General features: G+C 71.2%; 98 protein-coding genes, 1 tRNA gene, 4 pseudogenes and 1 riboswitch (1 of these 104 only partly in view). Of the genes and pseudogenes, 40 read left to right on the plus strand and 63 right to left on the minus strand.

Annotation, left to right across the window (positions count from 1 at the left end; genetic code table 11):
* Positions 1-475: the final stretch of a penicillin-binding protein activator gene (locus tag HNR00_RS09895; RefSeq protein ID WP_183568669.1), read on the plus strand. 722 nt of this gene lie to the left of the window's left edge; only the last 475 of its 1197 coding nucleotides appear in the window; the start codon falls outside the window, past its left edge; it ends in the stop codon at positions 473-475.
* A gap of 100 nt (positions 476-575) precedes the next feature.
* On the opposite strand, the gene hemW is transcribed toward HNR00_RS09895, so the two are convergent.
* From hemW to HNR00_RS09915, 4 genes are all read right to left on the minus strand, one after another.
* Positions 576-1751: a radical SAM family heme chaperone HemW gene (hemW, locus tag HNR00_RS09900; protein WP_183568672.1), complete on the minus strand. Its 1176-nt coding sequence runs from the start codon at positions 1749-1751 to the stop codon at positions 576-578.
* Between the two features lie 210 nt (positions 1752-1961).
* A complete protein-coding gene (gene rdgB / locus HNR00_RS09905; RefSeq protein WP_312886031.1) occupies positions 1962-2597 on the minus strand; it encodes an RdgB/HAM1 family non-canonical purine NTP pyrophosphatase in 636 nt (211 codons plus the stop codon).
* A 14-nt stretch (positions 2598-2611) separates the two neighbouring features.
* Entirely contained in the window at positions 2612-3325 is a 714-nt protein-coding gene (gene rph / locus HNR00_RS09910) for a ribonuclease PH (protein ID WP_183568678.1), read from the minus strand.
* Positions 3326-3484: 159 nt separating this feature from the next.
* Entirely contained in the window at positions 3485-3802 is a 318-nt protein-coding gene (locus tag HNR00_RS09915; protein ID WP_183568681.1) for a hypothetical protein, read from the minus strand.
* A 197-nt stretch (positions 3803-3999) separates the two neighbouring features.
* Here HNR00_RS09915 and hrcA point away from each other — a divergent pair, with 197 nt between their 5' ends.
* The 3 genes from hrcA to HNR00_RS09930 all read left to right on the plus strand — a co-directional run bounded on the left by hrcA (position 4000) and on the right by HNR00_RS09930 (position 6697).
* Complete coding sequence (gene hrcA / locus HNR00_RS09920; protein ID WP_183568684.1) at positions 4000-5091, plus strand: heat-inducible transcriptional repressor HrcA; 1092 nt, start codon at positions 4000-4002, stop codon at positions 5089-5091.
* Positions 5092-5179: 88 nt separating this feature from the next.
* Positions 5180-5788: a PRC-barrel domain-containing protein gene (locus HNR00_RS09925; protein ID WP_312886032.1), complete on the plus strand. Its 609-nt coding sequence runs from the start codon at positions 5180-5182 to the stop codon at positions 5786-5788.
* 408 nt (positions 5789-6196) lie between these two features.
* Positions 6197-6697: an MmcB family DNA repair protein gene (locus HNR00_RS09930; RefSeq protein ID WP_183568687.1), complete on the plus strand. Its 501-nt coding sequence runs from the start codon at positions 6197-6199 to the stop codon at positions 6695-6697.
* Between the two features lie 3 nt (positions 6698-6700).
* Here the strand turns inward: HNR00_RS09930 and HNR00_RS09935 are convergent, their stop codons facing one another.
* The 3 genes from HNR00_RS09935 to fumC all read right to left on the minus strand — a co-directional run bounded on the left by HNR00_RS09935 (position 6701) and on the right by fumC (position 8623).
* Positions 6701-6943: a ribbon-helix-helix domain-containing protein gene (locus HNR00_RS09935; RefSeq protein ID WP_183568690.1), complete on the minus strand. Its 243-nt coding sequence runs from the start codon at positions 6941-6943 to the stop codon at positions 6701-6703.
* Entirely contained in the window at positions 6940-7128 is a 189-nt protein-coding gene (locus HNR00_RS09940; RefSeq protein WP_183568693.1) for a DUF4169 family protein, read from the minus strand. The genes HNR00_RS09935 and HNR00_RS09940 overlap by 4 nt, the downstream gene beginning before the upstream one ends.
* A gap of 64 nt (positions 7129-7192) precedes the next feature.
* A complete protein-coding gene (gene fumC, locus HNR00_RS09945; protein ID WP_183568696.1) occupies positions 7193-8623 on the minus strand; it encodes a class II fumarate hydratase in 1431 nt (476 codons plus the stop codon).
* Between the two features lie 122 nt (positions 8624-8745).
* Between fumC and HNR00_RS09950 the strand changes: the two genes are divergently transcribed.
* From HNR00_RS09950 to cysC, 5 genes are all read left to right on the plus strand, one after another.
* Positions 8746-10152, plus strand: coding sequence for a cytochrome P450 (locus tag HNR00_RS09950; RefSeq protein ID WP_183568699.1), 1407 nt, complete (start codon positions 8746-8748; stop codon positions 10150-10152).
* A gap of 96 nt (positions 10153-10248) precedes the next feature.
* Entirely contained in the window at positions 10249-10755 is a 507-nt protein-coding gene (locus HNR00_RS09955) for a (2Fe-2S)-binding protein (protein ID WP_183568702.1), read from the plus strand.
* The gene (locus tag HNR00_RS09960; protein WP_183568705.1) at positions 10752-11798 is read left to right on the plus strand and encodes an FAD binding domain-containing protein; all 1047 of its coding nucleotides are present in this window, start codon (positions 10752-10754) and stop codon (positions 11796-11798) included. Before HNR00_RS09955 ends, HNR00_RS09960 begins: the two co-directional genes overlap by 4 nt.
* Positions 11791-14034 (plus strand): xanthine dehydrogenase family protein molybdopterin-binding subunit, encoded by a 2244-nt coding sequence (locus HNR00_RS09965; RefSeq protein WP_183568707.1) that lies wholly within the window; start codon positions 11791-11793, stop codon positions 14032-14034. The genes HNR00_RS09960 and HNR00_RS09965 overlap by 8 nt, the downstream gene beginning before the upstream one ends.
* A gap of 313 nt (positions 14035-14347) precedes the next feature.
* Entirely contained in the window at positions 14348-14908 is a 561-nt protein-coding gene (cysC, locus tag HNR00_RS09970; RefSeq protein ID WP_246390517.1) for an adenylyl-sulfate kinase, read from the plus strand.
* Here the strand turns inward: cysC and HNR00_RS09975 are convergent.
* The 16 genes from HNR00_RS09975 to wrbA all read right to left on the minus strand — a co-directional run bounded on the left by HNR00_RS09975 (position 14868) and on the right by wrbA (position 33116).
* The gene (locus tag HNR00_RS09975; RefSeq protein WP_183568710.1) at positions 14868-15863 is read right to left on the minus strand and encodes a MaoC family dehydratase; all 996 of its coding nucleotides are present in this window, start codon (positions 15861-15863) and stop codon (positions 14868-14870) included. The genes cysC and HNR00_RS09975 overlap by 41 nt on opposite strands.
* Positions 15864-15946: 83 nt before the next feature.
* Positions 15947-16393 (minus strand): hypothetical protein, encoded by a 447-nt coding sequence (locus HNR00_RS09980; RefSeq protein ID WP_183568713.1) that lies wholly within the window; start codon positions 16391-16393, stop codon positions 15947-15949.
* Positions 16394-16399: 6 nt separating this feature from the next.
* Positions 16400-16729, minus strand: coding sequence for a flagellar protein FlgN (locus HNR00_RS09985; RefSeq protein ID WP_183568715.1), 330 nt, complete (start codon positions 16727-16729; stop codon positions 16400-16402).
* Between the two features lie 5 nt (positions 16730-16734).
* Complete coding sequence (locus HNR00_RS09990) at positions 16735-17211, minus strand: rod-binding protein (protein ID WP_183568718.1); 477 nt, start codon at positions 17209-17211, stop codon at positions 16735-16737.
* A 159-nt stretch (positions 17212-17370) separates the two neighbouring features.
* Positions 17371-17784 carry a hypothetical protein gene (locus HNR00_RS09995; protein WP_183568721.1) on the minus strand — a complete coding sequence of 138 codons (414 nt, stop codon included), beginning with the start codon at positions 17782-17784 and terminating at the stop codon, positions 17371-17373.
* Positions 17785-17788: 4 nt separating this feature from the next.
* Positions 17789-18559: a flagellar biosynthesis protein FliR gene (gene fliR / locus HNR00_RS10000; protein ID WP_183568724.1), complete on the minus strand. Its 771-nt coding sequence runs from the start codon at positions 18557-18559 to the stop codon at positions 17789-17791.
* Positions 18556-20637: a flagellar biosynthesis protein FlhA gene (gene flhA, locus HNR00_RS10005; protein ID WP_183568727.1), complete on the minus strand. Its 2082-nt coding sequence runs from the start codon at positions 20635-20637 to the stop codon at positions 18556-18558. The genes fliR and flhA overlap by 4 nt, the downstream gene beginning before the upstream one ends.
* Positions 20638-20890: 253 nt before the next feature.
* Positions 20891-21367 (minus strand): PaaI family thioesterase, encoded by a 477-nt coding sequence (locus HNR00_RS10010; RefSeq protein WP_183568730.1) that lies wholly within the window; start codon positions 21365-21367, stop codon positions 20891-20893.
* 3 nt (positions 21368-21370) lie between these two features.
* A complete protein-coding gene (locus HNR00_RS10015; protein WP_183568733.1) occupies positions 21371-22456 on the minus strand; it encodes an acyl-CoA dehydrogenase family protein in 1086 nt (361 codons plus the stop codon).
* Positions 22456-23616: an FAD-dependent monooxygenase gene (locus HNR00_RS10020; protein WP_246390493.1), complete on the minus strand. Its 1161-nt coding sequence runs from the start codon at positions 23614-23616 to the stop codon at positions 22456-22458. Before HNR00_RS10020 ends, HNR00_RS10015 begins: the two co-directional genes overlap by 1 nt.
* A complete protein-coding gene (gene asnB, locus HNR00_RS10025; protein WP_183568737.1) occupies positions 23613-25574 on the minus strand; it encodes an asparagine synthase (glutamine-hydrolyzing) in 1962 nt (653 codons plus the stop codon). Before asnB ends, HNR00_RS10020 begins: the two co-directional genes overlap by 4 nt.
* 39 nt (positions 25575-25613) lie before the next feature.
* Positions 25614-26429: an enoyl-CoA hydratase-related protein gene (locus tag HNR00_RS10030; RefSeq protein WP_183568740.1), complete on the minus strand. Its 816-nt coding sequence runs from the start codon at positions 26427-26429 to the stop codon at positions 25614-25616.
* A gap of 5 nt (positions 26430-26434) precedes the next feature.
* On the minus strand, positions 26435-27646 hold the full coding sequence (locus HNR00_RS10035; RefSeq protein WP_210306389.1) for a hydroxymethylglutaryl-CoA synthase: 1212 nt from the start codon (positions 27644-27646) through the stop codon (positions 26435-26437).
* A gap of 578 nt (positions 27647-28224) precedes the next feature.
* Positions 28225-31311, minus strand: coding sequence for an efflux RND transporter permease subunit (locus HNR00_RS10040; protein ID WP_183568743.1), 3087 nt, complete (start codon positions 31309-31311; stop codon positions 28225-28227).
* A gap of 60 nt (positions 31312-31371) precedes the next feature.
* Entirely contained in the window at positions 31372-32487 is a 1116-nt protein-coding gene (locus HNR00_RS10045) for an efflux RND transporter periplasmic adaptor subunit (protein ID WP_183568746.1), read from the minus strand.
* 29 nt (positions 32488-32516) lie between these two features.
* Positions 32517-33116: an NAD(P)H:quinone oxidoreductase gene (gene wrbA / locus HNR00_RS10050; RefSeq protein WP_183568749.1), complete on the minus strand. Its 600-nt coding sequence runs from the start codon at positions 33114-33116 to the stop codon at positions 32517-32519.
* Positions 33117-33218: 102 nt separating this feature from the next.
* Here wrbA and HNR00_RS10055 point away from each other — a divergent pair, with 102 nt between their 5' ends.
* On the plus strand, positions 33219-34118 hold the full coding sequence (locus HNR00_RS10055) for a LysR substrate-binding domain-containing protein (protein WP_183568752.1): 900 nt from the start codon (positions 33219-33221) through the stop codon (positions 34116-34118).
* Positions 34119-34148: 30 nt separating this feature from the next.
* Here HNR00_RS10055 and HNR00_RS10060 read toward each other — a convergent pair whose 3' ends face one another.
* Entirely contained in the window at positions 34149-35105 is a 957-nt protein-coding gene (locus HNR00_RS10060; RefSeq protein WP_183568755.1) for a LysR family transcriptional regulator, read from the minus strand.
* A gap of 161 nt (positions 35106-35266) precedes the next feature.
* Here HNR00_RS10060 and HNR00_RS10065 point away from each other — a divergent pair, with 161 nt between their 5' ends.
* The gene (locus HNR00_RS10065) at positions 35267-35920 is read left to right on the plus strand and encodes a DsbA family oxidoreductase (protein WP_183568758.1); all 654 of its coding nucleotides are present in this window, start codon (positions 35267-35269) and stop codon (positions 35918-35920) included.
* A 242-nt stretch (positions 35921-36162) separates the two neighbouring features.
* Complete coding sequence (locus HNR00_RS10070) at positions 36163-36381, plus strand: hypothetical protein (RefSeq protein WP_183568761.1); 219 nt, start codon at positions 36163-36165, stop codon at positions 36379-36381.
* On the opposite strand, the gene HNR00_RS10075 is transcribed toward HNR00_RS10070, so the two are convergent.
* Positions 36372-36758, minus strand: a complete 387-nt coding sequence (locus HNR00_RS10075) for a VOC family protein (protein WP_183568764.1) — start codon at positions 36756-36758, stop codon at positions 36372-36374. The genes HNR00_RS10070 and HNR00_RS10075 overlap by 10 nt on opposite strands.
* A gap of 392 nt (positions 36759-37150) precedes the next feature.
* Between HNR00_RS10075 and HNR00_RS25780 the strand changes: the two genes are divergently transcribed.
* The 5 genes from HNR00_RS25780 to HNR00_RS10100 all read left to right on the plus strand — a co-directional run bounded on the left by HNR00_RS25780 (position 37151) and on the right by HNR00_RS10100 (position 41220).
* Positions 37151-37393 carry a DUF6522 family protein gene (locus HNR00_RS25780; protein ID WP_183568767.1) on the plus strand — a complete coding sequence of 81 codons (243 nt, stop codon included), beginning with the start codon at positions 37151-37153 and terminating at the stop codon, positions 37391-37393.
* Between the two features lie 188 nt (positions 37394-37581).
* Entirely contained in the window at positions 37582-38391 is an 810-nt protein-coding gene (locus tag HNR00_RS10085) for a transglutaminase-like domain-containing protein (RefSeq protein ID WP_183568770.1), read from the plus strand.
* Between the two features lie 18 nt (positions 38392-38409).
* Positions 38410-38625 (plus strand): hypothetical protein, encoded by a 216-nt coding sequence (locus HNR00_RS10090; protein ID WP_183568773.1) that lies wholly within the window; start codon positions 38410-38412, stop codon positions 38623-38625.
* Between the two features lie 246 nt (positions 38626-38871).
* On the plus strand, positions 38872-40785 hold the full coding sequence (locus HNR00_RS10095) for a PAS domain S-box protein (RefSeq protein ID WP_183568777.1): 1914 nt from the start codon (positions 38872-38874) through the stop codon (positions 40783-40785).
* A 51-nt stretch (positions 40786-40836) separates the two neighbouring features.
* Positions 40837-41220, plus strand: a complete 384-nt coding sequence (locus HNR00_RS10100; protein WP_183568780.1) for a response regulator — start codon at positions 40837-40839, stop codon at positions 41218-41220.
* A 469-nt stretch (positions 41221-41689) separates the two neighbouring features.
* On the opposite strand, the gene HNR00_RS25785 is transcribed toward HNR00_RS10100, so the two are convergent.
* Both HNR00_RS25785 and HNR00_RS10105 read right to left on the minus strand, forming a co-directional pair.
* Complete coding sequence (locus HNR00_RS25785) at positions 41690-41818, minus strand: hypothetical protein (RefSeq protein WP_281383303.1); 129 nt, start codon at positions 41816-41818, stop codon at positions 41690-41692.
* 47 nt (positions 41819-41865) lie between these two features.
* On the minus strand, positions 41866-42117 hold the full coding sequence (locus tag HNR00_RS10105) for a hypothetical protein (RefSeq protein ID WP_183568783.1): 252 nt from the start codon (positions 42115-42117) through the stop codon (positions 41866-41868).
* 341 nt (positions 42118-42458) lie between these two features.
* Here HNR00_RS10105 and HNR00_RS10110 point away from each other — a divergent pair.
* From HNR00_RS10110 to HNR00_RS10140, 7 genes and pseudogenes are all read left to right on the plus strand, one after another.
* A pseudogene (locus tag HNR00_RS10110) lies at positions 42459-42674 on the plus strand (integrase core domain-containing protein); the annotation flags it as partial.
* A gap of 166 nt (positions 42675-42840) precedes the next feature.
* A riboswitch (cobalamin riboswitch) is annotated at positions 42841-43048 on the plus strand.
* Positions 43049-43246: 198 nt separating this feature from the next.
* The gene (locus tag HNR00_RS10115; RefSeq protein WP_183568933.1) at positions 43247-45388 is read left to right on the plus strand and encodes a TonB-dependent siderophore receptor; all 2142 of its coding nucleotides are present in this window, start codon (positions 43247-43249) and stop codon (positions 45386-45388) included.
* Positions 45388-46131 (plus strand): ABC transporter ATP-binding protein, encoded by a 744-nt coding sequence (locus HNR00_RS10120; protein ID WP_183568786.1) that lies wholly within the window; start codon positions 45388-45390, stop codon positions 46129-46131. Before HNR00_RS10115 ends, HNR00_RS10120 begins: the two co-directional genes overlap by 1 nt.
* Positions 46128-47522 carry a DUF3526 domain-containing protein gene (locus HNR00_RS10125; protein WP_183568789.1) on the plus strand — a complete coding sequence of 465 codons (1395 nt, stop codon included), beginning with the start codon at positions 46128-46130 and terminating at the stop codon, positions 47520-47522. The genes HNR00_RS10120 and HNR00_RS10125 overlap by 4 nt, the downstream gene beginning before the upstream one ends.
* Entirely contained in the window at positions 47519-49006 is a 1488-nt protein-coding gene (locus HNR00_RS10130; protein ID WP_183568792.1) for an ABC transporter permease subunit, read from the plus strand. Before HNR00_RS10125 ends, HNR00_RS10130 begins: the two co-directional genes overlap by 4 nt.
* Positions 49003-49293 carry a hypothetical protein gene (locus HNR00_RS10135; protein WP_246390496.1) on the plus strand — a complete coding sequence of 97 codons (291 nt, stop codon included), beginning with the start codon at positions 49003-49005 and terminating at the stop codon, positions 49291-49293. The genes HNR00_RS10130 and HNR00_RS10135 overlap by 4 nt, the downstream gene beginning before the upstream one ends.
* Positions 49290-50450 carry an acetyltransferase domain-containing protein gene (locus tag HNR00_RS10140; RefSeq protein ID WP_183568797.1) on the plus strand — a complete coding sequence of 387 codons (1161 nt, stop codon included), beginning with the start codon at positions 49290-49292 and terminating at the stop codon, positions 50448-50450. The genes HNR00_RS10135 and HNR00_RS10140 overlap by 4 nt, the downstream gene beginning before the upstream one ends.
* A 129-nt stretch (positions 50451-50579) precedes the next feature.
* Here HNR00_RS10140 and HNR00_RS10145 read toward each other — a convergent pair.
* The 5 genes and pseudogenes from HNR00_RS10145 to HNR00_RS10165 form a co-directional block, all read right to left on the minus strand.
* Positions 50580-50981, minus strand: a pseudogene (locus tag HNR00_RS10145) (hypothetical protein).
* A gap of 163 nt (positions 50982-51144) precedes the next feature.
* The gene (locus HNR00_RS10150; RefSeq protein WP_210306390.1) at positions 51145-51738 is read right to left on the minus strand and encodes a nucleotidyltransferase family protein; all 594 of its coding nucleotides are present in this window, start codon (positions 51736-51738) and stop codon (positions 51145-51147) included.
* Entirely contained in the window at positions 51731-52738 is a 1008-nt protein-coding gene (locus HNR00_RS10155) for a molybdopterin-binding protein (RefSeq protein WP_183568803.1), read from the minus strand. The genes HNR00_RS10150 and HNR00_RS10155 overlap by 8 nt, the downstream gene beginning before the upstream one ends.
* Before the next feature lie 4 nt (positions 52739-52742).
* Entirely contained in the window at positions 52743-53447 is a 705-nt protein-coding gene (locus tag HNR00_RS10160) for an XdhC family protein (protein WP_183568806.1), read from the minus strand.
* Between the two features lie 8 nt (positions 53448-53455).
* Entirely contained in the window at positions 53456-53779 is a 324-nt protein-coding gene (locus HNR00_RS10165) for an XdhC family protein (protein WP_183568810.1), read from the minus strand.
* A 187-nt stretch (positions 53780-53966) separates the two neighbouring features.
* Between HNR00_RS10165 and HNR00_RS10170 the strand changes: the two genes are divergently transcribed.
* Both HNR00_RS10170 and infA read left to right on the plus strand, forming a co-directional pair.
* The gene (locus HNR00_RS10170; RefSeq protein ID WP_183568813.1) at positions 53967-55088 is read left to right on the plus strand and encodes a branched-chain amino acid ABC transporter substrate-binding protein; all 1122 of its coding nucleotides are present in this window, start codon (positions 53967-53969) and stop codon (positions 55086-55088) included.
* A 322-nt stretch (positions 55089-55410) separates the two neighbouring features.
* A complete protein-coding gene (gene infA / locus HNR00_RS10175) occupies positions 55411-55692 on the plus strand; it encodes a translation initiation factor IF-1 (RefSeq protein ID WP_056239380.1) in 282 nt (93 codons plus the stop codon).
* A 27-nt stretch (positions 55693-55719) separates the two neighbouring features.
* On the opposite strand, the gene HNR00_RS10180 is transcribed toward infA, so the two are convergent.
* A complete protein-coding gene (locus HNR00_RS10180; RefSeq protein ID WP_183568816.1) occupies positions 55720-55893 on the minus strand; it encodes a DUF2256 domain-containing protein in 174 nt (57 codons plus the stop codon).
* Positions 55894-55907: 14 nt separating this feature from the next.
* On the minus strand, positions 55908-56774 hold the full coding sequence (locus HNR00_RS10185; RefSeq protein ID WP_183568819.1) for a formyltransferase family protein: 867 nt from the start codon (positions 56772-56774) through the stop codon (positions 55908-55910).
* A 134-nt stretch (positions 56775-56908) separates the two neighbouring features.
* On the opposite strand from HNR00_RS10185, the gene HNR00_RS10190 reads away from it, so the two are divergent.
* Positions 56909-57643, plus strand: a complete 735-nt coding sequence (locus HNR00_RS10190; RefSeq protein WP_183568822.1) for an SDR family NAD(P)-dependent oxidoreductase — start codon at positions 56909-56911, stop codon at positions 57641-57643.
* Positions 57644-57654: 11 nt separating this feature from the next.
* Positions 57655-59220 (plus strand): cryptochrome/photolyase family protein, encoded by a 1566-nt coding sequence (locus tag HNR00_RS10195; protein ID WP_183568825.1) that lies wholly within the window; start codon positions 57655-57657, stop codon positions 59218-59220.
* On the opposite strand, the gene bcsS is transcribed toward HNR00_RS10195, so the two are convergent.
* Positions 59187-59819 (minus strand): cellulose biosynthesis protein BcsS, encoded by a 633-nt coding sequence (gene bcsS, locus HNR00_RS10200; protein ID WP_246390498.1) that lies wholly within the window; start codon positions 59817-59819, stop codon positions 59187-59189. The genes HNR00_RS10195 and bcsS overlap by 34 nt on opposite strands.
* Before the next feature lie 416 nt (positions 59820-60235).
* Here bcsS and HNR00_RS10205 point away from each other — a divergent pair, with 416 nt between their 5' ends.
* The gene (locus HNR00_RS10205) at positions 60236-60868 is read left to right on the plus strand and encodes an exopolysaccharide biosynthesis protein (RefSeq protein WP_281383304.1); all 633 of its coding nucleotides are present in this window, start codon (positions 60236-60238) and stop codon (positions 60866-60868) included.
* 10 nt (positions 60869-60878) lie between these two features.
* Here HNR00_RS10205 and HNR00_RS10210 read toward each other — a convergent pair whose 3' ends face one another.
* Genes HNR00_RS10210 through HNR00_RS25790 form a run of 3 tightly spaced genes read right to left on the minus strand, consistent with a single transcriptional unit; the run spans position 60879 to position 62733 of the window.
* Positions 60879-61709: a metal ABC transporter permease gene (locus HNR00_RS10210; protein WP_183568935.1), complete on the minus strand. Its 831-nt coding sequence runs from the start codon at positions 61707-61709 to the stop codon at positions 60879-60881.
* A gap of 53 nt (positions 61710-61762) precedes the next feature.
* Positions 61763-62602 (minus strand): metal ABC transporter ATP-binding protein, encoded by an 840-nt coding sequence (locus tag HNR00_RS10215; protein WP_312886033.1) that lies wholly within the window; start codon positions 62600-62602, stop codon positions 61763-61765.
* Entirely contained in the window at positions 62599-62733 is a 135-nt protein-coding gene (locus tag HNR00_RS25790) for a hypothetical protein (RefSeq protein ID WP_281383305.1), read from the minus strand. Before HNR00_RS25790 ends, HNR00_RS10215 begins: the two co-directional genes overlap by 4 nt.
* A gap of 140 nt (positions 62734-62873) precedes the next feature.
* On the opposite strand from HNR00_RS25790, the gene HNR00_RS10220 reads away from it, so the two are divergent.
* Complete coding sequence (locus tag HNR00_RS10220; protein WP_183568837.1) at positions 62874-63425, plus strand: Fur family transcriptional regulator; 552 nt, start codon at positions 62874-62876, stop codon at positions 63423-63425.
* A 165-nt stretch (positions 63426-63590) separates the two neighbouring features.
* On the opposite strand, the gene HNR00_RS10225 is transcribed toward HNR00_RS10220, so the two are convergent.
* The gene (locus tag HNR00_RS10225) at positions 63591-65096 is read right to left on the minus strand and encodes an exopolysaccharide biosynthesis polyprenyl glycosylphosphotransferase (protein WP_183568840.1); all 1506 of its coding nucleotides are present in this window, start codon (positions 65094-65096) and stop codon (positions 63591-63593) included.
* Between the two features lie 213 nt (positions 65097-65309).
* Here HNR00_RS10225 and HNR00_RS10230 point away from each other — a divergent pair, with 213 nt between their 5' ends.
* The gene (locus HNR00_RS10230; RefSeq protein ID WP_183568843.1) at positions 65310-66515 is read left to right on the plus strand and encodes an MFS transporter; all 1206 of its coding nucleotides are present in this window, start codon (positions 65310-65312) and stop codon (positions 66513-66515) included.
* A 23-nt stretch (positions 66516-66538) separates the two neighbouring features.
* Here the strand turns inward: HNR00_RS10230 and hmuQ are convergent, their stop codons facing one another.
* Complete coding sequence (gene hmuQ, locus HNR00_RS10235; protein ID WP_183568846.1) at positions 66539-66874, minus strand: heme-degrading protein HmuQ; 336 nt, start codon at positions 66872-66874, stop codon at positions 66539-66541.
* Positions 66875-67339: 465 nt separating this feature from the next.
* Here hmuQ and HNR00_RS10240 point away from each other — a divergent pair, with 465 nt between their 5' ends.
* Entirely contained in the window at positions 67340-67744 is a 405-nt protein-coding gene (locus tag HNR00_RS10240; RefSeq protein WP_183568849.1) for a helix-turn-helix domain-containing protein, read from the plus strand.
* 83 nt (positions 67745-67827) lie between these two features.
* On the opposite strand, the gene HNR00_RS10245 is transcribed toward HNR00_RS10240, so the two are convergent.
* From HNR00_RS10245 to HNR00_RS10275, 7 genes are all read right to left on the minus strand, one after another.
* A complete protein-coding gene (locus tag HNR00_RS10245; protein ID WP_183568852.1) occupies positions 67828-69150 on the minus strand; it encodes a cobyrinic acid a,c-diamide synthase CobB in 1323 nt (440 codons plus the stop codon).
* Positions 69147-69932 carry a precorrin-4 C(11)-methyltransferase gene (gene cobM, locus HNR00_RS10250; protein ID WP_183568853.1) on the minus strand — a complete coding sequence of 262 codons (786 nt, stop codon included), beginning with the start codon at positions 69930-69932 and terminating at the stop codon, positions 69147-69149. The genes HNR00_RS10245 and cobM overlap by 4 nt, the downstream gene beginning before the upstream one ends.
* The gene (locus HNR00_RS10255; protein ID WP_183568855.1) at positions 69929-70354 is read right to left on the minus strand and encodes a cobalamin biosynthesis protein; all 426 of its coding nucleotides are present in this window, start codon (positions 70352-70354) and stop codon (positions 69929-69931) included. The genes cobM and HNR00_RS10255 overlap by 4 nt, the downstream gene beginning before the upstream one ends.
* A complete protein-coding gene (gene cbiE / locus HNR00_RS10260) occupies positions 70333-71571 on the minus strand; it encodes a precorrin-6y C5,15-methyltransferase (decarboxylating) subunit CbiE (RefSeq protein WP_183568857.1) in 1239 nt (412 codons plus the stop codon). Before cbiE ends, HNR00_RS10255 begins: the two co-directional genes overlap by 22 nt.
* A 275-nt stretch (positions 71572-71846) precedes the next feature.
* The gene (gene oxlT / locus HNR00_RS10265; protein ID WP_183568937.1) at positions 71847-73136 is read right to left on the minus strand and encodes an oxalate/formate MFS antiporter; all 1290 of its coding nucleotides are present in this window, start codon (positions 73134-73136) and stop codon (positions 71847-71849) included.
* A gap of 130 nt (positions 73137-73266) precedes the next feature.
* The gene (locus tag HNR00_RS10270; protein ID WP_183568859.1) at positions 73267-74112 is read right to left on the minus strand and encodes a class I SAM-dependent methyltransferase; all 846 of its coding nucleotides are present in this window, start codon (positions 74110-74112) and stop codon (positions 73267-73269) included.
* Positions 74113-74180: 68 nt separating this feature from the next.
* Positions 74181-75776 carry a gamma-glutamyltransferase family protein gene (locus tag HNR00_RS10275; protein WP_183568861.1) on the minus strand — a complete coding sequence of 532 codons (1596 nt, stop codon included), beginning with the start codon at positions 75774-75776 and terminating at the stop codon, positions 74181-74183.
* A 378-nt stretch (positions 75777-76154) separates the two neighbouring features.
* Here HNR00_RS10275 and HNR00_RS25500 point away from each other — a divergent pair, with 378 nt between their 5' ends.
* Both HNR00_RS25500 and htpG read left to right on the plus strand, forming a co-directional pair.
* On the plus strand, positions 76155-76322 hold the full coding sequence (locus HNR00_RS25500) for a hypothetical protein (protein WP_246390500.1): 168 nt from the start codon (positions 76155-76157) through the stop codon (positions 76320-76322).
* A gap of 189 nt (positions 76323-76511) precedes the next feature.
* Positions 76512-78377 (plus strand): molecular chaperone HtpG, encoded by a 1866-nt coding sequence (gene htpG, locus HNR00_RS10285; RefSeq protein ID WP_183568865.1) that lies wholly within the window; start codon positions 76512-76514, stop codon positions 78375-78377.
* A 32-nt stretch (positions 78378-78409) separates the two neighbouring features.
* On the opposite strand, the gene HNR00_RS10290 is transcribed toward htpG, so the two are convergent.
* On the minus strand, positions 78410-78628 hold the full coding sequence (locus tag HNR00_RS10290) for a hypothetical protein (RefSeq protein ID WP_183568867.1): 219 nt from the start codon (positions 78626-78628) through the stop codon (positions 78410-78412).
* A 223-nt stretch (positions 78629-78851) separates the two neighbouring features.
* Between HNR00_RS10290 and HNR00_RS10295 the strand changes: the two genes are divergently transcribed.
* Entirely contained in the window at positions 78852-79133 is a 282-nt protein-coding gene (locus tag HNR00_RS10295) for a hypothetical protein (RefSeq protein ID WP_183568869.1), read from the plus strand.
* A complete protein-coding gene (gluQRS, locus tag HNR00_RS10300; RefSeq protein ID WP_312886034.1) occupies positions 79130-79990 on the plus strand; it encodes a tRNA glutamyl-Q(34) synthetase GluQRS in 861 nt (286 codons plus the stop codon). Before HNR00_RS10295 ends, gluQRS begins: the two co-directional genes overlap by 4 nt.
* Before the next feature lie 221 nt (positions 79991-80211).
* On the opposite strand, the gene HNR00_RS10305 is transcribed toward gluQRS, so the two are convergent.
* From HNR00_RS10305 to croR, 13 genes are all read right to left on the minus strand, one after another.
* Positions 80212-80925 carry an RlmE family RNA methyltransferase gene (locus HNR00_RS10305; protein ID WP_183568873.1) on the minus strand — a complete coding sequence of 238 codons (714 nt, stop codon included), beginning with the start codon at positions 80923-80925 and terminating at the stop codon, positions 80212-80214.
* 60 nt (positions 80926-80985) lie between these two features.
* Complete coding sequence (locus tag HNR00_RS10310) at positions 80986-82098, minus strand: Ppx/GppA phosphatase family protein (protein ID WP_183568875.1); 1113 nt, start codon at positions 82096-82098, stop codon at positions 80986-80988.
* Positions 82099-82230: 132 nt separating this feature from the next.
* A complete protein-coding gene (locus HNR00_RS10315; RefSeq protein WP_183568877.1) occupies positions 82231-83373 on the minus strand; it encodes a glycosyltransferase family 2 protein in 1143 nt (380 codons plus the stop codon).
* Positions 83370-84125 (minus strand): lysophospholipid acyltransferase family protein, encoded by a 756-nt coding sequence (locus HNR00_RS10320; RefSeq protein WP_183568939.1) that lies wholly within the window; start codon positions 84123-84125, stop codon positions 83370-83372. The genes HNR00_RS10315 and HNR00_RS10320 overlap by 4 nt, the downstream gene beginning before the upstream one ends.
* 321 nt (positions 84126-84446) lie before the next feature.
* On the minus strand, positions 84447-85985 hold the full coding sequence (locus HNR00_RS10325) for a phytoene desaturase family protein (RefSeq protein ID WP_183568880.1): 1539 nt from the start codon (positions 85983-85985) through the stop codon (positions 84447-84449).
* A 68-nt stretch (positions 85986-86053) separates the two neighbouring features.
* Positions 86054-86929 (minus strand): type 1 glutamine amidotransferase, encoded by an 876-nt coding sequence (locus HNR00_RS10330; protein WP_183568882.1) that lies wholly within the window; start codon positions 86927-86929, stop codon positions 86054-86056.
* 112 nt (positions 86930-87041) lie between these two features.
* Positions 87042-88241, minus strand: coding sequence for an ABC transporter permease (locus HNR00_RS10335; RefSeq protein ID WP_183568884.1), 1200 nt, complete (start codon positions 88239-88241; stop codon positions 87042-87044).
* The gene (locus HNR00_RS10340) at positions 88238-89191 is read right to left on the minus strand and encodes an ABC transporter ATP-binding protein (protein ID WP_183568886.1); all 954 of its coding nucleotides are present in this window, start codon (positions 89189-89191) and stop codon (positions 88238-88240) included. The genes HNR00_RS10335 and HNR00_RS10340 overlap by 4 nt, the downstream gene beginning before the upstream one ends.
* A gap of 8 nt (positions 89192-89199) precedes the next feature.
* Entirely contained in the window at positions 89200-89622 is a 423-nt protein-coding gene (locus HNR00_RS10345; RefSeq protein WP_183568888.1) for a DUF2141 domain-containing protein, read from the minus strand.
* Complete coding sequence (gene crtI / locus HNR00_RS10350) at positions 89622-91211, minus strand: phytoene desaturase family protein (RefSeq protein WP_183568940.1); 1590 nt, start codon at positions 91209-91211, stop codon at positions 89622-89624. The genes HNR00_RS10345 and crtI overlap by 1 nt, the downstream gene beginning before the upstream one ends.
* A 93-nt stretch (positions 91212-91304) precedes the next feature.
* Positions 91305-92798 carry a helicase HerA domain-containing protein gene (locus tag HNR00_RS10355; protein ID WP_183568890.1) on the minus strand — a complete coding sequence of 498 codons (1494 nt, stop codon included), beginning with the start codon at positions 92796-92798 and terminating at the stop codon, positions 91305-91307.
* An 88-nt stretch (positions 92799-92886) separates the two neighbouring features.
* Positions 92887-93729 carry a TrmH family RNA methyltransferase gene (locus tag HNR00_RS10360; protein ID WP_183568892.1) on the minus strand — a complete coding sequence of 281 codons (843 nt, stop codon included), beginning with the start codon at positions 93727-93729 and terminating at the stop codon, positions 92887-92889.
* 4 nt (positions 93730-93733) lie between these two features.
* On the minus strand, positions 93734-94210 hold the full coding sequence (gene croR, locus HNR00_RS10365; RefSeq protein WP_091945545.1) for a 3-hydroxybutyryl-CoA dehydratase: 477 nt from the start codon (positions 94208-94210) through the stop codon (positions 93734-93736).
* A 188-nt stretch (positions 94211-94398) separates the two neighbouring features.
* On the opposite strand from croR, the gene HNR00_RS10370 reads away from it, so the two are divergent.
* The 3 genes from HNR00_RS10370 to HNR00_RS10380 all read left to right on the plus strand — a co-directional run bounded on the left by HNR00_RS10370 (position 94399) and on the right by HNR00_RS10380 (position 96176).
* Positions 94399-95007 carry a cation efflux transmembrane domain-containing protein gene (locus HNR00_RS10370; RefSeq protein ID WP_183568894.1) on the plus strand — a complete coding sequence of 203 codons (609 nt, stop codon included), beginning with the start codon at positions 94399-94401 and terminating at the stop codon, positions 95005-95007.
* A 19-nt stretch (positions 95008-95026) separates the two neighbouring features.
* Positions 95027-95875 (plus strand): metallophosphoesterase, encoded by an 849-nt coding sequence (locus HNR00_RS10375; protein WP_183568895.1) that lies wholly within the window; start codon positions 95027-95029, stop codon positions 95873-95875.
* Between the two features lie 79 nt (positions 95876-95954).
* Complete coding sequence (locus HNR00_RS10380) at positions 95955-96176, plus strand: hypothetical protein (RefSeq protein ID WP_183568897.1); 222 nt, start codon at positions 95955-95957, stop codon at positions 96174-96176.
* 170 nt (positions 96177-96346) lie between these two features.
* On the opposite strand, the pseudogene HNR00_RS26040 reads toward HNR00_RS10380, so the two are convergent.
* Positions 96347-96571 (minus strand): annotated as a pseudogene (locus tag HNR00_RS26040) (IS701 family transposase); the annotation flags it as partial.
* Between HNR00_RS26040 and HNR00_RS10390 the strand changes: the two are divergent.
* Positions 96554-96682 (plus strand): annotated as a pseudogene (locus tag HNR00_RS10390) (integrase core domain-containing protein); the annotation flags it as partial. The pseudogenes HNR00_RS26040 and HNR00_RS10390 sit on opposite strands and share 18 nt — an antisense overlap.
* 583 nt (positions 96683-97265) lie before the next feature.
* On the opposite strand, the gene HNR00_RS10395 reads toward HNR00_RS10390, so the two are convergent.
* Positions 97266-97340 (minus strand) — tRNA-Gly (locus HNR00_RS10395).
* Between the last annotated feature and the right edge of the window lie 216 nt (positions 97341-97556).

Here is a 97556-nt window from a genome sequence, read left to right on the forward strand (position 1 = left end):
CGACGCCCTGTTCCTGCCCGACACGCCGGACGGGCTTTCGGCGGTCGCCCCCGCGCTGACGAAGGCCGGTTTCTCGCCCGGTCGGGTGCGCCCGATGGGGCTGGCGCTCTGGAACGACCCGCGGGTGCTGTCGCAACCCGCCTTCCAGGGCGGCTGGTTCGCCGCGCCCGACACCGCGGGTTTTTCAGGCTTTGCCCAGCGCTATCAGGCCCGCTTCGGCGCGGCCCCGCCGCGCGCCGCCTCGCTCGGCTACGACGCGGTCTCGCTCACGGCGGCGCTGGTGCGCCAATACGGCACCCAGCGTTTCGCCGACGCGACGCTGACGAGCCCCGCGGGCTTTTCGGGGCTGGAAGGCACCTTCCGCTTCCGCCCGGACGGGCTCAGCGAGCGGACGCTGGCGGTCTACGAGATTCGCGGGAATGCCGCGGCGGTGGTGAGCCCGGCGCCGAAGGTGCTGGGGCCTTCGGGGATTTGAGGTTCAATCCTCACGATGTCCGCGCATCCCCTCTCCCCGCGTGCGGGGCGAGGGGATGCGGTTTGAGCCGCAGCGATCCAACGAAGGCCGTTTCGAACCGTCAGGCCGCCAGTTCCGCCACCACCGCGTTCAGCACCGGCGCCCCCCGCGGCGTCACCGCGATGCGGCCGTCCCGTTGCGCCACCAGCCCGTCGGCGACGAGCGCGGCGAGCCGGCCCGCATCGAGCGGGCGGCCCTTCAGCGCCGCGTAGCGGGCCGGGTCGATGCCCTCGGCGAGCCGCAGGCCCATCATCAGGAACTCGTCGCCCTGGTCCTCGGCCGAGAGCGCTTCCGTCTCGACGATGCCGTGGCCGTCGCGCTCGACGCGGGCGAGCCAAGCCTCCGGCGCCTTCTCGGTCAGCGTGCCGGTGCGGCCCTCAGGCCAAACGAGGCGGCCGTGGGCGCCGGGGCCGATGCCGGCATACTCGCCGTAGCGCCAGTAGAGCTGGTTGTGGCGCGATTCCGCGCCGGGCTTAGCGTGGTTCGAGATCTCGTAGGCCGGCAGGCCCGCGCCCGAACAGATCTCCTGCGTCACGTCGTAGAGCGCGCGCGCAACGTCGTCGTCCGGCGGCACGAGGCGGCCGGTCTGGGCGAGGCCGAAGAACGGCGTGCCGGGCTCGATGGTGAGCTGATAGAGCGAGAGGTGCTCGGCGGCATGCGCGATGGCCTCGCGCAGTTCCTGGCCCCAAGCCTGCGGCGTCTGCTCGGGTCGGGCGTAGATGAGGTCGAACGAGAAGCGCTCGAAGTGGGTCGCCGCGACCCGCACCGCGGCGAGCGCCTCCTCGACCGAGTGCAGCCGCCCGAGCCGCTTGAGATCGGGGTCGTTCAGCGCCTGCACGCCGAGCGAGACGCGGTTCACCCCCGCCGCCCGGTAGCCGCGGAACCGGCCCGCCTCGACGCTGGTGGGGTTGGCCTCCAGCGTCACCTCGGCGTCGGAGGCGATGCTCCAGGCGCCCGCTACCGCATCGAGCAGGCCCGCCACCGTCTCGGGCGCCATCAGGGAGGGCGTGCCGCCGCCGAGGAAGATACTGGTGACCGTACGCCCCGGCGCCAGCGCGGCGGCGTGGGCGATTTCTTTCTCGAAGGCCGCGAGGAAGCGCGGCTGGTCGACGCCGCCGTGGCGGACATGGCTGTTGAAGTCGCAATACGGGCACTTCGCCGCGCAGAACGGCCAGTGCAGGTAGAGGCCGAAGCCCGCGTCGCGGGTCGGATGGTCGGGCGGTGTCACGGGGGGCATTCTTTTGCTGGTCGAGCCGTCTCCCCTCCACCCAACCTCCTCATCCTGAGGTGCCGCGAAGCGGCCTCGAAGGAGGGCTCCAGTACGCTCAGCGATGTCTGGAGCCCTCCTTCGAGGCCTCCGCTTCGCTGCGGCACCTCAGGATGAGGGGGTTGGGTGGGGGAAGTGGCTTTGAGCGCGATGTAGGCCCTTCGCCCGCCGCTTGAAAGCTCATCCCGGCCGGCGCAGGCAGGCGGCGGCCAGCGTCACGAAGGCCCGCGCCCTGTGCGACAGGGCGTTGCCGCTCTGCCAATCGACACCGTGCTTCTCCTCGGACGAGATCTCGCCGAAGGTGCGGTCGAGCCCATCGGGCCGGAACATCGGGTCGTAGCCGAAGCCGAGCGCGCCGCGGGGCGCCACGAGATCGCCGAAGACGCGGCCCTCGAACAGTTCGGTATGGCCGTCGGGCCAAGCCAGCACGAGGGCGGAGACGAAGTGGGCGCGCCGGTCGGTGGCGCCGCGCTTGGCGAGTTCCGCCTCGATCCGGGCCATGGCGCCGGAAAAGTCCTTGTCCGGGCCGGCCCAGCGGGCGGAGAACAGGCCCGGCGCGCCGTCGAGGGCATCGACGCAGAGGCCTGAATCGTCGGCGAAGGCCGGGAGGTCCGAGGCTTCGGCCGCGGCGATTGCCTTGATCGCCGCGTTCTCGGAGAACATCGTCCCGGTCTCGTCGGGCTCGGCTAGCCCGAGTTCGCCGGCCGAGACGGCCTCGACGCCGAAGGGCGCGAGCAATTCGCGCATCTCCACGAGCTTTCCGGCATTGTGGGTCGCGATGACGACCTTGCCGGTGAGGATGCGGTGTTCGCTCACGCGATCACTTTGGCTCATGCGATCACCTGCCGCTGCAACTCGACCAGTTGAGCGATGCCGGCCTTGGCCAGCCCGAGCAGTTCGGTGAACTGCGCCTCCGAGAACGGCTCGCCCTCGGCGGTGCCCTGCACCTCGACGATGCCGCCCTTGGCCGTAAGCACGAAGTTGGCGTCGGTCTCGGCCGCCGAGTCCTCGGCATAGTCGAGGTCGAGCACCGGCTGGCCCTTGTAGAGACCGCAGGAGACCGCCGCGACGTGGTCCCTCAGGGGATCGACCGAGATGATCGAGCGCGAGCGCATCCAGGCGAGGCAATCGTGGAGCGCGACCCAGGCCCCGGTGATCGAGGCGGTGCGGGTGCCGCCGTCGGCCTGGATCACGTCGCAATCGATGGTGATCTGCCGCTCGCCCAGAGCCGGCAGGTTGGTGACGGCGCGGAGGCTACGGCCGATCAGCCGCTGGATCTCCTGCGTGCGGCCGGACGGCTTGCCCGAATTGACCTCGCGGCGCGTGCGCTCGTGGGTGGCGCGCGGCAGCATCGCGTACTCGGCGGTGACCCAGCCCTTGCCCGAGCCGCGCAGCCACGGCGGCCCGCGCTCTTCGAGGGTGGCGGTGCAGAGCACGCGGGTGTTGCCGAAGCTCACGAGGCAGGAGCCTTCCGCGTAGCGGGCCACCGCCCGCTCCAGCGTGACGGCACGCAATTCGTCGGGCGCGCGCTTGGACGGCCGCATCCGAGGGGTTCTCCACGATCAGGATTCGGAAGTGGGCGCTCTTAGGCGTTGCGAGGCCAAGCGGCAACTCCGGTCCGGACATGACAAGGGCCGCCAACCCGGAGGATGGCAGCCCCGAAAGGCGCTTCCGACTTACGAAGCACCGATCCGCCGAGACACTCAGCGGTAGTGACGGTGATGGCGCATCATGTGGTGACGCATCATGTGCCGGCGCATCATGTGGCGGCGGTGATGGCGCATGTGGTGGCGATGCATGTGCCGGTGATGGCGCATGCCGCGACGGTGGCCGTAGCCGTAGGCGACCGGGGTGGCCTCGGTGGCGGCGGCCGCATTGGCCTCGGCCGGCACGGTGATCGGCGCCGCTTCCGCCTGATGCGGCGCGGCAGCGAGGCCGAAGCCCGAGAGGGCGATCGCGACCGCCGCGACCTTGAGAAGGTTCCTTGAGGCGCCGAACTTCACGGGCGTTCTCCACTTCATGGGGAATTTTATGGTGTCGATCCGCGCGCCGGGAGGCGTTCGGCCCTGCCCTAACCGCGCGTGGGGGTGGAACGATCCCTCCGGCCGTCGAGATCGTTGACGGACCGTCGATCCCGTCGCGCGCTTTCGAGGCAAGCGGGGAGGATTGATCGCGGGCGGCCTTGCGCCCACAATCCCCCACCCAGCCGAGTTCACCTTTGTCCGAGATCCCCTTCAACACCGTGCGTCACCAGCCCCAGGCGCTCTCCGCCCTCAACGAGCGCGCCCGCGAGATCTTCCGGCAGATCGTCGAGAGCTACGTCACCACCGGCGAGCCGGTGGGATCGCGCAACCTCGCGCGCATCCTGCCGATGAGCCTGTCGCCGGCCTCGATCCGCAACGTCATGGCGGATCTGGAGCATTCCGGCCTGATCTTCGCCCCCCACACCTCGGCCGGGCGGCTGCCGACCGAGATGGGCCTGCGTTTCTTCGTCGATGCCATGATGGAGATCGGCGACGTCGACCGCGAGGAGAAGGCCCGCATCGAGGCGCAGATGCAGGCGGCGGCCTCGCGCCACACCTTCGATTCCGCGCTCGCCGAGGCCTCGACGCTGCTCTCGGGCATCTCGCGGGGGGCCGGCGTGGTGCTGACCACCAAGGTCGATGCCGGCCTCAAGCATGTCGAGTTCGTGCGCCTCGACGCCGGCCGGGCGCTGGTGGTGCTGGTCTCGACCGACGGCACGGTGGAGAACCGCCTCGTCGACCTGCCGCCGGGCCTGCCCGCGAGCGCGCTGCAGGAGGCCTCGAACTTCCTCAACGCGCGGCTGCGCGGGCGCACCCTCGACGCGCTGCGGGCCGACATCGAGGCCGGCCGCAAGGCGATGAAGAGCGAGCTCGACGCGCTGACCGAGCGGCTGGTCGATGCCGGGCTCGCCACCACCGTCGGCCCGTCCGAGGCGCGCCAGCTCATCGTGCGCGGGCAGGCCAACCTGCTGGACGATCTCCGCGCGGCCGAGGATCTCGAGCGCATCCGCCTGCTGTTCAACGATCTCGAGACCCAGAAGGACGTGATCGAGCTGCTGGCCCGCGCCGAGCAGGGCGACGGGGTGCGCATCTTCATCGGCTCGGAGAACAAGCTTTTTTCGCTCTCCGGCTCCTCCATGATCGCCGCGCCGTTCCGCGACAGCGCCCAGAAGATCGTCGGCGTCGTCGGCGTCATCGGCCCGACCCGGCTCAACTACGCCCGCATCGTCCCGATGGTCGACTACACCGCCCGCGTGGTCTCGGGGCTGCTCGACCGGCCGCGATAGGGCGCGCCGACGGAAGCGGTGAACTGGCGCGGCATCGTCCACGTTGGTGGATGGAACGTGCCGAACCATCGACTTCGGAGTCTCCGACGTGTCCCCTGCCTCCATCCGCCTCGCCCTCGCCCTGACGCTCGGTCTTGCGCTGCCGAGCGCGCCGGCCTTCGCCGAGGGCGCCGCGCCCTTCCTCGCCAAGAGCCCGGCCGGGACGGTGCGCGGCTCGAAATTCGTCGGTGTGCCGGTGATCGGGATGGACCATGTCCGCGTCGGCGAGATCGAGGAACTGCTGATCGACGGCTCCGGCCAGATCCGCGCCGTGGTGATCGGCGTCGGCGGCTTTCTGGGCGTCGGCGAGAAGTCGGTGGCGGTGCCCTTCGACGCGTTCGCCTGGAACACCGGCGACGTGTCGCTCACCAGCGGCCCGTCCTCGGTGGTGAAGGTCGACAACGCGCCGAGCCAGGCTGCGGCCGACAAGGCGACGCCCGAGACGATGCCGGGCTCCAAGACCAGCAGCGATGTGCTCGGCGCCGTGCAGAACCAGCAAGGCGACCGGGTGACCGACGCCACCGGCTCGGTCGAGGCCGCACGGCCGTCCGAACGCCCCGCCACCGTCCTGGCCGGTGACAAGATCGTTCACGCCGAGGTGCGCCTTACCAAGGCGCAGCTTCAGGACGCCCCGGCCTTCACGATCAAGGGCGACTGAGCGCTCTTTTACCTCACTCAGGTCCTCGGGAGGCGCGATGCGGGCCATCGCCGCCGCCGTCCCGCTCCGGGCGATCAGCCCGCTCAAGCGCCGGCGCAAGCGACGCACCCGGCGCCGCCGATCCCGGTATCCGGTCCGTCCGGTTCCGACTCGGCCGCCGCGACCGGTCTCGATGGGATCTCGGTGAGCCTGCTCATGGCCCGCGCGGTGCCGGGCCTGTGAGTCGTCGCTCGCCGGAGACCATCGGGGCCGCCGCGGCGGTCATCGAATCGGCCCCCCACTGTCGGGAATCGACGGCGACCGGCGCGAGCCATCGTCACAGGTGACAGCGGCGGCGCGCGACTGCCAGACTGGCGGGGTCACGATTCGGCCTCACCCGCAAGCCATCGGCAAGCTAAGATCTACTGCATGTCCACAGCCCTCGCGTCGCCGGCCCTCGCGCATGTCGTCCTGCCGCCCGACCGGCGGCAGTCGCCCACCGCGCTCAACATCCAGCGCGGGGTGCGGCGTCTGTTCGCCGAGATGGGCTGCGTCACGCTGCCGGAATTCTCCCTCGCCAACGGCCGCCGGGCCGACGTGATCGCGCTCTGCGGGGCGGGCAAACTGACGATCGTCGAGATCAAGTCGAGCGTCGCCGACTTCCGCGCCGACCGGAAATGGCCGGATTACCGCGATTACTGCGACCGCTTTTTCTTTGCGATCCCCGAGAGCGTGCCCGAAACCCTGATCCCGGAGGAGTGCGGCCTGATCGTCGCCGATGCCTTCGGCGCCGCGATCCTGCGCGAGCCGGCGGCCCACCCCTTGAGCGGCCCGCGGCGCAAGGCCGTGACCCTGCGCTTCGCCCACTTCGCCGCCGGGCTGCTGCACGCGCTGGCCGATCCCGGTGCGATCCGCGAGGGCGCGCTGTAGCGGTCAGCTTTTCGTTTCGGTCTGCACCGTTCGCAGCACGTGCACGCGGATCGCCGAGGACAGGTTGCGCCCGGCCCGCTCTGCATCGATCCGGCCGATGAGCGCCTGAACCGACAGACCTTCCGCCCGTGCGATCCCCTGGAGCGCCTCCCAGAACTCCGCCTCCAGCGAGACGCTGGTGCGGTGGCCCGCGATCATCACCGAGCGTTTGGCGACGCCCTCCGGCGCGGGGCGCGCTTTCGTCATTCCTTGTCGGGGTCGGTCAGGCGGTGGCCCTCGTGGCGGGTGGCCTCGATCGCCTTGCGGGTCTCCGCGAGCGTCTTGGCCTTCTTCGGGCGGCCGAACAGCACGCGGTTCTCGGCGGCCTTGGCCTCGCGCTCGGCCTTCTCGCGAGCCTTGCGCACCTGCCGCAGGTTGATGATCTCGGCCACCACATCGTCCTCCGCCGGGATTTCGGCGCGAAAAAATTTCCCGCGCCGAATCAGGAGTTTGCGCCTATTCGGCGCCGGGCGCCAGCATGGTTTCGGGCCGCACCACGCGCTCGAACTCCTCGTCCGTCACGTAGCCGAGGCGCAGCGCCTCCTCCTTCAGGGTGGTGCCGTTCTTGTGCGCGGTCTTGGCGATCTCGGCGGCCTTGTCATAGCCGATCGAGGGGGCGAGCGCGGTGACCAGCATCAGCGAGCGGCTCATCAGGTCACTGATCCTGTCCTCGTTGGCCTTGATGCCGACGACGCAATTGTCGGTGAAGCTCACCGCCGCGTCGGCGAGCAGGCGCACCGATTGCAGCACCGCGTTGGCGATCACCGGCTTGAACACGTTCAGCTCGAAATGGCCTTGGCTACCGGCGAAGCTCACGGTGGTCCCGTTGCCGATCACTTGCGCGCAGACCATCGTCAGCGCCTCGCACTGGGTCGGGTTGACCTTGCCCGGCATGATCGAGGAGCCGGGCTCGTTCTCCGGCAGCGACAACTCACCGAGGCCAGAGCGCGGGCCCGAACCCAGCAGGCGGATGTCGTTGGCGATCTTGAACAGACCCGACGCCAGCGCCGAGAGCGCGCCCTGAAGGAAGACGAGGGCGTCGTGGGTGGCCAGCGCCTCGAACTTGTTCTCGGCGCTCGTGAACGGCAGCCCGGTCAGCTCCGCGACCTTGGCGGCGAACCGCTCGGCGAATTCCGGGTGCGCGTTGAGGCCGGTGCCGACGGCGGTGCCGCCCTGCGCCAGGGCCAGCACGCCCGGCAACGTCGCGGCGACGCGGGCGCCGCCGAGCGCGACCTGCGCGGCGTAGCCCGAGAATTCCTGGCCCAGCGAGACCGGGGTCGCGTCCTGAAGGTGGGTGCGGCCGATCTTGACGATGCTCTCGAACGCCTTCGCCTTGGCGTCGAGCGCGCCATGGAGATGGGTCAGCGCCGGCATCAGGCGGGCCGAGACCTCGCGGGCGACCGCGATGTGCATGGCGGTCGGGAAGGTGTCGTTGGAGGACTGGCCGCGGTTGCAATGGTCGTTGGGGTGAACCGGCGACTTGCCGCCGCGCTTGCCCCCCAGCCGCTCGTTGGCGAGGCTGGCGATGACTTCGTTGGCGTTCATGTTGGACTGCGTACCCGAGCCGGTCTGCCAGACGACCAGCGGGAACTCGTCGTCGTGCTTGCCGGCGACCACTTCGGCGGCGGATTCGGCGATCGCGTCGGCGACCTTGGCCTCCAACCCGCCGAGATCCTTGTTCACCAGCGCGGCGGCCTGCTTCACGATGCCCAGTGCGTGGACCAAGGGCGCCGGCTGGCGCTCGGTGCCAATGCGAAAATTCTGGATCGAGCGCTGGGTCTGCGCGCCCCAATAGCGGTGGGCCGGCACCTCGATCGGGCCGAAGGTGTCGGATTCCGTGCGGGTCTCGACGCGGGACTCGGCGGCTGGGGACTCGTGCGGCGACATCGTGGCCTCTTCGTTGGCTCGGATCGGCCCCTACTTAACGAAGCCGAGGCTTGAGCGCGATGGCGCCCCACCATGGGGTGTGACGCAATTTCTTGTCCGTCACCGCGAAGGTTCGACAGCCGATGTCCGACACGGCGCTTCTCACGGCACAAGCTGTCGCAGACACAAAACCCTTCCGTCCGAAGGTGCCGCCGCCGCTGACCCGGCCGCTCGGCCTGTTCGCCTTCCTCAAGGCGGTGCGCGAGAACCCCATCGCCACGTGGATGCAGGCGCACTTCGAAGAGTTCGTCGTGGCCGGCGAGGGCGCGATGGGCCGCATCACGGTCGTGAGCGATCCCGATCTCGTGCGCTACCTCTTGGTCGAGAACGGCGCCAACTACCGCAAGGACGATCTCCAGCGCCGCGTCCTGGCGCCGGGCCTCGGCAACGGCCTGCTCACGGCCGAGGGCGACGAGTGGCGCCTGCAGCGGCGCACCCTGGCGCCGATCTTTTCCGCCCGCCACGTCGCGGGCTTCACCGCGCAGATGGACAAGGCCGGCGCCCGCGTCGCCAAGCGGCTCGCGCGGCGCGACGGCGCCAGCATCGACGTCGTGCTGGAGATGACCCGCACCACGCTGGACGTGCTGGAGCGGACGATTTTCACGCAGGGGCTTTCCGGCGATCCCGACGCCCTCGGGCGGGCGCTCACGCGGCTGCTCGAATCGATCGGGCCGATCGACCCCCTCGACGTGTTCGGCGTGCCGGGCTTCGTGCCCCGCCTCGGGCGGCTGAAGGCGCGGCCCGCGCTCCGCTACTTCGCCGAAGTGGTCGACGAGTTGCTGGACCGGCGCAAGGCTGCGCTCGCCCGCGGCGAGGCGCCCCACGACCTGATGACCCTGCTGCTCGCCGCGCAGGATCCGGAATCCGGCAAGGGCCTCTCGGATCTGGAGGTGAAGGCCAACATCGTCACCTTCATCGCCGCCGGCCACGAGACCACCGCCAACGCCCTGACCTGGGCGCTCTACTGCGTGTCGCAGGATGAGGGCGTGCGCGACCGCCTTGAGGCGGAGGCCGACGCCGCGCTCGGCGAGGACGGCGCGATGAGCCTCGACCGGCTCCCCTTCGCGAAGGCCGTGATGGAGGAGACCATGCGGCTATTCCCGCCGGTGCCGTTCCTCAGCCGTCAGGCCCTGCGCGACGACCGGATCGGGCGCGTGAAGATTCCGCGTAACTCCACCGTCATCATCGCCCCCTACGTGATGCAGCGCCACAAGCGCCTGTGGGAGGCGCCCGACGCCTTCATTCCTGACCGCTTCCTCGGTGAGCGGCGCGATGCGGTGCGGCGCTTCTCCTACCTGCCGTTCGGCGCGGGACCCCGCATCTGCATCGGCCAGAGCTTCTCCTTGCAGGAGGCGACGCTGGTGCTCGCCCACGTGGTCCGCGCGGTGCGTCTCACCCTGCCGCCGGACCATCCGCCGGTGACGCCGCTGCACCGCGTGACGCTGCGGCCGAAGGAGGGCCTGCGGATGGTGACGGCGCGTCGCCACTGATCGCGCGGCTCCCGAAACGCTGCGACCGTTTCGCACTGCACTGGCCGGACGGTCCAGCTGGGCTAATTGAAACGCTTCCAGAGTGGGAGTCCGCCCATGGAACCATCATCCAGCCTGTCCCTGTCGCTCAGCGTCAACGGCACGCGGCACGACATTACCCTCGACGATCCCCGCGTCACCCTCCTCGATCTCCTGCGCGAGCGCCTCGGCCTCACCGGATCGAAGAAGGGCTGCGACCGCGGCCAGTGCGGCGCCTGCACCGTACTGGTGAACGGGCGGCGCGTGAATTCCTGCCTCAGCCTCGCGGTCAGCCTGGATGGTGCCGAGATCACCACCATCGAGGGGCTGGCGCAGGGCGATGCGCTACATCCGGTCCAGGCCGCCTTCATCGCGCATGACGGCTTCCAGTGCGGCTTCTGCACGCCGGGCCAGATCATGAGCGCGGTCGGCCTGATCCGCGAAGGTCGTGCCGGCGACGATCCCGAGCGGGTGCGGGAGGCGATGAGCGGAAACCTCTGCCGCTGCGGCGCCTATATCGGCATCACCCAGGCCGTGCTCGACGCCCAGGCCAAGATGTCCGAGCAGCAGGGAGAAGCCGCGTGAACCGCTTCGACTACGTGCGCGCCGGGACCGTCGCCGAGGCGGTGGCGGCGGCCTCCGCACCGGACGCGGCCTATCTCGCCGCCGGCACCAACCTGCTCGACCTGATGAAGGGCGGCCTCACGAGGCCCGCCCGCCTCGTCGACGTGACGCATCTGCCCGATCTCGACCGGATCGAGCGCCTGCCCGAGGGCGGGTTCCGCGTCGGCGCCCTCGTGCGCAACAGCGATCTCGCCTACGACACCGCCTTCGCCCGCGCCCATCCGTCGGTGGCGGAGGCGTTGCTGTCGGGCGCCTCGGCGCAGTTGCGCAACGCCGCGACGGTCGCCGGCAACCTGATGCAGCGCACCCGCTGCCCGTACTTCTACGACCCGGCCAGCGCCTGCAACAAGCGCCAGCCCGGCGCGGGCTGCGAGGCGCAGGGCGGCGAGACGCGGCTCCACGCCGTGCTCGGCTGGAGCGAGCACTGCATCGCCACTCATCCCTCCGACTTCTGCGTGCCGCTGGTCGCTCTCGATGCGAGTGTCGAGATCGAGGGCAAGGGGGGCACGCGCAGCGTCCCGCTCGAAGCCTTCCACTGCCTGCCGGGCGATGCGCCCGAGCGCGAGACCGTGCTGGAGCCGGGCGAGCTGATCGTGGCGCTCCGCCTGCCGACCGAGGCCGCCGCCTTCGCCGAGAATTCCCGTTACCTGAAGATCCGCGACCGCACCTCCTACGCCTTCGCCGTGGTCTCGGCCGCCGCGTCGCTGCGGCTCGACCAGGGGCGGATCGCGGAAGGCCGCCTCGCGCTGGGCGGCGTCGCCCTCAAGCCGTGGCGCGCGCGGGAGGCGGAGGCTGTCTTGGCCGGTGCCGAGCCGAACGAGTCGACCTTTCGCCGAGCCGCCGACGCGGCGCTCGCGGACGCCAAAGCCTCCGGCGACAACGCCTTCAAGATCGAACTCGCCCGCCGCCTGATCGTGCGCACGCTCACCCGCGCCGTCGCCGGCACCCCGGAGCGCATGCCCGCGCTGCCGGCCTCCGCCTTCGAGGAGATGCTCCATGCCTGACATCGCCACCGAGCAGGCCCGGCACGGCTCCAGCATCGGCCAGCCGCTCACCCGCCGCGACGGTTTTTTGAAAGTGACCGGCGGCGCGACTTTCGCGGCCGACAACCGCCCCGAGGGCCTGCTGCATGCCGTCGTCGCGGTGAGCCGCATCGCCAAGGGCCGCGTGACGCATCTCGACGTCGAGGCCGCGAAGGCCCATCCGGGCGTCGTCGATGTGATGGTTCCGGGCAACGCCCCGAAGCTCGCCTCGGACCCCGATGCGAAGAACGACCCCTTCACCTTCCGCCTCGACCTCCTCCAGAACGACCGTGTCCGCTACGCCCACCAGCCGATCGCGGTGGTGATCGCTGAGACGCTGGAGGCGGCGACCGAGGGCGCCGAGCTGCTGGCGCCGCGCTACGAAACGGAAAGCCCCCGCATCGGCCTCGACGTCGCCGAGCCGCACAAACCGCAGGCGGTCGGTGCCGGCGATAAGACCGGCGCGACCAAGGGCGACGTCGAAGCCGGCTTGACGCAAGCCGAGCGCCGGATCGAGGCGGTCTACGAGACGCCCGCGCAGTACCACAACGCCATGGAGCCGCACGCCATCGTGGCGCAGTGGGACGGCGATAAACTCACCGTCGACACGCCGAGCCAGGGCATGGCGATGGCGACGATGCGGCTCGCCGGCCTGTTCGGGATCGACCCGAAGAACATCCTGGTCCGCTCGCCCTTCCTCGGCGGCGGCTTCGGCTCGAAGGGCTTCCTCTCCGGGCCCCAGGTGCTCGGCGTCATGGCGGCCAAGCTCGTGGACCGGCCGGTGAAGCTGGTGCTGCGGCGCGAGCAGATGTTCGGCCCGGTCGGCCACCGCGCCGAGACGCGCCAGACCCTGCGGCTCGGCACCAACGGATCGGGCGCGCTCACGGCGCTGGATCACCACACGCTCACCGCCACCAGCAGCTTCGACGACTTCTACGAGCCGGCGAGCGCCCTCTCGCGCTACCTCTACAAGGCGCCCGCCCTCTCGACCGGGCATTCGGGCGTGCGGGTCGATACCGGCACGCCGCTGTTCATGCGCGCGCCCGGCGAGGCCTCGGGCAGCGCGGCGCTGGAAGCCGCCATCGACGAGATGGCGGAGGCCTGCGGCATCGACCCGCTCGCCTTCCGGCAGATGAACTACGCCGAGGCGGAACCGATCTCGGAGCGGCCGTTCTCCTCCAAGGCCCTGCGCGAATGCTACGAGCAGGGCGCGGCCCGCTTCGGCTGGGAGCGGCGCTCCGCGGCGCCCCGCTCCATGCGCGACGCGGCCGGCCGCCTCGTCGGCTGGGGCGTCGGCACCGCCCTGTTCCCGGCGCTGATGATGCAGGCGGAAGCCCGCGCCGAAATTCGCGCCGACGGGAGCGGCACGGTGGCGATCGGCGCCCACGACATGGGCCAGGGCGCCTGGACGGCGCTCGCCCAGATCGCCGCCGACGGCCTCGGCATCGACCTCGACCAGTTGGATTTCAAGAGCGGCTCGTCGGACCTGCCGAACGGCGGCATCGCCGGCGGCTCGGCCCACACCGCCACCGCGGGCGCCGCGATCCACTCGGCCGCCGCGGCCGTGCTGGCGCAGCTCTCGGAACTGGCCACCAACCATGAGCGCTCGCCCCTGTTCGGCGCCGGCAATGCCGGCGTCTACGCCGCGGGCGGGCGCCTGATCCGCCGCGATGACGAGAGCCGCAGCGAGTCGTTCGCCGACATCCTGGCCCGCGCCGGAAAAAACTCGGTCTCGGCCTCGGGGAAAGGCGCGCCCGATCCGGCCTCGCGCGAATCCTACGCGATGCACGCCCACGGCGCGGTCTTCGCGGAAGTGACCGTCGATCCCGATCTCGGCCAGATCCGGGTGACGCGGCTGGTGGGCGCCTTCGCGGCGGGACGCATCGTCAACCCGCGCCTCGTCACCAGCCAGTATTACGGCGGCATGATCTGGGGCGTGTCCTTCGCGCTGCACGAGAACGCGGTGGTCGATCCCCGCACCGGCCGGGTGATGAACCCGAACCTCGGCGAGTACCACGTCCCGGTGAACGCCGACGTCCCCTCGATCGAGGCGATCCTCGTGGAGGAGCACGACCCGCACGTGAACCCGCTCGGCATCAAGGGCGTCGGCGAGATCGGCATCACCGGCACGGCCGGCGCCATCGCCAACGCGGTGTATCACGCGACCGGCGTGCGGGTGCGCAAGATGCCGATCACGCTGGACAAGCTGCTGGGCTAGGGCGGACCGGGCCGCGCATCCCCTCTCCCCCCCTCGCCGCGGGGCGAGAGCTTCGGCGACCCTGTCGTCGCCGAAGCGAGGCGGCCGCCACGGCGTTTTCGTGTCGTACCGCGCTACGGACGCGGCCTCCGGCTCGCGGGGTGCGACCTCTTTTGTCGAGCGCGCGCGGATAGGGCATCCTCCTGCGAACCGCATCCGCCGAAGGACGATCCGATTGGCCGGACCGAACCGTAAGCCGAAGATCGCGTCCGAGACCGTCGCCTCCAACGTCACTTGGCAGACGCTCCAGCCGCGGGAGCGGCGTTGGCAGCGGATGGGGCAGCGGCCGGTGATCGCGTGGTTCACCGGCCTGTCGGGGGCCGGCAAGTCGACCATCGCCGATGCCGTCGACCGGGCGCTGACGGAGGCCGGGCGCCACACCATGGTGCTCGACGGCGACAACCTGCGCCACGGGCTCAACCGTGATCTCGGCTTCACCGCCGCCGACCGGGACGAGAACATCCGCCGCGCCGCCGAGACCGCCCGGCTGATGGCCGAGGCCGGCCTCGTCGTCATCGTCTCGCTGATCTCGCCGTACCGGGCCGAGCGGCAGGCGGCGCGGGGCATCGCGGGCGACGTGCCGTTCCTCGAGGTGTTCATCGACACGCCGCTCGCCGTCTGCGAAGCGCGCGATCCGAAGGGGCTCTACGACCGGGCGCGTGCGGGCGCGATCCCGAACTTCACCGGCATCTCCGCGCCCTACGAGCCGCCGGAGGCGCCGGACCTGATCCTCGCCACCCGCGGCCTCGCGGTCGGGGATTCGGCCCGTCCGCTGATCGAGGCGCTCCTGAACCTCAGCGCGGCGGAGCCCACTGCCAGAACACCGAGCCGGTGAATTCGAACACCGTCTCGCCGCGCTGGTTGTGCGCGGTGTTGTGGTGGGTGGCGATGCCCCAGCCGGGGCGCGAGGCCGAGGCGCGGCGGTCGATCAGGCGGCAGGCATACGAGATCGTGTCCCCCGCATAGACCGGGCGCAGCCAGCGCATGTCCTTGAAGCCCGGAGAGGGGCCGAGCTGCGGCACCGGGCCGGAGCGGGCGGTCAGCGCGAGGTCGCGGGCGAAGGTGGCGTGCAGCCGCTTCATCCACACGGCCGCCGTCTGCCAGCCGGAGGCGCAGAGCGCGCCGAAATGCGTGGCCCGCGCGGCCTCCGGATCGAGATGGAACGGCTGCGGGTCGTACGCCTTCGCGAATCCGACGATCGCGTCCGCCTCGAAGCGGTGGGCGCCGAGCGCCCGCACACGGCCGATCTCGGCCTCGCCGAGATAGGGGAAGAGCTCCGCGTCCTGCGCCTCCGCGACGGGCGCGGAAACGGTGTCGAGGGCGACCGCGCGCGGCGTCTGCACCGCTCCGGCGCGGGCGAACATCACGGCGAAGCCCTGCGTCATCACCGCCTCGCCGACGGCGTCGGTCAGCGTCATCGACAGGCGGGCGATGCCGCGGTCGGGCTTCGTGGCGGAGGCGCGCACGTCCTCGACCCGGATCGTGGCCGAAAGCGCGTCGCCCGGCAGGACCGGCTTGAGCCAGCGTAAGCGGTCGATGCCCGGCGAGCCCATGGAGGTCGCGCGCCCAACCAGTGCCTCGGCGAGCAGCCGCATGCCGAAGGCCGCCGTCTGCCAGCCGGAGCCGATCAGCGTGCCGACGAACGTCTTCGCCGCCGCCGCCTCGTCGAGGTGGAAGGGCTGCGGATCGTATTCCCGCGCGAAGGCGACCATCGCTTCGCGCGTCACGATGACCGGGCCGGCCGTGTATTCCTGGCCGGGGGCGAGATCGTCGAAGGTGAGGAGAGCCATGGGCTGCCGCGCGGCGTGACGGGTCCGGTCCGGGCTATCACGCCCACCGCCGGCCACTCAATTCGCGACGGTCATGGCTGACCCTACGACCGCACCTCGCGCTTGGCGACGAAGTTCAGCTCGTCCACCAGCACGTCCTTCACCACGTCGGAGCCGAGGCGCTCGTTGACCTTGGCGCGGATCTGGGCGAGCCGCCCGTTGATGTCGTAGCGGGCGAGCTTTCGGAAATCGATCGTGGTGTCGCCGTAGATCTGGCGGAAGGCCTCGTCCACGACGAAGCTGTTGGGCGGCACCGGCAGGGTGTGCATCAGCTTGGCGTCGGCCGTGAAGACCAGAACGGCGATGACGTAGCCCTGGACCTTGCCGTCGGCCACCATCGGGATGTTGATGGGGGCGAGCTTCTGATACTGCAGGCCCTCGAGATAGGGCTCGGTCGTCTTCGAGAAGAAGCCGCCGCCGAAGGTCACCGCCGCGTAGCAGGAGGCGATGGTGACGGCGCAGATCCACAGGCCGGTGACGAGGACTTTCATGACCCGTCAGCGCCCGATCCGCGCGGAGTAGGTGCCGTCGGAATCCGCCGCCCGCAGCGTCGCCGCGAGCGTGTCGCCGATCTCCTCGACCGCCCGCAGGTGCCGGGCGACCGCCACTTGGTTGCGGGTGAGCTTGTCGTGCAGGCGCGCGAGCACGATGCCGGTGGTGGCGTCGATCTCGTCCGCCGAGACCGTGCGGGCGAGCCGCGTCAGTTCCAGCAGGCTCTGGCTCTTGGCCCGGTTGACCGCCTCAAGGTCGATCTCGGTGTTGGCGGTCAGCGCCTCGGTCTCGGCCTCGATCGTGGCTTCCAGGCGCTTGAGGGAATCGAGCAGCATCGGGATCAGACCTTTCCGGCGACGCCGGTCGCAGCGTGGGGCAGTGTCGGCGCCTTGTTCGGTTGCGCGTTCTCCAGCATCCGACTGATGCCGATCCCGCCGGACTTGGCGATCTGCTGGCCGACCTGCTCGGCCAGCATCGATTTCCAGAGGTTTCCGGTGTTGCCCTTGCCGTAGACGGCTTCCGATTTGTCCGGCAGCATGGTCTCGATGAACTGCGCCAGCACCTGCCCCTCGAACTTGCGGTAGGGGTCGGACGTGCCCTTCAGCGACGTGTCGTTCTTGAGGCTGGTGAGCGCACCGCGGGCGTCGAGCGGCATGTGCAGGCTGTAGCCCACATCGCGGGCGGCCTCGGCGGCGGCGGCCGCGAAGGCGGCCGGATCGCCCGGCTGCGACAGCTTGGCCGCCGCCTCCTGATAGCGCGCCGGATCGGCGGCGCGGGCGACGTCCATGACGATGTCGGAGGGAGGGGTGATGCTCATCGTGCTTCACGGCTCGGCTCTCCTCCCCCTTGCGGGGAGGAGTTGGAGGTGGGGGTGGTTCAGGATGAGGCGGAAGCGGTGCCTTCTGCGCGACCCCCACCCCTGACCCCTCTCCGCAGGGGGGAGGGGAACGTCGGTGTCGACCCTAGCCCCCGTGGCTTACGGGAGGCTTGCGTCGCGGCGTTGCGCCAGGCCGTCGAGGCGCTCGATGCCCTCGACCCGCTCGCGCTCGCGCCGCAGCAGGTCGCCCACGCGCTCGGCGCCGAGTTCGGCCCGCTTCTGCGCGAGGCCCTTTTCGCGCACGTCGTCGCTTTGACGGGCGGCCGCCTGTTCCAGCTCGGTGGCGCGGGTGGCGAGCGCCCGCAGCCGCCGGTTGGCCGCTTCGAGAAACAGGTGGCCGTGGCTGTCGCCGCCGAGCGCCGCGAGCAGGGCGGCCCGGTCCGCCTCGACCGCGTCGGCATCGCGGCGGATCGCGGCGAGCTGCCATTCGGCGGCGCGGCGCATCTGCTCCTGCACGGCGGTGAGCCGCTCGGCGCGCTTGAGGCGTTTTCCCAAGTCCCCGGTCGCGGCCATGGTCTCAGCCCCGCCTCAGCCATTGGGCGTAGCCCGCGAGGAACTGGGTCATGAACTCGCCGGCGACCGTGTAGAGCAGGATCAGCGCGCCGAACATGATGAACGGCGTGGCGACGAAGTAGACCGGAATCGTCGGCGTGAGCTTGTTCACGAAGCCCGCCGCGAGGTTCACCGCCACCGCGTAGATCACGAAGGGCGCGGCGATGCGGAGCGCCAGGGTGAAGGCCTCGCCGATCTGGTCGGTGATGCGCACGAGCGCGGTCTGGGTGCCGAGGCCCTCGCCCGGCGGGATGCGGGAATAGGAATCGACCAGCCCGCGAAACAGCTCCCAGTGCAGGTCGGCGGCGAACATCAGCGCGACCGCGGAGAAGACGATGAAGGATTCGACCGCCGGGATCGCGTCGGTGCCCTCCACCGGCGTGCCCGGCATGGAGCCGAAGCCGACCATGGTCGAGGTCGCGTTCATCACGGTCTCCAGCACGAACACGAAGATGCGGCCGAGGAGCCCGATCAGCAGCCCGGTGAAGGTCTCGCTGGCGATCCAGAACAACGTCTCGGTCGGGGCCTGGCCCGAGACCTTCGTCTGGAACAGCGGCAGCAGCAGCGGCGTCACCGCGAGCGAGACGCCGCCCGCGATCAGCAGACGGACCTGCGCCGGCACCCGCGGGCTCGACAGGCCCGGCACGATGAGGAGGCAGGCGCCGACGCGGCAGAAGATCAGGAAGGTGGCGAGCGCCGCATCCCCCCCGAGCAGGCTGCCGGCCAGGGGGATCACGCGATGGTGCCCAGCGACTTGATCTCGACGCCGCGGGCGATCTCGAGATGCGAGAGCACCGGCAGGGTCGGGAAGATGCGCTCGATGATCATGCGGACATAAGGGCGCGCGTCGGGCGCGGTGACGAGGGCGAAGCTGTGGACCTGCCGCATCCGGTCGCGGATCGCGGTGCCGGCCTCGGAACCGAACTGCTCGACGAGGCGCGGGTCGATGTCGAACTCGATCACCTCGCCCTTGGCGTCGCGCTTGAGGCTCTGATGGAAGGTGAGATCCCAGTTGGCGCCGAGCCGCAGCACGTGGAGCGTGCCGTCCTCGGCGAGATCGCCGCAGATCTGCTGGGCGACGCGCATCCGCACGTGCTCGGCGATCTGCTCGGCACGCCGGGCATGGGGGGTGATCTCGGCCACCGCCTCTAGGATCAGATGCAGGTTGCGGATCGAGACGCGCTCGGACAGCAGCAGCTTCAAGACCGCCTGAAGGCCGGAATGGGAGATCTGGGACGGGCTGATCTCGTCGAGCAGGCGCTTGTATTCCGGGTCGAGCCGGTCGAGCAGGGCGCGCATGTCCTTGTAGGACAGGAACTGGGGCAGGTTGTTGCGGATCACCTCGGAGAGGTGGGTCAGCAGCACCGAGGCGCCGTCGATCGCCTCGAAGCCGGAGCGGCGCACCTCGCCGGCATAGGCGTCGACCACCCAGAGCGCCTTCATGCCGAAGGCGGGCTCGCGCACCTCGTCGCCGGGCACGTCGGGCCGCGGGCCCTCGCCGACGACGACGAGCAACTCGCCCGGCCGCATCTCCTGGGTCGCGGCGGTCGTGCCGTGGATGCGGATCTGGTAGGTCTTGGGCGGCAGGCTCAGGCTGTCGGTGAGCTTGATGTCGGGCACGACGAAGCCGTACTGGCGCGCGAACTTGCGGCGCATCTTGGCCACCCGATGCTGCAATTCGGCGTGGCTGGTCTGGATCTGCGCCGAGACCTGACGGCCGAGGCACAGCTCGATCTCCGGGGTCTTGAGCTGCTCCTTGACCGAATCCTTCACCTCGGCCTGCTTGGCCTCCTCGGTGAGCCGGGTCTTGGCGGCGGTGAGCGCGGCCTGGGCGGCGCGGCGCTTGGGGATCGTGATCGCCATGAAGCCGAGCAGGCCCGAGAGCGCGACGAAGGGCACGAAGGGCAGGCCCGGCACCAGGGCAAACAGCAGCATCAGGACGGCGGAGACGAGAAGCGCGCGGGGATAGGCGCCGAGCTGGCCCATCACCGCCTCTTCCGCCGTGCCGCGGGTGCCGCCCTTCGAGACCAGGAGGCCGGCGGCCAGCGACACGATCAGCGCCGGGATCTGCGAGACGAGGCCGTCGCCGACCGACAGCTTGACGAAGACGTCTGCGGCCTGCCCCAGCGGCATGCCGTGGCGCGTCGTGCCGATGATGATGCCGCCGAAGACGTTGACCGCGATGACGATGAGCGAGGCCACCGCCTCGCCGCGCACGAATTTCGAGGCGCCGTCCATCGAGCCGAAGAAGGCCGATTCTTCCTCCAGCTCCCGGCGGCGGCGCTGCGCCTCCTTGTCGTCGATCAGGCCGGCATTGAGATCGGCATCGATCGCCATCTGCTTGCCGGGGATGGCATCCAGCGTGAAGCGGGCGCCGACCTCGGCGATGCGGGTCGCGCCCTTGGTGATGACGAGGAAGTTGACCGTGATCAGGATCACGAAGACGACGATTCCGATCACGAAATCGCCGCTCATCACGAACTGCGAAAAACCCTGGATGACGTGGCCGGCGGCGTCCACGCCCTTCTGGCCGTTGGCCAGGATCAGGCGCGTCGTCGCGATGCCGAGCGCGAGCCGCAGCAGCGTGGCGATGAGCAGCACGGTCGGGAAAGCGGAGAATTCGAGCGGCTTCTGAATCCAGAGCGCCACCATCAGGATCAGCACCGAGAGCGCGATCGAGAAGGCCAGCCCGACATCGATCAGGACGGCGGGAACCGGCAGGAACAGCACCGCCAGGATCGCGACGATGCCGGCCGCGAAGCCGAAATCCCGCCGCGACTTCTTCTCCAGGACGAGCGTCTCGCTCACCGCCATGACGACACCGCTGCCAGCTTCATGCGGCGGTGATCGCGCAGCAAGCTTGCGCGGGGATGGGGCGGGGGTGAAACGCGATCGCGTCGATGGCTGCTCAGGGTGGAGAGGAAGCCTCAGGTTGCAGTGAGGATCTGAGGAAGTCAGCTGGCCGCCGCCTCGCCAAGGATCGGGAGTGCAAGAGCCGAACGGCACGCGCCTTCGTGCTTCTGGCCTCCGTCCGCCCCATGACGTGAAAGCTCTGTCAAAATACGAGCTAAGGATTCGGCGCCCTGATGTCCTGGGCGAGGCGGACCTTCGAGATTTGGGCGGTCGCGAACAGGGTTCGGGCGCCATCCGCCTCCATGCGGAAGGCCTTCGTCTCGGTGACGATCATCGTGCGGCCGGCCCGGATCACCTCGCTCTCGAACTCGGCCTGAGCGCCGCGCGGCACGGCGGTCAGGATCGTGGTCGCCATGCTGGTGCTCACGGCGTACTCCTCCGCGGCCAGCAGCGGCAGCGTCGCCAGCATGCTGGTCACGTCGATCATCGCGTAGGTGACGCCGCCGTGCAGCGCCTGCGAGAGGTTGTCGGTTGCGGGAGCGACGCGCAGCCGCGTGCGGCAGCGACCGGGGGCTTGGTCGAGGATCTCCAGTCCGCAATGGCGCTGGAACGGGTGCTCGACCAGCGCCCGGCTGTGCGCCCGGGCGTGGGGCGGGATCGGCGTTCGGGTGCCCGACTCGACATTCGTCATGGGTCAACAGACCTCCTTCGCGAGGGAGCGGGCGATGATCTCGTTCATCACCTGCGTGGTGCCGCCGCCGATGGCGACGAGGGGGGCGTCGCGCAGGGTCCGCGCGACGAGGCTCGACGCGACGCAGCCGGCCGCGCCGTGGAGCCGCACCGCCGCCGTCGCCGCCCGGTCGAGGGCGGCCACGGCCGCGTTCTTGGCGATCGCCGCCCGCGCCGCCCCGTCGGCGGCCGCGGTGCCGGCCACGAAGGCGGCGGCGACCGCGACCGCGGTGGCGACCTCGGCGAGATCATGGCGGACATGGGACATCGCCTCGAGCGGCGCGCCCTGCACGATCCGGACGCGGGCGTGGCGCGCGGCGGCGTCCCGCACCGCCTCGGCGGAGGCGACCGCCATGGCGGCGAGGTTGAGCCGCTCCTGGGTCAGCGCCCGCTGGAGGGCCCGGCCGGCGGCCTCCGGCCCGCAGATCGCCCGGGCCGGCACCGCCTCGAAGCGCAGGCCCGCGAGCGGCAGGCAGCGCCAGCCCGAGGGCTCGATCGCCTCCGCGGTCAGGCCCGGATCGGGGCGCTCGGCCAGGAACAGGCCGATCCCGGTCCCGGTGCGGGCGCCGACCACGAGGGCGTCCGCGCGGGCGCCGTTGCAGATGAAGCGCTTCTCGCCCGTGATCGACCACAGCCCGTCGGCGCGGGGCTCCGCCCGCGCCCGGAGCGCCGCGAGGTCGGAGCCGGCGCCCGGCTCGGTCAGCGCCAGGGCCACCGTGCGCTCGCCCGCCAGCACGGCGCGGGTGAGGTCCTCCGCCCAGGCGGTCCCGGCCTGCGCGACCAGCGCGAGGCTGACCCCGTGGGAGGCGAGGCCCATCGCCAGCCCCTGGGAGCCGCCGCGGGTCAGTTCCTCGATGAGGATGCGGGCCTCGACCGGACGGTTCGGCGGTACGGGGCCCGGCTCCGTGCCGTAGGCGAGCAGGCCCGCCGCGCCGGCCCGCGCGTGGAGTTCGGCCGGGTAGGTGCCCGCCCGCTCCCAATCCTCGACATGGGGCGCGACGTGGCGCCCGACGAAGGCCCGGACGGCCTCGCGGAAGAGTCCGTCGTCCATCAGAACACGGTCGTCTCGGCGAGCCCGCGGAAGCGGGCCATGTGGGCCTGGAGGCTCTCGCTTGTGACCGCCCCTTCCGCGCGGAAGTAGAACAGATCGGTCAGGTCGCTCATCACCGCGACCATGTCGCGCGAGCGCGCCACGACCCGCCGGTCGAAGCGGCGCAGGGCGCTCTCCAGGTTGCCGTCGCAGTTGCACAGCAGCGCCTGGGCGAGGGCGAAGCCGTTCTCCAGGCCGAGCGTCAGGCCGTAGCCGAGGGTCGGCAGCATCGCGTGGGCGCTGTCGCCGATCAGGACCACCCGGCCGCGGTGCCACTTCGCCAGCCCCTCGACGGCGTGGAGCCGGTTTCCGATCATCCGCTCCGGCGCCGTCGCGGCGATCATCGCCGGGAGGGGCTCGGCGATCTCGGAGAGATGCGCCTCGATCCGCGCCTTCTCCAGCAGCGGCGCGCCGTGGTGCGGGTAGGCGTAGAACCAGTAGCGCAGCCCCTGCGCCGCATCGAGCGGGTAGGTCACGACCCGGGCGCCGTCGTAGCTGAAGATCTGGCAGCGGTCGCCGGCGAGCGCCGGATGATCGAAGGTGACGATGCCGCGGCAGGCCGCCACCCCGGTATCGACCGCCCGCGCCTCCGGGGCGACGTGCGCGCGCACCCCGGAGAAGACGCCGTCCGTTCCGACCACGAGGTCGAAGCGGCGGCGCCCGCCGTCGGCGAGGCGGATCGTGGCGCCCTCCGCGTCCTGCTCGATCTCCGTGCAGGGCGCCCCGTAGACCACCGCGTCCGGCGGCAGCGCCTCGCGCAGCAGCCGGAACAGGCGGGTGCGGTGGAACATCACCGCGGGCGCCGGGAAGTCGAACCCTTCGAGCCGGACCGGCTGGCTGTGGATCAGCCGGCCGTGGCGGTCGTGGGTGTCGAGGTGCTCGATCGGCTGGCCGGCCGCCAGGACGCGGTCGTCGCCGAAGATGAAGCGCAGCACCTGCACCCCCTGCGGCCAGACATAGATGCCCGAGCCCGCGTCCCGGGGGCCGTCGCCGCGCTCGAACACCTGCGCCTCGATGCCGAGGCGCCGCAGGAGGAGGGCGAAGGCCAGCCCGTTGAGGCCCGCGCCGACGATGCCGACCCGCATCGCGCCGCCCGTGCCGGGAATCGCCGTGCCGCTCATGCCGCAACCTCCAGGCTCCCGCCGGCCGAGGGACCGGACGAGGTGTCGGTGGACAGGCCGAAGCGGCGCTGCATCAGGCACAGACTGGTGATCTCGGTGAACATCGGGTCGAGGGCGGCCTGGCCGGCGGGCGGCAAGTCGGCGGCCTGCGCGTAGGCACGCCGCACGGCCCCCGCGTCGAAGAAGGGCAGGGCCTCCAGCGCCCGGCTCGCGAGGGTGTCGCGCACGAGCTGCGAGAGCCGGTCCTCGCGCCGGGGCGTCGCGGGGGGCGCGCGGAAGTAGTGCTTCTTGCGCCGGTAGAGGGCGTCCGGCAGGAACGGCCGCATCGCCTCGCGGAAGACGTGCTTCTCCGTGGCACCGCGGATCTTGTGGCGGACCGGGATGCGCGCGGCGAGTTCCGCGACGTGGTGGTCGAGGAGCGGCACGCGGCCCTCGATGCTGTTGGCCATCTCCATCCGGTCGCCGAGCGTCGTCAGCACGAAGTTCGGCAGGAAGCTCTTGGCCCAGAGATACATCGAGCGGTGAACCGGGTCGCGGCCCGAGAGCCGCGGGTGGTCGAGGCCGTTGTAGAAGCGCCGGTAGGGGGCGATTCCCGCGGCGCGGGCGCGCAGCCCGCCATCGTAGAGCCGCTGGAGCGCATCGAACCAGCCCGCCTGGTTGGCGACCCAGGAGACCCCATGGCCGAGGCGCTCCGTCATCCACGCGGCGTCGGCGGGCAGGGCCTCGCGGCCGTAGCCGCCCTCGCTCGCGGCGAGCCGCTCGCGCAGTTCGCGGAGCACGGCCGGGTCCTGGCCCTCCGGGTTGTGCAGGATCATGTCGCGGCGGAAATGGGGATAGCCGGCGAACATCTCGTCGGCGCCCTCGCCGGTGAGCACCACCTTGAAGCCGGCCTGCGCGACCGCCCGGCTCAGACGGTACTTGGCGACGCCGTGCGCGTTGAAGAACGGCGTCTCGTTGTGCCAGAGCGCGTCCTCGAAGTCGTCGGCGAGATCGTCCTGCGCGACCGGGATCGGGTGGAAGCGGGCACCGTTGAAGGCGGCGGCCTCCGCGGCGAAGCGGCGCTCGTCGTAATCCCCGTCGTCGGTGAAGGAGAGGTTGAAGGCGTCGAGCGGCGCCTCGCGCAGGTGCGTGGCGCAGCCGAGCATCGCCGAGGAATCGATGCCCCCGCTGAGGTAGACAGCGACCGGCACGTCGGCGCGCAGCCGCAGCGAGACCGCCTCCAGCACGGCCGCCCGCAGGGCCTCGACGGCCTCCGCCTCGCCCATATCCCCCTCGGCCAGGGTTTGCGCCGTGGCGAAGTCGAGGTCCCAGTAGGCGCGCTCGCGGACGCGGCCCGGCGAGGCGGTCAGGATGTGGCCCGGCGCGAGGCTGCGCACGTTCCGGAACAGGGTGCGGTCGCCGAGGTAGAAGCCGCGGGAGACGTAGGCGTCCTCGTCCCAGACCGCGGGCACGCCGGCGGCGAGCAGCGCCTTGACCTCGGAGCCGACGTAGAGGGCGCCCGCGTGCTCGGCGACGAAGAGCGGCTTGATGCCGAAGCGGTCGCGCATGGCCACGAGCTGGCGCTCGGCGGCATCGTAGAGCACGAGCGCGAACTCGCCGCGCAGGCGCTCCAGCCCGGCCGTGCCGAACTCGCGGTAGAGGTGCAGCGCGATCTCGCTGTCGCTCTCGGTGCGGAAGCGGCAGCCGCGCGCCTCCAGCTCGGCGCGGATGCGCTCGAAGTCGTAGAACTCGCCGTTGACGATGAGCTGCACCTGCCCGTCCGCCGAGGCGATGGGCTGGCGCCCGTTGTCGAGGCCGATGATGCTGAGGCGGGTGTGGCCGAGGGCGACGCCCGCCCGCGGGTCCAGCCAGACGTCGTGCTCGTCGGGGCCGCGGTGGCGGATCGCCGCGAGGCCGGCGAGGATGTCGCGGCGCGCGATCGGGCGGGTGCCGCTCTGGACGGCGAGGAAGCCGCACATGGTCGATCTCCTATCGGGTTGGAAAGGGGTGGCGGGGCCTCAGGCGGCCTCGCCGACGGCCGGGATCCAGGCGGGGCGTCGCTTGGCCAGGAAGGCGGCCATGCCCTCCTGCGCCTCCGCGCCGACCCGCAGGCGGGCGATGAGGCGGCAGGTGCTCTCCGCCTCCTCCGAGAGCCCGTCATGCTCCTGGAGCTGTCCCAGCAGGCTCTTGCAGCCGCGCAGGGCCTCGGGGCCGCAGGCCGCGACCGAGGCCAGCAGCGCCTCGACGCGCTCCGGCAGGGCGTCCGCCGCCACCACCTCGTGGACGAGGCCGTCCGCGAGGGCGGCGCGCGCACCGAACGCCTCCGCCGCCAGGAAGCGGCCGCGCGCCCGGCGCACGCCGATGGCGCGGACCACGAAGGGCCCGATCACCGCCGGCACGAGCCCGAGGCAGGGCTCGCTGAACCGGAAGGTCGCGGCCTCCTCGGCCAGCACCATGTCGGCGCAGGCGAGCAGCCCGAGCCCGCCGCCGTAGGTGCAGCCCTGGGCCACCGCGATCACCGGCATCGGCAGGGCCGAGAGGCCGCGCAACGCCGTCACGAGGTGGCGCGCGTCCCGCAGGTTGTCGGCCTCGGCCATGCAGGCCCCGCGGCGCATCCAGTTCAGGTCGGCGCCGGCGCAGAAGTGGCGCCCCTCGCCGGTGAGGAGCACGGCCCGCAGGGCCGGATCCCGGGCGAGATCCGCCGCGGCTTCCGCGATCTCGCCGAGCATGACCTCGTCGAGGGCGTTGCCGCGCCGCGGCCGGGCGAGGCGGATCTCGGCGATCTCCGCGCCGCCGCGGGACACGCGGCGGCTCACGTGGACGGACCGGTCCATGGCGATCAGGCCACGGCCTGGAGCGGCACGAGCTGGGCCTCGGGGATCGCCTCCTCGTAGACCCGGCGCTGCTCCTCGACCGCCGCGAGGCGGAAGCGCCCGGCGGCCTCCTGGGGCAGCGCACGGTCCTCGACCTGCTTGGGCACCTCGTAGAACCAGGCGGCGTAGGTCGCGTCGTCGAGGCGCTGGCGCGCGTCGAGCATCGTCCGGTGGGCGTCGGCGCGCAGGTAGCGGCGGTAGCTCGGCCGCACGGTCGCGGTGAAGAACTCGCCCACGGAGCCGCTGCCGTAGCTGAACAGGCCGATGGTGCGCCCGCCGAGATTCTCGGCGCAATTGTCGAGGAGCGAGCACAGGCCGATGTAGAGCGAGGCCGAGTAGGTGTTGCCGATCAGGCGGCCGTAGACCTGGCTGTCGGCGTAGCTCGCCTCGCCGAGATGGGCGGCCTCGGGGCCGGCGGCCTCGGCCAGCGCCCCGAAGGCCTTCTTGGCCATCTTCGTGAAGGGCTGGTGGAAGCAGAGCTTGTCCACCGCGTCGAGCGGCAGGCCGCCCTTGCGGCGAAAGTCCGCCCAGGCCTCGGTGAGCGAGCGCAGGTAGACGTCGATGGAGAGCTTGCCGTCGACCAGCGCCGCGGAGCGGTGGTTCGGCCGCCAGAAGTCCATGACGTCGAGGCTGAACAGGCCGCTCTGGGGGTGGATCTCGATGAGGCGCGGATTGGCCGAGACCACCATCGCCACGGCGCCGGCCCCCTGCGTGCACTCGCCCTCGGAGCCGCGCTCGTAGCGGGCGATGTCGGAGGCGATGATCAGCACCTTCTCGGCGGGGCGCTGGCGCACGAGGTCGCAGGCGAACTGGATGCCGGCGGTGGCGCCGTAGCAGGCCTGCTTGAACTCCACGACCCGGCAGTTCGGCCGGAGGCCGAGCACGCCGTGCACGAACAGGCCCGCCGACTTCGACTGGTCGATGCCGCTCTCGGTGGCGAAGATCACCGTGCTGACGGCATCGCGAACCCCGTCGCTCAGGAGCGGCGCCACGGCGTTGGCCGCCATGGTGACGATGTCCTCATCGGGCGAGGGAACGGCCATGCGCTCCTGGCCGATCCCCTTCGTGTACTTGGCCGGGTCGATCCCGTGGGCGGCGGCGAGGTCGGCCAGATCGTAATAGTGGCCGGGGCTGTAGATCGCGATGTCGTCGATGCCGACGGCGTTGATGAGGGTCATTGGCGGGTCGTCCTCTCTGCTTCGTGCTTCGTCACGTTGCTCGAGCGCACCGGAATGCGCGGCGGGCGCGGCCATCGGATCGGATGGCGCGTCCCGACGCTCCAAGATTTTCATCTCAGGTTGTGCAGTCGCCGGGCCCTGGGGCCGGAGCGGAAGGGGAGCCGGATGTTTCCGTGCCCGCCCCGTGTTGCACTGCGTCGTCGCCCAAGGTCATCGCACGCGCCAACGATTCAGAAAAAGTTCGAAATATCGGGCCTATTCGAGAATCCCTCTCATGGAACCAGTCCGGCTTTCGACTCTTGATGTCCTCACGGACTGATAGAGTGAAAAAATTATTCTCCGTTTATATCGCGACAAGATTTATCGTATCTTGCGAGGAAGGCAAAGATGGGCCGAAAATCCGATCGGTGCTGCGCGCCGGATCGTCCTCGCCGATAAATATATTGTAGATAATTCATTCGACGGTATGGTGAGGCGGCGCCTGCGCGGCCCCTTGCTGCATATGCGAACGCCCCCGCACCGGTGGGCTGCGGGGGCGTCCAGGCCGAAGCTTCGACGACTTCAGGTGGCGTTGAGGGTCACTCCGCCGGCGCGGTCAGGCCGGCCGGGTCCTCGACCGGTTCTTCGGCCGCGTCGGGGCGGTGGTCGCGGGCCAGCACCGTGTAGACGCTCGGCAGCACGATCAGCGTGAACAGCGTGCCCACCAGCATCCCCGCCACCACCACCACGCTGATGGCGAAGCGGCTCGCCGCGCCCGCTCCGTCGGCGAAGACCAGGGGCAGGAGGCCGACCACCATCGCCGCCGTGGTCATCAGGATCGGCCTCAGGCGGATGCGGGCGGCCTCGACGATCGCCGCCCCGCGGTCGAGCCCGCGGCTCGCCTGGAGTTCGTTGGCGAAGGCCGTCATCAGGATGCCGTGCTTGGCGATGAGCCCGACGAGGGTCACGAGGCCGATCTGGGTGAAGATGTTGAGCGTGGCGTAGCCGAGCCAGAGCGGCAGCAGCGCCCCGAAGATCGAGAGCGGCACGCTCACCAGGATCACCAGCGGATCGCGGAAGCTGTCGAACTGCGCGGCCAGCACGAGGAAGATCACCACGAGGGCGAGGCCGAAGGCGATCGTGAGCTGGTCGCCCTCGGTGACGAACTGGCGCGATTCGCCGAGCCACGCGACGTCGAGCCCGGCGGGCAGCGCCTGGGTCCGCTCCTTCAGGAAGGCCACCGCCCGCCCCATCGTCACGCCCGGAGCCGGGACGGCCGAGAGGGTCGCCGCGTTCATCTGGTCGTACTGGCCGAGCTGGTTCGGCTCGGCGCGCCGGGACGGGCGCACCACCGTATCGAGCGGCAGGAGCGCGCCCGAGCGGGCCCGCAGGTAGAAGCGGCCGAGGTCGGCCGGATCGGCCCGGAAGCGGCGCTCGACCTGCGGGATGACGTCGTAGGACCGCCCGCGGAAGGCGAAGCGGTTGACGTAGTTCTCGCCCACCAGGATCGCGAGGGTGCCGGCCACGTCGCGCATCGACAGGCCGAGGTCGCTCGCCCGGTCGCGATCGACCGAGAGCGCGACCCCGGGCTTGTCCCAGGACAGGTCGGAATCGACCACCGCGAACAGGCCGCTCTCGCGCATCTCCTTCTGAAGGCGCGCGTTCTCGGCCTGGAGCTGCGCGAAGTCGACCGGCCCGCGCAGGACCATCTGCACCGGCAGGCCCGGCGCGGTCGGCAGGGCCGGCAGCAGGAAGGCCATCACGGCGAGGCCCGGATTCTGGGCGCCGTCGGCCTGGAGTTCGGCCATGATCGCGGCGGCGCTGCGCGTCCGCTTGTCCCAGGGCGCGAGGTTGACGCCCGCGAAGACCGAGCGCGGGCCGGGCTCCGTCTGGCTGGAGCCGTTGAGCACCCAGGTCGTGTCGGTCTCCGGCAGGCGTCGGAAGGCCGCCTCCAGCTGCGCCGAATAGCGCTCGGTGTAGTCGAGGTTGGCGTAGCGGGGCGCCTTGGCGACCTCCATCACCGTGCCCTGGTCCTCGCTCGGGGCGAATTCCCGCTGGACGCCGGCATAGAGGAATCCAGTGCCGACGAGGGTGGCGAGGCCGGCCAGCAGCATGAGCGGGCGGACCCGCAGGGTGGCGCGCAGGAGCCGCGCGTAGCGCTCCGCGAGCCGGGCGAAGACCCGCTCGATCCGCGCGCCGAGCCCCCGCGGGCTCTGCGGGCGCAGCAGCAGCGCGCTCATCATCGGCGACACGCACAGGGCCACGAGCCCCGAGACCAGCACGGCGCCCGCCAGGGTGAAGGCGAACTCGCGGAACAGCGAGCCGGTCAGCCCGCCCATCAGCCCGATCGGCGCGTAGACCGCCGCCAGCGTGATCGTCATGGCGATGACGGGGCCGACCACCTCGCGCGCGCCCCGCAGGGAGGCCTCGAACGGGCTCAGGCCCTCCTCGATGTGCCGGTAGACGTTCTCGACCACGACGATGGCGTCGTCCACGACGAGGCCGATGGCCAGCACCATCGCGAGCAGGGTGAGCAGGTTGAGGCTGAACCCGGCCAGCAGCATCAGCCCGGCGGCCCCGACCAGCGAGAGCGGGATCGTCACCATCGGGATCAGCACGGCCCGCCAGGAGCCGAGGAACAGGAAGATCACCGCCACGACGACGAGGGCGGCCTCGACCAGCGTGTGCTCGACCTCCTTCAGGGCCGCGCGCACGAAGCGGGCGACGTCGAAGACGTTGCCGATCTCGAGGCCCGGCGGCTTCGCGCGTTGGAGCTGCGGCAGCAGGCCGGTCACCGCCGCGACGATCTCCAGCGGGTTGGCCTCGGGCGTGCCGTTGACGGCCACGACCACCGCCCGGCGGCCGTTGATGAGCGCGCTCTGCTCGTAGTCCTGGCCGCCGACCTCGATGCGGGCGACGTCCTCCAGGCGCACGGGGGCGATCCCGTCGCGCAGGACCATGCGGCGGAAGGATTCGGGATCCTGCGTGTCGGTGTCGGCGGCGACCGCCGCGGCGGTCATCGCGCCCTTCACCTGCCCGGCGGCGATCTGGACGTTGTTGCGCGCGAGCGCCTGCGACACCTCCGCGGCGGTGACGTCGTGGGCGGCGAGCCTGTCCGGGTCGAGCCAGACCCGCATGGCGAGGTTGCGCCCGCCCATGATCTGCGCCGAGGCGACGCCCTTCACGGAGGAGAGCAGCGGCTGGACGGCGCGCACGGCGTAGTCGTTGATCTCCTGCACCGGGAGCGTGTCGCTCATCAGCGCCACGTACAGGACCGCGGTCGGATCGTCGGTGACCTTCTCGATCACCGGGTCGAACGCCTCACGGGGCAGGCGGTACTTCGTCTGCTGCACCTTGGCCATGATCTCGGACAGGCTGCGGTCGGCGTCCGCGTCGAGCCGCAGGCGCGCCTTGATCAGGCTGCGCCCCTCCGTCGAGATCGAGGTCAGGTACTCGATGCCGTCGGCGGTCGCCACGGCCTGGGACAGCGGGGCGGTGACGAAGCCCTGCATCAGGTCCTGCGCCGCGCCGGGATAGCGCGTCTCGACGGTGATCGCCGCGCTCTGCAGCTTGGGATACTGGCGCAGCGGCAGGGAGAAGAGCGCGAAGCCGCCGCCGATCAGCAGAAGCAGGCTGACGACGATCGCCAGGGTCGGGCGGCGCACGAACAGGTCCGTGAAGGCCATCGGCGGGTTCCTCGCGTCTTCCGGATGGATTTGGCGGATGGGGTCGGCGGATGGGGTGGGTCAGCGCGGGCCGGCGCCGACGGAGGCCGTGGCGACCGGGCGGACGGACGGATCGACCCGTACGGCGGCGCCGGGGCTCAAGCGGATCTGGCCGGCGGTGACGACCGTCTCGCCGGCGCGGAGGCCGCCGGTGACGGCAACGCGACCGTCCCGGCGGCGGCCGGTGGTGACCGCGACCTGCTCGGCCCGCCCGCGGCCCGCGGCGTCGATGTCGCGCACCACGAAGGCGGTGTCGCTGGCCGCGCTCGCCACGATCGCGGTCTCGGGCACGCTGAGGCCACCGACCTCCGGGGCGAAGCCGAGCGTCGCCGAGGCGGCGGCACCCGGACGCAGCAAGGCCTCGCGGTTGTCGAGCCGCGCCCGCAGGGCGATGTTGCGGGTGGTGGGGTCGATCTGCGGATCGATGGTCTCGATCCGCGCGGTGAAGCGCCGCCCGCCCGCCGCGTCGCTCTCCACCTCCACCGCCTGCCCGACGCGCAGGTCCGCGAGGTGGCGCTGCGGCAGCGCGAAGTCGACGTAGAGCGCGTCGAGATCGGTCAGGGTGGCGATCGGGTCGCCGGGCTTGAGGGTGTGGCCGAGATCGGTCCGGCGCAGGCCGAGCTCGCCCGCGAACGGCGCCCGCACGGTGCGCTGCGCCAGCGCCGCCTCCGCGCCCTCGCGCAGGGCCCGGGCCTGGTCGAGGCCCGCCCGGCGCTTGTCGACCTCGGCCTGCGCGGTCGCCGCGCGCTGCAGGAGCTCGCTGCCGCGGTCGAGTTGCAGCCGGGCCAGCGTCTCGTCGGCGCGGTAGCGTTCGAGTTCGGCCCGCTGCGGGTCGGCGAAGAGCTCGACGAGGGGCGCACCCGCCGCGACGCGCCCGCCGCCCTCGAAACGGATCGCCGTGACCCGGCCGCCGACCTCCGCCGAGAGCATCACCTGCCGCACCGCCCGCAGCGAAGCCGCGGCGGTGACGGTGCGGGCGACGGGCTCGGTGGAGACCGCCTCGGTCTCCACCGCCTGGACGGTCTCCGGCTTGCCGGCGGGAGCCTCCTCGGCGCGGGTGGCCCGGAGCCAGCCCGCCGCCGACCCTCCGGCGAGCGCAAGGGCGAGCGCGAGGGCAACCGATCGGGCTATGCGCATGGCGCGTCTCCTTGCGGGGGCAGGCGGGATCAGGCGGCGAGGCGGGCGGCGACCTGCGCGACGTGCCGGCCCTGGAAGCGGGCGCCGTCGAGCTCGTTCCGGCTCGGGGTGCGTGACCCGTCGCCGGCGGTGATCGTGGTGGCGCCGTAGGGGCTGCCGCCGCTCACCGCGTCGAGGGTCATCTGCCCCTTGAAGCCGTAGGGCAGCCCGACGATCACGAGGCCGAGATGCATCAGGTTGGTGATCAGGGAGAACAGGGTCGTCTCCTGCCCGCCGTGCTGGGTCGCCGTCGCGGTGAAGACCGCCCCGACCTTGCCGTTCAGGGCGCCCTCGGCCCAGAGGCCGCCGGTCCGGTCGAGGAAGTCCGCCATCTGGGCCGGCAGGCGTCCGTAGCGGGTGCCCGCGCCGACGATGATCGCGTCGTAGTCCGGCAACTCCTCGACGCGCGCGAGCGGGGCAGCCTGATCGAGCTTGTAGCCGGACTGGCGGGCCACCGCCTCGGGGACCGTTTCCGGAACGCGCCGGATCGCCACCTCGGCGCCGGCCTCGCGGGCGCCCTCGGCGACGGCCTCGGCCATCGCCTCGACGTGGCCGTAGGTGGAGTGATAGAGCACGAGAACCTTGGGCACGGGGGCCTCCTTCGCTGCGGTACGGCCCGAGAGCTAGGCGTCGGCCCCCTTGCCGGGAGGAGCGATGGATGGCACGCCCCGTTCCGGAAATGGAACGAGGCCATGCACAACCTCACCGATCTCCTGCTGTTCGCGAAGGTCGCCGAGCACGGCGGCTTCTCGCCTGCCGCCCGGGCCCTCGGCCTGCCGAAATCGACCTTGAGCCGACGCATCTCGGCCCTGGAGGAAGCGATCGGCGCCCGGCTGATCCAGCGCACGTCGAGCCGCTTCTCACTGACCGAGATCGGCGAGGTCTATCTCGTCCATTGCCGGGCCATCGATGCCGAGGCGCAGGCCGCGCAGGAGACGGTCGAGCGCTGGCGCGCCGAGCCGCACGGGCAGTTGCGCGTGAGCTGCCCGATCGCGCTCGCCCAGGCGCGGGTCTCCTCGATGCTCTCGCACTTCCTGCTCGACTACCCGAAGGTCGCGGTCCGGCTGATCGCCACGAACCGCCGCGTCGACATGATCGAGGAGGGGATCGACGTGGCCCTGCGGGTGCGCTTCCCGCCGCTCGACGACAGCGACCTCGTCATGCGGGTCCTGGCGCGGAGCGAGCAGGCGCTCGTCGGCCAGCCGGCGCTGCTGGCCCGCCGGGACCGGCCGCGGCATCCGGACGACCTGCGCGGCCTCGAAGGCATCGACCTGATCCGCTCCGAGACCCGCCACGCCTGGGAGCTCGGAAGCGCGGACGGGCATCTGGCGAGTGTCCCCTTCGCGCCGCGCTTCACCTCGGACGACATGGTGACCCTGCGGCAGGCGGCCATCGACGGCGTCGGCATCGTCCAGCTGCCCGTCTACCTCGTGCGCGACCACATCGCGGCCGGCGCGCTCGAACGGGTGCTGCCGGACTGGACGCCGACCCCCGGCATCATCCACGCGGTGTTCCCCTCCCGGCGCAGCCTCGCGCCGAGCGTGCGGGTGCTGATCGACTTCCTCGCCGAGCGCTTCGGCGCCGACGGCTGACCCGCCGGAAGCCCCGACCGGCACGACGCGCTACGTCCTCGCTCCCGCGTCGTCGTCCGATGGCCGGCGGCCACCATCCGGACCGACGTCCTCGTCCTCCGCATCCGCGACCGCGTCGCGGAACACGCCGACGAGGTCGAGCACCTGCCGCATGTCGCCATCGTGGTCCATGTAGCCGAGATGGAGCTGGACGACGCGGCGGGCACCCTGGGCGAGGGGCAGCGGCCGCAGGCGGCCGGCGGCGAGCTCGTCCCGGATCGCGTGCTCGGGCAGCCACGCGAAGCCCTCCCCCGCGCAGACCAGGGCGATCGAGGTGGCGATGTGGCTGACGGTCCAGCGGCGGCGCGAGCCGAGCCAGCCGCTGTCGACGCCCCGCGGGCCGGAATCGCTCAGGACCACCTGCCGGTGCTCCTTGAGGACGGCGTGGGTCGGTTCGGGCAGGGCCTGGAGCGGGTGGCCGGGCGCCGCCACGCACAGGAAGCGCACCGGCAGGATCGGCTCGACGATCGTGCTCGTGGGGAGCTGACCGGCGATGGCGATGCTGATGCGCCCGTCCTCCATCATCGCCTTCGCGCCCGAGAGCGCCGTCTCATGCACGATCACCGAGAGGTTGGGGTAGATCCGCGCGTAGTCCGAGAGCGCCCGGAACAGGAGGGGGCGCGGGAAGATGATGTCGATCGCGATGGCGACCTCGCCCTCGGCCTCGGGGTCGAAGCCGGTGCAGAACCGCTCGATCTGCGCGGCGTGCCCGACGAGCTCGCGGGCGCGCGGCAGCACCATCCGGCCCATATGGGTCAGCCGGGTCCGGCGGCCCTCGACCACGAACAGGTCCTGGCCGAGGCACTCCTCCATCTTCCGCACCGCGTGGCTGATCGCGGACTGCGTCTTGCCGAGCCGCTCGGCCGCCTGGAGGAAGCTGCCGCTCTGCGCCGCGGCCACGAAGGCCCGCCACTGTTCCAGCGTGATTCGCGCGAACGACCTGTCCATTCCGCCTCCGTCCGAGTCCGACGCCCCCGATCTCCGGGCCGGGCCCGGCCCGGCAGGCGGCGGGCATGACCGGAATCGGCAAGCATCCCCAATAAAATTTGCTGTTCATGCCCCGTCGCGGGACACACATTCCGATCGCTCACGATGACCGGAGAAGATCGATGAACCGGCTTACTATTGAATTCTTTCACGATGTGGTCTGCGGCTGGTGCTTCGTCATGTCACCGCGCCTGCGCCGTCTCGTTCAGGATTTTCCGGTCGAGATCAAGCACCGCTGCTTCGTGCTTCAGGACAGTCGCGAGCGGATGACCGAGGTGTTCGGCTCGATGCCCGCCGCCAAGGAGATCATCCTCGGGCACTGGGTGCAGTGCGCCGCCGCCGACGACCGGCCGGGCCGCATCGACGTCGAGGGGATGCGGGCGCAGCCCTTCGAGTACCCGCACGGGCTTCCGGGCGCGCTGGCCTGCAAGGCCGCCGAGATCCTGGGCGGGCAGGCCGCGCACTGGGACGTGTTCGACCGCATTCAGGCGGCGCACCTCACCGAGAATCGGAACGTCGGCGACGAGGCCGTGCTCGATGCCTGCGCCGCCGCCGTCGGCCTCGACGCGGAGGCGTTCCGCGCGGCGGCCCGGCGGCCCGAGACGCGGGCCCGGGTCGAGGCCGACCGGCGGCGCGCGCGCATCCTCGGCATCCGCTCGATCCCGAGCCTCGTGGTGGACGAGCGCGTCCTGCCCGCCACCTCGAACGAGGCCGCGCTGCGCCGGATGGTCGAGGGCCTCCTCGACGACCCCATCCTGCATCGTCGGGCGAGCTAGAGCCGTATCCGACCTGATTGCATCAGGTCGGATACGGCTCCAACATCTTATTTTGCCGCGCATTCTTTCGACGAACCGGCATCCACTTCGTCGGAATGCGCTCTAGACGCGCAGGCTCGAGCGGGCGTCCTGCGCCGGGCCCGACCGGGGGCCGGCCCGCGCTGACTTTCAATGACGGACGGATCGTCTCGTCATCCTGCACGTTCGCTCGATACACCCCCGCCTCGTCAGGAACAGCCATCATGATGCCGAACCGCCTGACCGAAACCGAGGCGACGCTGGCGATCACGGACCGCGCGTGGCGCGCCGAAATGATCCGCGCTTACGGGCCGGACGCGGTGCTGCGCCACGGCTTCCGACCGACGGCGAGCGGCTTGGCCGGGACGCGCCTGCGCGAGACCTTCGACGCGCGGCGGCGCGCGGTGAAGGAATGGCGCGACGAGCGGCGCCCTCACGCCTGAACGTGCGCGCGCGGTGCGGTTCGCGCGGTGAGCTTGTTCCCGTCCGGATCGCGCAAGTAGGCGACGAAGGCCCCGTTCGGACGCTCGGCGGGCGGGCTTTCGATCGCGATGCCGCCATGCGCGGTGCCGGCCGCGTGCCACGCGAGGACGTGGTCGCGGCTCGCCGCGGCGATTCCGATCGTCCCGCCATTGGCCGCGGTCGCCGGTTGGCCGTCGATCGGTGTGGTGACCATCAGCCGCCCGCCATCATGCGTGTAGATGAGCCGGCCCCGGGCATCCATCCGGCCGGGTCGGCCGCCCAGGGCGGCGAAGGTGGCATCGTAGAAGGCTCTGGCTCGCTCGAGATCGTTGCTGCCGATCATGACGTGGGTGAACATGCGGGCTCTCCGGAAAGCGACGGTACGGAATACCCGTAGCCCGACGTGAGGACGAGCGGCGCCGCAATCGGTCCCGAGTCACCGAGAAGCGCCGGAACCTCTCGCAGTTGAACCCCGCCCGCGCGGGCGGCCCCGTATCGAAACCGACGATTTTCGCTCGATATTCTGCTCCACCGAGGCGGAAGGCGGTTCGATCCCTGCGCGCTTCGCCGCGATGGCAGAACATTATCGAGACTTCTGCGACGAAAATCGCCGTACACGCAGCGCGCACTTCACTGTCGAAAGAGCTGTAATGCGATCATTGAAATAGTTCTGGAACTTTGCAAGTTTTGTGGGCATTGTCGTCTGAGGCTCGCGCTCGGCCTTTTTGTCTGCCATGCGAAGGGTGCATTGTGCGATACGAACTCGACACCGACGGTGCATGGCTCGTCGATCCGAACGAATTGGCGCAGCGGCTCGGCATGGCGACCAGCCACCTGCTCAGTCAGATGCGGCGCGGTTTGGTGTCCACGACGATCGTGTCCGGCAGCGGCCTCGACCAGGGACGATCACGGATCACGGTCCAGGCCGCCGGCACCGCATGGCAGGGAACCTTCGATGACGGGGGCACCTTGATGAGCGAGGTCTCGTTCTGAACGCATGTCAGAGCAAGCGACGCCGTCGGCGATATTTTTACGGATCGACACGACACAAGCGCGAAATGGTTCCGGAAATTGTCCGGGATGCGGCGATCATTGTCCGTAAAAGGCCATTGATTTTTTCTGCTTAAGCGCCGACGAATTTCGTCTGATTGTCAAATCATCCTATCGATACGGAGAGAGTAGTGCGCATTCTTGTCGGCTGCGAGATGATCTACGAGTTCCCGCAAGCCACGCCGATCATTGCGTTGCTCAACGTCCACTCCTCGCGGTTCTCCGATCTCGAGCGGCCGGACTACCTTCTGACCTCGCCCTCCGTGGCGCTGGAGGGCTATCGCGACGGCTTCGGCAACTGGTGCAATCGCATGATCGCGCCGGCCGGCCGGTTCACGCTCCGCACCGATACGGTGGTGCGCGACGACGGCCTGTGGGATCCGACCGTGCAGGCCTCGCAGGAAATACCGGTCGAACGCCTTCCGTCCGACATCCTGCAGTTCCTGCTGGGCAGCCGGTACTGCGAGACCGACCGCCTGTCGCAAACCGCCTGGGACCTGTTCGGACACCTGCCCGCGGGCTGGTCCCGGGTGCAGGCCATCTGCGACTATGTGCACGAGCGCATCGCCTTCGGATACGAGCATTCGCGGCCGACCCGGACCGCCGCCGAAGCCTTCGACGAGCAACGCGGCGTCTGTCGCGATTACGCGCATCTGGCGATCACGTTCTGTCGATGTCTGAACATCCCGGCCCGCTACTGCACCGGCTATGTCAGCGATATCGGCCTGCCGCTGCCGCATGCGCCCGGCGACTTCGCGGCGTGGATGGAAGTCTATCTCGCGGGCGCTTGGCACACCTTCGATCCGCGCAACAACAGCCCTCGCATCGGCCGGATCCTGATCGCGCACGGCCGCGACGCGGCCGATGTCCCGTTGACCCTCACCTTCGGCGCCAACACGCTCACGGGGTTCCGCGTCACGACCGAGGAGGCGGCCGATTGATGCGCCGTCTGCCGACGGATGCACGACGAATTCACGTGGCCAGACAAGGGGACCGGTATGTCGGATGTCGCGTTGGACGAGGCCTTCCGGAACGGAAAGGACGCGCACCGCGGCGGCGTGCTGCGGGCCGACAACCCGTTCCCCGAACTGTCGGACGAAGCGCTGGAATGGTTCGAAGGCTGGGACGACGCGAAGCACGACGACCTCGAAGCGACCGACCACGGCGGGCGTTGAGGCCGCCGACGGAGCCGATCCTCGAGACGGCCGTCCCGCGTTGTCGGACCGTGGCGGGATGTCGTGTCCGGTGAGGACGCCGTGTCCGCAGGTCGCGACGGACGAGGCCGGGGCGGTGACGGCGCCACGACGCCTGCCGATCTTGAGGATCTTTGTCGAACCCTTGGATTGTGCGCCCCGGGCGATTCCACGGGACGGCACGGGCCGGGCGGGCTAGAAGGCCGATCTCGACCTGTGCGCTGTCCGATGTCCGAACCGTCTCACGTGTCCCTCGTCCACGACCCGTTGCGGCTCGCCAGCCTCGCGTCGCTCGGCCTGCTCGACACGCAGCCGGAGGCCGAGTTCGACGACATCGCGCAGCTCGCCGCCCTCGTCTGCAACGTGCCGGTCGCCCTCGTCAGCCTCGTGGCCGGGGACCGGCAGTGGTTCAAGGCGCGCGTCGGCTTTCCACGCTGCGAAACCGGCCTCAACGCCTCGGTCTGCGCCTACGCCCTGAGCGAGCCGGACATCCTGACCATTTCCGATCTGAGCCTCGATCCGCGCACGCGCGACAACCCGCTCGTGACGGGCGACCCCTTCATCCGCTTCTATGCCGGCGTGCCCCTGCACGCTCCGGACGGGCAGACCCTCGGCAGCCTGTGCGTGATCGACCGGACCCCGCGCCCCGACGGCCTGACCGCCGACCAGGCCGAGAGCCTGCGCGGGCTCGGACGTCAGGTGGCGACGGTCCTGCGCGGGCGGCAGGTCAACCAGGAACTGAAGGCGGCCCGCGACGCCCTGCGGATCTCGGAGGACCGGCTGACCTTCGCCTTCGATGCGTCCGGCAGCGTCGGCTGGTGGGATTGGGACATCCCGACCGACCGCCTCTACGCCGGAGAGCGCTTCGCCCGGATGTTCGGGGTCGATCCCGCCGAGGCGGCAAGAGGCGCGCCGTTGGCCGCTTTCGTGGGGGGCATCCATCCCGACGACCGCGAGTGGGTCGGCGCCCGCATCCGGCAGGCGATCGAGACGGCGGGAGACTTCAGCGAGGAGTACCGGCTGCGCCACGCCGACGGCTCGGTCACCTGGGTTCATGCGCGGGGCCGCTGCTATCACGACGGGGCCGGGAGGCCGCTGCGTTATCCCGGCGTGGTGGTCGATGTGACGGCGCGGCGGCTGGCCGAGGCGGCCCGCATCGCGACCGAGGCGCGGCTCAACACGGTGATGGAAACCGTGCCGGTCGGCATCCTGCTGGCCGAAGCCCCCTCGGGCCGCATCCTCATGGGCAACCGGTGTCTGGCCGACATCCTCGGGCACGACACGCTCTACGCCGCGTCGAGCGACGCCTATGGCGGGTTCGTCGCCTATCACGCCGACGGCCGCCTCGTGACGGCACGGGACTATCCCTTGGCGCAGATCACCGGCGGAGAGACCAAGCAGGCTTCGCTGGAAGCGCAGTATCAGCGGCCTGACGGGACGCGGCGCTGGATCGCGATCTCGGGCGAGGCCATCGAGAACGATCGGGGCGAGACGATCGGCGCCGTGGTCGCGGTCACCGACATCAGCGACCGCAAGGCCGCCGAAGCGAATCAGGACCTCCTCAACCGCGAGCTGTCGCATCGCCTCAAGAATACCCTGACGCTGGTGCAGTCGATCGCCTCGCAGACCCTGCGCAACACCCCGGACCTCGACGCCGCCCGGGACGCGCTCACGGCCCGGCTGATCGTACTGGGCAAGGCGCACGACGTCCTGCTCTCCGGTCCGAACGACAGCGCCCGCGTGGATCAGATCGTGCAGAGCGCCTTGAGCCTGCACGACGACACGGGCGGTCGGTTCCAGGTCGCCGGCCCGGCTTTTTCCATCGGTCCCGCGGCGGCGCTGTCGCTCGGGCTGATGCTGCATGAACTCGCGACCAATGCGGCCAAGTACGGCGCCCTGTCCGTACCCGAGGGCGATATCTCGATCGGCTGGTCGCTTCACGGTGAGGGCGACGCCGCCGAGTTCCGGCTCGAATGGTGTGAGACCGGCGGGCCTCCGGTGTCGCCGCCGACCCGCAAGGGATTCGGCTCCCGCCTGATCCAACGCGGCTTGGCCGGGGGGGCGGTCGCGCTCGTCTACCCCGTCACCGGGGTCCGCTGCACCTTCACGGCACCGATTGCAGGATTGCGCCTGGACGCGTGACGCTGCCCCAACGCACATGACTCGGCCGATCCGGCAGAAAGCTTTCCGTCCATGCCCTTCACCCCCAACGCGGTCGCCCTCGTGGCCGAAGACGAGCCGCTGGTGCGGATGGAAACGGCCGACATCCTCGCCGATGCGGGATTCGAGGTGCTCGAAGCCAGTACGGCGCCGGCCGCCCTGGCCTGCCTGGAGGAAGGCCGCGCGATCACGTTGCTGTTCACCGATGTCTTGATGCCGGGCGCATTCGATGGGCTGGCCCTGGCCTACAAGGTCCGCCGCCGCTGGACGCACCTGCCGATCGTCATCGTCTCCGGCAACGTCGCGCTCACGGCCGCGCAAATGCCGGACAACGCGCGGTTTCTCCCGAAGCCCTACTACGCGCGGGCGCTGGCGCGGCTGATCCACGACATGGGTGTGTGCGGCAACTCCGCGTAATACCAATCGGCGATGATCATGACTCATCGCCGATTGCCCGCGCGACGGCGCGGCGGCGGCCGTCCGCCGGACGCACGGAACAGGACCATCGGTCATGGTCCGTGCAACTTGGTATAAGACCGCTTCAGGCGCGCAAACCGGTCGGGGATGTGCCGGGCCGGCCTTTCGCGGGCGTGACGATCGGAGTGCTCACGCCGCAGCGCGTGCCGGGCGTCTTCGCGGGCTCCTTCGCGCACACGCTCCTGCTCATTCGGTCGGCGCCGAATGAGCACGGACGCGGCCCCCGGACCCGCGATCCCGCGACGTCGGCCGTGCGGCTGCTCGACCCGGATGAGGCGGAGGGTTGCCCCCTCCCGCCCTCAGCGATGATGATCGTATAGATCGCCGGGGTCCAGTGTCGAGCAGCCTAGCCACATGCCTGGGCCGTTGAAATAAGCCGCGCGGCATGCGGATTCGAATGAGGACGACGTCAGCGGCTGCCTGATCTCGTCGCTGTGGAGACTGCACCCTTGTTCGCCGGCGCGGCGGCGATGACCTTCGGGATCGTCTTCTTCGGCTTCTTCGTCTCGCGGTTTCCGCGCTTCTTCTCGCTGGCCATGTCGTGATTCCTCGTTCAGGGATGTCGGGACGGCACGCGATGCGCGTTCACGAGCGGGCCTCGATCGAGACCGCCATCGGAAGATTGCCGGGCCAGTATCGGACGATGAAGCGTGTCCGGTCCCAGAGTTCGATCGGATGATCGTCCAGCAGCGTCAGGGCGACCGCCTTCGCCTCGATGTCGTTCCGTGCGCGCAGCGTTCGCCCGGCTCCCTCGCGGCCGGTCCGTCCGACATCGTAGAGCCGGTAGCCCGGCGTGCCACCGCCGTGATCGCTCAACTGGATAATATTGGTCATCATGCCCGCCTGTATGATCCAGGCGGGGACATCATGCGCCCTCAGCCATCGGAGCCTGAGTGTCGCTCTTCCGATGGTGATCCGACACTGCGCCTTTTTGGTGGGGAAAGATAGCCTTTACGAAGGGGTGAAAATCTTTCCAGGTCAATCCGATTCGACACGCTCCCGTTCTACGGTAATTGCGCCGGGTATGATCTGTTGCCGTCGCGGGCGCCGGGCCTGACCTGACCGGCTGGTTTTGGACCGTGCCGGCCGACGAGGATGCGCAGACCCGCACCGTCTTTGCCCTGGTTTCCGAGTGCGGCCGCTATGGCGACCCGCCGCGTCACCGCGCTCGCGCACAGCCGGGCGCGCCATGGGAGAACGGGGACTGTGAGAGCTTCGACGGCACGCGGCGCGACGAGGGCTCGAGGCAGGAGATCTTCTCCTCGCTCGAGGAAACCCAGGCCGTGATCGCCCTGGGGCAGACCACCGGCAACCGCGTCCGGCCGGATTCGCCGCTCGGCTACCGGCCGCCCGCGCCTGTCGGCTTCCCCGATCTGGCCGTCCGGCTACCGATGGTGGCGGGTCGATCCTCACGACGCGTGCCGTCCACGGCCGGGGGCGCACTCCAGGGAGAGGAAGCGGTCGTTCCGTCGGCGCCAGACCCTGTGTTCCCCAGGACACAAACTGTGTAACATTGTTTCATTGTGCATCGCGGCACCTTGACCGGGGCGCCCCCATCGGCAAGTTTCTCAGGGCCAAGGTTCCCGCGGGTTTCGGTCCGTGGGCGAAGAGGGAATTCGGTGGGCTCTCCGGAGCGAGGCCGAAGCTGTCCCCGCAACTGTGAGCGGCGAGCCCCTGCCGTCCGGGTCACTGGTGCCATGCACCGGGAAGGCCAGGCCGGGGCCCCGACCCGCGAGCCAGGAGACCTGCCTTCGGCAACGACACGTCTCTCGGGCGGGGTGTCCCGGCGGAGCGCAGGAGCGGGCCCGGCCGATCAGGCCGGTTCCCGCGAGGGCATCCGCACGGCCGCCGCTCGACAACCTTGAGCGCCTTGGTGACCCTTCGTCCGAGCCCGATAGCCCCAACCTCCACGCCGGCGAGCGCATCCGCCGGACGGCGTCGCGCGCCGCGCCTCGCCTTGGCCGCCCTGCTCTCGGCCGGTGCGCCGGGCTTCGAAGCCCGCGCGCAGGAGAGCACGACCCTGGACGAGATCTCGGTCGCCGGAGAGGGCGCGGGGCGGGGCGGCGGCAACGCTCCTCCCTCCGGACGGACGGTGGCCTCCGGTACGATCGGCCTGATCGGGCCGACGCCGGGCTACCGGGCCGACCGGGCGGTCAGCTCGACCAAGACCGACACGCCCCAGCGCGACGTGCCGCAGATCGTCACCGTCGCCCTGCGGGAGGTCATCACCGACCTCGCCGCCACCCGCGTCGACCGCGTGTTCAACTACACGCCCGGAATCGCCCAGCAGAACAATTTCGGCGGCCTGACCGTGTTCAGCTACGCCATCCGCGGCGTCACCACCTCGGAAATCTACAAGAACGGCTTCCCGCTCAACCGGGGCTTCCCGCCGCCGCCCGACGCCCAGAACGTCGAGCGCATCGAGGTGCTGAAAGGGCCCGGCGGCGGCCTGTTCGGGCGCAGCGATCCGGGCGGCCTCGTCAACATCATCACCAAGCAGCCCACGCGTGAGCGCTTCGTCGAGATGGGCGGCCTGTGGGGCTCGTTCGAGCAGGTCCGCGGCACCGTCGATTCCGGCGGCGCCTTGAACGAGGACGGCACTTTGCTCTACCGCTTCAACCTTGCGGCGGGCCGCCAGAACAGTTTTCGCGATTTCGTGGATGGCGATCGCCTGCTCTTCGCGCCGGTGATCTCCTGGCAGGTCACGCCCGACACCAAGATCACCGTCGAGACCGAGTTCCTGCGCAACCGCATCGTGTTCGACCGCGGCGTCGTCGCGGTGGGTGGGCGGCTCGGCGTCATCCCGATCTCGCGCTTCCTCGGCGAACCGGGCCAGAGCACGTACCAGACCAACAACTCGATGCAGGTGCGGGTCGATCACCGCTTCGACGCCGACTGGCAGATGCGGCTCGCCACCTACTTCAACACCGGTACGCTGGAGGGCGAATCCGCCGAGATCCGCGCCATCACCGACAAAGGCGTTGCCTCCCGCGACCGCAACCTGCGCGACTACCGCTGGGACGTGGCGATCGGTCAGGCGGAACTCGTCGGCCGGTTCGAGACGGCGGGGATCGGCCACACGCTGCTGCTCGGTTTCGAGCGCGAGAGCACCGACAGCCGGACGGTCTACAACCGCTCCACGATCCGGCCGGGTTCGACCTACGAAATCGACATCTATAATCCGCAATACGGGCAGGCGCTGCCGCCGATCGACCGCTTCCGCAACAACCTGGAGCGGATCACCAACACTGCCCTCTACGTGCAGGACCAGATCGCGCTGAGTCCGGAATGGAAGGCGCTGGTCGGCGCGCGCTTCGACTTCTTCGAGCAGTCGTTCCGCGAGCGCACCCCGCGCTCCCAGGTCGACCAGACCTATTTCGCGGCCACGCCCCGCGCCGGCCTCGTCTACCAGCCGACCCCCGAACTTGCCCTCTACGCCAATGTCGGCACGAGCTTCCGGCCGAATATCGGCCCGGACGCCGCCGCCTCGTCGGCATCCGGCCCTTTCGCGCCGGAGACCGGCATCGGCTACGACGTCGGCGCCAAGCTCGACCTGTTCGGCGGCAACCTCGGCCTGACAGCGGCCCTGTTCCGGGTCGATCGGCAGAACGTGCTCACGCCGCAGCCCGGCGGCACCGGCTTCTCCGTGGCCGTGGGCGGCGCACGCAGCGAAGGCTTCGAACTGACCGCCGCCGGCCAGATCACGCCGGAGATCAAGCTGCTTGCCGGCTACGTCTACGCCGACGCCGTGATCACGAAGGCCCTGGATCCGAGGCTGGCTCCGGGCACGCCGCTCATCAACGTGCCGCGCCATTCGGGCAGCCTGCTCGCCGTCTATGAGGTTCCAGCCGGGCCCTGGAAAGGATTCGGACTCGGCGGCGGCGTCCGCGGCGTCGGCGACCGGGCAGCGAATTCCGAAAACTCCTTCAGTCTGCCGGCCTACGTCGCCGTCGATGCCCTGGCCTATTGGCGCTACGAGAACTTCCGCTTCGGGCTGAACGTCGAGAACGTGTTCGACAGCGAGTATTACGAAAGCTCGCTCAATCAGTTCCGGGTCTATCCAGGCTCGCCGCGCCGCTTCACCGGCACGATGACGGTGCGGTTCTGATGGGCGCCACCCTTCTTCCAGCCGACGCGCCGGTCCTGGCGATCGACGGCGCGGTCAAGCGCTTCGGGAGCCGCACCGCACTCGCCGGGCTCGACCTGCGCCTCGGCGACGGCGAGGTGTTCGCGCTGCTCGGCCCCAACGGGGCGGGCAAGACCACGACGATCAACCTGATCCTCGGCTTCCTCCGGGCGGAGGCCGGATCGGTCCGGGTCTGCGGGATCGATGCCGGGGCGGACCCCGTCGGCGCGCGCCGGCACGTGGCCTACATCCCCGAGCAGGTCGCGCTCTATCCCGGCCTCTCGGGTGTGGAGAACCTGCGCTATTTCGCGACGCTCGCCGGCCTCGACCTGTCGAAGGACGAGGCGCGGGCCCTCCTCGCCGAGGCCGGGCTCGCCCCGGAGGCCCATGGGCGCAAGGCCGGCGCCTACTCCAAGGGCATGCGCCAGAAGGTCGGCATCGCGGTGGCGCTAGCGCGCCGGGCGCGGCTGCTGCTGCTCGACGAGCCGACCTCCGGCCTCGACCCCAGCGCCGCGGCGGACTTCTCCGCCACCATTCGCGCGGCGGCCGGGCGGGGCACCGCGGTCCTGATGGCGACCCACGATCTCTACCGGGTGCGCGAGATGGCCGGCCGCGTCGGCGTGCTGAGCGGAGGGCGGATCGTCGAGGAGATCGACCCCAAGACCCTCGACCACGTCGCCCTGGAGCGCCTCTACATCGACCGCCTCGCGGAGGGTGCCGCATGAAGAGGATCGGCGCGGAACTCGCGCTGTGCCTGCGCGACGCGCGGCTGCGCTGGATCGGCGCGGTGCTCGCCCTGCTCCTCGCCGTCGCCGGGCTCGGCGCATGGCGCGACGCCGTGCGCTACGGGCACCAAGTCGACGCGGTCACCGCCGCCGAGCGCGCGCGCTGGCTCGGGCAGGATGCCAAGAACCCGCACTCGGCCGACCATTTCGGCCTGTGGGTGTTCAAGCCCTCGGCGCCGCTCGCCGTGCTCGATCCCGGCAGCGAGCCGTATACCGGGCGAATGGTGCGGGTGGAGGCCCACGTCTTCAACGACGCGGTCTACCGCGCCGTGCAGGAGGCCGGCCCGCTCGCCCGCGCCGGCCTCGGCAGCGTCGCCGACATCGTCGGGCTCGTGGTGCCGCTCGCCGCGATCCTGCTCGGCTTCTCCGCCTTCGCCGCCGACCGCGAGCGCGGCACCCTCCGCCTCGCGCTGGGCAACGGCATCGCGCCGGGACCGCTCTTCGCCGGGCGGTTCGCCGCGCTGCTGCTCGCCCTCGTTCTCGTCGTCGGCCTGCCGCTCCTCGGCATCGGCGCGCTGGCGGCCCTGAGCGGGGACGCCGCCGGATGGCAGGCCTGGCCGCGCCTGCTCGCCTGGGTCGCGGCGCAGCTCGCCTACGCCGCCCTGTTCCTTCTCGTCGCGATGCTCGTGTCGCTCGTCGCCCGCACGGCCCGCCACGCGCTCGCCGCCGCGCTCGTGATCTGGGTCGGGCTGTGCATCGCCGCGCCCCGCCTCGCCACCGCCGCGGTCGAGACTCTCGTGCCGGCCGTGTCGCACCGCGAGGTTCGCGCCCGCATCGACGCGGAGCTGCGCCCCCACAGGACGGCGGAGGCCAACGACAGCCGCACCCGCGAGGTCCTGGCGCGCTACGGCGTGAGCGAGGCCGACGCGCTGCCCGTCGATCTGCGCGGCCTGATGATGGTCGAGAACGACGAGCACCATTTCGAGCTCTACGACCGCGAGTTCGGCGCGCTGTTCGACGGCCTCGCGGCGCGGGAACGGGCCTTCGCCTGGGCCGGCCTCCTCTCGCCGCGCGTCGCCCTGCAGGCCCTGTCGCAGACGCTCGCCGGCACCGACTTCGCCCAGCACGCCCACTTCGTCTGGACCGCGGAGGCCTATCGCCGCGCGATCTCCGAGCGGATGAACGCCGAGATCCGCGACCGTCCGCAGCGCGGGGGCGCGACGCTCGTGGCCGGCCCCGAATTGTGGCGGGACATCCCGCCCTTCGCCCACGCGCCGCTGCCGTTGAGCCGCGGACTGGCCGATGCCGTCGTGCCGACCCTGGTGCTCGCCCTCTGGCTCGCCGGGCTCGCCGGGCTGTGCGTGCCCCTGGTCCGGAGGCTGAAGCCGTGAGCGCCGCCCGCTTTCCCCGTCTGCTCGCGGCCGAACTCCGCCTGATCCTGCGCGAGCGCCTCACCTGGGCGATCCTCGCCGGCCTCGTCGCGGCGCTCTGCCTCGCCGCCTGGACCGGTGCCGGGCGCGTCGCCGCCGAGCGGGCGGCGCTGGCCGCCGCCGCCGCCGATGGCGAGCGGGCCGTCCGCGAGGCCAAGGCCGCGCATCTCCGCTACGGCCAACCCGCCGCGATCACGGTGAACTACTGGCAGGATCCGACCGACGCCTTCGGCTACATGAGCTACTTCATGGCGGCCTACGCGGTGAAGCCGCCGACGCCGCTCGCCGTCCTCGCCGCCGGGCAGTCCGACGTGCAGCCGGCGGTGACGAAGATCGGCTTCGGCTTCAGCACGGTGTTCGACGACACCGCCACCGAGATCGGCTCGGCGGCCGCCCTGCGGCTCGGGCCGTTCGATCTCGCCTTCGTCCTCGTCGTCCTCGTACCCCTCGCGATCATCGCGCTCGCCGGCACGCGCCTCTCGTCCGAGCACGACAGCGGCATCCTGCGGATGATCGCGGCGCAGCCCACGCGTCCGCGCCACGTGGCCGGCGCCAAATTCGCCGCCGCCGCCCTCGTCGCCGTCGCGGGCGTGCTCGGCGGGACGGTGGCCGGCCTCTGGCTCTCGGGCGGCCTCGGGGACCTCGCCGGCTGGTGGGGCACGGCGGCGCTTCTCGCGGCGGCGCTCGCGGCCTACGTCGTGTTCTGGGTGGCGGCCTGCGCGCTCGCCGCGAGCCTGTGGCGCGGGGCCGTGGCGGCCCTGGCGGCCCTCGTGCTGGCCTGGGCCTGCCTCACCATCGCCCTGCCGACCGCGCTCGGCCTCGCGATCGAGGCCCTGGCGCCGGCTCCGTCGCGGATCGCCGCGATCGACGCGAGCCGGCAGGCGCAGGCCCGCTTCTATGCCGGCGACGAGGCCCGGAGAGTCACCGCCGCTTGGCTCGCCGCGAAGCTCCCGGAGGATGCGCGCCGGCTCGATCTCGCCGACAGGCCCGAGCTGAAGCGCCTCGCCCGCGACGCCACCTACGACGCGGCCCTGGCGGATCATCGCGCGGCGGCGCGCGCGCAGGCGCTCACGGCCGCAGCCTGGAGCCGACGGCTCGCGCTGCTCTCGCCCGCGACCGCCCTCGCCCTCGCCCTGGAGACCGCCGCCGGCACCGATGCCGGGCGGCACGCGGAGTTCCTCGCCGCCTCCGCCGATTTCCGGCGCGGCCTGCGCAGCTTCTTCGAGCCGCGCATCCTCGCCCAGGCCGTCAGCCCGGCCGCCGTCTGCGCCGGCTGCCCGGCCCGACTCGACTTCGACGCCTACGATGCCGTGCCGGCCTTCGCCCCCGCCGATACGCGGGAGGCCGCCGGGCGGCAGGCGCTCCTGACCTTCGCGTGCCTCGCGGTCGCGACCCTTCTCCTCGTGGCCCTGGCATTCCGGCGCCTGACCGAATGGCCCGCATGACCGTCGCGTCCCGATGGAGCGCACCAGGGGCCCCGCCCCCCGCGGCACGGTCCGGTCCCCGATCCGGCGAGGCCGGCCGCGCCGCGGCTTCCGCGCGGGCGCGCCGCTACGCGCTCGGCCTCGTGCCGGTGCTCGACACCATCGCCGGCGAGGCCGGGCGGACGGCGCAGATCCTCGCCCGCGAACTCACCCGCCGCGCCGTCCGCAAGCCGCGCGGCGGGACCGTCTGGACGCCCGCCGACGTCCGCAAGCTCCTGCACCGCCTCGGAAACGCACCGCGCCGATGACCCCTTCACCCGCCGTCGGAACGCCCGCCGCGGCCCGCATCGCCTCCATCGACGCCCTGCGCGGGCTCGTCATGCTGCTGATGCTCGTCGATCACGTGCGCGACTTCTTCTACCTGCACGTCCCGGTGCGCGATCCCATGGATCTCGCCGCGACGCCACCCGGTCTCGCTGTGACGCGGCTGGCCTCGCATCTCTGCGCGCCGGTCTTCCTTCTGCTCACCGGCCTCTCGGCCCATCTCTACGGGCAGAAGCACGGCGTGCGTGCCGCCGGCGCGTTCCTGTTCACCCGCGGGCTCCTGCTGATCGTGCTGGAGGTGACGCTGGTGAACCTCGCCTGGACCCGCAGCCTGTTCCCGCCGATCCTCTATCTGCAGGTGATCTGGGCGATCGGCCTCAGCATGGTGGCGCTGGCCGCCCTGCTCTGGCTGCCGCGGGCCCTGCTCGTCCTCGCCGCCGCCGCTCTCGTCCTCGGCCACAACGGCCTCGACGGGCTCGTGCTCGAACCCGGCGAGACCGGCTACGTGGTATGGTCGATCCTGCACCAGCGCGGGCTGATCGAACTGCCCTGGGGCGGCATGGCGCGCACCTCCTACCCCGTCCTGCCCTGGATCGGCGCGGCCGCCGCGGGCTACCTCCTCGGACCGGTCTTCGCCGGCTCGGTCGCACCGAAGGATCGCCGCGCCCGCCTCCTCGCGCTCGGCGGCGCCGCGCTCTCGGCCTTCGTCGTCCTGCGCGGGCTCAACGGCTACGGCGACCCGGTGTCGTGGCAGCCGGGCGAAACGCCCCTGCTCACGGCCCTCTCCTTCGTCAACCTCACCAAATATCCGCCCTCGGCCGACTACCTGCTGATGACGCTGGGCGTCGGCCTCTGGCTTCTCGCCCTGTTCGAAACCGTACCGGACCGCGCGCTGGCCGGCCTGCGCACCTTCGGCGGCGCGCCGCTGTTCTTCTACCTCGTGCATCTCTGGCTGCTGCGCCTGCTTCACGACGGTGCCGCCAACCTCGGCTTCGCCGGACCGTCGAACCGAGTCGAGCTGGGCTCGGCGCTGCAGATCTGGCTCGTCGCCGCGATTCTCGCATGGCCCCTCTGGGCCGTCTGCCGTTCGATGGTCAGGCTGAAGCGCCATGCGGGCGGGGCTTGGTTGCGCTACCTCTGATACCGATCGGCGATGATCATGACTCGTCGCCGATTGCCCGCACGACTGCGCGGCGGCGGCCGTCCGCCGGACTCACGGGACAGGACCATCGGTCCTGTCCCGTGCAACTTAGTATGAGAGCCTGTTTGACTATGCCTGCCAGTCTTGGGCGCGGTGATCGGCACGGAGCAGGCGGTGGCAGTTGGCGATGCTGACAGCATCCTCGGCGGCGGTCGGGCTCTGCTCCCAATGCCGGGTCAGGCGGCGGTAACGCGTAGTCAGCGTGCCGAAGGTCGCTCTCATCCTGAGCCTGTCTGAAGGAACCTTCTTCTCGCCATCGGTGCCACGCACCCCGGCTTGTGACGCCGATGCCACGCGTCTCGCGAGTCCAGGATCGCCGTCTTGGGTTCGGCCGGACGCCCGCGCTTCTGCCGCACCGCCTGCGTCTCCGGTCAGCAGCGGCGCGACCGTCCCCAATTAGGCATCCGTCAGGTCGCTCGGGTAGCGACCACCTCGATCCCGATACGTCTTACGATCTGCGTCCGTCCTCATCGGCTTCTCCTCACGAAGCCAACGCGCAACTGTGCCGCCCAGCCAAACAGGCTCTCATGCATAGGGATCGTGATCGCGGCTGCTAGGCCGCCGCGGCCACACCGCGTGTCCGCCGAAATCACGAATGGGCGACCCCGGACACGTCTCTGTGAGCGCGATCCGGCTACGCTTGCGTGACGAGCCCGTCCGGCCGGTCCACGTCGAAGCCCGTGGCCGCGTCGCCCAGCACCTCCAGCACGTCGGTCCGGCGGCTCAACAGCAGACCGGCGCCGCGGTCACCGGAAAGGGTCTTCAGAGCGTCTTTCAGCACCTTCAGATCGAGCAGGACCGGGTTGCCGCGGCGTTGATCCCGGACCGGGATCACCGCACTCGGCCTCGGCTCGGCGGCCCGGTAGGCCGCGATCAGCCCGTCGATATGGGCCGCCCCGATCCGCGGCATGTCGCCGAGCAGGACCAGGGCGGCTTGCGTTTCCTGTGGCAGGGCGGCGAGCCCGGCCTTCAGCGAGGTCGAGAGTCCGGCGGCAAAATCGGGATTTTCCACCAGGGTTAGGTCGAGCCCTTCGAGCGCCGCTGCAACCGGCCCGGTATGGGCGCCCAGCACCACCACGACCGGCCGCGCCGCCGAGGCGAGGGCCGCTTCCGCCGCGTGCCGCACCATCGGCTTGCCGGCGAAGGGCGCCAGCATCTTCGGCTGTGCCCCGAACCGGGTTCCGAGCCCGGCGGCGAGGATTACCGCGGCGATGCGGGGCTCAGGCATCCTCACCCGCCCTCGGCTGACCGCGCTGGGGGATCTCGCTGAGCAAGCCCCCGACGCCCATCCGCACGATGTCGGCCCGCGTCACGGCAAGCCCCGCGAGCAGCCGGTGCAGGACGAAATCGAAGCCGTTCTCCTTCGGCGAGCGGGCGCAGCCCGGCGCGCCGATCACCGGCATGGCGCCGAGATGGCCTAGCAGAAGGAGGTTGCCCGGATCGACCGGCATGCCGAACTGCTCGACCCGGCCGCCGGCCGCCTCCAGCCCGGCCGGGATCACATCGCGCCGGTCGGCGATGGCCGAGGCGCCGAAGACGACGGCGAGGTCGCACCTCTCGGCCGCCATCCGGGTCAGCGCCTCGGCCACCGCGGCGGCCGTATGCGGAACGCGGGTCTCGGCGACGATCGCGGCACCCGCCGGCGCGAGCCGATCCGCCAGCACCCGCAGGGTCTTGGCCACGGTCGCGGGCTTGAGGCCGGGCAGCAGCGTCGAGACCACGCCGACGCGCTTGAGCCGGTAGGGCGCGAGCCGCAGCGGCGGCCGGGGCGCGGCGGCGAGCGCCCGCTCCAGGCCGGCGCCGGCGACTGCGTAGGGAATGATCTTGATCGTCGCCACCATCTCGCCCGCCGCCACTGGGCGGAAGGCCGGTAGCGTCGCCACCGTGATCGCCTCGTCCACGAGGTTGACCGCATCGATCCCGGCGGGATCGACCAGCAGCACGCCCGCCGCCCCCGCCACGAGGTTGCAGCGGCCGGTGAAGGCCCGCTCCGGCGCCAGTCCCTCGCCGGCCAGATGCAGCGCCAGCCGGGCGGCGGCCTCGTCCTCGCCGACGTCGCCCGGATCGAGCCGCACGGCGATGATTTCGCCGTGGCCGGATTCGGCGAGAGCCCGCGCCTCCTCCGCCGGGATCGGCCGGCCCTTGCGCAGGGTCGCGCCTTCCGCCCGCACGGTGTGGGCCGCGATCAGGCCCGCGCTGTCGCGCGTGGCGACCGGTCCGAACCGCATCGGATCAGGCTCCCGTCCGCGCGGCAATCCGCTCGCGCCGCAGGGTCGCGATCACCTGGGCGAGGATTGCCAGCGCGATCTCGGCGGGGGAGACGGCGCCGATGTCGAGCCCGATCGGTGCGTGGATGCGGGCAATCTCTTCGTCTGCGAAGCCGGCCTGCTTCAGCCGCTCGACGCGGCGCGCATGCGTCTTGCGCGAGCCCAGCGCGCCGACATAGGCGCAGTCCGCCCGGAGTGCCGCGCTCAGGGCCGGATCGTCGATCTTGGGATCGTGGGTCAGGGCCAGCAGCGCGGTGTACGTGTCGAGCGCGATCGTCCGAAAAGCGGTGTCGGGCCACTCGGCGATCACCGTGACGCCGGGGAAGCGCTCGGGCGTGGCGAAAGCGGTGCGCGGATCGATCACGGTAAGGTCGAGCCCGAGCTGGCCCGCCATCGATGCCAGCGCCTGGGTGATGTGCACCGCGCCGACCACGATGAGCCGCACGGGCGGGGCGTGCACGGCGACGAAGAGCGGACGGCCTTGCGGATCCTCCACGAGGCCGCTGGCGCCGCTGGCGAGCCGCTTGCGCAGCGCCTCGGCCAGGGGATCGGCGTCGATCTCGGCACCCCGCACGAGGCGCTGGCGGCCGTCGGCCGGATCGGTGACGACGAGGGCCGGGCGGCGGGCGGCGCGCTCGGCGTTGAGGGCGGTCAGGGTGTCGAGGCGCATCGTTACCCTCAATCGACCCGTTCGACGAAGACGCGGATGCGCCCGCCGCAGGAGAGCCCGGCCCGCCACGCGGTCTCGTCGGCCACACCGAATTCGAGGGTGCGGGGTTGCCCGTCGCCGATCACGTCGAGCGCCTCTGTGATGACCTCGCCCTCGACGCAGCCGCCGGAGACCGAGCCGAGGAAGCGGCCGTCCGCATCGATGAGCAGGTGGCTGCCGACCGGGCGCGGGGCCGAGCCCCAGGTCTCGATCACGGTGGCGAGCGCGACCGCGCGGCCCTCGCGCCGCCAGGCCTCGGCGGCGCGCAGGATGTCGTCCTCGGTGGAGAGCATTCTTCGGGTCTCGGATCGTGCGGTCCGCTCGCCCAAGATTGACTTGAGACATCGACTTGTGTCGGAGCGGCCCATCCCCGACAGGTAGGCGCACGGCGCCGTTCCGCAATGCGGCGCGACAGGCCGCTTGCGCGGGCGGCGGCGGGCCTTATCAAGATCACCTCGCCGTTCGGGAAGGGTCATCGTTGTGACGGGACGGATCGCGCGCTCGGCCCTCGCCCTCCTGCTGCTGACCGGGGCCGCGCAGGCCGCCGAGCCCCTGCGGATCGGGCTGGCCCTCCCGCTCTCGGGCCCTGACGCCGGCTTCGGCCAGGGCGCCCGGCTCGGGGCCGAGCAGGCGGTGGCCGAGATCAACCGCGCGGGCGGCGTGCTGGGGCAGAAGATCCAGCTCGTGGTGCAGGACGACGGGGGCGACCCCAAGCAGGCATTGGCCGCGGCGCGCAAGCTCGCGAGCGGGGGCGTGCGCTTCGTCGTCGGCCACCTCAATTCGGGGGCGGCGGCCGCGGCGAGCCCGATCTACGAGGAGGCCGGCATCGTCTCGGTCGTGCCCGGCGCGACCTGGGCGCCGCTGACGCGCCGGGGCGCCGGCCTGCTGTTCCGGCTCGCCGGCAGCGATGCGCAGCAGGGGGCGCTGGGCGGCACGCTGCTGGCGCAGCGCTTCCGCGACCGGCCGGTGGCGATCGTCCACGACAAGACCAGCTTCGGCCGGGCGCTCGCCGACGAGGCCGCCCGCGCGCTGAAGGCCGGCGGGGGCCGCGAGCGGCTGTTCGAGGGCGTCTCCCGCGACGACCGCGAGGTAGCGGGGCTGGTGGCCAAGCTCCGGGCGCTCGGGATCGAGGCGGTCTATTTCGGCGGCCTCCAGGCGCCCGCCGCCCCGCTGGTCAAGGCGATGCGCGAGGCGGGCCTGACCACGACGCTGATCGGCAGCGACGGCCTCCTCGACAAGGACTTTTTGCAAGTTGCCGGCCCGGCCGCTGAGGGTACGCTGATGACGCTGGCGCCGTCGCCCTCGCGGCTGCCGGACGTCCGGGGCGCCGCCCGCGCACCGCGCACGCCGGAGGCCGAGATGTTCGCCGGGCCGGCCTACGCGGCGATCGAGGTGATCCGGCAGGGCGCCGAGGGCGCGCGCTCGACCGATCCGGCCAAGGTCGCGGCCCATCTCCACGGCGGGGCGCTCCTGCGCACGCTCATCGGCGAGGTCGCGTTCGACGCCCGCGGCGACCTCGCCCGGCCGCCCTTCGCGGTGGCGACGTGGCGCAAGCTCGCCGACGGCCGGATCGACTACGCGGGCACCGAGACCGCCCCATAAGCCGCAAAATCGGTCGGGTGCGAGCTTTCTCTTGACGATAAGCCCGCGTGCGGCGCCGCATATTCTTGCGCAAACCCCCTCCGACGCTTAAGTCGCGGGGCTGGTGCCCTTCGCGAAGCGCCCGCCGCCCCGGCTGTGATGCCGGGACGATGGCTCGGCTCACCGGGAATTTCGCGAGCGGCACCTGACGCCCGGCCCGCGCCTCGCGCACCCCGAGCCCGACGCTCGGCGGATCGGACCCGCGGATCTGCGCGTTCTGCACGACAGATTTTTCAGATTGGCCGGCGCGCCCCGTGCAGGCGGCTCGGCCGGAGACGAGTGTATGGCAAAAGAAGAACTGATGCAGTTCGACGGCTTGGTCGTCGAAATCCTGCCGGACGCGCGCTACCGGGTTCAGCTCGACCAGGGGCACGAGATCGTGGCCTACACGGCCGGCAAGATGAAGAAGAACCGCATCAAGACCCTGGCCGGAGACCGCGTCACCGTCGAGATGTCGCCCTACGATCTGGAGAAGGGCCGCCTGGTGTTCCGCCACAAGGACGAGCGTGGCCCGACCGGCCCCCGCCCGCCTCAGCGCGGCGGCCAGCAGTTCCGTCGCCGCTGACGCGGTATCGTCTGGAGAACGGCGGCCTCAGCGGTCGGATGCGGACGGGCTGGGCTTGCGCTTGGCTTCCGCCCGGCAGCGGTCGGAGCAGTAGCGCACCTCCTCCCAGACCCGCTCCCACTTCTTGCGCCACGCGAACGGGCGCCCGCACTGCGCGCAGATCTTCTGCGGGAGATCGCCCTTCCGGCGCATCGGCGGCACGGTGATTCCCCGTCTCAGCGCCCGAGATGGGGCACTTCCGCGAGCGGCACCGGGCTCCAGCGGGTGAGCAGCACGTAGCCGTCGCGGGCGGCGATCACGACCTGACGCCGGTGGCGATGCGTCACCGTTCCGGCCGCATGGCGGTGGGCCTCGCGCCAGCCCTCGGCCTCCGCCACGAAGACGCGGTTGTCGCCGAGTTTGGCGATCGTCTCGATCCGGCCGAAGGCGCGGATGCGGCGCAGAACCTCGTCCACGTCCTGGCGGAAATCGAGGGTGCGGTCGGCGTCGGTCACCCGCGGCCAGTACGAGCCGTCGCCCTGCGGCTCGGGCCGGCGCCAGCGCTCGGAGAGTTCGCGCCCGATCGGCCCGAGGGCGAGGCGGCGGGCCGCCATCTGACACTTGACCAGCAGGGTCTCGTGGCTCTCGCGCGGGTCGGTCGGGAACAGGTCCTGGGCCAGGATGTCGCCGGTGTCGAAGCCCTGCTCGGCCAGCACGTGGGCGGTCACGCCCCAACTCTCGTAGCGGTCCGTCACCGCCCGGAACAGCGGATAGGGCCCCCGCCCCGTCGGCAGCGGCGAGGGGTGGATGTTGAGGGCAAAACGCACCCGCCCGTGCCAGCCGCGCACCAGCCAGGGATAGCCCGCCACCACGAGCGCCACGTCGCGCCCGTGCTCCTTTGCGAGCCGTTCGATGTCGTCGGGCAGGATGCGCGAGAGCTGGATCGGGATGCGGTGGCGCCGGGCATGGGCCACCACGACGTCGTTGTGGTCGTAGATCGCGTCGCAGGGCCGGGTGAATAGCTTGACCGGCGTCCAGCCCGCCTCGACCAGCCCGTCGAAGACGGAGCCGAGGAAGTCGATGCCGGCGAACGCGAATTTCATCTCGGGCCCAATCTCGCTGATCCGCCTGCGACCTTAGGCGCCGGGGACGGGCGGGCTCGCCCAACTCCACGGCGGGCCGCCGGGCCTTAGCTAGCCGATTTGCGACACAGGTGAAGCCGGAGGGGTGCGGGCAAATGGATCGCGTGGTGATCTACGGGGGGACGGGCGGCATCGGCGGCGCCACGGCCCGCCTCCTGCGGGACCACGGCGTGCCGCTCCACCTCGTCGGCCGCGATGCCGGGCGCCTGGAACGGGCGGCCTCCGAACTCGGCGAGACCGGCTTCACCGCGGGGGACGTGACCGATCCGGGCCTGTTCGCCCGCGTCGCCGAGGCGGCGGGGGATCACCTCGGCGGTCTCGTCTACGCGGTCGGCACGATCCAGCTCGCGCCGGTGGCCAAGCTCACCCCTGAGCGGATCGAGGCGGATTTCCGCATCAACGCGCTCGGCGCCTTCCTGGCGGTGCAGGCCTCGGCCAAAGCGCTCAAGGCCGGGGCCGGAGAGGGCACGGCCGGCGTGGTGCTGTTCTCCACCGTCGCGGTCGCGCAGGGATTCGCCAACCACGCCTCGGTCGCCCTGGCGAAGGGCGCCGTCGAGGGGCTTGCCCTGTCGCTCGCCGCCGAGTTGGCGCCCGCGATCCGGGTCAACGTGGTGGCGCCCTCGCTGACGCGCACGCCGCTGGCCGAATCCATCACCCGCAACGAGGCGCTGGCCTCGGGGATCGCCGGCATGCACGCGCTCCAGCGCCTCGGCGAGCCGGAGGATGTCGCCGAACTCGCCGCCTTCCTCGTCGGCCCGCAGGCCGGCTACGTCACCGGACAGGTCGTCGGCGTCGATGGCGGGCGCTCGCGCCTGCGCACCAAGGGCTGAGGATTCCGGTGGTGAAGACTGGTTCGAAGACCCTTCGCCTGATCCTCGGCGACCAGCTTCACCGCCGCATCGCGACGCTCTCCGACCTCGATCCCGACACCGACATCGTCCTGATGGTCGAGGTGCGGGCCGAGGCGACCTATGTCCGCCACCACAAGCAGAAGATCGCCTTCCTGTTCGCGGCAATGCGCCACTTCGCCCGCGATCTCGAAGCGGAGGGCGTCACCGTCGATTACGTGCGCCTCGGCGACCCCGAGAACACCGGCTCGTTCGGCGGCGAACTGGAGCGGGCGTTCGAACGCCACACGCCGGAGCGCGTGGTCGTCACCGAGCCCGGCGAGTGGCGCGTCTGGGAGATGATGCAGGACTGGCGGGAAAGCCTGCCGCTGGAGATCCGCGAGGACAACCGCTTCCTCTGCTCGCGCGCCCGGTTCGAGGCCTGGGCGGAAGGGCGCAAGAGCCTGCGGATGGAGACGTTCTACCGCGACATGCGCAAGCGCACCGGCCTGTTGATGGAGGGGGCTGAGCCCGAGGGCGGGCGCTGGAATTTCGATGCCGAGAACCGAAAGGCCCTGCCGAAATCTCTGGAGCCGCCGGAGCGCCTCGCCTTCCAGCCGGACGCCATCACGCGGGAGGTGATCGAACTGGTCGAGGCCGAGTTCGGCGACCATTTCGGCCGGCTCGACGGTTTTTCCTGGCCCGTCACCCGGAAGGACGCGCTGAAAGTTCTGGCCGGCTTCCTGAAGGAGGGGCTGCCGCGCTTCGGCGACTATCAGGACGCCATGCGAACAAACGCGCCGTTCCTCTATCACGCCCTGATCTCGCCGATGCTGAACGCCGGCCTCCTCGACGCGGAGGAGGTCTGCCGCGCCGCCGAGCGCGCCTATCGTGAGGGCCGGGTGCCGCTGAACTGCGCCGAGGGCTTCATCCGCCAGATCCTCGGCTGGCGCGAATACGTGCGCGGCCTCTACTGGGCGCGGATGCCCGACTACGCCCGCAGCAACGCGCTCTCGGCGACGCGCGACCTGCCGTGGTTCTACTGGTCGGGCGAGACGGAGATGGCCTGTCTCGAGGCCTGCATCGGACAGACCCGCGACCACGCCTACGCCCACCACATCCAGCGCCTGATGGTGCTCGGCAACTTCGCGCTGATCGCCGGGATCGCACCGGCGCAGGTCGAGGAATGGTACCTCGTCGTCTATGCCGACGCCTACGAGTGGGTGGAACTGCCCAACGTCCACGGCATGGTGCTGTGGGCGGACGGCGGGGTGATGGGCTCCAAGCCCTACGCGGCGTCCGGCGCCTATATCGACCGGATGTCGGATTATTGCCGCGGGTGTGCCTACGACGTGAAGCTGAAGGCCGGTCTGACGGCCTGCCCGTTCAACTACCTCTATTGGAATTTTTTGATCGAGAACGCGGAGCGCCTGTCGGGCAACCCGCGCCTGAGCATGCCCTACCGAACCCTGGAGCGGTTCGGGCCGAAGCGCCGGGCCGAGATTACGGCGGATGCCAGCCGCTTCCTCGATACGCTATCGGCGGATCAGAGCGCGTTCCAGATCGCCAGCCCGAGATAGGGGCCGGGGCGGGTGCGCCCGTCGGCCTGCCCCTCGAACTGGCAGCCGGCCGAGAGGCGGAAGCGGTAGCCGCCGAGGGCGTAGTCCGTCGCGTGGAACCCGACGCTCCATTTCCGGTAGCCGGTGTGGTCGAGGTAGGCCGCCGCCTCGGGGCCGAGATAGGCGCCGAACAGGGCATATCCCCAGGACAGGCGGGCCCAAGCATCGCCCCTTGCCGAGCCGAGGATCACGGTGGCGGTCGCCAGCGTCGATTCCGTCGGCCGTGCCCAGACTTCGCCGTGCAGTCGCACGCCGCTGCGCAGGGGCAGCATCACCGCGCCGCCCGCGCCCGTCAGCATCTCGGCGGAGAGTTCGGGCCCCGCCATCACCGTCACCACGCCCCAGGGCCGGACGAACTGGTAGCCGCCGAGCGCCGCGCCGAGCAGGGTGGTCCGCACCAGCACCGGCAGGCGGCCCCCACCTTCCAGCCGCACCCCGCTGCCCGCACTCACCAGCACGACGGGTCCGTCCCGATCGAAGCGGTCGAAGGCGACCTTGGCGCCGCTGGTCGAGAAGGCGGAGGAACCGGCCTCCAGACTGCTGAAGAGGACGGTGCGCAAACCCGTCTCCTCCGCCCAGGCCGGGCTCCAGGCCAAAGCCGCAGCTAGCGAAGCCCACAGCCATCGCACGAGGCGGGCCGCCGTCTGCCGTGCGGCCGGGATCCTGCCGTCGCCCCTTCTTGCGCGGGTGCCGCTCCCCATCGGTGGTCGTGCGCCGTCATGCCGAGAGCGCAAAGATCTGTCACAATCTCAGGCTGTGACCAGAAGTTTATGAAATATTGACTGTTTTCGGCGCGGGGATAATCTCTAAGTTATCAATTCGATCGACATTCCAACTTCAGGATTATGACTGAAGCCCGGCTTGCCGCGGGAGTGATTCGCCGCACGTCGTCTGACGCGGTGCGGCGGGAACCGCTTGGCGGAATGTTCAGCTTGGGCTAGAGCCGCGCCTGTCCGAAGCCAATGGCCGAGCCGGTTTGTCCTCCGCTGCGCGCACCTCCGATGTTCTCACCTTGCTTGCGAGCCAGGAGAGCGAGCGGCTGACGGTCGGCGACATCATCGCCGTGCTGCGCGACCGCGCGTTCGCGCTGCTCGTGGTTCTGCTCGGCCTGCCCAACTGTCTGCCGATGCCGCCGCCGATTCCGCTGGTCTGCGGGCTCCTGCTGCTCGTCATCGCGGTGCAGATCGTGGCCGGCATGTCCTCGCCGTGGCTGCCCAAGCGCGTGCTCGGCCAGTCCGTCGCCCGCGAGACGGTGGCCAAGGCGGTCACCCGCGCGGTGCCGCTGCTGCGCCGGCTGGAGCGCTGGTCGAAGCCGCGCATGAGCGTGTTCGAGACCGCCCTCGGCATGCGCGGCACGGGCGTGCTGATCCTGGCGATGGCGCTGGCGCTGATCGTGGCGCCGCCCTTCTTCGGTCAGATCCCCCTAGGGCTCGCGGTCTCGCTGATCGGGCTCGGGCTGGTGGAGCGCGACGGCGTCGTCGTCCTGATCGGCGTCGTCATCGGCGGGGTCGGCGTCGGCATCTCGATCGGCTTCGTCTACACCCTGTTCGCCAGCGTGATGAGCGCGCTGCACTGGCTCAGCCAGTCGATTCCGGGGCTGGCCTCGTAAGGGGGCCCGCTCACGCCTCCAGATGGCGCCGCCGGACGAGGCGGCGGAGGAGGCCGCCGCGGGGACCGACCAGCATCGAGACGAGGTAGAGCGCGCCCGCCGCCAGCACGATCGCCGGCCCTGTCGGGAGGCGGATGCCGGCGTGGTAGGAGACGAGCAGCCCCGTCACGCTCGCCAGCATCGAGATCAGCATCGAGACGGGGATCAGCCCCGAGAGGTCGGCGGCCCAGAACCGGGCGGCGATGGCCGGTAGCAGCATCAGGCCCACCGCCAGCAGCGTGCCGAGCGCCTGGAAGCCGCCGACGAGGTTGATCACCACCAGCGCCAGGAAAGCCGAATGCACCGGGCCGCCGACGCGCCCGACGGTGCGCAGGAACAGCGGATCGACGCACTCGATCACCAGCGGGCGGTAGAGCGCGGCCAGCGCTAGAAGCGTCAGGCTCGCGATGCCGCCGAGCAGCGTCAGGGCGTCGTCGTCGAGCGCCAGCACCGTGCCGAACAGGATGTGCAGCAGGTCGATCTGCGAGCCACGCAGCGAGACGAGGAACACGCCGCCAGCGAGCGAGATCAGGTAGAAGGCGGCGAGACTCGCATCCTCCTTCAGCACGGTCGAGCGGGTGACGAAGCCGGCGGCCAGCGCCACGGCGAGGCCGGCGATCAGTCCGCCGAGCGTCATCGCCGGCAGCGACAGGCCGGCGACGAGGAAGCCCGCGGCGGCGCCCGGCAGGATGGCGTGGCTCATCGCCTCGCTCATCAGGCTCATCCGGCGCAGCATCAGGAAGACGCCGAGCGGCGGCGCCGACAGCGACAGGGCGAGGCAGCCCGCGAGCGCCCGGCGCATGAAGCCGAACTCGACGAAGGGACCGATCAGCAGGTCGGACAGGCCGTCGAGGGTCACCGGGCGGCTCCGTGGCCGGCACGGCCGTGGGCATGGGCATGCCCTTGATGCTGGTCGTGCCCGTGGTGATCGTGCGCCGCGGCCGGCTCGGCCTCGTGCCGGCCCAGGTGCTGGCTCTCATGCCGGCAGATCGCGGCGGCCTCGTCCCAGGCCTCCGACAGGGCGAGCGCGCGGGCGAGCACCGGCGGCGTCAGCACGTCCGCGGTCGGCCCCCAGGCGATGGGCCGGCGGGCCAGCACCAGGGTCGAGGGAAAGTGCGCGCGCACCTGATGCAGGTCGTGGAGCGCAGCGACCACGGTGCGGCCCTCCCGGTGCCAGCCGCGGATCAGGGCGATCAGGTCGGCGGTGGTGCGCTCGTCGATGCCGGTGAAGGGCTCGTCGAGCAGGATCAGGCGCGCGTCCTGCAGGATCAGCCGGGCGAACAGCGCCCGCTGGAACTGACCGCCGGAGAGCGTGCCGATCGGCCGATCCTCGAAGCCGGTGAGCCCCACGGCGGCCAGCGCGTCGAGAAGCTTCGGGCGGTGCCGCGCGAGGCTCGCCCAGGCGCCGAATGGCCGCCACAGGCCCATCGCGGCCAGATCCAGCACGCTGACCGGGAAGCTGCGGTCGATCTCGGCGGCCTGGGGCAGGTAGGCGATCGCCTTCGTGCCCGTCTCGATCGCGCCGTCCAGCACCCCGACCTCGCCGACGATGCCCTTGAGCAGGGTCGACTTGCCGGCCCCGTTCGGCCCCACCAGCGCCAGCAGGTCGCCGGACGCGACCGTGCCGTCGAGATGGTGCACGGCCGGGTGCCGGTCGTAGCCGAGCGTCAGACCGCGGAAGCGGATCGCGCTCACGCGGCCTGCGCCCACAGGATCATGGCCCAGAGCAGCCCGGACAGCACGAAGGCCGCGGCGAGCCGCAGGGACGCCCCGCTGCGGAACAGGGAGCGGCGCGGGAGACGGTCGGCCCCGCCGGCACGGATCATGGGGCTTTCCCGGAAGTGTGAGCGATGTCGAAGCGGGCGCCGCGCTCGTCGTTGCCCGATGGCGGGCGGGCGCCTATCTTGAGGCGGCTGATACACTGTAACACGGCCCCGTTTCAATCGGGCCGGATGGGGAGGCCGGGATGCGCGCAGACGCGCCGCACGACCGAAGTCACGATCCTCTGCATGATCATTCGCACGATCACCACCACGAGGAGCGGCACGGCTGCGGGCAATGCGCCGAGGGCGCGACCGAGCGGGCCGCGCGCCTGTGCCAGGCGCGCGGGCTGCAATTCACGCCCCTGCGCCGGGACGTCCTGGCCGTGGTGGCGGCCGAGGGGCGCCCGCTCGGTGCCTACGACATCGCCGAGCGGCTGAGCGGGCAGGGGGGGCGGCGGGTCGCGGCGGTCTCGGTCTACCGGGCGCTCGACTTCCTGACCGAGCAGGGGCTGGTCCACCGCATCTCCAGCCGCAACGCCTTCGTCTCCTGCGGTCACGACCACGGCGCGGGCGCGAGCCTCGTCTTCCTGATCTGCCGCAATTGCGGCGGCATCGACGAGATGACGGCGCCCGCGGTGGAGAGCGCGCTCGACGCCACCCTGGCGCGGGCGGGTTTCACGCCGAGGAGCCGCATTCTGGAGGTCGAGGGGGAGTGCGGCGCCTGCCGCGAGCGCGGCGGCGCGGCCGCGGGCTGACGTTTCGACGGCTCCCCTCGCTCCTCCACGCCCGTCCTTCCGGGGCTCGCCACAGGCGAGAACCCGGAATCCACGACTGGCCTCGACGCTTCTTTCCGCGTCGCATCACGGGTGGATTCCGGGTTCGCTTATCAGCGACCCGGAATGACGGCGTCGAGCCAAGTCTCAAAAGGCGTTGCGATAGGCCCGCGGCGAGATCACCGTCTGGACGATGATGCTCATGTCGAGCCAGATCGACCAGTTGTCGATGTAGTGCAGGTCGGCCTGGACGCGGGCCTCCATCGCGGCATCGGTGCGGGTCTCTCCCCGAAAACCGTTGACCTGGGCCCAGCCGGTGATGCCGGGCTTCACGTTGTGGCGGCGCGCGTAAAGGGCGATGCGCCGTTCGAAGCTGCGGTCGTGGGCGAGCGCGTGCGGGCGGGGCCCGACCAGCGACATGTCGCCCAGGATCACGTTGAGGAGTTGGGGCAACTCGTCGATGTTGGTCTTGCGCAGGAGCGCGCCGATGCGGGTGATGCGGTCGTCGTCGCGCGAGGCCTGCCGGAACGGCCCGTCGGGCTGGACCTTCATGCTGCGGAACTTGAAGACCCCGAAGGCCTGCTGGTTGAAGCCGTAGCGCCGCTGTCGGAAGAAGACCGGACCGGGGCTGTCGAGCTTGATCAGGACCGCGACGGCGAGGAACAGCGGCGCCAGAAGGATCAGTCCGATCCCCGCCAGCACGAGATCGAACAATCGCTTGAGCATGACCTCGCCCGCCGAGAGCGGCCGGCGGCCGATATTGATGCCCGACAGGCGCCCGACGCGGGCGACCTGAAGGTCGGGGAAGCGGTCCATCATCACGCCGGGGCGCAGGTGCAGGGCCGCGGGCACCCGCAGGAAGGCGTCGATGCAGCGCTCGACGTCGGCGGATTCCGACCACGGCACCAGCACGAACACATCGTCGGGGCGCAGGAAGCGCACCACCGAGACCGCGAGGTCGAGGTCTTCGGCGAGCAGGGCCTCGGCGCTGGCCGCCCCCGCGCTGGCGTTGAAGCGGCGCAGGTAGCTCGTGCCGACGACCCTGAGGCCCAGGGCCTCGACGTCGTTGTTGGCGTAGAAGCCGGCGATGTCCTCCTCGTAACCGACGAGATGGACCCGGCTCACCGAGGCCGAGGCCGGCGTCACGTGGCGGCGCACCAGCGCCACCATCCGGGCGCGCACGAACAGGGTCGCGGGTAGCCCGACGAGGAAGAAGGCGGCGGAAGCGACGCGGGAGAAATCCGTCGAGGTCTTGGTCGCGAAGCCGATCAGCAGGGCGACCGCCCAGGCCAGCAGCCACAGGGTCGCGGTGCGGCGGCGCTGCGGGTTGCGGGCGAGGCAGTGCTCGATGCTGTACTCGCCGCGCACGAGGTTGGTCAGCAGGATGATGACGGCTAGCAGGCCCGCCGTCTGCACGTTGCGGCTGAGCGCGAGCGGGATCATCTCGCCGCCGGAGCTGTAGGCGTAGTAGGCCGCATCGACCAGAAAACCTGTGGCCACGATAGCCGAAAGATCGGCCGCCAGCAGGGCCGAGGAGATGCCGAGGCGCAGCGCCGTGCGCTCGCGCCGCGGCATCAGGGCGGCCCAGACGGCGCGCCGCGCCCGCCCCAGGGACAGGCGCTGGAAGTTCTGGGGAGGACGCTCGTGAAACATCTGTCTCGCGCGGGTTCTGCCCGGGTCGGCGCCGAAGTGCCGGCTTGGGCGAGGACTGTCCCGGAACGGAACGCCTCACGGCCGTCCCGCCCCTTCTCGGGGTTCCTGGCGCAAGCGGCGCACCGGAGCGACCGTGCCGGAAACGAGACGGCGATTGCCCGGCCCCGGCCGGACTGCCATGGAGCGGGTGGGGCGCGGCGGACGGAGAGTGCGATGCGTGCGAAGGCCGAGGCGCCGGAGGCCCAGGCGGCAGGCAGCGGGCCGGCGCTCGCGGTGCTCATGGGCCTCAGCCTGTCGCACCTGCTCAACGACCTCGTGCAATCGCTGCTGCCGGCGATCTACCCGCTGCTCAAGCAGAGTTTTCATCTCGATTTCGGGCAGATCGGGCTCATCACTCTGGCGTTCCAGGCGACCGCCTCGCTGCTCCAGCCCGTCGTCGGGCTCTACACCGACCGGCACCCGCTGCCGTTCTCGCTCGCCGCCGGTATGGGGCTGTCGCTGGCTGGCCTCGGGCTGCTCGCCGCCGCCCCGACCTACGCCGCGCTCGTCGCGGCCGCCGCCCTGGTCGGGCTCGGCTCGGCGATCTTCCATCCCGAGGCGAGCCGCGTGGCGCGCCTCGCCTCGGGCGGGCGCTACGGGCTGGCGCAATCGGTGTTCCAGGTCGGCGGCAATGCCGGCACCGCGCTCGGGCCGCTGCTCGCCGCCTTCGTGGTGGTGCCGCGCGGCCAGGGCAGCTTCGCGTGGTTCGGGATCGCGGCGCTCACCGGCATCGCCGTGCTGACCGTCGTCGGCCGCTGGTATGCGGGCCGGCTCGCCACGACGCCGCGGGTCGCCCGCACGACCAGCGGTGCCGCCGTCGGGCGCCTCAGCCGGACCCGGATCGTCGCCACCATCGCGATCCTGCTGGCGCTAATTTTTTCGAAATTCTTCTACACGGCGAGTTTCTCGTCCTATTACACGTTCTACCTGATCCACCGCTTCGGCGTGCCGGTGGCGCAGTCGCAGCTCTACCTGTTCGTGTTCCTCGGCGCCGTCGCGGCCGGCGCCCTGCTCGGCGGGCCGATCGGTGATCGGTTCGGGCGCAAGCTCGTGATCTGGGGATCGATCCTGGGCGTCCTGCCCTTCACCCTGGCGCTGCCGCACGCGAACCTGTTCTGGACGGTGGCGCTCACGGTACCGATCGGCCTGATCCTGGCCTCGGCGCTGCCCGCGATCCTCGTCTACGCGCAGGATCTCTTGCCGGGCCGGATCGGCCTCGTCAGCGGGCTGTTCTACGGATTCGCCTTCGGCATGGGGGGCCTGGGCGCCGCGCTGCTCGGCGAACTCGCCGACCGGGTCGGCATCGAGCAGGTCTTTTCGATGTGTGCCTACCTGCCCGTCATCGGGTTTCTGGCCGTGATGCTGCCGCGGCTGCGTTGAGGCCGCCGCGGCACCTGAGAAAATCAGGCCGCCTGTTCGGCCTCCGGCCGGGCGACGGTCTGGATCGTCTCGAAGCCCTCGAACTGGGGATGGCCGAGATAGAGCGGCTTGGTGGTCGGCACCCGGCCGTGGGCCTTGCGGAACTGCTCCGAGCGCGTCCAGGCCTCGAAATCGGCCTTCGAGCGCCAGATCGTGTGCGAGGCGTAGAGGATGTGGTCCTCGGCCTCCGGACCCTTGAGCAGGTGGAATTCGACGAAGCCCTCCATCTCGCCGAGGTGGCTGTCGCGTCCGAGCCAGACCTGCTCGAAATCCTGCGCCGAATCCTTCACCACCTTGAAGCGGTTCATCGCGATGAACATGCCCGATCAACTCCCGATCCGTCGCGGCGCCGCACCGGCGGCACCGTCCTGCCGAACGTCGTTTGACTCTACGTAGTTTCGCCTGTGGGCTGAAGCCCGGCGCCGCCGGTTCGGCGGCGATGCATCGCCGCGCCCTGCGCACGGACCCGCACCGGCGCAGGATACGTGCGAAATCATGCACTGCCGCATGATTTCGTTGCAGGTACATTTCGTGAACGCAGCGGCCGCGATTGCTGAAAACTCCCAACCATCAACAACGAGGCCCTTGCATTCAACATGCATCTCATGGTGAAGCTAGGCCGAGGCTGCCCCACGGCGATACGATTGTCTCCCGATCTCCCAGTCCGGGCCTGTTCCGGCGATTAGAACCGGGCCAGGACATCGATTTGTTGGCGGGAGCCTTGAGCGCGGTCGACCTGAGGTCCTTGGGCCGGCCGCGATACCGTCAGGGGACCGTACCGTAAGATGATGCCGAAACAGACAACCGATGTTGACCGTCTCGTCGGGCTCCGGATCACCGCGCTGCGGAAGGCGCGGGGCCTGAGCCAGACCGCTCTGGGAACCGCCGTCGGCGTGACCTTCCAGCAGGTCCAGAAATACGAGAAGGGTCAGAACCGCGTCGGCGCCGGGCGCCTGCGCGAGATCGCCCGCCTGCTCGAAGTGCCGGTCTCCGCCTTCTTCGACGAGGACAACACGGCGGGAGGACAGGAGCAGGCCGAGGTGTTCGGCTTCCTGCGCGCCCACGGCGCCGTGGACCTGCTGCGCGCCTTCGCCTCGATCGAGGACGACCAGCTCCGCCGCGAGGTTCTGGCGATCGTGCGCAGCGCCGCCCGCCTCGACCGCAAGAAGGACGCGCCCCTCGACGCCTGAGGCCGAGGGGTAGGACCAAGAGGCGAGACAGGCCGGGGCCCGTCCCCGGCCGCCTTCTTTCCTTGCGTCCGTTGCCGAGCGACTCAGGCGCCGTCCGATTCGGCGATGAGGTGAAAGAAGCTTCCCGTCACGAGGCCCCGGCGATGGCCGGCGAAGCCCAGCGGCGTGCCTTCAGCGTCCGTCACCCGCGCCAGCGCGTTCGCCTCGACCGGGGCCGGCGTCAGCTCGCTCGCGTAGTGGAATTCGTGGCCGACCAGCCGCGTGCCGGCAGCACCCAGCAAGCCCGCCTCGACCAGACGCGCCACCCGGTAGCCGAGATGGAGCCGGCGCTTCGCGTAGGAGGTCGCCACCGGCAGCAAGCCTGCCATCGGGTGGGTGATTCCGTCGGCATCCTCCAGGCTCTCGCCCAACACCATGTAGCCGCCGCACTCGCCGTGGACCGGCCGATTGTCCGCGAATCGCCGCAGCCCCTCGCGGAAGGTGTGGGCCGCGGCGAGCCGCCCGGCATGGAGCTCGGGATAGCCGCCGGGCAGCCAGCAGGCGCCGCAGGTCGTGTCGGGCGCCTCGTCGGCGAGCGGGGAGAACGGCACGATCTCGGCCCCCGCCGCGCGCCAGCCTGCCAGCATGTGCGGATAGAGGAACGAGAAGGCGGCGTCCCGCGCCACCGCGACCCGCTGGGCCGGTGGGGAGGGGAGGGCGCCCGTACCGGCCTCCGCCCGCCCCCCCGCGGCGGCGACGATCGCGTCGAGGTCGAGGGAGGCCTCCGCCAGATCGGCGAGGCGGTCGAGGCGCGCCTCGAGGTCGGCGGTCTCGCCGGCCTGGACGAGGCCGAGATGCCGCTCGGGTAGGACGAGCCCGGCCTCGCGGGGGAAGGCGCCGAGCACCGGCATGCCGATTCGGCTCAGGCCTGCCTCGACGAGGCGGCGATGGCGTGGGCTCGCCACCTTGTTCAGCACCACGCCCGCGACGCGGATGCGGGAATCGTAGGTGGCGCAGCCGAGCGCGACCGCGGCGGCCGATTGCGCGGCGCCCGACACGTCGAGCACGAGCAGCACCGGCCAGCCGTAGCGTGCGGCGATGTCGGCATTGGCGCCGGTGCGGCCCTCGCCGGCCACGATCCCGTCATGCAGGCCCATCGAGCCTTCGGCGACCACGAGGGCGGCGTCGCGCGTGCTCAGCCCGGCGCAGGCGTCGAGCAGCGCGTCCGGCATCGCGAAGCTGTCGAGGTTGAGGCTCGGATGGCCGGTCGCCGCCTCATGGAAGGCCGGATCGATGTAGTCCGGCCCGCACTTGGCGCCGCGTACCGCGACTCCGCGCCGCCGCAGCGCCCGCATCAGCGCCAGGGTCACCGTGGTCTTGCCCGACCCTGAGCGGGGCGCGGCGATCAGGAGGCCGGGGGCGCTCACGCGGCGTCTCCCGGTGCGTTGACGGCGCCTTGAGGCCGGAACCGGCGGTCGTAATCGGGGGCGTAGAGGGCGCTCTCGCGGAAATCCGCCGGGTCGAGCGCCGGCCCGACCAGGATCAGCGCGGTGCGCTCGATCTTTTCGGCCTTCACCCGCTCGGGGAGCGAGGCGAGCGGCCCGGTCAGCACCCGCTCGTCGGGCCATGTCGCGCGGAACACCACCGCCGCCGGGCAGTCCGGCCCATAGAACGGCGCGAGTTCGGCGGCGACCGCATCGATCACGTGGATCGACAGGTGCAGCGCCAGCGTCGCCCCGGTCGCCGCGAAGGCCGCCAGCGTCTCCCGCTCCGGCATCGGGCTGGCGCGGCCGGAGGTGCGCGTGAGCACCAGCGACTGCGCCAGCCCCGGCACGGTGAGTTCGCGCCTCAGCACCGCGGCGGCGGCGGCGAAGGAGGGGACGCCCGGCGTCACCGTGTAGGGGATGCCCAACGCGTCGAGCCGCCGGGTCTGCTCGGCGAGCGCGCTCCAGATCGACAGGTCGCCCGAATGCAGCCGGGCCACGTCCTGCCCACGCGCGTGGGCGTCGGCGATCTCGGCCATGATCGCGTCGAGATCGAGCGGCGCGGTGTCGACGATCCGGGCGCCCTCCGGGCACCACGACAGGATCTCGGGGGCGACGAGCGAGCCCGCATAGAGGCAGACCGGGCAGGCGGCGACCCGGTCGCGTCCGCGCACGGTGATGAGGTCGGCGGCACCGGGGCCGGCGCCGATGAAATGGACGGTCATGCCCGCTCGCTTACCCCAGGAGCGGCGGGGGAGGCGAGGGCGCAAGTGGCTGCGGCGCTGGCGATGCGGGGCAAGACCAACCGCGCTCCGGGGCCGGCGGCGGCCAGTGCCGCCGCCTCGGCCAGCGAGCCGACGCCGCGGCTCGCCCTGATGCGCGCGGAGCGCGTGACGACGCCGGCATCGGCCGCGGCGAGCGCGGCCGGTTCGAGCCCGAGCGGCGTCAGACCCAAGGCCGCCGCCGCCTCCCAAAGAGGCGCCTCGCCGGCCCGGTCGGCGGCGGTGGCCAGCACGGCAAGCGCGTCCGGCGCGAGCCCGGCCTCGTGAAGCGCCCGGCGCACCAGGGCGACGATCTCGTCCGGCGCCGTGGCGGCGCGAAACCCCACGCCCGCGACGATTCCGCTCACGGCTTGGTCCAGACCCACTGCGTCACCGGCATGGCCGGACGCCAGCCCGTCAGCCCGCCGACCGGCGCGGCATGGGCGACCGAGAGCCGGCGCAGGCGCCCGCCGGCCTCCGCGTGCGCCGCGAGCAGGGCCGCCTCACCTTCGAGGGTCACGGCGTTGGCGACGAGGCGGCCCGACGGGGGCAGGGCCGCGCGGCAGGCGGCGAGCAGGCCGGGCTCGGCCACGCCGCCGCCGACGAACACGGCCTGCGGCGCGGGCAACTCCGCCAGCGCCGCCGTGGAGGCGCCGCGCACCACGGTGACCCGCGCGCCGACGCCGAGGTTTTTCGCGTTGCGCCCGATCCGCTCGGCCCGGTCGTCGCGCCGCTCGACCGCGACGGCGCGGTTGGCCGGATGGCGCAGGCACCACTCGATCGAGACCGAGCCGGCGCCCGCGCCGAGGTCCCACAGGATCTCGCCCGCCCGCGGGCGCAGGGCCGAGAGCGTCACGGCGCGGATTTCGGCCTTGGTGAGCTGCCCGTCGTTCTCGAACCACGCATCGTCGAGGCCGGGGCTCAGGGGCACGATGCGGGCATCCGGTGCCGCCTCGACCTCGATCGCCACCGTGTTGAGCGGGTCGATGTCGCTCAGCCCGAAGTCCTTTGCGCGGTCGGAGCGCAGGCGCTCGCGCGGGCCGCCCATCGCTTCGAGCACGGTGAGCCGCGAGGCGCCCATGCCGCGCTCGGTCAGGAGGGTCGCGACCGCGGCAGGCGTCGAGCCGTCCCAGGACAGGGCGAGGAGTCGCGCGCCGGGTTGAAGGGCGGGGACAACTCCAAAAAAATCGCGGCCGTGCAGGGTGATGCAGGCAGTCTCGGGCAGCGACCAGCCGAGCCGGGCGGCGGCGAGGCTGAAGGCCGAGGGTTGGGGGAAGGCCCGGATCTCAGGCGCCGGCACCAGCCGGGCGATCTCGGCGCCGATGCCGAAATGGAAGGGATCGCCGGTGGCGAGCAGGCAGGTCGGCCGCCCGCGCCGGGCCAGGATCTCGGGATAGGCCTGCCCGATCGGGCTCGGCCAGGGCCGCTCCTCCGCCGTCAGCGGGGCGGCGAGCGCGAGGTGGCGCCGCCCGCCATAGACCACCTCCGCCGCGTCGAGGGCGGCGGCGGCGGCGGGCGAGAGACCGGCCCGGCCATCCTCGCCGATGCCGACGACGGCGAGCCAGGGGGGACTGCCGGGCTCCGGCGGAAGCGGGGCGGTCATGGCCGGGACTGCACGGGGAGGGTCATCGGAGCCTGCTCGCCTGAGGTCTCCCGCCCATCCCCCTCATCCTGAGGTGCCGTGTCAGCGGCCTCGAAGGAGGGCTCCAGATGGCGCTGCGATCCCTGGAGCCCTCCTTCGAGGCCTCCGCTGCGCTCCGGCACCTCAGGATGAGGGGATCGGGTGGGACAGGAGCGTCCTCCCTGCCGCGAACCGATCCGGCCCGTCAAATCCCCTATGATGAGGCGGGCCGGCTTCGCGCCGGCCCGCGCTCCTCGTCAGACCGCCGGCCGGGCGGCGAGGGGGGCGGCGGCCTCCGGCACGGCCGGGCCCGCGACGCCGAGATAGGCGCGCCGGGCGGGTTTCAGGACGAACCACGCCAGCGCCGCCACGACCAGATCGAGGCCGATGGCGATGCCGAAGACCGGCACCCAGCTTCCCATGCCGTCGTGGAGCAGAGCCGCGACGGGGCCGCCGAGCAGCGAGCCGACGCCCTGGGCCATGTAGAGGAAGCCGTAATTCGTCGTGGCGTGCTTGGTCCCGAAGGTGTCGGTCAGGGTCGAGGGGAACAGCGAGAAGATCTCGCCCCAGGCGAAGAACACCAGCCCCGAGAGCAGGGCGAAGGCATAGGCGTTCTCGCGGAACATCAGCAGCATGCAGATCGCCACCGCCTCCAGCGCGAAGGCCACCGTCATGGTGTTCTCGCGGCCGACATGGTCCGAGACCCAGCCGAAGAACGGCCGGGTCAAGCCGTTGGTGATCCGGTCGAAGGTGAGCGCGAAGGGGAGCGCCGCGAAGCCGAACACGATGGCGTCGGCGACGCCGAATTCCTTGGCGAAAGATGCGAAGTTCGCCACCACCATCAGACCGCCGGTCGACATCATCGCCATCATGGCAAACATCAGCCAGAACAAAGGGGTGCGCAGCATCTGGGCCGGCGCCACGTCGCGGGCCGCGCTCGCGACCTTGTCGGCCGGGATCGCGGGCGTCTCGCCGGGCCTGGGGTTGCGCAGGCCGAGCGCGGCCACGACGCCGATCACGGCCATGATCGCGCCGAACACCAGCAGCGTGTGGCGGTAGCCGGAGGACGCGATCATGTCGGTGATCGGGAAGGTGGTGGCGATGGCGCCCATGCCGTAGCCCGCCGCGACCACGCCCGCCGCGAAGCCGCGCCGCTCGGGGAACCAGCGCACCACGAGGCCGACGACGCCGACATAGACGATGCCGGTGCCGAGCCCGCAGAGCAGGCCGTAGCTGGCGTAGAGGCCCCACAGCGTCTCGACCTTCGAGGCGGCGACCCAGCCGAGGCCGGAGAGCGCCGCACCCAGAGCGATCATCGCCTTGGCGCTGAACCGCTCGATCAGCCAGCCCTGGACCGGCGAGAAGAAGGTCTGGAGCACGATCAGCAGCGTGAAGGCGACCTGCACCGCGGGCAGGCTCGCCCCGGTGGTCGCCTGGAACGGCTTCACGAACAGCGTCCAGACGTATTGCGGGCTGGAGATCGTCATCATCACGATCAGGCCCAGGGCGAGCTGGATCCAGCGGGTCCGGTTGGATGTCGTATCCATCATTCACTCCTTGACGGCTCCGGCCCGCCGCAAGGGATGTGCCAAACTCTACGTTCGCCTCGCCTGCCGTGATCCTTCCGGATGCCTCGCTGGCCGGCCCCGACACCGGGCAAGACCTTTCGACAAAGCGTCAGGCCCGCGCCGAGACGAGCCAGCAGGCGGCACCGAGCTCGACCGGCCCACCGCCCGACAGCTTCGCGAACAGATCGACCACGGTCCGCAGGGCCGCCTCCTGCACAGCCGGGTCGCGCTCGCGCAGAAGGCGCGCGATCGGCCCGCGGGTGACGACGAAGCCGGCGGCGTCTTCCGGGGTGTCGCCCACCCGCATGGTGCGGTTCACCGGCTCGAAGGCGATGTCGCGAAAGCCCGCGCCGTCCAGGATCGGCCGCAGGGTCTCGCGCAGGGCGAAGCGGAACGGGCCCGGCGCATCGGGCAGCGGCGGCTCGGCATCGGGCAGGAGCGGCATCACCGCCGTGCGGGGCAGGGCGACCCAGGTGTTCTCGGCCATCGCCCGCCAGCAGAGGAAACGCAGCCGCCCGCCCTCCTTGAGGCTCGCCCGGATGTTGGCGAAGGCGGCCGCCGAATCGTCGAAGAACATCACGCCGAAGCGCGACAGGGCGTGGTCGAACCGCATCCCGAAGGCGTGGCTCTGCACGTCGGCTTTGAGCCATTCGATCGCGGCGCCGCCGGCCGGTTCCGCGACGGCGCGCGCCCGCGCCGCGTCGAGCAGCGGTTCGGACACGTCGGCTCCGGTGACATGGCCCTCGGGCCCGACCTGCCGCGCGGCCCGAAGCGCCGTCTCGCCCGCGCCGCAGCCGATATCGAGAACGTGCTCGCCGGGCGCGAGGCCGGACGTCGCGAACAGGGCTTGCGTGAACGGCGCGAAGGCGGCGTCGAGCGCCCGGTGGTTTTCGGCCCAGCGCTGCCCGACCTCGCCGTTCCAGTAGTCGATCTGGGCTTGGTTGCCGGTGTCCATGCGACGCGTCCTGCTGCTTTTCAGGGCTCCGCCCTGACCCGCCAAAGGGCTTGCCCTTTGGGAACCCGTTACAGGCCCTCGGCGCCGCCGTCCGAGCGGGGGTCGTGCGTGGCCTCGATGCGGCGGTTGTTCGCGTGGCGCACCAGCATGCCGGCGTGGCCGAGCGAGTCGACATAGGCGCCGCCCAACTCCTCGATGTCGTGGCCCATGCGCTCGAGCGCGGCGATGCAGGCCGGATCGAACCGGTCCTCGACCTTCACCGAGAGCGATTCCGCGCCCCAGGTCCGGCCGTAGAGCAGGCGCGGGGCATCGACCGCGTCGGCCACCGACATCCCGTAATCGGCGTAGCGCGAAAAGATCTGGGCCTGGAATTGCGGCTGCCCATCCCCGCCCATCGAGCCGTAGGCCATCACGCGGCCGTCGTCGAAGCAGGCCAACGCCGGGATCAGGGTGTGGAACGGGCGCCGGCCCGGCTCCAGCGGGTTCACGGCGTTTGGATCGAGCGAGAACGACATGCCGCGGTTCTGCCAGCAGATGCCGGTCGAGGGCAGGACGCAGCCCGAGCCGTATTCCCAGTAGACCGACTGGATGAACGAGACGGCCATCCCGTCGCCGTCGATCGCCCCCATCCACACGGTGTCGCCCTCGCCCGAGCGCACCGGGATGCTGCTGGCGCGGCCCATGTCGATCAGCGCGGCTTCCCGGTCGAGCCGGCGCGGGTCGAGGAAGGCGGCAGGATCGCCCGTGAGGCGGTCGAAATCGGTGACGAACCGGTCGCGGATCGCGAAGGCCCGCTTCGTCGCCTCGATCAGCCCGTGATAATGCGCCGTGCTCTCGGCCTGGCGCACGTTCAGCCGCTCGAAGATCCCGAGGATGATCAGCGCCGCGAGCCCCTGCGTGGGCGGGGGGAAGTTGTACAGCATGGCGTCGCGCCGCCGCAGCGACAGCGGCGCCCGCTCGCGGGCCGCGTAGGCCTGGAGGTCGGCCCGCGTCACCGGCGCGCCGAGGCGCTCCAAGTCGGCGGCGATCTCGCGGGCAATGTCGCCGCGGTAGAAGTCGGCGAGCCCCGCATGGGCCAACTGCGCCAGCGTGTCGGCGAGCTGGGGCTGGCGCCGCAGCGCGCCCGCCGCATAGGGTTTGCCCTCGCTCAGGTAGGTGGCGGCAAAATTCGGTGCGTCGTGGAGCGTGTCGAGTTCCTTCGGCACGTAGCGCGCCTCGGACGCCGAGACCGGGCAGCCCTCGCGGGCGTGGCGAATCGCGTCGGCGAGGATCGCGTCGAGCGGCAGCCGCCCGCCGAAGGCGCGGGCCATGGCGAGCGCCAGCTCCCAGCCGCCGACCGTGCCGGCCACCGTCACCGCCGCGTCGGGGCCGCGGGCGGGGATCGCGTCGACCTCTCGCTCGCGGTAGCGCGCCCGCGTCGCCAGGGCGCCCGCCGGGCCGCAGGCCTCGATGCTGCGCACCCGGCCCCCCTTCTCGCGGATCAGCCAGAAGCCGTCGCCGCCGATCCCGTTCATGTGCGGGTAGACCACGGCGATGGCCGCCGCCATCGCGACCATCGCCTCGATGGCGTTGCCGCCCTGGGCCAGCACGCTCTGGCCGGCTTTCGCCGCGAGCGCGTGGGGCGCGGCGACGGCGGCGTGGGCGAAGACGGGGGTCTCGGGCATGAACGGGACTCGATGCTGATACGGACAAATCCGGCTCGGAAGGCAGAATCAGGACCACGCGGCGGCCGCGACGGCAACCTCGATCCTGTCGTCGCTGACGCACCGGCGCGACGGGCCATGCCGGTTGGCTTGCGCGAGGCTTGAAAAAGGTTCCGCGTGACGCCTTCGTTTTTCTCGATGTGGCGGAAAAGGGACTGTGCAGCCGGCCGGCAAATGACATCATGATCCGCGGCGAATCGGCGGACACCTTATCCCATGAAGCAGAATGACCGGGCGCTTCTTCAAGAGCGCGTGAGAACACTTGTCCTGCGTCACGCCCTCGAAGCAACGCTTCAGCGTGTGGCCGATCTTGCCGGATTTTCGGCCGAGGAAAGCCTGTTGAGGCTCGAACACGCCATCGTCGGCGCGACCCGCCGGGTCGGCGACATGCCCGGCGATGTCCAGCTCGCCACCCTGGTCGCGGTCGAGGACGCCGTGGCGGTTGTCCGCGCGGCTTTCGACACGGTGCACCAGCGCATCGAGGCGGCGCCGGCGCTCGCCGCCTGACGGCGGCCTGCCTCCCCACGTCGCAACTTTCCGTCTCCCCTGCGACGCACGGCGATTGAATTGCCGGCGCGTCATGGGCATATCGCCCCGGCTTTTTCGCGTGGCTCCCACGAGACCCCGCCGCACCGTCGCCTCCCGGCAAGACGGTCGGCGCTTCGTGGGGCCCGTCCGAGCCAGGGAGGCATCTGCGTGAGCGAGACGGTGGAGCGGCACGAATTCGGTGCCGAGGTCGGGCGCCTGTTGGATCTGGTCGTCCATGCGCTCTATTCCGACCGCGAGATCTTTTTGCGCGAACTCGTCGCCAACGCGGCGGACGCGACCGACCGGCGCCGGTTCGAGGCGCTGACCAACGAGGCCCTGGCCCTTCCCCCGGACGCCAAGGTGCTGATCGCCCCCGACAAGGCGGCGCGCACCCTGACCATTTCCGATGCCGGCATCGGCATGGCCAAGGACGATCTTGCCCAAAATTTGGGCACCATCGCCCGCTCCGGCACCCGCGCCTTCTCGCAGGCGCTCGGCGACAAGACGAGTGAGGGCGAGGATCTGCGCCCGAGCCTGATCGGCCAGTTCGGCGTCGGCTTCTACTCGGCCTTCATGGTGGCCGACCGCGTGACCGTCACCTCGCGCCGCGCCGGCACCGACGAGGCCTGGACCTGGGCCTCCGACGGCAAGGGCAGCTACACCCTGGAGCCGGCCGCCCGCGAGCAGGCCGGCACCGACATCGTGCTCTACCTGAAGGACGACGCCGACGAGTATCTGGAGAGCTACCGGCTCGACCACGTCGTGCGCAAATGGGCCGACAACATCGCCGTGCCGATCGCGATCCGCGACGCGGAGGGCAAGGAGGAGGCCGCCAACCGCGGCACCGCGCTCTGGCGCAAGCCCAAGTCCGAAGTCACGGAAGAGCAGTACAAGGAGTTCTACCGCACCGTCAGCCACGGCTTCGACGAGCCCTGGGCGACCCTGCATTGGCGGGCGGAAGGGGCGCTGGAATTCACCGGCCTCCTGTTCGTGCCGAGCATGAAGCCGTTCATGGCCGTGGAGGACGACCGCCGCTCCAAGGTGCGGCTGCACGTGCGGCGCATGTTCATCACCGACGAGGCCGAGTTGCTGCCGAACTGGCTGCGCTTCGTCCACGGCGTGGTCGACACCGACGACCTGCCGCTCAACGTCTCGCGCGAGATGCTGCAATCGACGCCGACGCTGCAGAAGATCCGCCGGGCGGTGACCGGCCGGGTGCTCTCGGAGCTGAGCAGCCGCTCCAAGAACGCCGAGAAGGCGGACGAATACCAGAAATTCTTCGAGAATTTTGGGCCGATCCTCAAGGAGGGCATCTACGAGGATTACGAGCGCCGCGCCGAGATCGCGCCGCTCCTACGCTTCCGCTCGTCGACGCAGGACGGCTTGACCTCGCTGCCCGACTACGTGTCGCGGATGAAGCCGGAGCAGGAGGCGATCTACTACCTCGTCGCCGACGACGTGGAGGCGCTCAAGAACTCCGCCCAGCTTGAAGGGTTTCGCGCCCGCGGCGTGGAGGTGCTGCTGCTCTCCGACCACGTCGATGCGTTCTGGCCCGAGCAACTCGGCAAGTTCGATGACAAGCCGCTGCGCTCGGTCACGCAGGGCGCGGCCGACCTGTCGAAGTTCAAGCCCGAGGGCGAGGCCGGCGAGGCGCCGACCGCCGACAAGCTGGTGGCCGCGCTCAAGCTCGCGCTCGGCGCCGACGTGTCGGACGTGCGCACGACCGACCGCCTCGTCGACAGCGCGGTGGTGCTCGCCGCCTCCGGCTCTGGGCCCGACCTGCAGATGCAGCGCCTGCTGCGCCGGGCCGGCCGCGGGTTCGGGGGAGGGGCACCGATCCTCGAGATCAACCCGCGCCACGCCCTGATCCGCGCGCTCGATGCCCGCGCCGAGGCCGGCGAGGACCTCGCCTCCGAGGCCGGCACCCTGCTCGACCTCGCCCGCGTGCAGGACGGCGACACCCCGCGCGACCCGGTCGCCTTCGCCCGCGCGGTCGCGGCTGCGCTCGCAGGGGGCTCGGCACCGTCGGCGTGAGGAGGGCAGCGTGATGAGGGAAGGGGCGCGGATCAGATCCGCGTCCCGTCGTCCCTCGGCGGCGAGCCGCAGCGGAAGCGGGCGACCCGCCAGCGGTCGCCATGGGCGTTCTGCCACGCCGCCATCTGCGGCTGCGCCACCGCGAGGCATTGCTGCGGCGTGACGATGTCCTCGTTGAAGCGGTGGACCCGTATCACGCAGTGGGTCGGGTTGGCGACCATGCAGGTCATGAAGTAGAGGCCGTAGAGCATGCGGTGAGGCTCCGTGACGTCGTGAGCATCGCCTCCCGGGCCGTGTCGTTTCTTGATGATTTGCCGAGAAAGCACATCGCAAACGGTGTGCCGAAGGTTCCGCCGCAGCGTTGCGCGGATTGCACGGCCGGGACGCTGTTGTTGCGGTGCAACATTCTCGATGAGGCAACTGGCTCGACCGATCGACGTTGACACCCTCGCCCCCACGCGCGAACAGCGAAGCATGACCGTCGATGCCTCCCGCGATCCGCAGACCGCCCGCCGCGACAAGCGGATCGTCTGGGGCATCGCCGGCCTCGTCGCCGCGACCGTGCTGATCGGCGCCCTCGCGCCGTCCGGGCACAAGCCCGCCGCGCTCGCCCCCGCCGACGATCCGGCCTGCGCCGAATGGGGCGACGGCTGCAAGGTCTGCCGCCGCCTCGAGGCCGGCGCCGCCTGCTCGCTGCCGGGCATCGCCTGCACGCCGGGCACGATGGCCTGCCTGCGCGCCACGGGAGAGCCGTGAGCCGACCGACCCTCCGCTTCGCGCCGAGCCCGAACGGCCGGCTTCATCTCGGCCACGCCTTTTCCGCCCTCACCAACGCCCGCATCGCCGACGATCTCGGCGGCCGGCTGCTGTTGCGGATCGAGGACATCGATCTCGGCCGGACCCGGCCCGAATTCGTGCAAGGCACCTTCGACGACCTCGCGTGGCTCGGGCTGCGTTTCGACGGCCCGGTGCGCCGCCAGTCCGAGCACTTTTCAGCCTATGCGCGGGCATGCGATGCGCTCGCTGCGCGAAAACTCCTTTATCCGTGCTTCTGCTCGCGCGGGCGGATCGCGGCGGCCGTGGCCGAGCGGGCGGCGGTGGCGCGCGATCCCGATGGCGCGCCGCTCTATCCCGGCACCTGCCGCGCGCTCTCATGCAACGAAGTCCAGGCCCGCATCGAGGCCGGAGAGCCGCATACGTGGCGCCTCGACGGCGCGGCGGCCCTGGCCGCGGTCACGGCTCCCCTCGTCATCCGCCGCTTCGCCCCGGACGGCGCGGAAAAGACCGTCCCGGCCGATCCGACCCGCTGGGGCGATGCGGTGATCGCCCGCCGCGACGTGCCGACGAGCTACCATCTCGCGGTGGTGTGGGACGATGCGGAGCAGGGGATCAGCCATGTGGTGCGCGGCCAGGATCTGGAGGCGGCGACCGACCTGCATGTGCTGCTGCAGCACCTGCTCGGCCTGCCGAGCCCGGCTTATCACCACCACGGCCTGATCCGCGACGAGACCGGCGACAAGCTCGCCAAGTCGAAGGGCTCGGAATCGCTGGCGGACCTGCGCGCGAGTGGCGTCGACCCGGACGCGGTGCGCGCCATGCTGGGCCTCGCCTGAAACCGAGGTTTCGGAAGGACCAGTCCTTTCGCGGGTCCAGGGCAGGGCCCTGGTGAAAGGAAGCTGGGGCGCTGCCGTGAAGAACTCGGCCCATGGTGCATCCGTCGCAGAATGGTGATCGAACGTACCACCACACCGCGGGATCAACACCGAGCGCATATCCGTCTCGGCTCTGCACCCCGAAAGGACCGAGTTCTTTCGGGGTGCAGAGCCGAGACGGCTTACACCTCCTCGGCGCCTTCGGTCTCGGTCTGGCCGCGGAAGCCCGTGGCCAGCACGTAGAGCTCGCTCGAATCCGCCCGGCTCGCCGCCGGCTTGACGTGGCGGACCACGGCAAAGTCGCGCTTGAGGTCGGCGAGCAGGCCGCCTTCGGTGCCGCCCTGGAACACCTTGGCGAGGTAGGCCCCGCCCGGTGCCAGGATCTCGCGGGCGAAGGCCGCCGCGGTCTCGGCCAGCCCGATGATGCGCAAGTGGTCAGTCTTCTTGTGGCCGGTGGTGTTGGCCGCCATGTCGGACAGCACGAGGTCGGCGGGTCCGCCCAGCAGCTCGATCAGGCGCTCGGGCGCGGAGGGGTCGAGGAAGTCGCCGGTGATGAAGGTCGCGCCGGCCATCGGCTCGATGTCGAGCAGGTCGATGCCGACGACCCGGCCGGTCTCGCCCACGGTCTTGACCGCGACCTGCGCCCAGCCGCCGGGCGCCGCACCGAGATCGAGCACCTTCTGCCCCGGCTTCAGCAGCTTGAAGCGCTCGTCGATCTCCACGAGCTTGAACGCCGCCCGCGAGCGATAGCCTTCGCGCTTGGCGCGGGCCACGTAGGGATCGTTGAGCTGGCGCTCCAGCCAGCGCTTCTGCGACAGCGTGCGCCCGCGCCCGGTCTTCACCCGCTGCTTCAGGTCGCCGCGCAGGCCGCCCGTCCCGCCTCGCCGGTCGGTCATGATGTTGGTCCTCTCACGGAGCCGTGCCTAGCGGAACGCGGCCCGCGCGAAAAGAACGCCTCAGCGATACCGCCCCCGGCGCCACACGCCGTCCTCGCGCATCATGTTCATCAAGAGGCCCTCGCGCAGGCCCCGGTCGGCGATGCGCAGGCGCTCGGAAGGAAACACCCGGCGGATCGCCTCCAGGATGGCGCAGCCGGCGAGCACGAGATCGGCCCGGTCGCGGCCGATGCAGGGGTTGTCGGCGCGCTGCTCCAGGCGGGTATCGAGCAGGTCCTCGATCGCGTCGCTGACCTCAAAGTCGCTCATCCACAGGCCGTCGACCCGGCGCCGCTCGTAGCGGACGAGCCGCAGGTGCATCGCGGCGAGCGTCGTCACGGTGCCCGACGTGCCGAGCAGATGGAAGTAGGGCGCGGTCGCCGCCGCCGCCGCCCGGATGGCGAAGGGGGAGAGCAGGTCGCCGACCTCCTCGACCATGCCCTCGAAGGTCAGCCGCGTCACCTCGGTGCCGCCGTGGCGCTCGGCCAGCGTCACCACGCCGACGGGCAGCGAATCCCAGGCGCGGATCCGCAGCGTCGGATCGGTCGAGGGGTTGGCCGCCGCGCCGTCGAGCCACGCGATCTCGGTGGAGCCGCCGCCGATGTCGAAGATCACCACCGATTCCGCTCGCGGGTCGGCGAGCGCGGCGCAGCCGGTGACGGCGAGGTACGCTTCGGTCTGGCGATCGACGATCTCGAGATCGAGCCCGACCTCGGCGCGGACGCGAGCCACGAACTCGGCGCCGTTGACGGCGAGCCGGCAGGCCTCCGTCGCGATCACCTTGGAGCGGGCGACGCCGCGGGCCTTCATCTTGGCCTTGCAGATGCGCAACGCCTCGACCGTGCGCTCGATCGCGGCCTCGGTCAGGCGGTTCGAGTTCCCCAAACCCTCGCCGAGGCGGACGATGCGCGAGAACGCGTCGATGACGCGGAACCCGTTGGGGGTCGGCTCGGCGACGAGCAGGCGGCAATTGTTGGTGCCGAGATCGAGGGCGGCGTAGGCGTCGCGGCGCCCGTAGCGGGTCGGATAGGGCTCGATCGGCCGGCCGGCGACAACCGCGCGGGTGCCGTCCCGCGGGTCCTGCGGGTCGGCGGCGGGGCGGGCCGACACGGCGGCGGCGCTCTCATCCCTCATGGACGCGGCCGAGCTTCCTGAACGCACGCGGACACGGCAGCACGCCGCACCATCGTGGCGTCGAAGCTACAGGCGTTGCCGGGCAACTGCAAAGACTCGATCGCGGGACACGCAGAATTTGCCGCGCGATCGTCAAGGGACCGGGGGTAAGGCGGTGATCGGATAGCGGCGCCCCTTCCACACCGCGACGCCGGCCCGCGCCGGGCGCAGCAGCGCGTTCCACTGGATCGCGAGCGCCGTGCAGACGGTCAACGGATGCAGCGGCACGGTGGCGGCGGGCTCGCGCACCACCAGGGTGATCGCCGCACGCGTGGCGAGCGAGAGCAGGGCGGCGCCCGCCGCGATCCAACTGGCCGACGAATCGCTCGCCAGCAGCGCCGAGACCAGCACCAGCCAGGGCAGGACGTGGCCGCCGAACAGGAGTACGGTCCAGATCGGTAGGGCACGGGGCGTGGCCATGCCCTCGCGGGCGTTCTTCGAGAAGCCGGCCCAGCTCTGCGGCCAGTCGCGGTACATCCGGCAGGTCGCGAGCGCGTGGCCGGCGACGAGGTCGGTGCGCAGGCCTTGTCCGCGGAACAGGCGCGGCAGACGCACGCCGTCGTGCAGCGAGGTGCGGATCGCCGCGTGGCCGCCGCTGGCCCGGTAGGCGTCGGCCCGCATCAGGATCATCTGCCCGCAGGCGGCGCCGAGCGACGGATCGGGCGAGAGCCGCATCAAGGCCATCGGCAGGTAGCCGATCAGCAAAAAGTCGATCATCGGCACGGTCAGGCGCTCGCCGAGGCTATCCATCAGCTGCCGCGGCACACCGCTGACGAGATCGACGTTCGCGCGCCGCGCATGCGCCGCGAGGCCGGCGACGCCGTTGGGCGCCAGCGTCACGTCGGCGTCGAGGAAGAGGAGGAGGTCGCCCCGGGCCTCGCGGGCGAGCATGGCGCAGGCGTGGTTCTTGCCGGTCCAGCCCTCGGGCAGGTCGGGCACGGCAACGAGGCGCAGCCGCGGGTCGGCCTCGGCGATGCGGCGGACGATTGTTGCGGTGTCGTCGGTGGAATGGTCGTCGCCGACCAGCACCTCGATCGCGATGCCGGCGCTCGCGAGTGCGGCGCGCACCGTGCCCTCGATCACCCCCGCCTCGTTGCGGGCCGGGATCAGGATCGAGACGAGGCCGGGCGCCTCCGGCTCCGGCTCGGGCGTGCGCAGGATCGAGAGGTTGATCGCCGCGAGGCAGGCCGGCAGCGCGGCGAGCGCGAGGGTCAGCAGAGCGAGGGCCAGGATCATCGGTCGGGCTCCTGTCGTGCGGCGCGGTGCCCGGATTCGAAGCGGCGCCCGGTCAGCATCGCCCCGAGCCGCCGCCAGCCGTCGTAGATGCCCCCGACGCCGCGTTGGCCCGAGACCAGCGTCTCGAACCGGGCGGGATCGCGGGCGACGACGTCGGCGGAGAGCCGGTCGAGGGTGTCGGTCAGCGCTTCCTCCATCCGGGCGAGGCGCTCGGGCCGCGGCAGAGCGAGAAGGTCGCCGGCCCGGATCGGCGCCCCGAAGGCGCAGAACGCCTCGGCGCCGCGCTCCTCCCAGAAGGCGTATTCGAGGGCGAGCGGCAGGACCAGGGCGTCCGGCGCGATCTCGGGGACCCGGCCGACGCCGCCCTTGAGCCCGAGCGGGCGGGCGCGCACGTCGGAGAAGCGCCCTTGCGCAGTGATCCACAGGGCGCGCCCCGGCCCCGACAACACCGCCCGCGAGGCGGTCATGAACTGCGCCGCGCCGCGGCGGCTCTCCAGATCGACCGGGAAGGCGCCGATGCGGCGGAAGATCCCGTAGCGCTTGAGCATCGCCTCGTCGAACGGGGCGTAGCAGGCACGCTCCGGAAACAGCCGGTCGCCGATGAGGATCAGGATCGCCGCGTCCCACCACGCCGGATGGTTGCAATAGACCACGAGCGGCGTGCCGGCTTCGATCGTTGCCGGCGTCCCCCAACGCGCGAGGCGCAGGGCATTCAGGTGGCGGCGCACGAACCGGTCGAGGTAGCCCGCCATGAAGCGCCAGACGAAGGGCGAGCGCTCGGGGAGTTCGGGGGCGGGCGTCACGGGGCGGCGCTCGGACACGTCACGGCTCTCAGGTTCGTCCGGCGGAGCCCCGTCGTATGGTCCGGTCGCGGTGCGCGCTCTCCTCCCCCTTGCGGGGAGGAGTTGGAGGTGGGGGTGGTGCAGAAGGCACCGCAACGCCTCATTCGGAACCACCCCCACCCTCAATCCCTCCCCGCAAGGGGGAGGGAACCCGCGCCCTGTCCGCGAGGCGTGGCATCAAACGAGAAACCGCATATCCGACCGCAGGTGCCGAGAGAGCCAAGCCCCCCGTCACGCGCTGGCGCGCAGCTCCGGCTCGGCCCGGCCGCGGATGTCCTGATCCAGCGCGTCCGCCGCGATCCAGCCCGACATCATCACCATCGGCATGCCGGGGCCGGGATGCGCCGCGCCGCCCGCGAGGTAAAGGCCGCGCACCTCGCGCGATCGGTTGCCCGGCTTGAACGCGCCCATCATGCGGCCGTGCGAGGCGAGCCCGTAGATCGCGCCGTTCAGCACCTTGTAGCGGTCGTGGATGTCCTGCGGGGTGAGGTGGCGCTCGACGACGATACGCTCCTCGATGTCCGGCATGCCGCCGGTGCGCTTCAGCTTCTCCAGGATGGTCCGCCGATAAGCCGGGAACATTTTTTGCCAGTTGTGGTGCGGGCGTAGGTAGGGGGTGTGGACCAGCACGTACAATGCCTCGCCGCCCTCCGGCGCCACGCTCGGATCGGTGGAGGAGGGGGCCGCGAGGTAGGCGGTCGGGTCCGGGGCGGGCTCGCCCTTGCGGTAGATGAAGTCGAACTCCTCCTCCGGGTCGCGGGAGAAGACGAAATCGTGGTGGGCGAGGTGCTCGTAGCGCTTGTTGAGGCCGAGATAGAGCACCACCCCGGAGCAGGCCGGCTCGAAGCACTTCTTCTCGTAGGTCTTGCCGACCTCGCCGCCGACGAGTTCGCGGTAGGTACGCACCGAATCCATGTTGGAGATCACGGCGTCGAACGGCGTCGTGCCGCTCGCGGTCTTCAGACCGCGGATGGCGCCACCCTGGATGTCGAGGCCGGTCACCTCGTCGGAGGATTTCAGCGTCGCGCCGAGTTCGGTCGCGAGCTTCATCAGGCCTTCGGCCACCGCGCGGGTGCCGCCCATCGGATACCAGACGCCTTCGGCCGTCTGCATGTGGGCGATGGCGCAGAGCACGGCGGGCGCGCCGTAGGGCGAGGAGCCGACATATTGCACGAAGTGGTCGAGCATCTGCGCGAGGCGGGCGTCCTTCACCTTGCCGCGGATCGTGCTCGCGACGGTGGCGTGCATGCGCAACGACAGCACGTCGCGAAGCGTGCCGGGGTTCATGTTGGCGCGGATGTCGATCGTGTCGAACAGGTCCTGCACGGCCTTCCAGAAGAAGAACCGTTCCGAGACGCCGTGCAGGTGCTCCGAGACCGCGATGAACTTCTTGTAGCCGTCGCCGATGCCCTGGCCCGGGGCGAAGCGGTCCATGGAGGCCGCCATGGCATCGACGTCCTCGATCAGGTCGATGCGGGAATTGTCGTCGAAGAAGCAGCGCCATTGCGGGTCGAGGCGGCGCAGGTCCATGTAGTCGTGGACCGACTTGCCGGCCTCGGCAAAGACGCGCTCCAGCACGCGCGGCACGGTGAGGATGGTCGGCCCCATGTCGAAGCGGAAGCCGCCCTCGTGCAGCACCGCGGCCTTGCCGCCCATCCAGGAATTCTTGTCGTAGACGGTGACGCGATGCCCGCGGGCCGCCGTCACGCAGGCGGCGGCCAGCCCGCCGAGCCCGCTGCCCACCACCGCGACCGAGGAACCCTGGCTCATCGCAACTCATCCCCGCCGGGGCTGAGGCGCCGGCCTTCACGGCAAAGCTAGATGCGGCGCACGGCGGGTCAACGTGCCACCCGGTCGCGCTCTCCTCTGAGGGAGCCTCGGGCTGTGGACAGGTGCGCCAGGAAATTACCGATCTCCCGGCGGCGCCGCGCGGGTTCGAGCAGATCGGCTCCGAGGCCGTGGCGCCACGCGAGGCGCTGCTGGGCTTCGGGATCGGCCAAGGCGCGCACCTCGTCGGCATAGGACTCCACCGCGGCCGTCTCAGTTGCGAGCCCCGCCTCGACCACGGATTGCGCGCTGAGCCTCAGCATCGCGGCGAGTTCGTCGGGATCGACCTCCGGGTGGTACTGCGTGCCCCAGAACAGGCCGCGCCCGTGGCGGATCTCGATGGCCTGCACGTCGAGGACGGCGTTGGACGCGAGCACGCGGGAACCGGGTGGCGGCTCCAGCACCGAATCGGCGTGGATCGCAGGCGCGTCCCAGGCCGGGCCGCGGCCGGCGAGCAGAGGATGGGCGGCGCCCTCCGGTGTCGGCGCGAGGCGCCGGGCGAAGCCGTATTCGGGTCCGCGCGGGTTCGGGCCGACATGGCCGCCTGCCACCGCTGCGGCGACCTGGATGCCCCAGCACGAGCCGAAGACCGGAAGCCCGGCCGCGAAGGCGGCGCGCATCAGGTCGAGCTGACGCTCGACCGCGGGTCCGCCCTCGGTCAGGCGCAGGGTCGAGCCGGTGACGATCAGGCCGTCCGCCTCATGCAGGCCGAGGCCGGCGGGGAGGACGGCATCCGCGTCGGCGGGTTCGATCAGCACGCACTCCGCGTCAGGGGCGAGATCGGTCACGACATCGGCGAAGGACTGCGCCGTCGTGCGGCCGAGGATGTCCCGGCGCGTGGCGCGGCCGTTCCGGTCGTTTCCATCGGCGATCAGCAGGCGCGGCATCGCTTCCCCGGTGCGGTAGAGCCGAGCGCGGCGAAGCCCGGACCGGGGCTGTGCCAGATTATCCTAAGCAGGTCGCGAGGGCGGGGGGCCGCGGGACGATCCGCCTCACGCTTCAGTGCGTGCGATGCCCCACCAGCCCCAACGCCGCCCCGAGCCCCGCCAGGGCCAGCCCGGCGAGCACGCCCCAAGCCGGAAGCGCGGCGGCAAAACCTTCGCCCAGCGCGGTCTGGTAGGCCTCGATCGCCCAGGCGTTGGGGGTGAGCCAGCCGGCCTGTTGAAGCCAGGGGGGCATGAGGAAGCGGGGCACCATGCTGCCGCCCACCGCCGAGAGCAGCAGCACGCCGAAGGTCGCGGCGAGATGCGCCTGCTGGCGGGTGGAGGAGAGGGCACAGGCGGCCAGCGCCAGCCCGGCCGCCATGGCGGAGACGAGCGCCGAGGTGACGAGCCAGCCGAGCCAGTGGCCGGAGACATCGACGCCGTGCAGGAGTGCGGCGGCGGTGAAGATCAGCCCGGCCTGGACGATGCCTTGCAGCAGCAGGAACAGGAACTTGCCGAGCACGATCACCCGCAGGCCGCCGGGACCGGCGGCGAGGCGGTCGGCCAAGCCCCCCTCGCGCTCGTCCACGAGCGAGAGGGCGCCCTGCATCGCGGCGAACAGCAGGAACACCGCGGTGATGGCGCCGGCATAGTAGCTGATGCGCTCGTTGCCGCGGCCCGAGGCGGCCGAGCGGGTCTCGACGAGGTTGGCGAAGGAGAACGGCTCCTTCTTGGCCCGCTGCTCGGCGAAGGCCTCGTCGAGGAAGGCGCGCTCGTCGGCGCCGATCTTGCCCGAGCGTTCGACGTCGGCGACGATGCGCGAGAGCACCACGTCGGGCAGCGCGCCGTTCAGCGCGCGCTGAAGCTGGCCGAGCGCGATCGGGCTCGCCAGCGCGCGGGCCGGGCTCTCGACCAGCACCACCGGCTGGTCGGCGGGGGCGGGTCCGTTCTGCGCCGCGAGTTCGCCCCGCAGCACCAGCGCGACATCGACCTCGCCGCGGCGGACGGCGGCGACCGCGCCCTCGACATCGGTGGCGCGCAGGCGCTCGACCCTCAGACTCGGCTCCGCTTCGAGGGCCGTGGCGAGACGTTGGGTGGTGGCGGTCTGGGCGAGGTCGGCGAGACCTAAGTGAATACGGACGCGGTCGCCGAGTGCCCCGGAAAAGATCGCGGCAAAAATCGAGAAAATGACGGTCGGCAGGACGAAGGCCATCGTCAGCGCCGCGCGGTCGCGCAGGAGCGAGAGCCACATCACCCGGAACGCCGCCGCGATCACGCCGCCGCCTCCGTTCCGCCGAGGGCGTCGCGATAGAGCGTCTCCAGGCCGGGGCGGCGCACGCGGATCTCGGCCGCCGGCACGCCGCGCCCGCGCAGGCTCGCGAGCAGGGCTGCGCCGTCGAGGCCGCCCGCGGCGCCGTGATCGGCCCGCCAGAGTCGGGCATCGCCCGCTTCCGGCGCGAAGCCGGCTTCGCGGAGCGCGGCTTGCGCCGCCGGATCGGGGGCGGCCTCCATCACCGCCTCGTGCTCGGGGGGCGCGGCGGCGAGCGGGCGCATCAGCATGGCGAGATCGCCGGCCAGCCGCAGGCGGCCCTCGCCGAGGATGGCGACGCGGTCGGCGAGGCGCTCGGCTTCCGCAAAGTCGTGGGTGCTGACGATGACGCCCGCGCCTGCCGCGCGCAGGCCCGCCAGCACCGCGTGGATCGCCGCGCGGGCGTCGAGATCGACGCCCTGCGTCGGCTCGTCGAGCAGGATCAGGTCGGGGGCGGCGAGCAGGCTCGCGGCGATGTTGGCCCGACGCTGGTAGCCGCCCGACAAAGTCGCGACGGGGCGACCGGCGACCGATTCGAGGGCGCAGCGGGCGAGCACAGAACCGACCGCCTCGCGGCGGGCCCCGCGGCCGAGCCCGGCGAGGCGGGCGAACACGTCGAGATTCTCCGCCACGCTCAGGCGCGGATAGAGCGCGATCTCCTGCGGCACGTAGCCGATGCGCCCGCGCACCGTCCGGTCGCCATGGGGATCGCCGCCGCATACCCGCACGCGGCCCGAATCGGGCGCGAGCCGCCCGGCGAGCAGGCGGATCAGGGTGGACTTGCCGGCGCCGTTCGGCCCGAGCAGCGCGAGCGTCGTGCCGGCCTCCACGGTGAGGTCGAGGCCGCGCAGGGCCGGCCGGCCGCGGAAGGCAAGGGCGGCCCCCTCGACGCGGACGAGGGGCGGCGGGAGGCTCACGGAAGGAATCAGCGCCGGGGCAGGGCGCGGGCGAGGCGCACCCGCAAGGCTCCGCCGGGCTCGGTGAGGGTGAAGGCGGCGGCGCCGAAATCCGGCCGGGCGCGGCGCCCGGCGGCGCCGGAGAAGCCGTAGGGTTCCAGCGGCAGGCCGAGCGGGGTCCGCCCGAGCCGCCCGTCGCCGTCGAGATCCTGATAGGCCGCCACCGCCCAGGGGCCCGCGGGCACGTCGCGGAACAGGAAGCGCTGGGCGCCGCCCTGCGCCGGGGCGTCCTGGCCCTGGCGGCAGCCGGCTTCCGTCAGGCTGCCCTGGCAGAGGGTGACGTAGACCGCGCCCGCGCCGGGCTCGGCCCCCTCGACGATCACCTCAAGGCTCGCGGCGCAGGCCGGGCCGGCGAGCACCAGCCCGGCGATCAGAACGGCGGCCGCGCGCATCAATGCGGCTCGCCGGTGGCGAGCGGCGAGGTCGAGGGCAGTTCGGCGAGGATCGCGGGCGCCTTCTCGCGGGCCAGATCCTCGATCAGCAGGCGGGCGGAGATGCGCGCGCCCTCGTAGATCACCGGCAGGCCCGAGCCCGGATGGGTGCCGCCGCCGACGAGGTAGAGCCCCGGCCCGAAGCGGTTGTGGGGGCGGAACCACAGCATCTGCAGCAGGTCGTGGGCGAGGTTGAAGGTCGCGCCCTCGTGGACGGCGAAGTCGTCCCGCCAGCCCCGGGGGTCGATGACGCGCTCGTAGCGGATGCGCTCCTCGATGTCGGGGAGGCCCAACAGCTTGAGCCGCTCCAGCACCAGCTTGCGATAGGCCGGGCCGACCTCCTCCCAATCGATGCCTGATTTCAGGTTCGGCACCGGCACCAGCACGTAGAGAGCGGTGTGGCCGGGGGGCGCCATGCCGCCGTCGGTGAAGCCCGCATGCTGCACGTAGATCGAGGGCTGCATCGGCAGGATGCCGCCGGTGATCTCGTTGATGTTGCGCTCGTATTCCTTGGACAACAGGATCGTGTGATGCCCCAGGCTCTCGGGCATTTTCCCCTCGATGCCGAGATAGAGCATGAAGGTCGAGCAGGAGAGGCGGGCCTTGTCGATCTTGGCGTCGCGCCAGCGCGGGCGGCGCTCCTCCGGAACGAGGTCGCGGATGGTCTTGGCGAAGTCGCCGTTGATCATCACCGCGTCGGCCTTCAGCGTTTCGCCGCCAGCCACCACGCCGCAGGCGCGCTTGCCCTCGAACAGCACCCGCTCGACGCGCGTGTTGAGGCGGACATCGACGCCCATGCGGCGGGCGAGCCCCGCCATCGCCTCCGAGACCGCGCCGCAGCCGCCGACCGGATGGTAGACCCCGTGCTCGTATTCGAGGAACGAGAGGATCGTGAACAGGCTCGGGCAGCGGAACGGGCTCATCCCGAGATATTTGGTCTGGAACGAGAAGGCGAGGCGGACCCGCGGGTCGGCGAAGTAGCGGCGCAGATCCTTGTCGACGCTGCGGCCGGGATGGAGGTGGGGCAGCGCGGCCAGCATCGCCGGGCTCGCCATCGACAGGAAATTGTCGAACGGCTGCTCCAGCACCGGCTTGAAGAAGTCGAGCTTGGTCCGGTTCTCGGCGAAGAATTTTTCGACGTTCTCCGCGTCGGCCGGGGCCAAGCGGGCGATCTCGGCCTTCAGCCGCGGCACGTCGCCGGTGGCGCGGATCTGCCCCGAGATGCCGTCCTCGCCCTCGAAGACGAGGTTGTATTGCGGGTCGAGGCGTTCGAGCTTGACGTGGTCCTCCAGCCGCTCGCCGCAGGACTCGAAGATGTCGGCCAGGATCTGCGGGTAGAGGAAGAAGGTCGGGCCGATGTCGAAGCGGTAGCCGCCCGGCGCCTCGACGGTCTTGGTGCGGCCGCCCACGACCGGATCGCGCTCGATCAGCGTGACGTGCAGGCCCGCCTTGGCCAGCAGCAGGGCGGAGGCGAGCCCGCCGGGGCCGGCCCCGACCACGACGACGCGACGCCCGGTCAGCGCCCGCAATCCTTCCCGCGACTGAAGCAACGCCCCGAGGCTCCCCTTCTGATCCGTGCGGGCCAATCTTGGCCTTATCCGCGCCCCCGGCAAGAGGCGCGGATTGTCGCGCGCAGTCTCTCCTCAACGGCGGCGCAGCGGCACCACCGCGGCGGCGCCGATCTGCGGCCCGGTCTCGACGTCGAGATCGGGCACGGCGATGATCGGGGAGCCGCGGAGATCCCGCCGCATCACGATGGCGCCGCGCTCCTCCAGATAGGCGAGCATCCGCCGGGCGCGACCCGAAGAGGAGGTGCCGTAGGCCCTCGCCAGCGAGGCGTCGGAGGGGCAGGGCGCACCCTCGATGGCGGTGCGGGCGATGAGCAGGAACAGGCCGGCGAGGTCGTCGGGCAACGTGGCCGCGATGCCTTGCGCCCGCTCCCATTCCGGCCCCTCGGCCACAGTGCCGCCGACGCCGGCGCGCGCCACCGCGAGGCGGCGCTTGAACTCGGACAGGCTCATCGCCTCGCCGCCGAGCCGGCGGATGCGGCAGCGGACGGTGAAGTCCTGATAGAGCGTCGCGGGGGTGCAGGCGACGGCGTCCGAATCGGCCAGCACCGAGGCCAGAACCTCGGCCATCGCCGCCTCGCGCTCGGCCGGATCGAGGGGTTCGGGTTCCGAAAACTCCTCGCGCAAAGGCGGGCGGTAGCTCGCAAGCTGAACGAGCACGTCGGGGCTCGCCGGCCGGGCGGGCTTGGGCCGCGGGGAGGGCAGGGGCTTGGCCTCCTCGCCCGGCGCGGCGGTAAGGATCAGGGCACGGGCCGCCTCGCCCATCTCGGGGAGCGGCAGGAGGGCGGGGGCCGAATTGCGGCTCTCGGTCTCGGTCGCCCCCACCGCGATCGGCAGCGGGCGCTTGGAGATCGCCGGCCCCAGGCCGACGAAGTGGCCACGGGCGAGGTCGCGGAACATCTCCGCTTGGCGGCGGTCGAGGCCGAGCAGGTCGGCGGCGCGGGCCATGTCGATGTCGAGGAAAGTGCGGCCCATCAGGAAGTTCGAGGCTTCCGCCGCGACGTTCTTGGCGAGCTTGGCCAGCCGCTGCGTGGCGATGATGCCGGCCAAGCCTCGCTTACGGCCGCGGCACATCAGGTTGGTCATGGCGCCGAGCGACAGGCGGCGGGCCTCGTCCGACACCTCGCCCGCGGCGGCGGGTGCGAAGAGCTGCGCCTCGTCGACGACGACGAGCATCGGGTACCAGAGCGAGCGGTCGGCATCGAACAGCCCGCCGAGGAAGGCGGCGGCCGCGCGCATCTGGTCCTCGGCATCCAGCCCTTCGAGCGACAACACCACCGAGACGCGGTGCTCGCGCACGCGGGCGGCGATCCGCAACAATTCGCTCTCGTTGCCGTCGGCCTCGACCACGACGTGGCCGTAGCGCTCGGCCAGCGTGACGAAGTCGCCCTCGGGATCGATGATCGCCTGCTGCACGAGGCCGGCGCTCTGCTCCAACAGGCGGCGCAGCAGGTGCGATTTGCCGGAGCCGGAATTGCCCTGGACGAGGAGGCGGGTCGCCAGCAGTTCGGTGAGGTCCATCACCGCCGGCCGTTCGCCGGCCCGCCCCAGGTCGATCTCGTAGCCCATCCGATTCCCCGCTGGCGGCGTCCCGCTCCCTTAACACGCCGGCTTAACGATCGGTCGCCGGGCGGGGTGCGCCGTCCACAGGCGGGCGTCAGGCTCGTCCCAGCCGTTCCCCCGCCAGCCGATGCAGCGCGATCGCCCCCGATGTCGCCACGTTCAGCGAATCGAAGCCCGGCGCCATGGCGATGCGGACGCGCCGCGCCCGGTCCATCACGGCTTCCGGCAGGCCCGGCCCTTCGGTGCCGAGCAGCAGCAGCGCGCGGGGCGGAGGCTCGAGCGTTTCCAGCGCCTCGCCTCCGCCCGGCGTCAGCGCCAGCGGGATCAGGGCATGCCGCTCCGCGAGGTCGAGCAGGGCGATGCCGCTCGCCGCGCGGGCGAAGGGTACGGTCAGCGCCGCGCCGGCCGAGACCCGGATCGCCTTGCGGTAGAGCGGATCGCAGGTGGCGGCGTCGAGCAGCACCGCGTCGGCGCCGAAGGCGGCGGCGTTGCGAAACAGGCCGCCGACATTGTCGTGGTTGGTCAGGCCGACGAGGCCGAGCACAAGGGCCGGGGCAGGGGCCGGCGGTATCAGCGCGTCGGGCTGAGGCTCGGGCCCGCGCAGGCCCACCGCCAGCACGCCGCGATGAACGGGGAAGCCCGTCACCGCGCTCATCACGTCCCGGCCGGCGAGGTAGACCGGCGGGCCGTCCTCTTGCGGGCCGTCCTCTTGCGGGCCGTCCTCTTGGAAGAACGGCGCCAATCCCGGCCAGCGCTCCGGCGCGAGCAGCACCGACTCCGCCCGGAAGCGCGCGCCTTCTGAGAACAGCAGCCGCAGGGTCACCTCGCCCTCGACGATGAAGCGGCCCTGCCGCCCGACGAGGTCGCGCTCGCGCATCGCGCGGTAGGGCGCGAGGCGCGGATCGTCCGGGTCGTCGAGGAGGATCGGTTCGGGCAACCGCTCAGGCCGGGCGCCCGCCGCCCATGCGCATGGCGAGCGGGTCCGCCTCCTCCTTCTTCGGCACCTTCACCAGAGCCTCGCCGTCGAGCACCACCTCGGCGCCGACGGAGCAGGTGCATTTCAGGCGAGCCCGGCGGCGCTCGGGGATCAGCTCGGCCACCTCGACCTTCACCTCGACGGTGTCGCCGATGCGCACCGGCGCGCGGAAGTTCAGGGTCTGCGAGATGTAGACCGCGCCCGGACCCGGCAGGCGGGTGCCGAGCACCGCCGAGATCAGGCCGGCGGTGTAGAGGCCGTGGGCGATGCGGGTGCCGAACGGCGTGCGGGCGGCGAAGTGCTCGGAGAGGTGGATCGGGTTGCGGTCGCCGGTGATCTCGGCAAAACCCACCACGTCGGAGGAGGAGATCTCCTTCATCAGGATCTCGGTCAGCCCGACTTCGAGATCCTCGAAATAGAGCACGCGCAGTTCGGGCAACATCTGGAGCCTCCCCAAGGTCCCGCAAACCGCGCGACGGGCGACGCGGCAAAGCTTTCGCCTCGCACAGGCGCGGGCGCAAATCCAGATGCCGATGGGACGAAGGCCGCCCCCCGCCGATCAAGCTCTCGACAGCGGGGGGCTCGCGAGGCAATCAGCGACCGTCCCGCCCGCCGACGAGAATCCGACTCGTGCCCCGCCCGACCCCAACCCCTGCCCTGCGCCCGGTCGTCGCCCGCGTGGCGGCGCTGAACCTCGGCTATTTCGGGATCGAGATCACGGTGGCGCTCGCCATCGGCTCGGTGGCGCTCATCGCCGACAGCCTCGACTTCATGGAAGACGCGGCGATCAACCTCCTGATCTTCGCAGGCCTCGGCTGGAGCCTGCGCAACCGGGCGCGGCTCGGCACGGCCATGGCCTTCATTATCCTCGTGCCCGGCCTCGCCACGGCCTGGGCCGCCTACGAAAAATTTTCGGACTTCGTCGCGCCCGATCCCGTGCCGCTGACGATCACCGGAATCGGCGCGCTTCTGGTCAACCTCACCTGCGCCCTGATGCTCGCCCGCCACCGCGACGGGCACGGCAGCCTGACGCGGGCCGCCTACCTCTCGGCCCGCAACGATGTCGCCGCCAACGTCGCGATCATCGTCGCCGGGCTCGTCACCGCCCTGACCCTCTCGTCCTGGCCCGACCTCGTCGCCGCGCTCGGCATCGCCGTGATCAACGCCGATTCGGCCTTCGACATCCTCAAGGCCGCCCGCCGCGAGCGGCAGGCGGCCGCCGCCGCAGCGCGGGTCTGACATCCTCGACGGAATCCTCGTGCCGCGCCTCTTCCCCCTGTCCGACCTCCACCTCGAACGCCGCCGACCCGAGGCGATCCCGCGTCCGTCGGCGCCCTTCGACGTGCTCGTCTGCGCCGGCGACCTGCACGAGGGCCATCCCGAGAAGGGCGTGGACTTCCTCGTCTCGCTCGCCGAGGGCCGGCCGGTCGTGCTGGTGCCGGGCAACCACGAGCACTACGCCCCGACGGGCGACGAACGCACCGCGCCGGAACTGCTCGCGGCGCTTGAGCGCGCCGTCGCCCGGCGTAACGGGGAGGGCCAGCGCATCCACCTGCTCCAGGGCGGGCAGGCGACGGTGATCGAGGGCGTGCGCTTCGTCGGCACCACGCTCTGGAGCGACTGGTCGCTCGCCGGCCGCTGGCTGACCGACGACACCCCCGACCGCCCCGCCGACCCGGTCGCCTACGCCGCGGCGCGGATGACAGACCCGGTCACCGGCTCGCGGGAGTATCGCGGCGCGATCCGCCGGGCCGACCGCGCCGCGTGGTCGCCGGCCGACGCCATGGCGGCACATATCGCAGAGAAGGCCGCCTTCCTCGAAGCGCTGGCGCAGCCCCATGCCGGCCCGACGGTGGCGGTGACGCACCATCCTCCGAGCCCGCTCGCGGCGGACGCCTTTCGCGATGCGCCGGGCGTGCCCTGGTGGGTGCCGGCCTTCTACGCCACGACCGTGCTCGACGACCTCCCGGACGCCGAGCGGCCCGATCTCTGGTTCTCCGGCCATTTCCATGCCGGGCACGACATCAGGCTCGGGCGCACGCGCTGGATCGCCAACCCGGTCGAGGGGAAGACGTTTCGCAACGACATCGTCGCCGAACTCGGCTGAAACCCGGATGCCGCTCCGCGCGTAAGCGTCTCGGGTCGGCCGATGCCGGCCGCAACGACGAGAACCCGGAGATCGTCCCGTGAGCGCCTTCATCGCCGTCGTCCTCGTCTGCGCCAACTCCGTGCCGCAGGAGGCCTGCACCGACGACCGGGCCAGCGAGGTGCGCAAGGTGCGCGTCGCCAACGAACTCGGCTGCACCAGCGGCTGGCAGGAGATCATCGCCCGCACCGATTTGCGCGACGAGGTCGGCAAGACGAGCTACCTCAAGACGGAGTGCCGCCGGGTGAAGGAGGCGCAGTAGTGCTCTGACTCTGGTGCTTTGACGCCGTCTTGAGGCACATCGAAGACCCGACACTTTAAGCGAGCCGGAGCCCTATCACTACCTGAGCACTTTGAGGTCAGCCGGCAGCTTGAAGCAATGTCGGGCCTTGAGGACATCGCGCCGGCGGGACGAGGTCGACGAACCGTCGGCCGATGATGGCCTGCCGCACGGCGGGCAGGCTCGGAGACGGTGGTACCCCCGGCCGGCCGGTCCGCTTTTTTTCCCCGGCCCGTTCGATCAGGCTGGGCGAGGCGGAGGTGCCGGAGGTAAGCGCAGGCCATACACGTCATCAGCGCGTGGCGGTGCAGACCGGTCCAGCAGCGGCCCTCGAAGTGATCGAGGCCGAGTTCCTGCTTCATCTGTTGGTGGGGCTGCCGGCGGCCCGGACCATCATCGAGGCGTGGCGGGTCGCCTCCAACACCTGCCGCCCGCACACGAGCCACGGTGGGCTCACCCCAAACGCGTTTGCAACCCGGCCCAAATAGGACCAGAGCCAGAACGGACTCTGGTTATGAACGGGGGCAAACAGGGGGCAAGGTCAGACCATATTCGGCTGGGGCATGGTCCTGAGCCTCGCGTGAAGGCCGTCAGGAGCGTGATATGGCTCGATGCGCCGCCCGGCATCCTCGCGCTTGAGCCGGAGGACGCGATGCGTCTCGACTCATGAGGTCGGATACCTTCCTTGCAGCGGCACCCTATCGGATTGATCCGGCCCCCATCGCGTACGGCCTGAATGCACTCCCCCGCCTCAACCAGCATTCGTCGGACTCTGCGTCGAGTGATCAGAACCGATCCATTTCTTCCGAGAGGGCTTGTCCGCCTCGAGCGGAGCCTTGGTCGCCTCCTTCGATGAGGGCGGCGGAGGCGGCGGTTGATTCGCGAACGGAGGCTCTCCGTTCCTTCGCAGAGAGGCGCAACAGACGCCGCCACTCGCGCGAATGGATCACCGCTTTGGGGCAGCCAGCTCGTTCCATTCGTTGTACGAAGGTTGTACGTCCGGAGTTCGAAGTCGGCTTCTGACGAGCCTTACATGCGGGCCAACCACTTGACCCGACTGATGAATTTGCTTGGAGCGGGCGATCGGGATCGAACCGACGACATTCAGCTTGGGAAGCTGACGTTCTACCACTGAACTACGCCCGCAACGCTATGCGTTCTGAACCGCTTAGGCCGTTTGAGTCAACGCCTTTCGCGACGATGTCTGACGCTGCGTAGCACCTTTGTAGCAAGAGCGTCACGACGAGTGCAACGCCATGAGCGAAGGTGACCTGACCGGTATTTTGAACCGAGCCAATTGAGAGGTTACTGCATGGCGGTGGCCATGGGTAGCCGGAAGGCGAGATCCGGGTAGCTGACTGG

The organism is Methylorubrum rhodinum, assembly GCF_014199935.1.
In the GTDB taxonomy this organism is placed as follows: Bacteria; Pseudomonadota; Alphaproteobacteria; order Rhizobiales; family Beijerinckiaceae; genus Methylobacterium; species Methylobacterium rhodinum.

What these genes read in the sequence shown, in the direction of transcription:
- HNR00_RS09950 (WP_183568699.1), top strand. Translation starts at nt 8,746, where the DNA reads ATGTCCGACACGGCGCTTCTCACGGCACAAGCTGTCGCAGACACAAAA.
- HNR00_RS10105 (WP_183568783.1), bottom strand. Translation starts at nt 42,117, where the DNA reads ATGATGACCAATATTATCCAGTTGAGCGATCACGGCGGTGGCACGCCG.
- HNR00_RS10270 (WP_183568859.1), bottom strand. Translation starts at nt 74,112, where the DNA reads ATGGACACCGGCAACCAAGCCCAGATCGACTACTGGAACGGCGAGGTC.
- HNR00_RS10070 (WP_183568761.1), top strand. Translation starts at nt 36,163, where the DNA reads ATGATGCCGAACCGCCTGACCGAAACCGAGGCGACGCTGGCGATCACG.
- HNR00_RS10030 (WP_183568740.1), bottom strand. Translation starts at nt 26,429, where the DNA reads ATGGACCGGTCCGTCCACGTGAGCCGCCGCGTGTCCCGCGGCGGCGCG.
- HNR00_RS10015 (WP_183568733.1), bottom strand. Translation starts at nt 22,456, where the DNA reads ATGGACGACGGACTCTTCCGCGAGGCCGTCCGGGCCTTCGTCGGGCGC.
- HNR00_RS10315 (WP_183568877.1), bottom strand. Translation starts at nt 83,373, where the DNA reads ATGATCCTGGCCCTCGCTCTGCTGACCCTCGCGCTCGCCGCGCTGCCG.
- hemW (WP_183568672.1), bottom strand. Translation starts at nt 1,751, where the DNA reads ATGCCCCCCGTGACACCGCCCGACCATCCGACCCGCGACGCGGGCTTC.
- HNR00_RS10320 (WP_183568939.1), bottom strand. Translation starts at nt 84,125, where the DNA reads ATGGCGGGCTACCTCGACCGGTTCGTGCGCCGCCACCTGAATGCCCTG.
- oxlT (WP_183568937.1), bottom strand. Translation starts at nt 73,136, where the DNA reads ATGGATACGACATCCAACCGGACCCGCTGGATCCAGCTCGCCCTGGGC.
- HNR00_RS10095 (WP_183568777.1), top strand. Translation starts at nt 38,872, where the DNA reads ATGTCCGAACCGTCTCACGTGTCCCTCGTCCACGACCCGTTGCGGCTC.
- HNR00_RS10060 (WP_183568755.1), bottom strand. Translation starts at nt 35,105, where the DNA reads ATGGACAGGTCGTTCGCGCGAATCACGCTGGAACAGTGGCGGGCCTTC.
- HNR00_RS10305 (WP_183568873.1), bottom strand. Translation starts at nt 80,925, where the DNA reads ATGACCGACCGGCGAGGCGGGACGGGCGGCCTGCGCGGCGACCTGAAG.
- infA (WP_056239380.1), top strand. Translation starts at nt 55,411, where the DNA reads ATGGCAAAAGAAGAACTGATGCAGTTCGACGGCTTGGTCGTCGAAATC.
- HNR00_RS09955 (WP_183568702.1), top strand. Translation starts at nt 10,249, where the DNA reads ATGGAACCATCATCCAGCCTGTCCCTGTCGCTCAGCGTCAACGGCACG.
- HNR00_RS10120 (WP_183568786.1), top strand. Translation starts at nt 45,388, where the DNA reads ATGGGCGCCACCCTTCTTCCAGCCGACGCGCCGGTCCTGGCGATCGAC.
- HNR00_RS09975 (WP_183568710.1), bottom strand. Translation starts at nt 15,863, where the DNA reads ATGGCTCTCCTCACCTTCGACGATCTCGCCCCCGGCCAGGAATACACG.
- HNR00_RS10230 (WP_183568843.1), top strand. Translation starts at nt 65,310, where the DNA reads ATGCGTGCGAAGGCCGAGGCGCCGGAGGCCCAGGCGGCAGGCAGCGGG.
- HNR00_RS10310 (WP_183568875.1), bottom strand. Translation starts at nt 82,098, where the DNA reads ATGAGGGATGAGAGCGCCGCCGCCGTGTCGGCCCGCCCCGCCGCCGAC.
- HNR00_RS09990 (WP_183568718.1), bottom strand. Translation starts at nt 17,211, where the DNA reads ATGAGCATCACCCCTCCCTCCGACATCGTCATGGACGTCGCCCGCGCC.
- cobM (WP_183568853.1), bottom strand. Translation starts at nt 69,932, where the DNA reads ATGACCGTCCATTTCATCGGCGCCGGCCCCGGTGCCGCCGACCTCATC.
- HNR00_RS10065 (WP_183568758.1), top strand. Translation starts at nt 35,267, where the DNA reads ATGAACCGGCTTACTATTGAATTCTTTCACGATGTGGTCTGCGGCTGG.
- HNR00_RS10150 (WP_210306390.1), bottom strand. Translation starts at nt 51,738, where the DNA reads ATGCCTGAGCCCCGCATCGCCGCGGTAATCCTCGCCGCCGGGCTCGGA.
- HNR00_RS09930 (WP_183568687.1), top strand. Translation starts at nt 6,197, where the DNA reads ATGTCCACAGCCCTCGCGTCGCCGGCCCTCGCGCATGTCGTCCTGCCG.
- cysC (WP_246390517.1), top strand. Translation starts at nt 14,348, where the DNA reads ATGGGGCAGCGGCCGGTGATCGCGTGGTTCACCGGCCTGTCGGGGGCC.
- HNR00_RS10010 (WP_183568730.1), bottom strand. Translation starts at nt 21,367, where the DNA reads ATGACGAATGTCGAGTCGGGCACCCGAACGCCGATCCCGCCCCACGCC.
- HNR00_RS10125 (WP_183568789.1), top strand. Translation starts at nt 46,128, where the DNA reads ATGAAGAGGATCGGCGCGGAACTCGCGCTGTGCCTGCGCGACGCGCGG.
- HNR00_RS10155 (WP_183568803.1), bottom strand. Translation starts at nt 52,738, where the DNA reads ATGCGGTTCGGACCGGTCGCCACGCGCGACAGCGCGGGCCTGATCGCG.
- HNR00_RS10165 (WP_183568810.1), bottom strand. Translation starts at nt 53,779, where the DNA reads ATGCTCTCCACCGAGGACGACATCCTGCGCGCCGCCGAGGCCTGGCGG.
- HNR00_RS10160 (WP_183568806.1), bottom strand. Translation starts at nt 53,447, where the DNA reads ATGCGCCTCGACACCCTGACCGCCCTCAACGCCGAGCGCGCCGCCCGC.
- HNR00_RS25790 (WP_281383305.1), bottom strand. Translation starts at nt 62,733, where the DNA reads ATGATCCGTGCCGGCGGGGCCGACCGTCTCCCGCGCCGCTCCCTGTTC.
- croR (WP_091945545.1), bottom strand. Translation starts at nt 94,210, where the DNA reads ATGTTGCCCGAACTGCGCGTGCTCTATTTCGAGGATCTCGAAGTCGGG.
- HNR00_RS09995 (WP_183568721.1), bottom strand. Translation starts at nt 17,784, where the DNA reads ATGGCCGCGACCGGGGACTTGGGAAAACGCCTCAAGCGCGCCGAGCGG.
- HNR00_RS10225 (WP_183568840.1), bottom strand. Translation starts at nt 65,096, where the DNA reads ATGTTTCACGAGCGTCCTCCCCAGAACTTCCAGCGCCTGTCCCTGGGG.
- fumC (WP_183568696.1), bottom strand. Translation starts at nt 8,623, where the DNA reads ATGTCGCCGCACGAGTCCCCAGCCGCCGAGTCCCGCGTCGAGACCCGC.
- cbiE (WP_183568857.1), bottom strand. Translation starts at nt 71,571, where the DNA reads ATGACCGCCCCGCTTCCGCCGGAGCCCGGCAGTCCCCCCTGGCTCGCC.
- HNR00_RS10185 (WP_183568819.1), bottom strand. Translation starts at nt 56,774, where the DNA reads ATGAAATTCGCGTTCGCCGGCATCGACTTCCTCGGCTCCGTCTTCGAC.
- HNR00_RS10190 (WP_183568822.1), top strand. Translation starts at nt 56,909, where the DNA reads ATGGATCGCGTGGTGATCTACGGGGGGACGGGCGGCATCGGCGGCGCC.
- HNR00_RS09935 (WP_183568690.1), bottom strand. Translation starts at nt 6,943, where the DNA reads ATGACGAAAGCGCGCCCCGCGCCGGAGGGCGTCGCCAAACGCTCGGTG.
- rph (WP_183568678.1), bottom strand. Translation starts at nt 3,325, where the DNA reads ATGCGGCCGTCCAAGCGCGCGCCCGACGAATTGCGTGCCGTCACGCTG.
- HNR00_RS09965 (WP_183568707.1), top strand. Translation starts at nt 11,791, where the DNA reads ATGCCTGACATCGCCACCGAGCAGGCCCGGCACGGCTCCAGCATCGGC.
- HNR00_RS10355 (WP_183568890.1), bottom strand. Translation starts at nt 92,798, where the DNA reads ATGGGCTACGAGATCGACCTGGGGCGGGCCGGCGAACGGCCGGCGGTG.
- HNR00_RS10210 (WP_183568935.1), bottom strand. Translation starts at nt 61,709, where the DNA reads ATGCGCCGGGCGCTCGCGGGCTGCCTCGCCCTGTCGCTGTCGGCGCCG.
- HNR00_RS10290 (WP_183568867.1), bottom strand. Translation starts at nt 78,628, where the DNA reads ATGCTCTACGGCCTCTACTTCATGACCTGCATGGTCGCCAACCCGACC.
- HNR00_RS09985 (WP_183568715.1), bottom strand. Translation starts at nt 16,729, where the DNA reads ATGCTGCTCGATTCCCTCAAGCGCCTGGAAGCCACGATCGAGGCCGAG.
- HNR00_RS10020 (WP_246390493.1), bottom strand. Translation starts at nt 23,616, where the DNA reads ATGAGCGGCACGGCGATTCCCGGCACGGGCGGCGCGATGCGGGTCGGC.
- HNR00_RS10325 (WP_183568880.1), bottom strand. Translation starts at nt 85,985, where the DNA reads ATGAGCCAGGGTTCCTCGGTCGCGGTGGTGGGCAGCGGGCTCGGCGGG.
- HNR00_RS09915 (WP_183568681.1), bottom strand. Translation starts at nt 3,802, where the DNA reads ATGAAGTGGAGAACGCCCGTGAAGTTCGGCGCCTCAAGGAACCTTCTC.
- flhA (WP_183568727.1), bottom strand. Translation starts at nt 20,637, where the DNA reads ATGGCGGTGAGCGAGACGCTCGTCCTGGAGAAGAAGTCGCGGCGGGAT.
- HNR00_RS10135 (WP_246390496.1), top strand. Translation starts at nt 49,003, where the DNA reads ATGACCGTCGCGTCCCGATGGAGCGCACCAGGGGCCCCGCCCCCCGCG.
- HNR00_RS10100 (WP_183568780.1), top strand. Translation starts at nt 40,837, where the DNA reads ATGCCCTTCACCCCCAACGCGGTCGCCCTCGTGGCCGAAGACGAGCCG.
- HNR00_RS25785 (WP_281383303.1), bottom strand. Translation starts at nt 41,818, where the DNA reads ATGGCCAGCGAGAAGAAGCGCGGAAACCGCGAGACGAAGAAGCCGAAG.
- asnB (WP_183568737.1), bottom strand. Translation starts at nt 25,574, where the DNA reads ATGTGCGGCTTCCTCGCCGTCCAGAGCGGCACCCGCCCGATCGCGCGC.
- HNR00_RS10140 (WP_183568797.1), top strand. Translation starts at nt 49,290, where the DNA reads ATGACCCCTTCACCCGCCGTCGGAACGCCCGCCGCGGCCCGCATCGCC.
- hmuQ (WP_183568846.1), bottom strand. Translation starts at nt 66,874, where the DNA reads ATGTTCATCGCGATGAACCGCTTCAAGGTGGTGAAGGATTCGGCGCAG.
- HNR00_RS10075 (WP_183568764.1), bottom strand. Translation starts at nt 36,758, where the DNA reads ATGTTCACCCACGTCATGATCGGCAGCAACGATCTCGAGCGAGCCAGA.
- HNR00_RS10330 (WP_183568882.1), bottom strand. Translation starts at nt 86,929, where the DNA reads ATGCCGCGCCTGCTGATCGCCGATGGAAACGACCGGAACGGCCGCGCC.
- HNR00_RS10055 (WP_183568752.1), top strand. Translation starts at nt 33,219, where the DNA reads ATGCACAACCTCACCGATCTCCTGCTGTTCGCGAAGGTCGCCGAGCAC.
- HNR00_RS10240 (WP_183568849.1), top strand. Translation starts at nt 67,340, where the DNA reads ATGATGCCGAAACAGACAACCGATGTTGACCGTCTCGTCGGGCTCCGG.
- HNR00_RS10090 (WP_183568773.1), top strand. Translation starts at nt 38,410, where the DNA reads ATGCACGACGAATTCACGTGGCCAGACAAGGGGACCGGTATGTCGGAT.
- HNR00_RS10220 (WP_183568837.1), top strand. Translation starts at nt 62,874, where the DNA reads ATGCGCGCAGACGCGCCGCACGACCGAAGTCACGATCCTCTGCATGAT.
- HNR00_RS10345 (WP_183568888.1), bottom strand. Translation starts at nt 89,622, where the DNA reads ATGCGCGCGGCCGCCGTTCTGATCGCCGGGCTGGTGCTCGCCGGCCCG.
- HNR00_RS10040 (WP_183568743.1), bottom strand. Translation starts at nt 31,311, where the DNA reads ATGGCCTTCACGGACCTGTTCGTGCGCCGCCCGACCCTGGCGATCGTC.
- HNR00_RS10295 (WP_183568869.1), top strand. Translation starts at nt 78,852, where the DNA reads ATGACCGTCGATGCCTCCCGCGATCCGCAGACCGCCCGCCGCGACAAG.
- HNR00_RS10045 (WP_183568746.1), bottom strand. Translation starts at nt 32,487, where the DNA reads ATGCGCATAGCCCGATCGGTTGCCCTCGCGCTCGCCCTTGCGCTCGCC.
- HNR00_RS10275 (WP_183568861.1), bottom strand. Translation starts at nt 75,776, where the DNA reads ATGCCCGAGACCCCCGTCTTCGCCCACGCCGCCGTCGCCGCGCCCCAC.
- HNR00_RS10035 (WP_210306389.1), bottom strand. Translation starts at nt 27,646, where the DNA reads ATGACCCTCATCAACGCCGTCGGCATCGACGACATCGCGATCTACAGC.
- HNR00_RS09980 (WP_183568713.1), bottom strand. Translation starts at nt 16,393, where the DNA reads ATGAAAGTCCTCGTCACCGGCCTGTGGATCTGCGCCGTCACCATCGCC.